Below are 92,015 nucleotides of genomic sequence, written 5' to 3'. Positions count from 1 at the left end.
TACGGACGACGTTGAGCGTGAAGGTGAGCATGGTGAGGGGGCGCAATGGAGGGCGCCGTTCCACCGGCGCCGTTCCGGATCGTATTTTGGGACGCCGTGGAAGGCGTCCCTCCAACGGTCGGTGCGGAACCCGACCCTCCATTTGCGGCCCCCCCTCAGTGGAGGGCCCGGTTCCACCCGGGCCGCAGATTTGGGTCGGTGTGGAACCCGACCCTCCAGATATCGCGCCTTGGAGGGCGCCGTTCCGGATTATATTTTCGGACGCCGAGGGAGGCGTCCCTTCAAGTGAGTAGATGACGGGCGTCGGGGCGAAGGGGTGCTCACGCAATACGGACGGCGTTGGGTGCGAAGGTGAGCATGGTGAACTCAGCGCAGGCCATGGGGCGAGGTGTGCGGAGATAATGCTTGCGGCGGCGCGGATGGGCGGGCGGGCTACGGCCTCGGCATCGACTTCGACCGCCCGCCCATCCGGAAGGGGGACATTTCTAACGAGTCAAAACGGGGGACATCTTACGGAATTTTGACATCAGCAAACGGAAAATCGCTTTAGTCGAGTTCCCGCTCGGCGAGCTCGTCCTCGTCCAACCCGAGATAGTGGCCAAGTTCATGCAGAATCGTCGTCCGCACTTCTCGGCGGAAGAGGGCGGGGTCGTGGTTGGCAAACTCCCATATGTTTTCGAGAAAGAGAATGATCTGGGCGGGAAGGTTGTGAGCGCCCGCATATGCTTCGGGATAGGGCTCGCCGACGAAAAGCCCCATCGTATCGGGGGCCACGCCGTCTTGCAGAAGGTCAGGGCCGGGGACTGGCTCGTAGAGGACGGGCACGCGGCGGGCGGCAGCGCGGACGGCGGGGGGAAGGGCCCTGATGACTTTCTCAACCTCCTTCTCCGCGGCAACAACCAGTCGTTCAAATTGATGGCGCCTGGCCCCGGATGACATATCCTCAATTATATGGAGGGATGCGGAGAAATCATGAGAATCGTGTAAAGACGAGCTTCGGGCTTTCCTCGCCGCGCGGGCGGGGATATAAATGATTGAGAGGTGAATCTTCCATGGCGAACCCCGTGCTGGAAATCGAGACCTCGCTGGAGGGCAATGCGGTTGTGGCGAAGATTCGAGGTCCGGTTGATTCGGCAACGATCGACTTCTTCAAGGAAAAACTGGACCCCGTGTGTATGGTCCCCGGAGCTCGTGTCCTCCTGGACTGCTCGGAGTTGACTTACCTCAACAGCCGGGCCATCGGCCTTCTAATGAAATATCACCGTAATCTCATGATTACTCGGGGCCGATTTGTCCTTTGCTCGCTAAATGAAAAGCTCGTGAGGACCTTCGATTTGCTCCAGATCGGAAAAGCCCTCGCCACATACAAGTCGCGCGAGGAGGCGCTCGCCGCGATCCGATAGGGGAGCGCGATGCGCCCTCGATTTAAGTTCGCGCACAAAATCCTGCTGCTAGCGATTACGTTGATCGTGTTGACGGCGTTCAGCCTGACGGCCGTCAGTGTGGTTCAATTTCGCGCCCGCCTGTACGATCGGGAGTTCAGCAGCGCCTTCACGGTTTTCCTCGCCGGCGCGAACTATCTCACGGCCCATTACAAGGCAAATCGTGGGCGATTCGTACGCAGCAGCCTCGACTTTGTGTTCCAGAATAAATTCATGCGGGTTGACGCCGCGCCGGAGCAGCCCATCCGTCACCTGCCCCTGGAAGTGCGCGTCTACGACGAGTCTGGAGGTCTGGTGTACGCTTATTCCGCCAAAGGGGCTCCCATCCGCGAGGACCAACTGGACGCGGCCTTCCGCTCCGATGAATTCATCACACGGTTTTTGCCGGAAGCCGACGAGATTCGGGTATCGGGGCCGATTTCGCGAGACGGCTCTGTCCCCGGGTATGTCTCAATGTCGTTTCCGAGCACGATCGAAAGAGAAATCCACGCTTTCTACGCTCAATCCTTGGGCGTGATGAGCGCGGTGGTCGCTGCGGCGGCCTTGTTGAGCCTGCTTTTTGCCCGGCGCGTGCTCGGCCCGGTCCAGGTCCTGATTCGCGCCGCCCGTCGCGTGCAGGAGGGGGACCTCGACCAACGGGTGGCCGTCCGAAGTTCGGATGAAATCGGCCTCCTTGGGGAGACGTTCAACCAAATGCTCTCATCACTGGTTCAAAGGATATCCCTCATGCAGCGTATGCAGCAGTGGACGATGCGGCTGAGTAAGCAATTTGATCCTGGTGTGCTGTTTGAGACACTGACCGAAATGTTTCATACCATGACGGGGGCTTCGACCGTTGAGCTGTATATCTCCGATCCACCCGGGTCTGCGCCGATTCGGGTCACCGCCCGCGGCTCGATGGCGGCCGCCTTGGATAGGGAAGAACTGAGCCGGCGCGCTGCGGAGGGTGCGACCACGTTGTACCGGTCGCCTGATGGATCAACGGGCGCGGTGTCAGTAACTCCTCCGGTGGAAATCGCGGTTCCACTCTCTGTCGGGGAAAAAAAGCTGGGCGCCATCTACCTTGGGCCGCGTGAGGATCAAGCTCCCTACGCGGACGACATGCTGACCACCGTGGCGACTCTCGCCCAGCATGCCGCGATGTCCGTCGAGAACGCCTTCCTCTATCGAGAGATTGCCGAGCGTGAACGCGTCCGCCAAGAGATGAAATGGGCGCGCGAAATCCAGAAGAGTCTGCTGCCTAGGTCGATGCCTAAGATACCAAGCTTCGAAATTGCGGGGGTGAGCCTTCCCGCGCTCGAAGTTGGCGGTGATTATTTCGACATCGTGCGCTCTCATAGCGAGTGGCACTGCATCGTGGGCGATGTGTCCGGGAAGGGGGTTCCCGCTGCACTCATCATGAGCATGGTTCGTTCGCTCGTGCATACCTATGCGGAGATCGCCGATCATCCGCAAGATTTATTGAAATTTGTGAACCGCAAACTGACTCCGGACCTCGAGGCCGAAATGTTTGTGACCTTGGCTTCGGTGACTCTCAAACCCGGGGAACGGAACGTGACCGTTCTACGCGCCGGTCACGAACCCGCGATCCGAGTGAGGCGGGACGGCCGAGTAGACCGCATCTTGCCGGAAGGCACAGCGCTGGGTCTCGCGGACCCCTCCATCTTCGACGACTCGCTCCGGCCGGCCTGCGTCGAGATGCTGCCGGGTGAATCGATTGTTCTTTTCACCGACGGCGTGACCGAGGCTCGGAATTTCTACAATGAAGAGCTTGGATATGAGCGACTTTCGAACTGGGCTGGCAGATGGCGTGAGCTCGGAGCTGCGGGCATTCTCGATTCGATCGTGAATTCGCTGCAGGATTTTTCCCGCGGTGTCCATCCGGTTGATGACGTCACGGTGCTTGTCATCAAACGAATTGGCGAGTGAGCTTCAAGCCGCGGCGAATCTCCCGGTTGGGACGGATCCAAGATCACGGGGAATGCACGGGCCGCTGGGGTTCGAAGATTACGCGGCGCTCCGGGGCCGATTTCCGGGCAAGATCGGCGGCGATCCGATAGAGTTCGGCCTGAGATCGAAGCGCGCCGGGATCCAGGCGTTTGGGGTGCCGCATGTAGCTGCCGTCGGGTCGGAGTAGTCGCGCCTTGGCCTCATCCTCGAGACTGATTTTGAGCCATTGGATCAGCCGCTCCTTGCAGGTTGGATCGTCTACGGGCACGAGCAGTTCCACCCGCCGATCCAAATTCCTCGGCATCCAATCGGCACTGGAGATAAACACCAGCGGGTCGCCCCCGTGACGGAAGTAGAGGATGCGGGCATGTTCGAGAAAGCGGTCGACGACGCTGCTCACCGTAATGTTCTCGCTCAAACCGGGAATTCCAGGCCGGAGACAGCAGATCCCTCGGACGCTGAGCTGAACGCGAACGCCGGCCTGAGATGCTCGGTACAAGGCGTCGATTAGCTCGCCGTCCACGAGGGAATTAACCTTGACCATAATGTGGCCCTTCTGGCCCTGCTGATGTCTCTGGATTTCTCCCTCGATCAGCGATAGCAGTTTGGGGCGAAGCCCGATTGGCGCCGCCTCGATTCGCCTGAAGGCGACGGGCTGGGAGTAGCCAGTGATCATGTTGAAAAATGCCGTGGCGTCGGCGCCAAAATCTTCGTTACAGGTCATGAGGCTGACGTCAGCGTAGATCCGAGCTGTGATCTCGTTGTAGTTCCCGGTGCCAAAATGCACGTAGCGGCGAATTCCCCCCGGCTCCCGGCGTACCACGATGCAAATCTTGGCGTGGGTTTTGAGGCGCTTCAGCCCGTAGATGACCTGGACGCCGGTTTGTTCGAGCGCTTCGGCCCAACCGATGTTCCTCGCTTCGTCGAAACGCGCCTTCAACTCGACGAGCGCCGTAACGTGTTTGTCGCGCGCGGCCGCTCGCGCGAGCGCAGCGACGACGGGACTGTTTTCGCTGGTCCGGTACAGGATTTGCTTGATGGCGAGCACGTCCGGATCATCCGCTGCCTCTTCGATAAAACGGACTACGGGATCAAAGCTTTGATACGGGTGGTAAAGCAGGACATCGCCCCTCCGGATTACATCAAACATCGATTCGTTCGCGGCCACACCGGGCAGCGGCTGTGGCGGCCAGGGTTTTTCGCGTAGGTGGTCAAATCCGGTCATCCGCGCGAGGCTCATGTACGCGGCGAGGTCCAGCGGGCCGGGTAAAAGATAGGTGTGTGCGTCGTCGACCGCGAACATTCTCTGCAGGAAGGCAAGGGTTGTTTTCGACGCGTTCTCGGCCACCTCCAGTCGGACACAAGCGCTGTTGCGACGCTGCTGAAGCACATCCTTCATCTCCGCCAGCAGGTCAGCCGCGAGGTCCTCTCGAACGCTCATGTCCGCATTCCGCGTTACGCGGAATGGAACACATTCCCGCACCGTCTCGCCAGGGAACAACCGCTCGATGAAGAAGGTCACCAGATCTTCCAGAAGGGCGTAATTGTGACCTTCTTCGATGGGGAGCGTTGGGAAGCGCCCGAGTTTTTTGGACAGCGTGACAACTGCGAAGCGAGGTTTTCGCTCCAAAGAATCCGGCGATTTCAATCGAACAGCCAGATGAAGGGTGAGGCCGGGAATCAGGGGCGGATCCTCTGGCGACTCGATAGCGACGGGGCTGAGTACCGGAAAGATTTCATGGTTAAACACCTGCTCCAGGTGTTCGATCAGATGGGCCGGGAGATCCTGCACGCGATGGTAACGGATGCCGGCGGCTGCCAGTCCGGGGAGGACCTTCTCCAGCAAACAGGCGTATTGCGCGGCAACCATTTCATGTGTCCGACGGCTGATTTCCGACAACTGCTGTTCAGGATCGAGCCCGGCCGCATCCCGTTCGCGCCGTCCTTCTGCGCGCAACATCTGCAGGCCGCCGACGCGAACCATGAAAAATTCGTCGAGGTTGGAGGAAACGATGGAAAGAAACTTTAACCTCTCCAGAAGTGGATTCGTCTCATCCAAGGCCTCTTCAAGAACGCGATAATTGAAGGCCAGCCAACTCAACTCGCGGTTGAACAGCCTGGGCTCGGCTGAAGGGAGGGGGGCGACGAGCAGGGGATCAGACATCGGCGGCGATTCCTTCGGCTGTAATTTCCGTGCGGAAAGCGACGGACAGACCGTAGATGTCCTCAAAGAGCGAACCTTTTTCCTTCAGCGCCAGCCGCTCGATCGAGAGATCCTCGACGTCGCGCACCCAGACGATGAACTGCCCGTTTTCTCGGGTGAATCGTACGTCTCGCACCTGCTGCATATGGTTCCGGTCCAGCGCATCCGCCACCCGCAAGATCGCCGCCAATTTGCTGACGGCCAGCCGGGCGTCCCGGCTCAGCGAAGAGTAGCCCTCGTGGTAGGGTTGAGGAGCAGCGCGGCGGTGGTATCTGGCGACCATCGCGATCAGTAGCATATCTTCATGCGACAATCCGAACAGATCGCTGTTCATGATCAAATACATCGAGTGCTTGTGGTGGCTGCGATTGTTGACGAAGAGGCCGATTTCGTGCAGCAGCGCCGCAACCCGAAGAATCAGCTCATACTTCGCCGGAAGCATGTGCTCTCCCTGCAGCGCGCGGAACAGCCTGACGGAAAGGTCCGCGACCTGCCGTGCATGGCGCTCATCGAACGCATATTTGGTTCCGAGCGCGATCGCCGAGTGTTCAACCTGCTCCATGAATTCTTTCGTCCAGGCGCCGCCTCCAATGATCTCCTTCAATAATCCGTGGCGCAGGCTGGTTTTGGGCACGATCAGTTCGTCGACGTTGAAGGCGCGTGCAAGCTGAGCAAACGACATCAGCGCGGAACCCAGGACCTCCGCCTCGGCATAATTGAGGCGGTAGGAGCGAACGAGGTCGTCGGCGGATTGTGTTGCGATTTTTCGCGCGAAGGCCGCAAAGGTTTTGGGGTCGAGCCGGGCATATCGGAGCTGCGTCCAATCCGGCACCAGGCAGGATGCGGCGAAGCGCGCGTCACCGGACAGCGCCACGAGCCGGGGAACGCGTTCCACCGGTACGCTCCGCCGAATTTGGTCTACGATCAATTGAATTTGTTTGAGCATCACTGCGAGCGCGCGCTGGGGGGATGTCTGCTGCGAACCAAAGGTCTCTAGGAGCCGAAGAGTGCCGAGCCGGAATGTGTTGGAGTAGGATACGAAACCGCCCTGAATGACGAGCAATTCCGTATCGCCTCCGCCCACCTCCACCACGAGGGCGTCTTCGCGTTTCAGTGCGGGCTCTTGTTCGAGCAGTTCCTGCACCGCCATGTAGGTCAGCCGCGTTTCTTCCGCCTCGTCGATCGCGCGGACATTGATCTGGGTGGCCATGTACACGCGATCGAGAAAGGTTTCCCGATTCGCGGCTTCCCGGACCGAGCTGGTTGCCACAGCGCGGATATTCGCGGGTTCGACCACGCCATACTCCTCCATCACGCGCCGGAAGCCTTTCAGAATTTTCACGCATTCCTCAATTGTGGTCGATTGGATGCGCCCCGTCGTGAAGGTATCTCGGCCCAAATGAACAGGCTGTTGGAGGGCATCGAGGGTGCGGATGGCGCCGTCAGGCGCGATTTCTGCGATCTCCATCCGGATCGCCGACGACCCTACATCGATTACGGCGACAGTTCGCGCAGCGGAAGCCGCATGTTCCGACCCTGAAGTTGTTCCCGCCCTCGACATCTTATCCGTCCCGATTCAGTTCTGCGGCCAGGGCGGCGGCACCCATTACCGTCGCCAGATCGTCCAGCCGGGCGGGAACAATCGAGACGCCCTTGACAAAGGAAGCCATCGCGCGTTTTTCCACTGCAGCCTGGATCTCTTCCAGGAAGATGTCCTTCATGGCTTCGATGAGCCCGCCACCGAGGACAACCACGTCTGGCGCGAGCAGGTTGATTACGTTTCCAATCGCAACCCCCAGATGTTTTGCGGCCTGGCGGACGATCCGCTCGACGGCCTTGTCACCCTCGCGAATTGCTTCCGCGATGACGCCGCTGCGCATTTTGGCGATGTCGGTCCCCGCTGCCTTGAAAAGGGCCGGAGCTTCGCCGCGGTGGGCCGCCATTGCGCATTCGGCTGCTATGGCAAGTCGGCTGGACATAGTTTCGAGGCAGCCGCGCCGGCCGCAACCACACAATCGCCCGTTAGGGGCAATGGTCATGTGGCCAATTTCCAGGCAAGAACCCGTTTTACCTCGAAGGAGTCGGCCCTCGTAGACGCATCCGCCGCCAATACCGGTTCCGGGGAAGACGCCTACCGCGCAACGCGCTTTTTGTGCGGCCCCGAATCTGTATTCGCCGTAGGTGCCCGCATCGACGTCATTGGCCACTGCCACGGGAACTTTGAACTTTTTTTCGAATGAATCTTTGATGGCGACGTTTTTCCATCCGAGGTTCGGCGCTTCCAAGATGATGCCTCGGTCGAGATCCAGGGGCCCCGGCGAGCCGATCCCGATTGCGCCCAAAGCATTTCGATCGAGGTGCGCCTCCTCGAGCACTTCGTGGATCATGTCGATCATCTTCTCAATCCCGACCGACACGCCCTCTTCCGTTTTGGTTTTTTTGCGCAAGGTGGCAACGGGATTGAACTTCTGGTCGAACAGCACGCAGAACATCTTGGTGCCGCCAAGGTCGAAGCCGACATAGTACTTTTTGTTGTTGTTGTCGCCCATGCGTGTCCTCGGGTTGAGATTTCCGTCGACTTAAATAGGATGCTATCGGCGTTGACACCGGTACACAAGAAAAGCTGGAAGCCGGAGCCAGCTATGCGACCGATGTGGCCGCGATCAGCGCGTCCAGTTTGGCTCGGGCGCGCCCACTGTCGATGGCCTGGCGGGCCTGTTCGATTCCTTCGGAAAAATTCGAAGCGAGGCCGCCGGCCACGAGGGCGGCGGCGGCATTCAGGCAGACAATATCGCGGCGGGGCCCCTTTTCGCCATCGAGCACGGCGCGGATGATCGCGGCGTTTTCGGCGGGCGTACCGCCTGCCAGATCCTCAGGCGATGCATATGGGATGCCATATTCGCGCGGATCGAATGTGAACATGTTAACCTCTTGGCCCCTAACGTCGGCCACCCAGGATGAGGTCGTATTTGTGATTTCGTCCAATCCATCCTGCCCGTGCACAACGAATACGCGGGCGGCATCCAGCGCGCTCAGCGCGCGGGCCACTGTCAGAACGAGGTCGCGGTGGTAGACTCCCAGCACCCCATATCTCGCACCTGCCGGGTTCGACAAGGGACCTAGGATGTTGAAGATCGTGCGAATCCCAATTTCGCGGCGGGGACCGAGCGCATGTTTCATGGCGGGGTGTAGCGTCGGGGCGAACAGGAAGGCGATGCCCACCGTTTCGAGGCAACGCTCCATTTCCTCGGCGGAGATTCCGATTTTTACACCGAGCGCCTCAAGGACATCCGCGCTGCCGCTCCGGCTCGAAACGCTCCGATTGCCATGTTTCGCGACGGTTGCGCCGGCGCCCGCCGCAACGAACGCTGCCGCCGTCGAAATGTTGAATGTGCGCGAACCGTCCCCTCCCGTTCCGCAGGTGTCCACGACAACTCGGCCTGGGGCTCGCACCGCGGTAAAGTGTTCGCGCATCGCCCGGGCCCCCCCGGCGATGACATCGGGCGTCTCTCCTCGGATGCGGAGGGCGGTAATGAAAGCGGCGATTTGCGCGGGGGTCGCTTCGCCGCTCATAATTTCACGAAGGGTTTGGTGAGCCTCTTCGTGCGTGAGCGGCTGGTTCTCGACGAGTTTGGCGATGGCTTCACGGATCATGGTCGGCCTCTCGATTTATCCTCACAAGTCGGAGCTGGAAATATCGGCAGCTTCGCCCTCTCCGCCGGGCTCCCCGTCACTTCCGTAGGAGAGAATCTCGAAGGACTCGCCGGCGCGCCCAGGCGAAAGATAAACGAACGGGTTGCCCCACGCGTCAGCCGGGAGGCGTCTGCCCTCGAGGTAACCCTCTGCCGGATAATTTACCGGAACCGGTTCAATGTCCGGTTTTCGGACGAGTGCCTCGAGTCCCTGTTCCTGGGTTGGGTATCGGCCCTGCTCTGTTCGATACACGTTCAAAGCGGTCTGCAGTTGGCGAATCTGAAGCTTTGTTGCCGCCACGCGGGCTTCACCGGGCTTTCGCACGAGGGTTACAGTTACGACGCTGGCAAGAATCGTGATGATTGCAAGAACAACGAGGATCTCGACCAGCGTAAATCCGTACGGCATATGCCTTGAGCGATTGACGGACTTCATATAAGGAAATGTCGTCCGTTCGCCGTGCGTTCGTCAAGTCAACGCTCGGGCGCGATTCCTCTGAGCGATTATTTCGGATTGTGAGGGACAGCGCGATTCGGCGAAACTTCCCGGCAACGAGAAGCGTCGATCTCTACCACGCGTCGGCACCGGGCTCGGTCAGCTCGGTCATGCGTCGTTGAATGATGGCCGTTCGACGGGTGAGTCGCTCGTCGAGGCGTTTTTCCATTCGGTCCAACTCTTCCCGCGCACGCCGAAGTTGATCCCGCCGCAACTCATCGCGCAGGTCAAAGGCTTTTTCTAGGACCTCCTTGAGTTCTTTGAGCAGCGCTTCGCGCTCGGGACCTGGTTCCCTCGAACGGATGGCTGCGGCTAAATCTTTCGCTCGTTCTTCTAAAGCCTGTAGTTCAGGTGAGCCGAACCGATCTAGAGCAGGGGGGCGCCCATCAGGTCTCATGGCGAGCCGCTCGCGGTGGGGCTTTGGGTGCGCGCGAGCTTCGGTGTCCGGTGATTCCGGACGATCCGGCACATGTCGCCTTCGATGTTCTCGAATTTTTTCTGCCATTTCGGCCCGAAATTCAGCGGGATTGGTTTCGCGCAGGTGGCGGAGTCGTTCGTACTCCTCCGGATTCTTCTCTTTGAGGACCTGGAAAAACTTCTGCACGTGCGGTGGCGGTGGCCGCTCCGGCAGGTGTGGTGGCGGTGGGGGAACGAATTCGCCTTCGAGTGGTTGATGGTCAGAAATCTCCGGCGTTAATGGCGGTGTTTCGGAATAGCCTGCTAAACTCCACGTACAGATGCAGATCCACGCACATCGAAGCATCCACCTGTTCATATCGCGATACCCTCCAACTCTAGCCAGCGTCTGATGAGCGATTCCTCGGTCTCCTCCTGAGCCGGAGCTGACTCCTTTTCTTCCGTCTCAACTGAGGAAATCGAAGTCATCAACTCACCTAGTTCGGCGTCTAGGCCGTCATCCCAGTCCAATCCGACAAGCTGATGGTCGGAAGGCGCATCAATCGCGTCGCTTCTCGCTGCCTGCTGAATCTGGAGATTCTCGGGAGGACGCAAAAGAATGAATAGATAGAGGCCACCAAAAAGGAGCATGGCGGTTGCGACGGCGAATGGCCAGGCAGCGCGAATGGACTCGATACTGAAAATCGGTTGGCTCTTTGGAGGGTGATCCGGAGCGCTATGACCTTTACCTCTAACTACGTCAGCCGCTACGGAGGTAGGCAAATACTCGTCGGGCACACCGGATGCTTCCCGGGTCAAGCGATCGGCAATTCGCGCGAATTGTTGAAGCTCTGGGTCTTTTGCGAGTATCCAATCAAGGAGCTTGGCGCGGAACCCATCCAATTCTCCCGCCTGGCGCAAGAGAATCCAACGTTCGAGCCGGTCACGCTTCATGGCGTCTTTCCCATCAGACATCCAGGTCCTTCAAATCATAACGCAATTTTCGTATCGCATATTGCATTCGCGCGAGCGCGGTGTTGATTGAAACCCCTTGAATTCGAGCGATCTCCTTGAAGGGGAGGGATGCCTCGGAACGAAGCAGGAACACCTCGCGTTGTTCGGGTGGCAGTCGGGCTACGGCTTCCAAAATACGGGCTCGCAAATCCATGGCTCCGGCCGCCTCAGCCGGGTCAGGCGCCGGGTCCGCGAGTTGATCCGACAGCGCCGGTCCATCATCTGCGTAGGGCGCATCGAGGGATACCGCGCTCTGCTGGCTTCGGAACCGGTCAATCATCAGGTTGTGAGCGATGCGGCAAAGCCAGCCCATCAAGCTTTTGTCCCGGTATTGCGCGAGACTCCGTGAGGCGCGAATCCAGACCTCCTGAAAAATTTCGTCGGCATCGAAGCGATCGCCCACCATCTTGCAGATGTACGCATACAGCGGACGTTTTGTCCTCTCGACCAGCTTGCCGAGCGAGTCAACTTGCCCTTCGAGATATTCCCGAATCCACCGTTGCTCTTCCGACTCCATGCAGAGATCTCTACAGAGCGGATAACGAGCAGGCCCCGTCCCTTATTGCATGGTTGTCGTGTCCATGGGCCGGGGCAGCCGAATGGCCGCATCGGGTGAGACGGCCAGAATTTTCCAGTCCCCGTTTTCTTTCAGCCACAGGACTCGATAGTCGCCCGGGTATACCTCCTCTTTACCACTGTACTGAATGCGGACAGATGATGCGACCAGGGTTTCGATTCGACCCTTGGATTCGCGCGGAAGGAACTCCAAACCCTCAATGTCGACCTTAATCGCTTCCATGTCCAGATGGGCGCGTGCGACCAGGGAGGCAAATTCGGAGGGGGACAGCTCCGCAGGGTAGGGAGGGCCAAGTCGGATCATCGCATTGGAGGCAAAATAGGGGCGCAGATCGCCTACGATGGCCATGGATCCTAGCAATCCCTGCGACGTGCGTTTGGAGCAAATCAAGGCCACCTCGTGCAAACGGCGCCGAATGGCGCGCTCATCGCGAGATTCAACGAGGTTATATCCGATGGCCACGCTGAAGAAAGCCAACGCAGCGACGAAGAGAAATCGTTTCAAAAGATCAATCTCCCACCCAGCCGGCTTCGATGGACAACGCCGGCCGTCTGTTCGTAGATAGCGACGGCTCGGTTATCCCCGGCAACAAAAAATTCATCAGGGCCAAGGCGCACCGGCGGAAGGGTCCAGTCGCTTCGCGTCCGAACCCAAGGTTCCGACTCCATTTGTCCGTTGATAAAAAGCACTCCGTCCTTGAAAGCAAGAGTTTCGCCGGGTAGTCCGAGAACCCGTTTCAGGTAAAACCCCTGATTGCCGGGTCGCCGGATCAACACGATGTCGCCTCGTTCGGGGTTTCGTTGGGCGTCAATCCACCAGCGGGTGGCAAGGCCGGCTGAACCATTTCGAATGGTAGGCTCCATACTGGATCCCCGGACCTGCACCGGTCGGACGGCTATCCCAAAACATAAGGCAGTCAAAATTCCCACCCACACCGCACGCCTTAGCGTTCGGGAGGGGGATTGTCCGAAGACCACCCGTTTCCACGGTATCATATGCGCAATTAGCCGACAGGTCTCCAGATTGCAATCCGGACGCGCACATGATTGAATACGCGACTATGAACCCCGGCAAGCCTTCATCGACACTGAAGAGGCGGCTGAATATTCGAGTTGAGGGCATGGTACAGGGCGTGGGTTTCCGGCACAGCACGGTTATTGTAGCCGGAAGGCACCCTGTAACCGGTTTCGTTCGCAATGAGCCCGATGGCAGTGTTGTAATCGTCGCCGAAGGGACCGAACCAGATTTGTTACGTTTCCAGAACGACTTGCGCGAAATGGCCGTCTACGGCTTTGTCAGAAAAGAGCAGTGGGACTGGGAGCCCGCGACCGGCGAGTTTCATCGATTTGAGGTGCGTTACTGAGACCGAATGAAGTACGCAATTTTAGGGGACATTCACGCCAATCTGGAAGCCTTGGAACGCGTGTTGGAGGATGCTCGGTCGCAGGGAGTTACGCACTATGCCTGCGTCGGCGACATCGTGGGTTATAACGCGAACCCTGTTGAGTGCCTGGAGAAAATTCGTGAGCTCAAATGCGCATGCGTTCGTGGGAACCACGATCACTACTGCTCGCATTCCGACAACCTGAACGGTTTCCATCCTCTCGCGGCGGATGTCGTGGCTTGGACGCGAAAACAACTTTCACCCGAGCAGCAAGCTTGGCTGCGAAGCCTTCGGTATGTCAGCCCGGTGGAGACATTTACGATTGTCCACAGCACGCTCGACATGCCCGAGCAATGGGGGTATGTCTTTGACCGATTGGAAGCCGAAGCCAACTTCAATTACCAGACCACCACGATTTGCTTTTACGGGCATACTCATGTGCCGCTGGCCTTTGAGCGCGGCGAGACCATTCGGTTCGGCCTCTATTCACGCATCAAGATCGGCATGGGCAAAAAATATCTCATTAATGTGGGAAGTGTCGGTCAGCCCAGGGATGGCGATCCCCGGGCTGCTTACGTGATTTACGACATGATCAACAACGTCGTAGAGCTTCGCCGCGTGGCATACGACATCGAAAAAGCGCAACGAAAAATCTTGGAAGCCGGCTTGCCCGGGCGGATCGCGGCCCGCCTTGCTGTCGGACGTTGAAAGGGAACATGCGCGCCGCTTTTTTTATCCAATTCCTGATGGTTTTCTGTGTCGCTGTCACGACGGCGCGGGCTGAAATCGATCTGACGGCTCGTCTTCAGCACCCGGAATTCCTGATTTGTGAGCCCGCGTTGATCTTCGTCACGGTCCGGAACCAGGGGGCGCAACCGATCCGCTTCCAAGGCGAACAGGCGGCTATGCTTGGATTCGATATATTCCGGCCGGACGGTACGCTTCTAAACCCCCTTCCGGGCGCCCAGATTCTCACGCCATCGGTGATTCCGCCGGGATCTACGGTAACCATCACCAATGATCTTCAGGCATTATTTCCAATCGCCCGCCACGATAGCCTAAGTGTCCGGGCCCGCCTTGCAGTTGGCAAACGATCCTATGTGACCGATAAAATGTGGTTGGATGTAGTGCCCGGCATTGAAATTTTGAAAATGCAGGCTCGCGCTCCTAACGGCGAACTTCGCGTGTATTCGCTCCGTACGATTAATCGCGACAAGAAAGACCGCCTTTTTCTAAGGGCTGACAATGAATCGGGAACCCTGTGTTACGGCGTGGCCGATCTCGGTCGCTTTGTTCGGGTGGGTAAACCTAGAATGGAAGTCGACCGTACTGGCAACATTCACGTCCTACATTTGACGGCTCCTAATCAGTTTGCACATACGATCATTTCCCCTGATGCCGTGCGCATGAGCCGTTCGGTTGTGGAGGGTGACTTGAATGCGGTTACCCTCGAACCGGACGGAGATGGCAGCTACCGCGTGGCAGGGGCCGGTCGAGTGACGAGGCGTCCTGAAATCATGGTCGAGCCGCTACCGCTGCGGCGCGGTTTGTAACCGTCAGACTTCAATCTCATGCTCCAGGCATCGGATATCCAGCCTTCTTCGCGATGGGTGTGGTTCGGGGTTGCCGCGATAACGATTCTCGGATTTGCGCTTCGGTTCCATCAGCTAGGAGGCTCAACGCTCTGGATCGATGAGATTACCGTGCTCACCTATGCGGCGCCGCCCAAGACGCCTGGTTCGATCATTCGGGACATTTATGAGAAGAATTTGCGTGGGTTCACTGGGCAGCACATGCCCATGCAATATGTTTTGGCCAATCTCATCCTCAAGGGCGTGCCGCCCGCAGAATCGGTCAATGATGTTCGGCATCGCGCGCGAATACCGTTTGCCCTTTTGGGGGCTCTGACCGTCCCAATCTTTTTTTCGACGGTTCGGAGCGTTTACGGATACGGAGCGGGGCTTTGGGCGGCGCTTCTGGCTGCCATTTCTTTTTTCCACGTTTACCAATCTCGCGATGCAACAAGTTACGGCCCTTTGCTTTTTTTTCAGTCCATCACGCTATGGGCAGCCGTCCGGCTGGGCGGTGCGGATTCATTGAAGGCGAGAGGTATTCTCTGGGCGGGCTTCGCGATGGTGCTGGGCATGGCGGGGATGTTTTTCACCCATTTGATTTCTTGGTTTTTTGCCGCCACCCTCGGTCTGCTTGCGCTGACTTCGGTTTTGGCGCGCTGGCGCTCTGGCGGGGGCGCCGAGGCCATTAAATCGGGTCCGGCACTTGTCGTGTTGCTAATTGGAGTGTCGGCGCTGCCCTTTGTCCAGTTTCCTCTTGCGGCGGCGAGAGGGGCTGGAATCGTGGATGACGTCCCCGAGCGCGTAACAGGCGGCTTGCTGGCTTATCAATTGGCCGCTTTTGGATGGGGGCGCGGTGGCGGACGGCTGATGGCGTTCGCGGCGGTCCTTGCGTGGGGAATTTGTGCGGCATGGCGTCGATCGAACAGATCTTGGGCGTTCGGGCATACTGTCCTTATTGTTATTCCCTCAGCGATTTTCTTTCTGGTGCTCATGCGGGATTTCTATCCGCGTTACCTGGCTGTTGTGTTTCTTCCGTTGATTGCTTTTGCCGCGGTGGGACTCGCCGACATCCAGCGCCGTTTACATGGTTGGCAGAAGCCCGCTGGTCCGGTCTTCTCGGTGATGGTTGTTGCGGCCCTTGGGCTTTGGCATTGGGAGCCGTATCAAACGTTGTACAACATTCGCGACAAGCTGATGCCCTTTTCCATCGCACGGGACTGGATTATGCAAAATGTCCCTCCGGGCGGCCTTTACATGTGGAGGAACGGCTACTTTTTGCGTGAGGTGCCTGGAGCGCTACCGACCCCGAACCGATCCGTGGCATTTGCGGACCACCCGAACAAGGGGATCCCTCGCGAAGAATTCGCGCGACGCAGCGCGGTTGCGCAAGATACCTTTCGGCGGTTCCCGGAGGCGGTCCTTATCACGGAGCCTCCAACCGATGCGTTTTACCCTCATCAGGATCTTTGGAAGTGGACGGAGCAGTTTCCGAATACGGCCATATTCCATGACCCGACTCTGGCGCGACTTTGGCGGTGGGGATTCAGCCCGCACGGCTATCGAATGTCGGATATGGCGATATTCAAGGCGCGGTGGCGAAGGCCAGAAGAAATTTTCGCTGAACGAATGGCCAGCGGGCAGCCCAGTGTTTGGCCCACGGGGAGCGGCTGGCGATATGTCCAGACACGAGAAGGAATCACTCTTGCGACACCCGCGGGAGATGATTGCCGGCTGAGAACGGTTGTTCCGAGGGCCGGTGAGTATCTCCTGCGCATTACAGGAACGGCGCCAGGCGTCGGGCGGCTATCGTTTTGGCGGATCCGGCAAGGCCAGTGGTTCAGAATCGGAGAGCAAGTTATTGGGAGATCGGATGGCTACCAGGGGATGTGGGGTCCCGTCGAACTTGAGGTCGGCGACCAGTTGGCGATAAAGCCTCTTAACGAACAGGTTAATTTTTTGTTTATTTACGATTTCGTGCTTGTCTCGCCATAGAACTCTCAAAAACCATCAAGGATCCTTTAATTTTATGGCTCCCGAATCCTCCAAGTATTTCACCCTCGAGCGCCTGGCTGAATGGATTGCCGACCAGAAAGCGCAGGGGAAGAAGGTCGTCCACTGCCACGGCTGTTTCGACCTCCTTCACATTGGCCACATCCGCCACTTCAAACGTGCGCGGGAGCTGGGCGACGTTCTGGTCGTCACAGTGACGCCTGACCGGTACGTCAACAAAGGTCCAGACCGCCCCGCCTTTCCGGAAGCGCTTCGGTTGGAGGCCATCGCCGCGCTGGACATCGTGGATGCGGTGGCTTTGAACCGATGGCCCACCGCGGTCGAAACCATTCACCTCCTCAAGCCGGATCTCTACGTCAAGGGCGCGGAGTATCGCGATGCGAGCAAGGATGCGACGGGAGCCATCCAACTCGAGATCGATGCGATTACTGCCGTCGGGGGTTCAATCGCCTTCACCGATGACATCGTCTTTTCCTCGTCGAACCTCATCAATCGCTTCGCATCGGGTTACTCGCAAGAGGTCAAGGACTTTCTGTCGGCGTTCGCCAAGCGTCACCCCGCCGACGAAATCAAACAGTACTTTCAGGAGGCTGCAGGTCGGTCAGTACTCCTGGTGGGCGAGGCGATCATTGACGACTATGAGTTTTGCGAAGCCATCGGCAAATCATCGAAGGAGCCGACGCTCGCCGTCAAAAGCCTTTACACAAAGCGGTTTGCGGGCGGCATCCTCGCCGCAGCGAATCACGTCGCATCTTTCTGCGATCACGTCGGCCTGCTCACGCAGGTCGGCGACCGTGACGACTACATGGATTTCATCCGCGAGCATGTCAAACCGACGATCGATGCCCATTATCTTGTGCGCCGGAATTCTCCCACGATCGTCAAAAAACGGCTTATCGAGCACTACTTCTTCATGAAGATGCTTGAGGTTTACCAGATCAACGATGCCGCATTGGAGCCCGAAGATGATGCGGCCGTCTGCGAGGCGCTTGAAAATCTTATTCCGCAGTACGACATCGTGATCGTGATCGACTTCGGCCACTCAATGATCTCGCCGCGCGCGGTTGAGGTGCTCGCGAAGCGGGCCAAATTTTTATGCGTAAACACGCAGGCCAATGCCGGCAATCTCGGCTTCAATGTGATTTCGAAATATCCCCGTGCGGATTTCATTTCGCTGGCGGAGAAGGAAATTCGACTGGAGTCGCGAGATCTCCGCGGTGAAATTGAACCAATGATGCAGGCGCTTGCGCAAAAACTGGATTGCCCGCTGATCACCGTTACGCGCGGCAGCCGCGGCAGCATCATCCTTGATCGGAAAAGCGGATTTCATATCGTGCCGGCCCTTGCGCAGAAGGTGGTTGACCGGGTCGGCGCCGGCGACGCCTCGCTTTCGGTCTCGTCGCTGCTCGCGGCCGTTGGGGCACCCGCTGAGGTCGTGGCCTTTGCCGGCAATGTGGCAGGAGCGTGGGCGGTTTCAGTGGTGGGGAACGAAAAATCGATCGACCGAGTCGGCCTGATTAAGCAAATGGAAACCCTTCTGAAATGAATACACCATCTCTTTGGCAACAGCATGTCGAGATTTTGATGCAGACGCTGCGCTCGTTGTCCGTCCGCGACGCCGCGGGACGAGACATGGATGTCAACGCCGGCTTTGAGGAATGGTGCGACCGGACGCTGACGTTGCGAGATCGGGGGCGGGCAATCTATCTGATCGGAAATGGCGCTAGTGCATCGATGGCAAGTCATTTTGCCGCGGATCTCGCGAAGAACGGTCATCTACACACGGAGGTCTTCTCCGATCTTTCGCTGATCACTGCAATATCGAATGACATCGGGTACGATCAGGTATTTGCCGAACCGCTCAAACGCCGCGCGGTGGAAGGCGACATGCTCATCGCCATCAGTAGTTCAGGCAAGTCGCCGAACGTCCTTGCCGCGGCCCGCGTGGCGCGGGATCGGCGCCTCACGTTGGTTACGCTTTCGGCCATGTCGCCGGATAACCCGCTTCGCAAATCGGGCGACCTCAATTTCTATGTACCCGCTCAGCAATACGGTTTCGCGGAGTCGGCGCACGCGGCGATCCTTCACAACTACATGGACATGGTTCAGGCAAGGACCCCGGTGGAAGGAGATTCATGAATACATCGAGGCGTTTCGATCGCGTTCTGGTGACGGGGGGCGCCGGCTATGTCGGCGCGGTGCTGGTTCCCCAACTGCTGGAAGAGGGGTACAAAGTCCGGGTTCTCGACCTGTACATTTATGGCCGTGAGCCGCTCGATGCCGTACGCGGCCACCCCAACTTGGAGGAGATCCAGGGCGATATTCGTGACATCGACCTGGTCCGGCACAGTCTCCGGGATTGTGACGCGGTTATTCATCTCGCGTGCATTTCTAACGATCCGAGCGTCGAGTTGGATGAGGCGCTGAGCCGAACCATCAACTACGAGGCGTTTATTCCCCTTGTCCGAATGGCTCGCGACGCGGGCGTGAAGCGCTTCGTCCACGCGTCCTCTGGCAGCGTCTACGGGGTGAGCAACGACCCCAATGTAACAGAGGACCATCCTCTGGTGCCCGTGTCCCTGTACAATAAATTCAAGGCGATGTGTGAACCGATTCTTCTGGAGGCCCGAACGCCTTCCTTCGTCCCTGTCATCGTTCGTCCAGCGACCATCTGCGGCTACTCGCCCCGCCAGCGACTGGACCTGACGGTGAACATTTTGACAAACCATGCAGTGAACGCCGGGAAGATTACTGTTTTTGGCGGTTCACAGATGCGGCCGAACCTGCATATGCAGGACATGATCGACCTCTACAAACTGTTATTGCGCGTGGATGACGGTCTGATCGCAGGTCAGGTTTTCAATGCGGCTTATCAAAATTACAGCGTGATGCAGACGGCGGAAATTGTGCGGGAAGTTGTCATGAAAGAGATGCCGGAGAAGGGAGACATCCCGATCGTTACAACGCCTTCCGATGACATTCGCTCCTACCACATCTCTTCGGAGAAAATACGCCGGGTTCTCGGCTTCGTGCCTCGTTTTACGATTGAGGACGGCGCTAGGGACCTCATCCGAGCGTTCCGTGCCGGCCTGCTCCCGGATTCGCTGACGGATGACCGATACTTCAACATCAAGAGGATGAAAAAGATTGGGCTTAAATGAACGCGTCCCGTTACCTCGTCATCGGCAGTAATTCCTTTTCCGGCGCCAGTTTTGTCGCCCACGTCCTGGCCCGAGGGCACGAGGTGGTTGGTGTTAGCCGTTCACCCGAGCCGATTCCCGCTTTTTTGCCATACCGTTGGGGAGACGCGAGTCGATTCCAATTCCACCAAATCGACTTGAATGTGGACCTGCCCCGTCTTGTTCGCCTGGTTGCAGAATTTCAGCCGGACTATGTGGTGAATTTTGCCGCACAGGGCATGGTCGCGCAGAGCTGGGAACGGCCGCTGGACTGGTACCGGACGAATCTGTTGGCGATGGCGGCCCTTCACGAGGAACTGCGTAAATTCCCCTTCATCAAGAAATTTATCCAGGCCTCGACGCCGGAGGTCTACGGCAATACGACCGGACTCGTGAAAGAAGACGCACCGTTCAACCCCAGCACGCCCTACGCCGTGTCCAAGGCTGCCTGCGACATGAATTTGTTCGCCTATCATCGCGCCTACGGTTTTCCCGTAGCTCTCACTCGGTCCGCGAATGTGTGCGGACCGGCCCAGGCGTTGTATCGAATCGTGCCACGGACGATTTTTTGCATCCTCTCCGGTGAAAAACTTCGGCTGGAGGGCGGGGGAACGTCCGTGCGATCGTTCATTCACATCGAGGATGTCTGCGAAGGTACTCGGCGGGTTGCTGAACTGGCGAAGCCCGGCAGTGTTTTCCATCTATCCACCGAGCGCCGGGTCAGCATCCGCGCGCTCGTTGAATTGATCTGTCAGCGGCTGGGAGCTGACTTTGACAAATATGTCGAAGTAGCGCCGGCGCGGCTCGCTCAGGATGCGGCCTATCTGCTCGACAGCTCCCGCGCGAGGGCGGAGCTCGGATGGGAGCCGACTCGCGACCTCGAGACCATCATCGACGATACGGCGCGCTGGATGCGCCAGTGGTGGGAGGACCTCAAGCAGGCGCCACGCGCATACATCCACAAGCCATGAGCCGTCCTTCCCTAGCCGATCTGGAACGGATTGCCCGCGAGATTCGCGGCGAGGTCATCGCCATGTCGCACCGAGCGGACACACCCCACCTCGGCTCGGCCCTGTCCTGCGTGGACATGCTCGTGGCCTGCTACTTCAGCGGTGCGCTCCGGGTTGACCCTTCGAACCCGCGAAATCCCGATCGCGATCGAATCATCCTCAGCAAGGGGCATGGGGCCATGGCGTTATATGCGGTACTCGCCTACCGGGGTTTTTTCCCGCGCGAGGAATTGCTAACGTTCAACCGAGAAGGGTCCCGATTTCAGGAACATCCAGGCCCGCATACGGCGCCGGGTATCGAAGTGGCCACCGGTTCCCTGGGCCACGGCCTGGCAGTCGGGTTGGGCATGGCGCTCGCTGCGCGTTCGCTGCAAAAGAATTATCGAGTCGCAGCGATCATCAGCGATGGCGAATGCAACGAGGGTTCCACCTGGGAGGCCGCCCTATTCGCCGCCGCGAACAAGTTATCAAACGTCATCGTCATGATTGATTACAACAAATGGCAGGCCACCGGGCGGAGCGACGAAGTGCTGGCCTTGCGGCCGCTTCGAGAAAAGTGGGCGGCGTTTGGATGGGACGCTGTGGAGATTGACGGTCACGACCTAAAAGCCCTTGTCGAGTTTCTCGACGCGCCGGCATCCGATCGTCCCCGAATCGCCGTTTGTCACACGATCAAAGGCAAGGGATGCTCCTTCATGGAGGACGATAATAACTGGCACTATCGCGTTCCCACTGCTGAAGAGGTCGAAAAGGCGAGGAAGGAACTGGGTCTGGCATGAGAAACGCATTTGCCAGCGAAATCACGAAACTGGCCGAGGCCGACCCTCGCATCCATCTGCTTTCGGGCGACATTGGGAACCGCCTGTTCAACGATTTTCAGGCGAAGTGCCCTGGGCGATTTTTCAATTGCGGAGTTGCCGAGGCGAACATGATCAGCGTGGGGGCGGGGATGGCGCTTTGCGGGCTCAAGCCTGTCGCCTACACGATCACCACGTTCATTACGGCGCGGTGTTTCGAGCAAATTAAGCTCGATGTTTGCTACAACGAGGCTCCGCTGGTCATCGTCGGCGTCGGGTCCGGTCTTGCCTATGCCTCTCTGGGCCCCACGCACCATGCCTTTGAGGACATGGCGATTTTGAGGACACTGCCGGGGCTGACCATTCTCGCCCCCGCCGACCCGCCCGAAGTGCGGACCGCGCTACGGGCAGCGCTCGCGCATGGCGGACCGGTTTACATGCGGATCGGCAAAAAAGGCGAACCGACGCTGATGCCGGACCCGCCGCCGTTTCAGATCGGAAAGGGCCGGATTCTGCGAAAGGGCGCGGATGCCTGCCTGCTCTCAACCGGAGTGGTCCTCTCGGAGACTCTTCACGCCGCCGAGGCCTTGGCGGCAAGGGGAATTCAGGCAACGGTTGTGCACATGCCCACCGTCAAGCCGCTCGACGCCGAGCTTTTGGGCGACATGTTCCGAACGCACCGAGTGATTGGAGTCGTGGAGGAGCATTCGCGAATCGGCGGCTTCAGCTCGGCGGTTCTCGAATGGGCGGCCGATGCGGAAGCATTTGGCCCGCGTCTTTTGCGTTTTGGCTTGCCCGATGCGTTCATTCATGAATCCGGAGAGCAGGAATATGCGAGAGGTTTCTGCGGAATCCGCGGTGAACAGATTGCGGAAAACGTGGCCCGCGCGTTGGAGCCTTGACGATGTACATCGATTTTCTATCGAGCCTGCATAAAGCCACAAAGCGGGATTACCTCGCCCGGGTGACCGAATTTCCAAAGGCGAAAGCGGCCGAACTGGCGAGGCAATGGGGATATGACTATTGGGACGGCGATCGAAGAACCGGATACGGCGGCTATCGCTATGACGGCCGATGGCGTACGGTGGCCCGCGCCATGGCGGAACACTATCAGTTGAAACCGGGCATGAAAGTGCTGGATATCGGTTGCGGCAAGGGATTTCTGCTCTATGACCTGACGCAGGAAGTTCCGGGGTTGGAGGTCGCCGGGATCGACATCTCGAGCTATGCCGTTGAACACGCGAAGGAGGAGGTCAAACCTTACCTTCGCGTCGGTACGGCTGCGAAACTGCCATGGCCGGACAAGTCCTTTGATTTGGCTATCAGCATCAACACACTTCACAACCTCTACTGCTACGAATGCTACGATGCCCTCAAGGAAATGGAGCGCATCGCGCACAGGAAGTATCTCTGCGTTGAATCCTACCGCAACGAGCAGGAAAAGGTGAACCTGCTCTACTGGCAGCTTACCTGCGAAATGTTCTGCACCCCGAAGGAGTGGGAATGGTGGTTCCAGCTTACGGGCTACACGGGCGACCATTCATTCATCTTCTTCGAATGATACGATGAAAGCCCTTGCCGCCGTTCTTGTCGAGCAGTGCAAACCGCTCGAGCTGGTTGAGATCGAAATTCCCCCTCTCCGATACGGCCAGGTCCTCGTCAAGGTGCTCGTAAGCGGAATCTGCGGCTCACAACTGGGAGAAATTGACGGTGTCAAGGGCCCAGATCCATACATCCCCCATTTGTTGGGGCACGAAGGGTGCGGCGAGGTTTTGGAGTGCGGTGATGGCGTTCGGCGCGTCAGGCCGGGGGACCGCGTCGTGTTGCATTGGCGTCGAGCGTCGGGCATCGAGGCGCCGACACCACGATATTCATCATCGATAGGGACCATAAATGCAGGCTGGGTAACCACATTCAATACGCTGGCGGTCGTCTCGGAAAATCGCCTCACGCCGGTTCCTCAGAGCTTGGATCCGGAAACGAGCGCCATGATGGGGTGCGCCGTGACGACCGCGTTCGGAGTCGTCAACAATAATGCGCGCTTGCGGATTGGGGAATCCATCGCCGTATTTGGGGCGGGAGGGATCGGCCTCAATATCGTTCAGGCGGCAGCAATGGTGTCGGCCCACCCGATTATTGCGGTCGACATTCATCCAGGCCGTGTGGATTTGGCCCGTCAACTGGGGGCGACCCACGGCTTTGTGGCCGATGGCCGCGATCTCGAAGCCGAAATTCGGGATCTAGTGGGCAAGGGCGGCCTGGATGTTGCCGTGGATAATACTGGGCATCCACGCGTCATCGAAATGGCGTATCGGCTGACGTCGGACCGTGGACGCACGATCCTGGTTGGCGTACCCAAAAAAGGAGAACTTGTTTCGATTTACACGTTGCCGTTGCACTTCGAGAAGGAAATCGAGGGCTCGCACGGCGGCGAGTCGATTCCGGATATCGACATTCCGAGATATGTTCGGCTTGTCGAGGCGGGCAAGCTCGACCTGTCGAAATTGATAGGGAGACGTTACCCGTTACAGGAGATCAACCGAGCCATCGACGACATGCGGACCGGCGCTGTGAACGGACGCTGCATGATCTATATGTGAGGCTCGTGAGCCCATGCGCTACCGTCCATTGGCCCATACTTCGGTGCCTGTGAGTGTCGTCGGTTACGGGGCGATGGCGCTTTCGCTTGAATGCGTGCCGGAGCCGGAGGCGTTGGATACGCTCCATCGCGTTTTCAATCTGGGCGTCACGCTGATCGACACTGCCTATTCCTATTGTGACGATGAGCGGGACCAGCACCACAACGAGCGGCTGGTTGCTAAGGCGCTCCAAACCTGGGATGGACCGCGCGATTGTGTGCTCGTGGCAACAAAGGGCGGTGCGATCCGAATTAACGGCCGATGGCAGAGGAATGGCCGCCCTGAACACCTGTACGATGTTATCCGGGCCAGCCACGAGGCGCTCGGCGGAGACCGGCCTATACCCATCTGGCAGCACCACTGGCCCGACCCGCGGGTCCCGATTCGCGATTCAATGGCGGCGGCTCGCAAGGCAGTTGACGAGGGCTATGTCCGTTTTGTGGGGGTTTCAAATTATTCCGTCGAGCAGCTTGAGGAGGCTCGCTCTGTGGTTCCGATCGTTTCTGTCCAGAACCAGTACAACCTGTGGTGCCGGGATCCGGAGCACGACGGGGTGCTGACCTACTGCGAGAGGCACAACATTTGCTTCCTTCCCTATCGCCCTGTGGGCGGACTGGGACTTGCGCAGCAGTTGCCCCGAACCTGGCGGTTGGCCGAGATCGCCGCATCGAAAGGCGTGTCGGTATACCGGCTGATGATTGCATGGTTGATCGCCCGGTCACCAGCCATTCTGCCGATCCCCGGTAGCAGCAGGTGGGCCCACGCGGAGGACTCGCTCCGCGGTTACGAGATGGCTCTATCGGCAGAGGAAATTGAGGCGATCGGATCGATTTCACTCGATGAATTGCCCGGGCTCGTCGCCGATCCGCGGCCTGTGGTTCCGCCCGCAGGGGATGCCTTTGGCGGCTCGGGAGGACCAGAGAAGCCCTGAACGGAGAATCGGGATGAGAAAAGACGTCACGCGCCGAGAAACCTGCAGACTCTGTGAATCCCCACGGCTCGAACTTGTTGTGCCAATCACTGCGACGCCGCCGGGCGATGCCTATGTTACTCGCGAGAAAGTTGGAAGTCCGCAGCCATGCTATCCGCTGGACATGTACATGTGCCTGAATTGCGGACACGTTCAGCTTCGGGATGTCGTCAATCCGCAAATCCTCTTTGGCCATTACACCTACTTCAGCGGCAATTCGCCCGGCCTGGTGAAACATTTTGAGGAATACGCCGGGGAGGTGATTCGTGAGACCGGTATTCAGCCCGGGGATCTTGTTGTCGACATCGGCAGCAATGACGGCACCTTCCTCCGTTTTTTTAAAAATCACGGCTGCCGGGTTCTTGGAATTGATCCCGCAGAAAACGTGGCTCGTTTCGCGACTGAGCGAGGCATTCCTACGCTGCCCGAATTCATGTCCATCTCGGTCGCGCGTCGTGTGAGAGGGGAATTCGGACCCGCCAAGGTCGTCGCGGCCAATAATGTGTTTGCGCACACTGACGACATGATCGGTATGGCGGACAGCGTATGTGAGCTCCTCGCCGACGATGGTGTTTTTGTGTTCGAGGTTTCGTACTTGATGGATGTGATCGACAAGATGCTGCTCGGAACCATTTTTCACGAGCATCTGTGCTATCACGCGGTCCGCCCACTCCAAGCCTTCCTGAAGCGCCGGGGTATGGAGCTGATCGATGTCAAGCGCGTGACCATTCAAGGAGGTTCGCTAATCGGAATCGCTCAACGAATTGGAGGGCCACGCAGAGTTCAACCTTCGGTGGGAGAGTTGATTGCGCTAGAGGACCAAAGAAGACTCGGTGATCCAGCCACCCTCCGCGCATTTTCGCGCGAGGTCGATAGGGTCCGCGACGAGATGCGTTCCTTGTTGCGCCGGCTGCATCAGGAGGGAAACACGCTCGCTGGGTTCGGCGCGGCGCGGGGTGGCACGCTGTTGCTCTACCACTTTGAACTTGGCCCGCTGCTGTCATTCATCGTTGACGACAATCCGGAAAAACACGGGATGTATAGTCCGGGCCATCACATTCCGGTGCTGCCGACTTCCGCGCTTTATGAAAGAAGGCCGGAATACACGGTGATTCTCGCGTGGGTTCATTCCAAGCCAATCATTCGCAACCACCAGCGATATCTTGAACAGGGCGGCAGGTTCATTACCTGCTACCCTCACATGATGGTCGTGGACAGGTCGACTCAACCGTTCTGGTAAAGCCCACCATTTGGGTAGGCCGTTCAGATCTGTCCAGCGGCAGTTCACCTACGATTCTGCGCAAGCCAATCGAAGGCTCGACGCTGTAGATCTCCCATAAAGGCGGTCGCCTTTGGGTCGGACTCCTCGGGCGCCCACGGCGCGAAGAGAGTACGTTCGGGCGAAAAGGGACCGTTCGTTGTTTCATGGATCACGAACATGTCGCTGTGAATGATCAACGTATGGAATCTCGGCACGGATTGCCGATAATAGAAGCATCGGTCGCCGCCAGGCGGACCCAGCTCGACGATGTCGAAAATTCCTCCTTCGTCATCGAATAGAATCACATCCGCGCAACCCTCGATCACGTGGAAGGATTCCGATTTGTCGATGTGCTTGTGGGGCCGCAAGTACGTCCCTCTATGGAGCGCGATTAGCATTTCCTGCACGGCCGCATCAGGGCCGGGATGCGCGTTGATGCGAGCGCGCCCTCGTGCCGAGCGAACGGCCTCGATCTTTACGCGGCAGATGCCCATAGATCCGATCCGGATGACTTCACCAAGGGGAGCCAACACCGCAGGCGAGATCTCATTCATCGGCGATTCGGTCTCTTTCATGCGTTAGAACTCCAGACGGGTTGGGCTGATGGGAGAAATGGACGCGAATCGCCCACCCGAATCGGTAAAGGCGGTAAAGGCTTTTCGAACTCGAGCCTCGCTTTCAGCGCTCAATCCGAGCAGGCACAGCCGAATGCGTTGGTTGAACAGTTCAGAGGGGGGAACAATTGGCAGTCGTGAACCCGGCAGCAATTTCCCGATTTTACACGTGTCGCCGTCGGCGATGAACTGGATCCATGGGGCAATCCGCATGAAATTAATAAATTTGGTGGACAGGTGTCCTGCACCGAAGACGGCGACAGGCCCATGATCTCGCACAAAATGGTCGAGGTAATCCTGCAGGCGCGCCGACCGCGGGGCATGCTCACGGCCATACATTTCGCCGATGCTCAGCTCCGCGCTCACATCAAACGTGGGAATCTCCACTGGCTGAATCTTTTCTGAAACCCGCACCATAGATACCAAGGCATTTTCAATCGGATAGGGGTAGATTTTCACGAGCAGCGGCTCAAAGCCAAGACGCGCGCAAGTCGCCGCAAGCGTCGCATCCGTGAAACAGAAGACGTGTTCCTCCCAAAGCGTACTGTAATCAAAGTGAGTCAGGCTCGGTCTAAAATCAGGGACCTCGAAAACGGCCAAGCCGCCAGGACGGACGAGTGCGCGGACAGCCGCCGCGAATCGGTGGATGTCATGTGCGTGTTCGATCACATGACGCATCACTAGAACATCTGCGGGCCCATTTCGCTCTGCAATCAGGCTGCACCGTTCCGGCGTCAGTCGGTCTTGCACCGTTTCAATTTCCGCCCGGTCAGCGTCGACCTCGAGGTCCCGTCGCGGGTCAAGTAAGTCGGCGTGCGCAAAGCCCAATCTCCGGAAGCGTTCGATGACAGTCGTATCTTTGTAGTTGGAGCCGATGATTCGGGCGTCGCGATGGAGGCCGGCTAGCGCGAGAATATCGCGCACCATTTCGTCGAGATGGCCTTCTGCTTCACGGTAAGTGATCCATGGATATCGGGGTTTTAGGGCTTCTGGGGGGGCCACGGCCTCCAACTGGAGAACAGCACAATCTTCGCACTGCATGAGCGCGAACGGAAACTGTTCCTCGATTTCGTCGGGGGCGGTCAAAAACCGATTGCATATCGGCTGAAACCCGAGATCAAGGCGTTTGGTGAACCGGGTCGATCCACAGATCCGGCATGCGACGGCGCGGATGCATGGCCGCTCGACAACATACTGGCGATTCATGGCGTTCTGTACCATACCGAAAGCCGGTGCCCCCGGAAGAAAATCTTTCAGACTCGTCACCATTTTGCGCTTGAGACTATCCGCACCGTTCGTAAGCGTTTATGGGAAAAAATTTCGCGAGGGTGACCCGTGGGAAATGAACCGCTAGACCTGACGATATTTGTACCCTGTTACAACGAGGCGAAGCTCATCGAACGTACGCTGGATACGATTCGTGAAGCGGCGGCCGGTTTCCCGTTCCGGTATGAAATTCTCGTCTATGACGATGCCTCGACGGACGGCACGTCGGACGTGGTCAAAAACTATATCCGAAAACACAATTTGCCCTCGGACCTCATCATCCTCGAACGCTGCGAAAAAAACATGGGCATCGGCGTGAATTATTTTCGCGCGGCGGAACGGGGACGGGGAAAGTATTTCATCGTTCTTTTTGGCGATAACTCCGAGCCGGTCTCGTCCATTCGAAAAGTCTTCGATTTGCTGGGGAAGGCCGATGTTATCATCCCCTATATCGACAGCCGTCTGTTCGGCGGCCGTTTCAACAGCGATCACCGCAGCTTTTTCCGGCGTTTTTGTTCAATTAATTTTGCCCGTCTTGTGCGGCTATTCAGCGGCCACAAGATTCACTATTTCAACGGCTTTGTTATGCATCTTCGCGAAAACGTGTTGAAGCACCGCATTCGCACTTACGGTCTTGGCTATCAGGCCGAGTTGCTCTGCCGGGTCTTGAATGATCCCAACATCACCTTTCTTGAGGTTCGTGTCCCCTGCACAACTCGTGAGGAGGGGTCATCGACGGCGTTCCGATTGAAAAATGTGATCTCAGTCGCTGGATCGCTTCTCCGTATCCTCCATTACCGGCTGTTTGGGCCGAAAGTGCCTCCTCGAAATTAGTCGCCTCACAATCCGCGGGCCGGCTCTACTCAGGGCTCGGGCTTTATTCAAGGAAGCCGTTCGTTTTGGGGCTTCGAATTGAAAACGGCGCTCGAAACCCGCATGGCTCGGGCGAAAAATCTTCCTTTCGGCGTGAGGTGCCATCGGCCGTCTCCGCCGCAGTGAACGAAACCGGATTGTTGAAGCCCCTCGAGCCGGCGCTGGACCATGTCGTCGACTGGGTAGTGGGCAAGGAGGGCGTCAAGTTGCATTGCGTGGCCCGGTTCTTCGAACAGTTCAATGACCATCCTCAAGGTAACTGCCCGTTCCACATGATAGAAACATTCTACGAAGCAGAAATAGAACAGAAGATGGAGCAACGAAGCCATCCCGTAGGCGGAGGCGGCATGCTCGGCGCCCGCGAGAGCGGCGCGCCAATCGGCATTTTGCCAGATCAGCCAGGTCAGCGCAGGCGTGGCAGGAAATGAAAGTAGGGCTGCAACACTCATGGCCTGAAAGCGCCTTGGTGTGGGCCTCACGTGCATCAGCAGGAGATGGACGACAACCCATCCAATGAATACGACAACCGCGGCTATCACTCCGACCGCCATGTCAGCCTCCTTTGCCAAGATTCAGAAATCGTTTGGCAAAGATGCCAATTTTTGCTGCGCGGATACCTCGAGAGGTCAGCCGCAGGGTGCGGTCGTTTTCCAGAACGGCATATCCTTTGGAGACAAGAAAGGGAATGCGCCAGCCATAAATCTTATCAAAACCGTTTTTGCCCTTGTATTCGGCGACCAATTCCGCAGTGGTCCGAGGTTTCTTGTCGAGGAGCAACATCAGCGAAGTGGAAAACCCGCCGTTGAACGCGAAAAAATAATCGATGAAACTGTGAATGTTCAGCAGAAGGATTAGGCAACCGGTCAGCGCGTCGACCCACTCATGGGTGGCCTGCCAAGCTGTACCAAGGAAACCAAGGTCTGGCGGGGTCATATAATAGAGGCCCAAATAAAGCGGCGCGGAGGCTGCCATCATGGGAAAAAATAATTTGCCGTGCCGCCGAATGTGCAGGATATGGCAAAGAAGGGCCGAAACGGGCACGAAAAGGACAAACACGGCGGCGGACAAGATCAGCCCTTTCATAAGAGGGCCTCCGATTCCAATTGATCCAATAAAGACTCCAGACGCTCGATTTGCTCGCGCCTCCGCTTCGTCGGATCGATATGTCTCTGTGCAAAGCCTCGGCGCGCCGATCCATCGGGCAGAAACTCGTTCAAAAGGATACAACACCATTTGATGCCAAAGACGGGGAAGAGCAGTTGCGTTCGTGCTTCGAATTCGGGTGGAGCCCCGGCTGCGGCCTGAATGATCTCCAAGGCGTCCGGCATCCGGTCTCGGGGAGGAGGAATCGCGGGTTGGAGAAAGAAATCAGCGAAAGTTTTCGCAGGGTCATCCCAGCCTGCATATTCAAAGTCGACAAACACCAACTCTCCGCCGGGTCTCAAGATGGAATTGTGGAATCCAAAATCTGAAGGCGACAGCACCATCTGCTCGCGCGTCAAATGGGCTTTCTCAACGCGCTCAACCTGGGACTGGACCCGATCGCGCACCTGTCGCCAGAGTGGGATCAAGCGCTTTTCGACAAGTTGCAGCACCTGTGCGCTTTCAGGTGAATCAGGTTGAATCGCCGACAAGCGGGCCACCCGTTGAGCAACCAGTTCCAGATGCCCTAGCGCGGAGTCGCGTGAATCGGCTGCGGGCGGTAATCGGCTCGCCAAAGGCGATTGCCGATGGCGATTCAACTCTGCGAAAAAAGTTAACGCCTGATTGACATGTTCGCGCGTGAGATTTTCCCGAGTGATTCGCGAGCCGCGAATATATTCCATCAAGGCGATTCCCGCGTCATGATCCCACGCGATCAGGCGCGGCGTGGAGGAAAGGCCCGCCTGTTGGCAAAAGAGGAGGAATGCGGTCTCCGACGCGATCCTGTCGCGGGAGTCGGAGGGATGACGATAGTAACGCTTGAGAAAATAACGAGTCGAGTTGGTGTATACAACAAAAGCCTGGTTGTTACGCCCGCCTTCCGTTGGTTCTACCGTCACGGTGCCGGCATCGATTCCCGCCCTTTTGAGTAGACCCTGCACATCCAGAAGGTCTGAATCCTTGCCCATCCGGCTCATGATTCCAGGATTATAGAGGAGATTTCACTCCATGACCGAGCGGACCGCCAGCGGGGATCAGGCCTGGATTTTCCCTCCGGATCAAACAAGATGCGGCGAACCGATGGCGGGAAGGCGGCGTCCTCCAAAAATTCGGGCAGGTCGTCAATAAACCATTCGCAACCCAATTCGGCAATTCGGGCTTGTTTGGCGGCTTTGGTCGGCTCCAGGAAGAGATCATTCGGCGCCAAGATTCCATGAGGCTCGCCAACCAGACCCTGCGAGCGCAGCCATTCGCGCGCGAATGCCTGCAGATCATAGGGAGGCCCCAAAAAGGGGCGTGGCGTCTTGTGGCTGATGATGATAGGCCGATGTCCCGCCCGTTGTAGCGCCCCAAGCGCCTCGTGAACGCCCTCAAAAGGCTTGGCCTCTGCAAGGCCGGGGCCATAAACGAATCCCTGCAATTCGGTAAAATCGTCCTCTCGCCCGATGGCGCGCAGATAATCGCGAACATCGTCTTTTCCAGGAGGGACTGAAGGCGGTATGAGGCCCCGTCGTACGGCGTGCCGGTGGAAGACCCCTCGGTAATCGATGATTGTATTGTCCAAATCGATGCCGATGATCATGAAACGAATGCTTTTGTCGCCAGCCGCGTTTTTACATCGTTCGCGAGTGGTACACAACGTAGGCTATGAAAAAATTGCATTTTTGCGAATACCGATTGACCTGAAAGTTTCAAAGCGGTGCCATAAGGTTTGGAATGAATAACCATGAGCAGGAAAAAGAAGCCCCAATCGAAAACCGCGGCTACCCCCTCGGTGAAGCAACCCTACCAGTCGCCTGAGCCGGTGACGCCTCGCCCCGCCCCGCCAAATCAAACGGCCACCGGAACTCCGAGGCGTAGACCGAATGGGTGGCAAATCGCCTGTCTCTTGTTGCTCGCCGTCGCCGCCTTTATTCGCTTCTACGATCTGGGGCACACCGACCTTCGAAGCGATGAACTTAATTTTTTGAACTGGTCGATTCGAAAACCATCTATTTCCGAACTTTGGAAGAATCCGCCGTGGATGGATCAAATTCCGCTGGCAGAATCCGTAGCCATTCTCTGGGCCCGCGTCTGGCCGCATCCGGCGAGCGAAGCTTCTATCCGAATCCCATTCGCGCTGCTTGGATGGATCACTGTTGCCGGGCTGGCGTTATGGGCTGGCTTTCGCCTCAGTTGGCGCATCGCATTTTTGTTGTCCTCGTTTCTTTCTTTGCTGCCATACCACGTACTCCAGTCCCGCGAGGCTTATTATTACATCGTGGGAATGACTTTTACGGCCGGCCTGACCATGTTGACGGTGGAGCAAGCTTCCAGGCTGGCTGGCGGCCACCATTTGCGCATGTCGCAACTTGCCGCATGGTTGGCGTGTGCGGTTTTAGCGGGTCTTTCCCACATGGCTATGTGGGCTTTCACGGGGATGTGTTGGCTCGTCAATTCGTTTTCAGGTTGGCGAGGTCTCGGGGAAAAGGAGCGGAAGAAATTTATGATCCGATGGGCGGGGGTAGGGGTCATTTGGATAATCATCATGCTCCGATGGATTTACCGGGCTCTCCAAAAAATCTTGGAGGCACAAGCGCAGGAGGGCGTTCTGTCGGATACAGGGTTCATTGGAGGTGCCCTTGAGTGGGTGGCGCCCCGGGTATTGCCCATGTTTCTGCACGGATACAATTCGATTGGATTCGGGCTTCTACTTGCAGTTCTCGGTTGTGGTGCCGCAGTGCTTTTGCAATGGCGGAAGCTGGATCTTCGGCTGCGCACAGTCTCGGTCCTGGCCCTCGGGGGAATCGCTGCCGTCTACGCCTACGTCACGATCGTTGGAAGAGGGTCTGCGAAAATTACGTATTTCACGAGCATCTTGCCCGTTTTTGTCCTTTGGTCTGCCGCCATGGTAGATCGGGCGTTGCATCTTCATGCGCCTCGATTTGCATCGTGGATCGCTTTGATGGTCGGCGCGTTCGTGACGACGGCTGATGCGCGGCCGGCTTGGATGATGACCCGATTGGAGGGGAAGCCCGTGCCCTATCGAGCACTTCGAGAGCGACTCGATTCTCTGTTGCCCCCAGGCTCGGTCGCGATTGTCGACCGATGGTTTGAGCCGTGGAACGAGATGGCTCGTTATCTGCCGACGAATGTGGCGGTCACATTCACAGTACCCGACGAACCACTTGAAAATTATATGAAATTGCAGTGGCGCGAGGTAACTCGAAAAAAGATCGAATCCGGTAGCATCGATGCATTCATTAGGCTGGCCCGCAATCACGAGGAAAAAATGGGATTGTGGAAATGGCCAGAATCCTGGTTTGCCCGCTCGGATTCAGTGAGCAATGCACCGGCCTATTGGCTACGCGAGCGGGGATTCGCACCCGACCAAGATTACCATCAGCGCGGGGACGCGCGAATTCGCGTGGAAATCTTCTACAATACCCGCGAAGACGCTATTGCTAAGGCCATTCACTCAGGTCGGCGGTTCCCGGTGTTTTTTGGGGCGGATTTACCACATGAAAAAAGCGGCCCTTTAGGTTTCCTGCGATTTCGGACCCAGCAATTCTTGGATTGGCGGGTGCTCGGTACAACCGGCTCATTTGAAGTGATCAATACGTATTCGGTACCTTACGAGGCGGTAATAGAACTCTCCGGTATTGCCCCGTTTGCTAGCAAGGTCGTGCGGGCATCAACCGGTCATGCCTACAATTTTTCGCAGGGCATCCTGGGCGCCTGGCCAATCGGTCCAGTCGTTTTGCTGCCAGGCACCAACACGATTGGGCTAAGGGATTTCCAATCCGGTGGCGCTGCCTCACCTCTCTACATCTCTGAGATCCGGGTAAGGCATTCGGGCCGTGATCCAGATGCATCCGAACCTCCAGAGAAATGAATCCCTTTCATTCCGATTCCGTGACTCAGAGAATCCGTTGTTGACCAGATACTTGACGCGTATCCTTTACATTCCTCACTGGTTCAGGGAAACGCGATGTGCGAAAAGTGATATCGCAAACGTCCCTTGCCGCATATTTTGAAATATGAAAAATAAAGGCAATGCATCGGTCATAAAGACGCGCCACCGATTGGCCGGTTTGTGCCGGCAGATGGCCACGGAATGGGATTCGGTCGCATCGCCGGCCCAATGCTGATCTAACTATGATTTCAACCCGAAGAGTCTTTGCTTGACCTCATGGAACAAGTTTCGTCAACCAGCAAGGCAGCAGCCAGGGTCGCCGCTCGTCGATTGGCGACGTTCGGATTGATACGACGCGTCGGGATAAGGGGTGACCGGAAAAAATATTACCGCACCGCCGATCATCTCGGGACTGCGCTGAAAGAGGGCGTTATGGCGATCATGCGGCGCAGGCTGGAGACCGCATGGGCGGAAATAGACGACTTGATCGGACGGATTGAGAGAGTGAACGGCGAATTGGACGAAGTTGATGGGAGATTTTTGCTGGAGCGCTTGCGATACGCGAAGGGGTTGAGCCAGCGCTTCGCGGACGCTTTGAACAGCCAATGGCTCGAATTGATAGCCTCTTGAGTCGAACCATCCATATTCGGGCACGCCGCGGCTGGCTGGACTTCGATTGGCGGGAGCTTTTTGAGTCCCGTGATATCCTGACCATGCTGGTGATGCGCGAATGGTCCGCGCTGTACAAACAAACTATTCTGGGGCCTTTGTGGTTCATCATTCAGCCGACCCTGATGACGGTGGTCTTCACGGTCATCTTTGGGCGAATCGCGCAAATACCGACGGACGGAACGCCTCCATTCTTGTTTTACTTATCCGGGATTTTGTTCTGGAATTATTTCAGCGGTGTACTTAACCATGCCGCATTGTCTTTCGCATCGAATGCACACATTCTGACGAAAGTCTATATTCCCCGTTTGTTGATCCCTGCGGCGGGTGTCATTGCCCAACTGGCGCATTTCGCAGTTCATTTACTGCTGTTTGTTGTTTTCTACGCAGGGTTTTGGATCCTGGGTGCGACAGTTCATCCGACACGTTGGGTGGTAGCTATCCCGTTTGCCGTTTTCCAAGCAGCAGTGGCAGCGCTCGGCGCCGGCCTCCTCGTGTGCGCCTTGACGATCAAATACCGTGACCTTCGTTTCGCTTTGCCTTTTTTCCTGCAGCTGGCCATGTATTTGTCGCCAGTTGTCTATCCCCTTTCCGCTGTCCCCGATGGGCGGCTTCGTGTCTTGTTGATGATGAATCCAATGACCGCCGTGATTGAAATCGGACGACTCGGGTTGCTAGGCGAGGGGTCGCCGGACCTGCGCTGTATCGCCTTGGGCTGCACAGTCGCGCTAGCGCTCCTTGTCGCGGGACTGATTTCCTTCAACCGCATGCAACGCACCTTTGCGGACATTTTATGATCCTCCCTGCCATCGAGGCCCGACAACTGACCAAGCGTTACCGACTTGGGTCTATTGGACGCCAATCGTTGGCGGATGAAGTGGCGTGGATTTGGGCTCGAATTCGCGGACGCGATGCGGATGCGGCAGTTGGCATCATAGGTCGGAGTCGAACGCGCCCGGCTGTCCATACGGCCCTGGATGGAGTTTCATTTCAAGTCGCGCCGGGCGAAGCGGTTGGATTGATCGGCCACAACGGGGCAGGGAAGTCGACGCTTTTGAAAATCTTATCGAGGATTACGGATCCTACCTCCGGAGAAGCTTTCCTGCGCGGCAGGGTCGGTTCGCTCTTGGAAGTGGGCACGGGGTTCCACCCCGATCTGACGGGGCGCGAAAACATATTCATGAGCGGAATTCTTCTCGGCATGCGCCGGCAGGAGGTCAAAGCCCGATTTGATGAAATCGTGGATTTCGCTGGGGTGGAGCCGTTTATCGATACGCCGGTCAAGCGATACTCCAGCGGCATGTTCGTCCGTTTGGCGTTTTCGGTTGCAGCGCATTTGGAAACCGAAATCCTGCTCGTGGACGAGGTCCTAGCGGTGGGGGATTTGGAATTTCAGCGAAAATGTCTGGGTAAAATGGATAGCGTGGCCCGCAGCGGCCGAACAATCCTTTTTGTAAGTCATAACCTCGCATCGGTTCGCAGCCTCTGTAGCCGCGGAATCGTCCTGAGAAAAGGCCGGATCCAGTTTGACGGAGCCGCCGGTGATGCCGTCAACGCCTACATGCAGAGTTACGCTGAGGATGTTTCATTTGGCAGGTACAAAGCGCCCCCCGACTCGCTGGGCCAGCGGGATGCTTGGATTGAGGAAATATGGCTCGAACGAGGTGCGAAAGAGACGGCTTCCTGCCCGTCGGGCGAAGATCTTGAAGTCGTGTTTCGTTATGGGGCGCGCGTCGAAGGCCTGCCGATCCACGTCGCTTTCTGGATTTGCGACGAGCTTCACCAAAAACTGATTCAATTCGGGCAGCGGTTCAGGCAACCAGCAGGCGCGCCCTCCCAGCGACGGGGATCCATTCGGTGCCGTATTCCGCGCATACCTTTGATGCCGGGTCGCTACAAGCTGCATGCCGCTCTTTATCTCCGTGGTTTTTTGATCGATCACGCGCCGGATGCGTTTTGGTTCGAGATCCAGCCGGGTGATTTCTTTGGCGACGGACTCGTCCTCCATGCTGCGGAGACCCGTGTTCTTGTAGATCAGCATTGGGTGGTTGAGGAATGAAAGAGGTTCCCTCCACGAGGTCCGAGCCGCCAATCACAATTATTACGCCGGCGCGCGATTACGGATATTTTATACGGGATGCGATTGAAAGCGTCTTGGAACAAATGCTCGATGAAGATGAGTACATCGTCATCGATGATGGGTCAACAGATGACACGCCTGCTATTTTGCGAGAGTATCGAGATCGCGTTCGATACCTTCGTACGCCGGGCATCGGAGCGAATGAAGTTCGAAGATTTGCTCTCGATCACATCAGAACGACATGGTTCTTTAATTTGGACGCTGATAACTTGCTTGGAGACGGAGCCCTTATGGCGCTGCGTACCGCTGCGGCCAAAGTTCAAAATGATCGTAGCGTGGCTTTTTTATATCCGTCGATTCGGCGACTAGGTCTTGGTGTTAACAAATTAATCTTGGCAACGCCCGTTGAGCTAAATCAACTGAAGCTCCGAAATCATCTTGATGGCAATGCTCTTTATCGAACAGCGATCGCCCGGGAGATTCCTTTTGATCCTCAGTTTCCTACGCAGGATGATTATGACTTTTTCTTAAGCGCGTATGAGCGAGGGTACCGTGGCGAGCCGGTGCCCGAAGCCATACTAATCTATCGGCTTCATTCAGGAAGCATTTCGCAGACTGTCTCGCGCTCCGCTACTCAAAAAAATACGTGGCGTGCCATCACGTCCAAACATAAAAGATTATATACACCCTCTGAACTGCGCAAATCTCGTACGGAAATAAATAACAGAATACGCTTATCGATTATTCATACTCGTTCTCCGTTTGCATCACTTACCCAGAGAATACGAGGTCTGTGGGTTATGGCAAAATGCGGATGCTGCCACGCAGAGATGCTAAAGCAGTTGCATTACACCTGCTTTCCATCCCGATATTATTCCTCTGTGATTCCAACCTGTGATATTTTTTATTTCTTAACACCCTCATACGTCACAAGAGAGCTTTTGGATTTGTTTTCAGCAGGTATGGAGATTCCGCGTGAGGAACTGCTGGGGCTGGCTGGCCTTTTCAAGTGGGATGTTCGGTGTGATAACAACCTACGATATGCACACATAACGCTCCAATCACTGTATTCGCCCCCCAATTCTTCTATATTATTCAAACAGATAACTCGTATAGCGTGGCAGGCGTCGCGAGCAAAGCTGATTGTGGCTGATTCCGCGGAGATTGGATTGCATGTTTTGGCGTTGGCAATTCGCAAATGCTGGAAAAATCAAATTGTTGTCTGGTGGCGCACGATAAGAAATACGAACTCATCCAGATTACAATCCTCGATATTTCAATCTCTTTCAAGAGCAGATCGGATTATTGTGTCGAGTCGACGAGATCTGGAATTTTTTTCAAAAGAACGCTCGCTAAGAGAAAGAGTGTTATATGTGGAACCGTTTATTGACCATTTATTTTGGCGTCCAATAAATCCAGGACCTTGTTCAAAAACTTATGATATATTATGCATCGGGGAACGCAACTGGCTGGATATAGGATTGATACAAAAACTAGCGTCTAGTGTGCCTAATCGCTCCTTCGCTGTTCATATTCTGGATGGGTATCCTTCGGAAGCATTTTCGCAAATCAAAAATCTGGAATATTTCGGCCCAGTATCTTTCACGCGAATTCGAGATCGAATGGCCACGGCGAGATTGGTCTTGATACCCGTACTGCAGGATCAATGTTCGAAGTGCTTGACCTGGATACTGCGAGCTGTTGCTTTGGGACGGACTGTTGTTGTGTCGGGTCCGTCTGAAAACGAGGAATCGGTAATTCGGTCCGAATCGGTTTTCTGGACGAAATCATCGAATATCAGTTATTTGGTAGAAATCATCGAAACGTGTCTTCAAGGGTCTGATCGCGAATCCCATTCTAATGTATCGAGTCACGCTTTACGTAAAGTTTATACGATAGAGGAGGCTTTCCGAGCAATAGCGATGGCTTCGCCTTTTAGGCAATACTCTTTAGATCAATGGTCGCAGCCAAATAAGGATGAATGTATCGATAAGGATCAGCATAAATCGTATTTGTAAGTGTCTGTTACTAATTGCTATCTATGCGCATCGGGATTTTTGTAATTGCGTATAACGCTGAGCGGCATATTGCGAAGACGCTTTCTCGGATTCCGGCTGATCTTTGGAAGGCCATTGATGTGGTCTATGTCATTGACGATTGCAGCACGGACGACACGACCCGCGTCGCGCTCGGGTTCAAGCCGCCGATTGATCCGCAAAAGTTCGTTGTGTTGAGGAATCGCGTCAATCAACGATATGGCGGCAATCAGAAGCTCGGATATCAATATGCGATCGATCGCGGGCTTGATGTTGTAGTGATGCTCCACGCGGACGGACAATATGCGCCAGAGGTCTTGCCTCAGCTCTTGGAGCCAATCATCCGAGATGAAGCGGATGTGGTTCTCGGTTCGCGAATGATTCACCGAGCGGATGCCCGAAAGGGGGGGATGCCGCTGTATAAATTCGTGGGGAATATTGTGCTCACCAAGATAGAAAATGCTCTTAGTGGGATGCGGCTCAGCGAATTCCATTCGGGATATCGCGCCTATCGGGTCGATTTTCTCAAAACAATCCCGATTTGGGAAAACTCCGACGAATGGCATTTCGATACTCAAATCCTTTTCCAGGCGCATGGGGCCGGAGCTCGGATCCGCGAAATTCCGATCCCGACATACTACGGTGACGAAATTTGCCACGTAAATGGAATCATTTACGGTTTGAATTGCGTGCTGAGTGCGCTGGCTTTTTTTTTACACAAAAGCGGATTCCTCTACGTGGCGAAATATGATGTTGAGCGAGAAGGGCATCGATATCCGGAAAAATTTGCCGATCCAGGATCCAGCCACTCGCTGCTATGGAGCTGGCTGACGGAGCAGAATCTGCGCGGCGCGCGAGTCCTGGAACTTGGGGTGGGGGATGCAGCCCTGACCCGCCGACTGTGGGAGGCAGGAGCGATTGTGGATGGTGTGGAATTGTCCGAGTCGTCAGCGCGCCGGGCGGCCCCATACTGTCGACGTGTTTTGCAGTCCGACCTCAATGATTTTGACCGTTTGGAGATCGAGCCGCCTTACGATATTTGTGTGGCTGCCGACGTTTTGGAGCATCTACATCGTCCCGAGTACGTTCTTTCGCGCCTGAAGCGCGCCGTGCGGCGAGGCGGACGTCTGTACGTGTCGCTGCCGAATGTCGCCAATCTGTATGTACGGCTGAATCTTCTATTCGGGCGCTTCCCGCGCACCCGCCGCGGTCCTCTCGACGAGACTCATCTTCATTTCTATACGTTTCGGGACATGCGTCGGCTCTTGGCCAAAACGGGCTGGGTGATCCGGCGGGAAGCGCCGACCTCCATGCCTGTGCCGATCCTCTTCCCATTTTTCCAAAAGCCGCCGTTCTCGTGGGTGTGGTGGGTCGCAAGAAAGATGACGAATACCCTGCCTGGATTGTTGGGATACCAGGGCTTGTTTGTTTGTGAAAACACCAATTCACCGGACCTGCTGTGAAAGGTGCGCCACCAATACCATCCGGACTTGTGATGCTTCTGCTTTTCGCTATGGCGTTGACCGGCCAACTGCCAACGGTGATTCAAGCAGAATTCACGGGAGAAGATGAGCTTTTGTTTGCGAGGATGGGTGTCGAATGGATCCGGGTTGCGTTGGGTATTCCGGGAGCTTTTGAACGCATTCAAATGTTTTATTACCCGCCGCTACAAAGTATGTCCGCCGCGCCACTTATCTGGATTTGGGGCCCGGTCGAATGGGTCGTCCGTTTGCCAGGGGCGGCGGCGGCGGCCGTGGCGGCGCCGCTGTTGTTCTGGATGATGCGGCGCTCCGGAGCCGCTGCGCTCGTCCAATGGTGCGCGGCTGCCATGATGTCGTTGCATGGTGTCCTGGCGAATCATGCCTATGCGTTGACGTGCGGACTTTTCGCCGGGAGTTCGATGCTCAGCGCTGTCGGTCTCTACAGATTCGTATCCGATACCGGAGAAAAGTCTTATAAAATTGGTTGGATTGTGGCCTGTGCGGGATGGGTGCTTATGGCGGCGTCGTTGCCCGACGCCTTTTTTTATCTCCCCGTATTGGCGGTTGCTTATGCGTGGCGACGGGGTTTTCGTGTCGGTCTCGTCGAGGGAATCGGATGGGGATTGATCCTTCTCTGGACAGCCGTCTACGCCTTTTTTTGGTTCTGGGAACCTCGGATCCCAGGCGGAACGCACACCGGCGCGTGGCACAAGATCCACGTCGCTTTTTCGAATTTCGGAGCGTTTCGTATACGCGAACTGTTCGAGTCATTTGCTGCCGGATCTTCGTGGCTCGCGGTGATGCTTGCTCCGATCTGCCTCCCGCTCGGATGGCGTGTTGCGGATCACGGCATGCGGGCCGTCGCTCTCTATTTCGCCCTCCCTCTAGGCATATGGACGTTCGTGCTAGGGTACGCGAATGTCCGCTCAGCCCATATGCTGCTGGCATTTCCCGCCTATGCAGCCTTGTGGTCTCTCGGAGCTCATGAGGCGGGACGCCGAATCGGGACCCGGCACCAATTCGTGGGTTTATTATTCAAGATCGTTGCCGCGACGGCCGTAATCACAGGGGTCGTGCAAGCCGTTTTGCTGCACGGGGGCGACTTCCATGAACTTACAAAACGACTTCCGGATTGGGTAGCTTACGAAGAATGTTACCCCCAAGGCCGCCGTTTGGAGATCTTGGGTCAAGCGGCCGCGGGGGTGTGGATCCGACGGGGGACCTTGGAATCGATTTCTGTTTACTCGCCCCTCGGCGGTTCCTTCGATCAGTATTACTGCGAAAGGCCGCCTATACGGTCAGAGATGGTAGGACAACTGGTCAACAATATAGAGGAGGCGAAATCCCATAATGCTCGATACCTCGCGTTACCGGCGCGTAACCCGGAGCCGCGACTGATGGCGCGGATTGCGGCGAACGAGATTCCCCTGGTCGCTAAAGTCCAGTATCGGGGTAAGGACGTCCTGCACATCTTCGACCTTTGGCGGGAACCACGCGAACCGGCTATCCTTGATGCGGAGAAGGGTCGCCGCAGATTCCGCGAGATTCAAGCCGAACAGTGGCGAGCCACGAAACAAGCGATCTTGGCGGAGGCAAGCCGTGTCTGATCATCCCGACTTAACTGTTTTGGAAGCGGTCCGCCGAAAGTTGGTCAATCTCGCTCGAAGGAGGGCTTTTTTTTTGAGCCCGCGACGCTGGTCGAATGCCGAACTTCGCAAATGGGGGCACATATTCACTGGGTCGGTTGTCAATGTTTCCGCGTGGCGCGATCTCGATAAGGAAGGGGGTCGATATCGGGATTATTTCCCTAATGCCTCTGAGTACGTGATGACCAACTACTGGGGGTCCGAAGTGCCTAACGACGGCCACCCGGACGCCATATTTCTGGACCTCGAGGCTGAATTGCCTGAGTCCTTGCGGCGCCGATTCGACGTGGTTTTCGCTCACACGGTGTTGGAGCACATTTTCGATATCCGACGCGCGTTTGCGAACCTTGCGGACATGACGCGGGACGTGCTTATCGTGGTCGTTCCGTTTGCTCAGAACGAACATTATGGGGGCGAGATTTTCGGCGATTATTGGCGTTTCACGCCTCTGGCTTTGAAAAAGATGGCATTAAGCCACAACATGGAGTTAGTCCATCTGGCGGCCAATGATACACCTTGGTACCCGATTTACATTTTGGCCGTCGCCTCGCGTCAGCCGGATCGTTGGAAAAGCGTCTTCCCTGCCATCGATTGGAATCGCAGGCTCGCTCGCGACGTGTATGTCTTCAAAAATGCTGCCTGGTGATGGCTGGCGGGGATTCACAGGATGATGCGCTTTTTCTCTTCCGAGATTCGCCCCTTCGCCGGGCGGCGCTTGCGGCATCGCCAAACGACCCGGTTCGATATTCGCTGTACGGCGCGGACGAGCTTGCCCGACGTGGGCATCAGGTGGCGATTCGTCTGGCGAGGGCTGGAGGATATCCGCGCATTTATCACTGGCCGGGATATTTTTGCGACCGCCTCCTGCGACGCAGGAGCTGGAGCAGCGGACTCTTTGCTGCAGCTTTTTCGTTTCTGACCGAAATCCGACGTGTCCGTATCGTCGTGTCGACCGTGGATTCCATCGGAATCCCGCTGCTGTGGATGAAGCGGTGGGGCCTCTTCAAAACGCCCTTGATATACATCAGCGTGGGGTTTCCTGAGCGTTTGGCCGCGATGCCGCCCGAGGGGCAAGGAGTTTACCGCGATTTGCTAGGTTTGTCCGATGTCGTGATCGCGTTTGGTTACGAAGAGTCGCTGAAGTTGAAAGAATTTTTAGGTGTGCCGTTCCAAAGCCGCGTCCGTTTTATTCCTTTTGGCGCGCACACAGGTCTTTTTTCGCTGCCGCGGGGCGATGTGTCCGATGGCCCAGATGTCCTGTCAGTCGGAGCAGACCCCATGCGAGATTTCCAGGTCATCCTTAGGACGGCAGAATTGCGGCCGGACTGGAAATTCGAACTCATCGCGTCTGCGGAACATGCGTCCCGGTTGACGCGGCTGCCGCAAAATGTGCGACTCTCCACAGATATGCCTTTTACGCAAACGCTCGAACGCATGAATTCGGCGCGGGTCGTGGCTTTGCCGGTACGGGAAAACTCGTATTCCGGCGCGACGACAACGCTGTTGCAAGCCATGGCCCTGGGCCGGGCAACCGTCGTGAGCCGGGTGGGAGCCATACGGGATGGGTATGGGTTTATCGATCATCAAAACTTGCGTTGGGTGGAATCGAACGATCCCGTGAGGTGGGCTGAAATTCTCGATCAGTTGATGAGCGACGACGACGGAAGGCTTCGGCTTGGTCAGAGGGCTCAGGCCCATGCAGCCACAAGCCTGTCGTGGCAGCGTTTCACGGACGCCATAGGCGCCGCTCTGGCTGAGGTTTCAGGCGGGAAGGAATATCCGTGAAGATCGAACTATACGAGCCGCATCTCGCCGAGCGCCGTGGCTTCGACGCCTTCTTTCGATATTTGTACCGGGCGCTGATCGCTCATGCGGGCGCACGCGCTCTGTCGGAGCCACGGCCGCTTCCACGCATGATGGTTCCCAGGGAACATCAGAGCGCATGGGCCCGTTTTGACGGCGAATTGGTTTTTTTTGATTTCAGCGATCACATTCATCTAATTGATGTGGACGCTCTGCGCATCGCCCGTGTTTATTTCAAGGCGAATCTGAATTTGGCCGTAGCCCGACGGATCCTTGCCGAGAAGGACGTCACCGACCTCATCGGGAAAATGGTGCCCTTCGCATTTTTTTCCGAGAGCCTAGACCTGTTTTTCCGAGATGCGCGACGCAGGGCCTTGTGGCGGCTTGATCGGCCCAAATACGACCTCTGTTTCGTCATGGGGGTTTATGAGAATCCCTTTCTCCGAGGAGAAAGATCCCCCTTCGAGCATCCCGACGAGCCATTGACACCGGCCCGCTACCACTTCTGGATTCGCTGGCATTTGATGGATGAAATGAAGCGAGCTGGAATCAACGGAATCTATCGCTTGACGAGCCGGGCAAATCCCCAAATCGAGGACGGTGTTCGTGTCTATTCGAATATCAGCCGCCGCGCTTTTTCGCGGGCCATTTCGAAGGGCCGAATCACCATGGTCTGCACATTGCCTCACGCCGTGTTTCCTTGGAAGGTCTCGGAAAGCTTCGCGCTCGGCAGGCCGATCCTTCTGGATTGCGAGCCGATCACCGAAATCCCTCAGCCGTTCCGTCCGCTGCAGGGCGTCCACTACCTGACGATTTTCGGCCGACTCGGCGACCCTGATACCGCCGCCTCGTGGGACGACCCGCGCTCGTATCGACTGTTGCCCCGATTGTCGCTGGCAGATATCCGAAATGCTGTCGAGAGCATACGATCTCGGCTAGCCGACGTGGAGCGGCTTCGTGAGATGGGCCGGGAAGCGAAGCGGTTTGCCGAGGAGGCCTACAATCCATCAAGCGTCGTGAAGTACATCTGCGAACAAGTGCGGGCGCGTCTGAGTCCGACCTCCCATCCATGAAGCGCGTACTCCTCATTCTGGGAACTCGGCCGGAGGCGATCAAACTGGCCCCCGTCTTCCATGAGTTGAAGCGCCGGGATTCCAAGTTTGATGTGCGATTGTGCGTCACGGGCCAACATCGGCAGATGCTGGATCCCATGCTCGCCTTCTTCGGAATGCGTCCCGATGTGGATTTGCGCATCATGCGCGCGAACCAGTCTCTCAATCCGCTTCTCTCTCGATTGATTGCGCGGCTCGATCCCATATTGGCCGAGTACAAGCCGGACTGGGTCCTGGTACAGGGCGATACCACGACCGTGGCTGCTGCGGCCCTTGCGGCCTTCCACCGGAATATCGCCGTTGGGCATGTCGAAGCCGGTCTGCGAACAGGCAACAAGAGGGCGCCCTTTCCCGAGGAGATCAACCGGAGAGTTGCCGGTGTGGTGGCGGATGCCCATTTTGCTCCAACGCGCGCCGCCATGATGAATTTGCGTCGCGAGGGGGTGCCTCGCGATCAGATCGCATTGGTGGGGAATACGGTGGTCGATGCACTGTTGTTCACCGCGGAGCTTGTTGGATCGCCGCCTCCAAGCCTGCCGGCGAAAATTGCGACGCTGCCTGAGGGCCGAAAAGTCATCCTCGTCACAGGGCACCGGCGGGAAAATTTTGGCGATGGCCTGGCTCAAATTTGCGCGGCGCTCAAGGAGATCGAGGAGAGGCTGTTGGATATCGAAATTGTCTATCCGGTTCACTTGAATCCGAATGTGCGTAAACCCGTAATGAGGGAGCTCGGTCGCTGTTCACGTATTCATCTGCTGGAACCAGTCGACTACCCATCGCTCGTTTGGTTGCTGAAACGCGCATGGCTCGTGCTGACCGATTCAGGAGGTATTCAAGAGGAGGCCCCGACCTTCGGAATTCCATGTTTGGTGATGCGTGAAGTGACAGAACGGCCCGAGGGCGTTCGCCGTGGCGTGGCTCGGCTCGTTGGCGCGAATCGGCAGCGCATTGTTTCAGAGGTGCTGCGGCTGCACCGCGATGAAGCCGCATATCGCCGCATGGCGCGGGGCGGTAATCCTTATGGCGACGGACTCGCCGCGCGTCGAATCGCCGATTGGCTGGAGAAAGGCTCATGCGATCCTTTCCGGGGCGGGGTGTAATGCTGCGGTGCCTCCGCTGGGCGTCGAACTGGTCGGCCCGCGTCGCGTCTTCTTTTCAGTCGGCCGACATTTCCGTGTTCCACGAATTCGCACCGCCGCCGAACGGGGGAGGGCACCAATTTCTGCGGGCGTGGATCCGCGAAGCGACTGCGAGGGGCTGGCGTGTCGAAGTCAATACCATTTCCAAAGACACCCAGGTCTGCCTGATTAATTCGTTCAATTTCGATCCCGAACGGCTTCGCCTTCTGCGCCGGCCAAACTGTCGAATTGTCCACCGGGTGGACGGGCCGCTCGCGTCCTACCGCGGATTCGATGACGGAACGGACCGTCGAATCTGGGAGATGAATCGAGAATTCGCCTCGGCGACGATCTTTCAGTCGCGATACAGCTTGGAGGAGCACGCCCGGCTGGGTTTTGAATATACGAACGCGGCGGTCATCCCCAACGCGTCTGACCCGACTTATTTTTTCCCGGTTCCCAGGCCGCCTTTGGAAGGTCGAAAAATCCGGCTTATCTCGACCAGTTGGTCCGACAACCGGAATAAGGGGGCCGAAATTTACGCCTGGCTGGATGAGAACCTGGATTGGAACCGGTATGAGTACGTTTTCGTCGGCCGTCTGCCGCTCCGCCCAAAACGGATCCGCGTCGAGCCGCCAGCCACAACGGAGCGGGTCGCGTCGCTTTTGCAACAAGCGGACATTTTCATCACGGCGAGCCGAAACGACCCCTGTTCAAATTCGTTGATTGAAGCGCTTACTTGTGGACTGCCGGCCATCTATCTCAACAGCGGCGGACACCCGGAACTCGTTGGCGGCGGTGGCTACGGATTTGATCGACCGGAACAGATACCTGGGCTTCTCGACCGTTTGATCCGTGAATATCGCGATGTGGTTTCCCGAGTTCGCGCGCCAAAAATTGGCGATGTTGTGGACGCCTATCTGAAAGTCATGGGGCTTCCGCCCCGGCCGGCTTGCAGGGGCATCTATGCGTAGCCGGGTACAACTGCTCGAGCACATGGCGCGGCGTTGCACCGCGCGACTCTTTGCGGCGCACGCGCGCCGCTGGCCGCCGAGATCTCGCATCCTGATCGCGCGGGATTATGCGGGATGGACATTGGACATCGAAGCGCTCGCGGTTCAGAGCATCTGCCGAAATCTGGGTCTTCGCACGGTAGATGGATCATGGATGGCTGTCAGCGACGACCAGGCAGTTTTCCACGTTGATCAATTCGTTTTGCTGAATCCGCCAGACTGGAAACGGCACCGCGTGGGTTTGGCCTATTATCACGGACTGCCCGATACACCCGGCCATCCGGAGTTCAACCTCCTTTTTGAACAGTTTCGACGGCTTCATCAAAGACTGGACGCGGTTCAGGTCAGCCACCGCGCAATGCGGGATTTCCTCGCAAACAGTGGAGTAGCGGAGGAAAAGCTGCACCTAATCCCGATCGGATTTCATGCAGAATGGTTTCGTCCTCCTTCGCCGGACGATCGGAAAAAGGTTCGTCAGTGGCTCGGATTTCCTGAGAGCGCCTTTGTCGTCGGTTCCTTTCAAAAGGATGGCAGCGGATGGGGCGAAGGTCTGGAACCGAAATACATCAAAGGACCTGATGTCCTTGTTGCCGCGCTTAAGGCGCTTCGTCTTCAAATACCGGAGCTGCATGTGTTGTTGACGGGACCTGCACGGGGGTTTGTGAAGAGGGAGCTCACCGCCGCAGGCATTCCGTGGCAGCACAGAATCGTGCGTCGATATCGTCAAACGGTTTTAATGTATTACGCGTTGGATGCTTATCTGATTGCATCACGTCAGGAAGGGGGGCCCAAGGCAGTGTTGGAGTCGATGGCAACGGCTACGCCGGTCATTTCCACGAAAGTCGGGCAGGCTTCGGACCTTATCGTGCACGGACTGAATGGTTTTCTAGTTGAGGTCGGCGACGCGGATGGCCTCGCCTACTGGACTGGACGGGTTGCGCGAGATTCCGAATTGCGAGCCCGTCTTGTCGAGAATGGCATTCGCACGGCAGCGTTGAATTCGTATGACGCCCAGCTTCCGCTGTGGCGCAACCTCTTTGATTCGCTGATCGCGAAATGACAAAATGCCACTATCCTCCGGCGTGGCGACGCGTAGTCACTTGGATCGGTCTTGCTGCTTTTCGATTCGCGAATCGAATCCGCGCTGAAAGGGCCGTACGTTCTGCCCGCCGATTCCGACGGCGGACGTCCGGTCCGCAAGAGAACTTGCGAGTGTCGTACTTGCATGCCGGTTTCCCTGCCTCCCCGCTCGAGGTTCCGCCCTCCGGCGGCGGTGGCATCAAGTATCTCTGGATGGAAAAACGTTTCCCGCACTCTTTCCCAGAATCCGATATCGTTTACGCGGTTAGCAGCGCGGTGCATCCGCGCGGGCTGGAAATCATGCATGCAGCGAGGAAGGCTGGAATCCCGGTTGTTTGGAATCAAAATGGCGCGTATTTCCCGCATTCCTACGGACAGCGCGAATCCGTCCGTGGAAACTTGCGAATGGCGGATTGTTTGAGGCGGGCGAATTATGTGTTCTACCAGAGCGAATTTGCCAAAAAATCATCAGACCACTTCCTTGGGACTTGTGACTGCCCATGGGAAATTCTCTATAATGCGGTTGACGTTTCGCGTTACTCCATCTCGACATTGGAGCCCGGGAAACCGCTTATCATCTTGGCAGCCGGTTCCCACGACGATGCCTATCGGATCCCGCTTGTCCTGCAGACCTTTGATCGGGTGCGAGCAGCCTTGTCCGGTGTGAAGCTGATCGTCGCCGGGCGTTTGCGGCCTGAAGACCGACTGCTGTTGGAGAAGCGAGCCGCGGCCTATCCCGCGGGTGAACTGATCGTGATAGGTCCCTATCGAACCGAAGATGCCCCTGCACTTTTTCAGCGCGCCCATATCTTCCTCCACGCGAAGGCCACGGACGTCTGTCCCTCTGTGGTCATCGAGGCGATGGCAGCCGGATTGCCTGTCGTCTATTCTGCGACAGGTGGGACGCCCGAATTGGTGGGGGATGCCGGTATCGGGATCCCTGGCAACACCAACTGGGATCTTCATGAACCGCCGGAACCGGAAGCGTTGGCGGATGCGATCTGCGAAGTTTCTCGAAACTGGCACGAGTTTTCCCGGCGCGCTCGGAAACGGGCCGAGGAGCGTTTCGACTTGAAGCCCTGGCTTGACCGCCATGAGGCTGTGTTTCGAATGCTCATTGCATTTCAGCCATGAAACTTCGAATCGCGGTCATTGGTTGCGGGTCGGTCTCGCAGCAGTTTCATTTGCCGGCGATTGCCTCCAGCGCAGCGTTTGAGCTCGTCGGGCTCGCGGATAACGATCCGCGGAATTTGAAACGAACCGCCTCGGTTTGGAATGCCACTCAGGTCGTTCACGACTACCGGCAGCTTCGCGACCTTGATGCGGTGATCGTGGCGACTCCCCACTCGCTTCATGCACCAATGTGCGAATATTTTCTCACTCAGGGCGTCCACGTCCTCGTCGAGAAACCCCTGGCGCTAACCTCGGTAGAGGCGCGAAAGCTCGTTGAACTGGCCCAGCAAAATCGTCGGGTTCTGGCGGTGGGAGTTTTTCGACGGTTTTACCCCGTATCGGCGTTCGTCAAATCCGCCCTGCAATGTGGTTCAATGTCGGGACTCGGCCGCCTCCTCAGCGTCGATGCGGAAGAAGGCGCCATTTATGACTGGGCCCTGCAGTCCCGCTATCTGTTGAATCGATCGCTTGCGGGAGGCGGCGTGTTGATCGATACGGGCAGCCACTTGCTCGACCGCCTTTTGTGGTGGTTGCCCGAGTTTGAACCCCACGTGATATCCTTCGTCGACGATGCCGACGGAGGAGTTGAGGCCGACTGTGAATTGTGGGGTGAGTTTCAGCGGTCCGAACAGTCCATAAAGCTGAGGGTGTGCCTGAGCCGGATCCGTCAATTGCGAAATACCATTCGCCTACAGTTCGAAGGCGGATGGCTCGAAATCGGCGCGAATTCAGCCCACCGATTCGTTCTTCAAATCGATGACTGGAACGGCGGTCAGCCGATAGAGTGTTTGTATGCCGCAGAAAAGTCGCCGCTCGCCTATTTTGTTGTGCAGTTGGAGAATTTCGCCGAAGCGATCGAAAAGGGTACTGATCCCATCCATTCGGCAAATTCGAACCTCCGCACGGTGGAATTCATCGAAGCCTGCTATCAACAACGAAGCCACGTAGAGCAGGCATGGGAGCGCTGGCCGTGAAGAGGCCGGTGGTCCTCGTCACAGGTGCCTCCGGATTTCTGGGCGGCCGTCTTGTCGAGTGTTTGTTGGCGGAGGGCCGATATGCGGTCCGTGCCATGGCGCGAACGCCGGGCCGAGCCGTGCGGCTGGCCCGCAGGGCCATCGACATCGTGTGGGCGGACCTGATGGATCAAGAGCAGGTGCAGAATGCCGTTCGCGGCGCCGATATTGTGGTCCATTGCGCGTACGGCGCCGATGCGGTCAGAGAACGGGATGTGACCGTCCGCGGAACCCATATTCTAGCCAAGCTAGCGCGAGACGAAGGCGTGCGGCGCTTCATTCACATCAGCACCATTGCGGTCTTCTCGTATACGCCGCCTCCCAAGGTGACGGAGGAGACCCCGATGATCCGTTCGGGCGATCCCTACTGCGATGCCAAGATCGATGCCGAACTCGAGGTCCGAAAGACCCTTCCCGACGCGGTGATCCTTCGCCTCGGAAACGTTTACGGACCCTTTTCCGCACCGTGGACCGTCCGACCCTTGACCCATATTCGTGAGGGGAAGGTCACCTTGGTGGACAACGGGGAGGCGGATGCCAATGCGGTTTACGTCGATAATGCTGTCTCTGCGATCATCGCCGCGTTTGAAGCGCCTTCAGCGACCGGTGAATGTTTTTTTGTGACGGATGAGCCGCTCTCCTGGCGAGAATGGTATGGAAAATACGCCGAGTGGCTTGGGTTGCCTTTGCGCTCCGCTACGCGCGAGCAGATCCGCTCAATCATTGAACCCGGGATTCGGGATCACGTTGTGGCGTGGAAGAAGGAAATCTGGGATGGCATCGTTCTTCCCACCGTGAGATATGCTGCTTTTCGCGCGGCGGTAGCCCCTCGGCTAGGGCCCGCCCTCTCAAGCCTTTGGGCGAGGGTTCCGCCGTCCCTGCGCGAACGCATCGTCGGGGATCCTCTCGGGCGCTCTGTTCCCTCAGCCACCCAGCCTTTGGTCGAGGATGCTCCATATCCCTCTGCCGGCCTGTTGTCGATCTATGCGGGGCGTACCCGGTTCGACAACTCCAAGTTGAAAAACATTCTCGGTTGGCGTCCGCGTCTTCGTTTTGCTGAGGCAATCTCCCGAACGCGGGCTTGGGCCGAATGGGCCCGCCTGATCCCTCAACAATGAGCGGACCACTGGTCACGGTGCTCATGCCCGCGCGGAACGCCTCGGCGCACATCGAGACGGCGATTCGCAGCATCCTCGGGCAGACCTGGCGTGATTTTGAGCTGCTGGTAATTGACGATGCCTCGGAGGATGACACCGCGGAGCGGGTGAATCGCTTTCGTGATCCGAGGATTCGGCTCCTCAAAAACGCCCAACGGCTCAAGCTGTCCGGATCGCTCAATATTGGTATTCGCGAGGCGAGGGGCACGTGGATTGCCCGAATGGATGCGGACGACATCGCACATCCCGCTCGATTGGCGCGCCAGCTTCGATTTCTGAACAGACATCCCGACGTTTCCATCTGCGGAACTGCAGTCGATACATTCGGTGGGGAAACTGTCGGACAGCGATTGAAATATCCGGAGCATCCCGATTGCGTACGCGCCTTTTCACTCTTCCATTGCCCCTTCGCTCACCCAACGGTGGTCTTTCGGAAAAAGGACTTCGTCGAACTGAATTTGTTCTATGACGTGTCATTCTATCCCACGGAAGACTATGAGTTGTGGGCTCGCGCCCTCGTCCATTTGCGCGGCGCAAACCTCCCAGCCGCTTTGCTGAAATACCGTCGCCACGCCTCGAGTATGACCGGCGCCGAGTGGACCGATATGGATCGCCAGGCCTCGCGCGTTCAAGCGAGGCTTCTGGCCGCACTTGGCCTGCCGTCGGACACACATTCGGCAGAACGTCACCGCGCGTGGTCGATGGGGCGTATCGAGCCGTCAGTGGAATGTCTTCGAGAGGCCGAGTCATGGCTCATCGCGATCAAAAAGGCCAATGAATCGTGCCGTCTCTACACCGCCGAGGCCTTGGACTGTGTCTTGGCCGAGCGATGGTTTGTTCTCGCGATGGCCTGTGCATCGGCCGGCATGGAAATCTGGCGATGTTACGTCGAATCCCCTCTGACCGGTTCGGGGTGGTCGAAAATTCATCGGGCTTCGATTCTCGGGGCCTCGATTGTCAAACATGCGCGTATTGCACATCAACACGTTTGAGTCCGTTGGAGGCGCGGCGCGTGCGATGTCCGGGCTGCACGAGGCTTTAGTGGGCCTTGGCGTGGATTCACGAATTCTCGCAATGGACACCTCTGGCGCGAATCCGCGGGCCGAACGCGTTGCGGTTTCTTCGTGGATGCGTTCGTCCCGAATCCGCCACTTGCTCGACAACTGGCCCCTGATCGTTTATCGGCGCAAAACCGCGATGCACTGGACGAGCGGCAGATTGGGTTCGTCGGCCGATTCTCGGCTGCGGCAATCCTCCTGCGACGTGGTTCACCTCCACTGGGTTGGTTTGGGCATGCTTTCCATCCGCCAAATTGGGCGCATCGGTAAGCCCGTGGTATGGACGCTCCATGATTCATGGGCCTTTACGGGGGGATGCCATATTCCCGACGGCTGTTTGCGATACGAGGCCTCGTGTGGGCGATGTCCGCAACTGGGCTCGCGGATCGAAAAAGACCACAGTCGGCGAACGTGGATTGAAAAGTCTGTTTGCTGGCAAAATCTGAATCTCACCCTCGTCGCGCCGAGCCGATGGCTGGCGTCCTGTGCCAGCTCCAGCTCGTTGTTTCGATTGCGGCGAATTGAAGTGATTCCGAACGGTATTGATCTCCGTTTTTTTTATCCCGAAGACCGCCGTTCCGCCCGCCGCCATCTTGGCCTGCCGCTTGAAACAAAGTTGGTCCTATTTCTCGCCCTGCATGCAGCGCGAGACCGAAACAAGGGCCTCGATTTGTTGCTGGAGGCGGCCGGCGCGTCTGGCCGGGACTGGGAGCTCGTTGTAGTCGGCACGATGGATGCGAAGCTCTTTGAGAAGGTGGGCGTGCGGGCGCATCTGCGGCACGTCGCCGCGTCCAATGAGGAATTGCGGCTACTCTACTCGGCCGCCGACGTAACGGCTGTTCCCTCCCGCTTGGAGAACTATCCGAATGTGATTCTCGAATCTCTCGCCTGCGGGACACCCGTGGCAGCATTCGCCGCCGGCGGGATTCCCGAGATGATTGAGCCGGGTATCACGGGTTTCCTGGTGAAGCCATACGACGTAGACGCCCTCGCAACGGCAATTTCAGAGGCGGTTCGCATTTCGCCAACGTGCCGCGTCGCATGCCGCGAATGGGTCGAGCGGCGCGGCTCATGGCAGGAGTCAGCCCGCGCCTATCTGGCGCTGTACGATTCGCTTTTGCGATGAATCCGGTCGTCAGTGTCGTGATCGCCACACGCAATTGCGCCGGAACCGTGGGCGCCGCGCTGGAAAGTGTGCTGCGGTTCGGTGGAAACCGCGTTGAACTGCTGGTCCGTGACGGCGGCTCGACGGATGACACCCTGAAGGTGCTTCGACAATATGAGACCCACATAGCTTGGTGGGAAAGCTCACCAGACAAGGGCGTCTATGACGCGATGAACCAGGCGGTCAAGCAGGCCCGGGCGCCGCATATTTATTTTTTGGGCGCTGACGACCAGCTTCTCGAGGGGTTCTCAGCCGCCTTGGATCGACTTGTGGAGCCAGGGACTCTCTATTACGGCGACGTGCTTCTTGCATCGACCGGCAAGCGTTACGCGGGCGCTTTCGACGGACGAAAACTGGCGAGGACGAACATCTGCCAGCAGGCCATTTTTTACCCGCGGGAGGTCTTTACGCGGCGCCAGTTCGACCTGCGATATCCTCGACTGGCGGACTGGGCATTCAACATGGCCTGCTGGAGCGATCCCGCGGTCCGTTTCGAATATCTGAATCTGGAAATCGCCCTATATGAGGATCGTTCCGGACTCAGCGCGCGCCACATGGACTGGGCGTTTTACGACGACTACGGCAGCTTGCTCCGACAACATTTCCGACCGCCAGAGCGAAGGCTTGCGCTTATGCGCTATCGCCTCAGCCGGCTGTATCGGCTCGCAACCGGTCGGAGCGGCGTGAGGCCGGCACCCCTACGCGGGGCTTAAATCGTCAATCTGGCGATATGAAGCCGCGGCCCCGAAAGTCAGCGGCAGCAACTCTGTGCTGATACAGGTCTCGCCGAAGGTCGCCTTTTTACAGGGCAACGATTTGCGGTATGATTATGGCCGTATTCGGATGGCGCTGCGCCTCTCCAGTTTCGGAATCCGCGGATTTGTGGGCCGATCGCTTTCTCCGCGCGTCGTGATGGACTTCGCCGCGGCGTTCGGCACGTTTGTGGATGGAGGGCGGGTGCTCGTGGGACGAGACACGCGGTATTCCAGCCCCATGATTCATTCCGCTGTCGTCTCAAGCCTGATGAGTTGCGGTTGCGATGTCTTGGACTTCGGTATTTGTCCGGCGCCGGTTCTTCAGTACAGTGTGCGACCCTTCGGAGCGGCTGGCGCGATTTCGATCTCGGGCGGTCACAATCATATGGGCTGGAATGCCCTGACGCTCATCGGGAGCGATGGAGCGCTCTTGTCCCCGGACGTGGGGGAGGCCGTGCTGGACACCTACCATGCCGCCAAATTCCTTCGCAAGGATGCGCTGAACCTCGGCACCGTCGTATCCCGATCCGATTTTTTTGCGCCTTATCTGAAAGCGCTTTCGCAGGTGTGCGATCGCGAGGCGGTCAGAAAGGCTGGATTCACGGTCCTGATGGATCCGGTCGGAGGCGCCGGATGTCCTTTTCTTCAGGATTTCGCGAATGAGTTTGGTCTCCGGCTGGTGGCCATCAATGGAACCCCATCGGGATATCTCGCGCGAGAGCCCGAGCCCCGGCCGCGCAGCGCCCTGCAGATCGCTTCGTTCATCCGGCACGTGGAGGGCGATGCCGGATTCGTCTACAGCAGTGATATGGGACGCATGTCACTGGTCACCGAAGCGGGGGAACCCCTGAGCGAGGAATACACCCTTCCGTTGATTGTACGGCATATGCTCGGCCGGATGTCCGGACCGGTGGTGACGAATTGCTGTTCGAGCCGCATGGTGGATGATGTGGTGGCGGCCGCTAAGGCCCAGCTACTCAAAACGCCAGTGGGGCAGGCCTATGTGGTGGCGAAAATGGCAGATGAGGGGGCGCAAATCGGCGGAGAGGGAAGCGGCGGGGTGTCAGTCGCAACGTTCAGCCGCGCGTTCGACGGATTCCTGATGACGGCGCTGATTTTGGAGCAAATGGCGCGATCAGGTCTTCCATTGTCGGCGCTCGCGCAGTCGCTACCACGATACCAACAGGTCAAGAAGACCGTCCCCTGCCGCTCGATGGTGGCGTATCAGGTGCTCGAAAAGTTTCTCGGACTCGCAGGTGAATTTGCACCGGAGTCGATCGATACGACTGACGGGGTCCGCTTCGACTGGGAGGACGGATGGCTGCATGTGCGCATGTCCAATACCGAACAGGTCGTCCGCGTGATTTCCGAGTCGCGGTCCCGCGCGATTGCCGAACAGCGGGCGGAGGACGCTCTCCGGGTCATCGAACAGGGGGCCGCTTCGTGAGAGAGCTTCTCAAGGTCGGCATATCCGGAGTTCGCGGTATCGTTGGGGAATCCTTCACGCCCCAGATTGCCGTTGGTTTCGCGCAGGCCTTTGGCGCGTTCGTGGGTCGGGGCTCGGTACTTATCGGCCGCGATACGCGGCCCAGCGGATTGATGATTGAATATGCTGTAGTCGCGGGTCTTCAGAGCGTGGGGTGCAAACCCGTCTTGGTGGGCGTGGTTCCAACGCCGACGCTTCTCTTCCTCACGCGGCACCTCGCCGCGCGTGGAGGCATCATGATCACCGCGAGCCACAATCCCGCCGAATGGAACGCGTTGAAGTTCATCGACCGGCGCGGACTGTTCCTCGGCGAAGAGAAAGCCCAGCATCTCTTCGATCTTTACCACCAGCAGGATTTTCCTTTTGTCGCGGAAGCCGACATCGCGCGCGTCGCACATCAACCTTATCCCATGGAGGCCCACTTTGGGCGTATCGTTGATTACGTCGACCGGGATTCGATTCGGGCCCGGCGCTTTCGTGTGGCGGTCGATGTCGTCAACGGCGTTGGGGCCCTTTACTCGAAATTTTTTCTTGAGAATCTGCTCGGATGCGCGGTCGTCCCGCTTCACGACGCCCCCACCGGCGTTTTTGAGCGTAATCCCGAACCTCTTCCCCAGCATCTGACCGCGCTTTCGCAGGCCGTCGTTCGGGAGGGTTGCGATATCGGATTTGCCCAGGACCCGGATGGCGACCGATTGGCGATTGTCGACGAGCGCGGCGAACCGATCGGCGAGGATCTGACTCTCGCCTTTGCTTGCAAGCAGGTGCTCGAGGCGCACGAGCGGGGTCCCGTGGTCATCAACCTTTCTGCGAGCCGAGTCGTGGAGGATGTCGCCCGCGCGGCAGGCTGCAGCGTTTCGAGGACGCGAATCGGCGAGACGCATGTTGCAAGAGCCATGCTGGAAAGCAATGCGGTCATCGGCGGCGAGCACAACGGGGGCGTGATCCTTCCGCGCATCCATCCTTGTCGCGACAGTTTTGCCGCCATGGCCATCGTCCTTGAGCTCATGGCGAGGACCGGCAAAACCGTGTCCCAGCTTCGATCGGAAATGCCGGCCTACGTGGTTGTCCGTCGCAAAAATACGATCCGCTCGGAGCAGGTTCCCGTCGCGCTTCGGGAGTTGCGCCGAGCCTATTCCCATCGGCCGATGAATTTTTTGGACGGCTGTTTTATCGAATTCGAAGACGCATGGGCGCATGTCCGTCGATCGAACACGGAGCCGGTCCTGCGGATCACCGTGGAAGCCCCGCGCGCCGAGCAGGCAAACGCGTTGGCCGACGAAATCGAATCGCGGCTCAGCCCCTTTCTGGGCTGATGCGAAGTTTCGGATCTAGATTATCAGCCCGGGCGGCAGGGCCTCGCCAAATTCGGCATTTCGCCCGGCATCGTTCCACTCCGATCCTGATTCAAACGCGGCCAGCATCTCTTCGGCTGCGCCCCTTTTGCGCAAAGCATTGAGAGCCGCTGTTCGGGCTGTTTCTGAAACGTCTCGCATCCTGTCACCCGTCCGTCGGACGATAGACCCGATGGCGAACAGGTCATCATCTGTGAGGCGATCTGGCGGTAGGCCCTCCATTAGGGCTTGGAGCCATAGTTCCGCCTTGTCGGCTGATAGAACGGCGTTGAGGGGTCCGTAGGCAGGTTCGCGTGCGCCAAGGCGTCCCAAGGCCCAGCGGGCGACCCGGGGGTCCACCCACTTTCCCCTGCCGCTGACGACCTCGGCCAGTCGGTCGGCGAGCGCCTCTCGCTCCTGGGCGGTCCACCGCTCAAGCGAGGCGAGGAGTCGGATGACCTCGGTGGTCTCATAAGCGCCGCGCCGTAGAGGCGGATGGTTCGGCGTACGACCGGCGGCCAGTTCACGCACGGCCCGAGCAAGGGGTCCGGCGAGTGCGGTCTGCTGGCCGCGCGAAAGACCTCCAGCGAGGCGCCGCCAGAAGATCCAGGTCGCGCATCGAACCGTGTCGCGATTGATGTGAATCGGACCGCTCGACATGATTTTCCACAGTTGTTGTGCCCGCGCATCGTCGCCCGGAAATCCGTAGCCGGGACGCATCAGATATCCCGCGAGGTTCAGCCATCCGACTTCATGCCCCGGTGATCGTCGCCGCAATGATTCCAAGTCTCGGCAGGCATCCCAGTATGCCCGGCATCGGGCGGCGGACCAGTCTTCGCGCTTTAGGCCGGCTGCGGCCTCGACTGATTTAAAAATGGAGCTCTGCTCCGCTTCCGCTGGCGGGAGTTCAAACCACGACTCTGCGGCGCGACGAACCCGATCCACCAGAGAAGCATCAATCGCTTCGAGACTTCGGGGGTGCGTTTGTCCCATGCTCGCGGGCCGGCTCTCCCGCGCATCGAAGGTCAGCCGCCACTGCTGGGGTCCGCCGCGCGCCTGAATCCGAACATCCAAGGTCCCAATCTCGGTCAATTCGGCGCTCAAGGCCACGTCAAGAAGATCGCCTGCTCCCCGGGTCGAGGTCGTAATTTTCGTCTGGAGGGAGTCCGTCAGCACCACGCCCTCGTCAGCGAGGGGAACGATGTCACCGGCCCGGTCGCCGACTCGGCTGTGCGAGTGAGCCAATTGAAAGCTGACGGGCGCATTGACCCGAGCCCGCAGGGGAAGCGAATCCACCCGAATGCGGAGGTTGGGTTCCAGGTCTGCAGGCGCAATACACACGGCTCGTTCAGATTCCATCCCAGTGGCCGATCCGAGGGCGAGGTAATACGCGCGACCTAGGGTCGAGTGAATTCGTACGCCAGACCCTCGTTGAACGAGCCCAAAGTATGCGGCGCCTCGGGCCACTGCGAGGTCAAGCCGCGATGAAGACAAAACAGTCGGAACCCACGCCGAATCAGCCGAGCTGAACCATTGGCTGACCGTTTGCAGGAAACGTTCACGCAACAGAGAGGAGATAAAAAATCCGCCGTTGAACAGGATCGCGCTAGGCGGAATGGGCCGACCGTCCTCAGCCCGTTTCAAATGCTGTCGCAGAAAATCCGCGGCGTGCCGTGTAATGGCGGGATCTCTTGCGTAGGGCAGGCCAAACACTTGTAGAGCGGAGCCACTCCGCGCAACGGTCGCGTCCAGCGGGACCACTGGCAAAAACCCGTTCAAAAGGAATTCGCGAATTTCGTCCCGTTCCACTCGTGTTCGTCGGGATCCTCCGACGAGTCGCGCGCCGCGGTCGGGAAGGGCCACATCCATTTCATTGGGAGCGTCATTGGAGAAGAACAGCTCCTTCACGTTTCGGCAGACCGCAACGGCGGGGGGAAGCAGGCGTGCATCCAGGCGGACTCCCCAGCGCGGCTCCAAATGCAGGGCAAGGGCGAGGTCCAGGTTGTCGCCGCCGAGGATCAGATGCTCTCCGACGGCTGTGCGGTGCAGACTTGGCGTGCCGTCCGAGCGACGACGCACCTCGATCAGCGTGAAATCCGTTGTGCCGCCTCCTACGTCGCAGACCCAAACCTGGTCTCCCGGTTGGAGGATTCGTTCCCATGAGGTTTCATGCTCGGCCAACCAGGCATAAAACGCTGCTTGGGGTTCCTCGAGCAGACGGACCTCCGGTAGGCCGGCGAGGCGCGCGGCGGCAAGGGTATATTCCCGCGCGGATTCATCGAATGAGGCGGGAACCGTAAGATACACCTCCTGCTCCGAGAGAGGAGCATCCGGATGATCCAGGTCCCATGCCGTCCGCATGTGAGAGAGCAGGATCGATTGCGCTTCGATAGGAGAAATTTTCTGCACCTGCGGGTCGGCCTGCCAGGGAAGGATTGGCGCCTCGCGGTCGACCAGCCGATGGCAGAGCCAGGATTTTGCCGAATGGATGCACCGTGTTTCCGCGGTTGTGGCCATGTCTCTGGCAAAGTAGCCGGCGCGCCAGCGAGGGTTCCACCGCTCGTCCTCCGGGGTCCTCTCATGCGGCAACAATGCGCAAAGGAAGGAGGGGAGCAGATCGCGCCGCTCGCGGACGCCGTGGGCGACCCACTGATCAATTCGGAAATCATGGACTTTTCTGCCTTCGCGGTGGTCGACGTAGGCGACCGCGCAATTGGTGGTCCCGAGGTCGATTCCGACCGTGAAACGGGCGGATACCGTCATGGCGGTGCCGTTGGGGTCGTCGCCTCTTCGCCCTCCGGCTCTCGAACGCTGAATTCGAGTTTCCAGCGGCGATTGCCGCCCGATTCGACGCACCAAATCTCAAGGACGCCCAGTTCCGTCAACCGCGTTTCGAGGCGAACCGGCACCCAACCCGCGTCAGAGGCGGTATTGGCGGGCAAAACGGTTTCGAGAGAGTCGGTTTCCTGGAGTTCATCCTCGGACCATTGTTCCAGTATGACGCCTGGCCGGTCTTCCATCCGCTGGGTCGAGCTGAAAAAACGAAAGTGTGCCCGCTCGCCGACGACCAGCGCAATTTCTTCGCCCGGCACTTCGCATGAGGTTCCTTCCTCCATGCCGACAGGAGCTACGCACAGGGCATGCACCGGCCTCGGAACGCCAGGGACGGCTGGGAGGGCGGTTTCGATCCCCACGTAGTAGGCGCGAGCCGTACCTCCGCGGATGCGAATGCCGCCGCGCGTCTTAGCGCGCCCATAGCAGGCCGCTCCGCGAGCGACAGCAAAATCGAGGTCCTCATCCTCCTTTAGCCACCGGCCCGACGAATCCCCAAACCAATCGCGGAGGACCTCCAGTAATCGGTCGCGGAATATGCCGGCCTTGAAGACACCTCCGTTGAACAACACATGCGTCGGGCCGCGTCCGAGTCCGGCGTGATCGGCGAGGAATCCGGCGAGATGCCGGGTGATCGCGGTGTCCGTCTCAAACGGCAAGCCGAGTTGCCGAAAGCCCGCGCCGCGCGAAGCGGGGCGGTCGGTCGGCGCGCATCGGGGATAGAAGCCTTCGAGCAGAAGCGATCGTACTTCATCGCGTGAAATTTCGATCGAGATGGACCCGCCGATCAGGCGTGTTCCGCGCCCCGCGATGGCCAACGAGGTGCGCTCCGGGGCTTCGGGCCCGAGCAGCGTTTCCTTCGCATGGCGGCAGGCGTGCCAGAGGGATACGGACTGCCAGGCATCCAATTTATGGCCTTTTTCAGCGAATCGCTGCTGAGCGTACACAGCCAGGGCAACGTCCATGTTGTCGCCGCCCAGCAAAATGTGGTTTCCAACCGCCACTCGATGCAATTCGAGGTCACCCTGGTTGTCCCGGGCCTCGATGAGGGTGAAATCAGTTGTTCCGCCGCCCACATCACATACGAGGATGGATTCTCCGGGCTTGAGTTGTTTTCTCCATTTCTCGCCCCGGGAATCGAGCCATGCGTAGAGCGCGGCCTGTGGCTCCTCGAGGAGCACAAATTCGGCGGGAAAACCCGCGGCGATCGCGGCTTCGCGGGTCAATTCCCTCGCGCTCGCGTCAAAAGAGGCGGGAACCGTCAGAACGACGATCTGTTCCGCGAATGGACTCTCCGGATGGGCGCGATTCCAGGTTTCAATGATCGTGCTCAGGTAGGCGCGAGATGCGCCCACGGGAGAGCGCTTCGGAACGTCGCGTGGAGCATTCCAGGGCAGAATGGGTTTGCGCCGGTCCACACGCGGATAGCACAGCCAGGATTTCGCCGCCGCGATGGTCCGTACGGCGGCGTCGGCTGCCCGATCTCGCGCATATCGACCGACAACCAACGCCCCTTCCTCGTCACGGTGGGCCGGCAGAGCGCCGGACGCTAGCTCGTCGTCCGTTGGAATGTATCCAAATGACGGCAACAACGGCAGCGGCTCGACGACGCCCGGCGCGACAGCCTGGTAAATGGGGAGGATCTGCGGATGAGCATCGCGCGCATCCAGATCGACGTAGGCGAGGGCCGAGTTGGTCGTGCCCAGATCGATACCAATGGAATATTTCGGTGGCATGAGAATTTCCCGTTATTCTTTTAGTCGACGTGGATCAGGCCGGTTCGACTTCGGCTGGCGCGATCACCATGGCCGCGCGAGGAGATCCGCGCCATTCGGGCAACTCTGCGCGCCGTGCAACCCAGCCAGGATGGCAGAGTCGACCTTGTTTGGGGGTGGGTCCCGCACCGTTTATCTTCCAGAGCGCGGGATCGATGGGCGAGGGCAGCGTGAGAAGGCTACCTTCGGCTTCCGATCGAAGGGGAGCCAGATCGAACATGCGATCAAGAACTTTACGGCAGTTTCGGTGCACATCTCGCACCGCCGCGCCGATTTGCGCGTCGGAATAACTTTCGATGGGCTCCATGAGAAAATCCACGAGACGGCCTTCCCTTTGCAGGGCGGCCAGAAGCTCGACGGCAGCGTTGCGGGAGGGCTCAGCAGCCTGGGCCGTGGCCGGTTTCGCGTCCTTTTCGGAATCAGCCAAGAAGGCCCGCGCGCGCTCAGGTTCCCGAAACGCTTTCAAAAAACAACGAAAGGCAAGAGAAATCGACATTTTCGCCTCCTGAAACGAGCAAGAATGCTCGTAGGATGACATGAATTCAAGTTTGCTTCTTGTAAAGAACTTGATGGGGCGTGCGGATTTCTTGCCCGCCCTCTTGTCCCCTTTCGATGCGCGCCGCGTTCTGCCGAGACATGCGGCATTCTTTGATCGAGGTGGTGGCCGCATTTCAGGGGGAGCGCCCCATCCCCAGCGGTCAAGTTCCGCAATCCCGCTTGCAATCGCGAGGCCGAGGCAATTAGCTTCGCGCATTCCCGATGGGAAGGTGCATGTATGCAGTGGCTGATCAAAAAGATCATCGGCACGAAAAATGAGAGGGACCTGAAAGCAGCGCGCCCGATCGTTGCGCGAATCAATCAGCTCGAAGAGCAATTGCAGTCGCTGTCCGACGAACAACTGAAGGCCAAGACCCAGGAATTTCGGGCTCGCCTGGCCAAGGGGGAGACCTTGGACGACCTCCTCGTTGAGGCCTATGCCGTTGTCAAAAATGCCTGCCGCCGCCTATGCGGCACAACCGTTCATGTATGCGGCCACGCCATCGTTTGGGACATGGTGCCATTTGACGTGCAGATCATCGGGGCCATCGCTCTTCACCAGCGTAAAATCGCTGAGATGGCCACGGGCGAGGGCAAAACGCTCGTTGCCACCATGCCGGCCTACCTTAATGCGCTGACCGGTCGGGGCGTGCACGTGGTGACCGTGAACGACTATCTCGCTCGCCGCGACGCCGAATGGATGGGGCACGTCTACAAATTTCTGGGTCTGACGGTCGGATGCATCCAGAACCAAATGGACCCCGCCACGCGCCGCGCCATGTACGCGTGCGACATTACCTACGGGACCAATTCCGAATTCGGCTTTGATTATTTGCGCGACATGGGCATGGCCTACCGGCCGGAGGACATGGTGCAGCGGGGCCATTACTACGCGATCATCGACGAGATCGATAGCATCCTGATCGACGAGGCCCGAACGCCGCTGATCATCTCGGGCCCGGCCCCACAATCCGGCGCACAACATTACATGGCGTTGAAGCCGATGGTCGAGCGGCTGGTGAAGCGCCAGCGGGACCTGTGCAACAAGCTAATGGAGGAAGCCAAGCAACTGATCGAAAAGGGCGACGATGAAGCCGCGATGCTCAAGCTCTACCAAGTGCATCAGGGAATGCCGCGCCATCCCCAGTTGCTGAAGCTTCTTGAAGAGCCAGCGCACCGGAAGCTGCTCGAGAAGGTCAACAATTTGATGCTGACCGACATGCGCAAGGACCAGGCGAGGGAGTTGCGCGAAGAGCTTTTTTTCACGATCGATGAAAAGGGCCACGACGCCCACCTCACCGAAAAGGGCTGCGAGGCGCTCAGCCCGAACGATCCCGAGGCCTACGTCCTCCCGGATCTCGCCACCCAGCTGTCGGAGCTCGATGGCGATCGCACGTTGACGGACGAACAAAAGTTCGAAAAACGAGCGGCCCTGCAAGCCCGTTTCGCGGAGAAAAGCGAGCGAATTCACGCGGTCGATCAGCTCATCCGGGCCTACAGCGTGTACGAGCGCGATGTCCATTATGTCGTTCAGGACAATCAGGTCATCATCGTGGACGAGTTTACGGGGCGCCTGATGCCAGGGCGGAGGTGGAGCGACGGGCTGCACCAGGCGGTGGAGGCGAAGGAGGGCGTAAAAATCGAGCGCGAAACGCAGACGCTCGCAACGATCACGATCCAAAATTATTTCCGCATGTACGAAAAACTCGCCGGCATGACGGGCACTGCCGAAACCGAGGCAGATGAGTTTCACCAAATTTACAAGCTAGACGTGATGGTCATCCCCACGAATCGTCCCGTCCGCCGAATCGATTACAACGACCTCGTCTACAAAACGAAACGCGAAAAGTTTAACGCCGTCATTCAGGAAATCATCGATTGCCATCAGCGCGGTCAGCCGGTGCTGGTGGGTACCATCTCGGTGGAAACCTCAGAGCTGCTCAGCCGGATGTTGCGGAGGCACAACATCCCGCACAACGTGCTCAACGCGAAAAATCACGCGCGCGAAGCGGAAATCGTCGCGCTGGCGGGCCAGAAGGGGGCGGTCACGATCGCGACGAACATGGCGGGCCGCGGCACGGACATCAAACTGGGCGAAGGGGTCGTCTATCTGGACCGGGAGTTGATCAAAAGCCAAAAGACGCTCGACGACAAGGTCAATGGGAAAACGCTCCGGCAACTGCTCACAGAAAAGCCGTGCGGCCTCCACGTCATCGGCACGGAGCGCCACGAATCACGCCGAATTGACCGGCAATTGCGGGGGCGTTGCGCGCGGCAGGGCGACCCCGGCTCGTCCCGTTTTTACGTGTCGCTGGAAGACGACCTCATGCGACTGTTCGGTTCGGAGCGTATTGCGGGGATCATGGAAAGGCTCGGCATCAAAGAGGGAGAGGTGCTCGAGCACAAATGGCTGAACCGATCCATTGAACGGGCCCAGCGCCGCGTCGAGCAGCACAACTTCGCGATCCGCAAGCGCACGTTGGAATACGACGACGTGATGAACAAGCAACGCGAAATCATTTACAAATTTCGCAGCGAAATCGTGTCCAGCCCCGATGTGCGCGAACATTTGATGGCAGTGGTCGAAGATGTGGTTCACGTGCGCGCGAGCGACACGCTCAATGAGGACGACGAGGATTCGGTAAAATCGTTTTTGACCTGGGTGAATGGCATGTTTCCGATCGGACTGAAGCGGGAGGACCTGCCGAGTCCGCCGAACGCGGACGCCGTGACAGATGCGGTCGTCGCCCGCGTCCGTGAGGCATATTCGCTCAAAGTACGCGTCGAGGATCCGAACATGCTCACAGCGATGGAGCGGTTTATCGCGCTACAGGCCATCGACATGCACTGGCAGGAGTATCTCCGGAATATGGATGCCCTTCGTCAGGGCGTGGGGCTCCGCGCGTATGGCCAGCGAGACCCGCTCGTGGAATACAAACGGGAAGCGTTTGCGATGTTTTCGGACCTCATGGACAAAATCAAAACCGATATTGCGACCCGCATGTTCCGCTCCGCGACATCCCTTTCCGCCATGCGTCAGTTTCTCGCTTCACTACCACGACGCGCGGTTCACGAGGAAGCTCGTGCCCTGGGACAGTCCGCGGACACCACCGAAAGATTGGAACCCGCTCGGTCGGCGGATCCGCGACAGGGTGCGGAAGCGGCGCTGAAGGCCGCGCTAAGTACACCCAAACCTTCTCCCGTTTCATCGCCTCCGCAGGTGGGGCGAAATGACCCCTGCCCGTGCGGTAGCGGGAAAAAGTATAAGAAATGTTGCGGCGCCAATCTGTAGTCGACCGCATCGGCCGATGAGGGGTGTCGCCGGCAGCGCTTCCCGTTGGATGGAGCTGCGCATGGCTGCGGCGGCGCTGTCGGGTATCCTCCTTTATCTTGCATTTCCGCCGTTTGAGTTTGAAGAGACTGCATGGATTGCGCTGGTCCCTCTTCTTGTCGCGCTCCGGCACGAAGAAGACCCACGCGCAGCCTTCCGGCTGGGCCTGATCGCTGGATCGGTTTTTTGGATAGCATCGATCGAATGGCTCAGACGGGTGACCGTTGTCGGCTGGCTGGTCCTTGCCGTGTATTGTGCCCTCTATCTGGCGGCTTTCGCTCTCGCCGCTCGGGCCTGGCTTGGCCGGTTGGGGCACGAAAGGGCGGCGCTGAACCTGGGGTTCATGGCCTATTCGGCCACCGCATGGGCCGGCCTCGAGTGGTTTCGCAGCACGTTTGCGACAGGTTTCGCGTGGAATCCGCTCGCCGTGTCTCAATATCGAAACCCGGCGCTGTTGCAGGCCGCCGCCTGGGGCGGGGCTTATGCGGTTTCCGCCCTGATTGTCTTCATCAATGCGGGGATCGCCTTGACCGTGCTCCGATATATCAGCCGCCAAGGCCGGTGGGGCCGGCGCCCGCATATCGAAATGATGCTGGCCTTTCTGGTGCTCGCGGTGGCCTTTTGGGCGGGCGCGCGACGGGTGCGGGGATTGTCCGATGGCCCTGTGGAACTTCGGGTGGCGCTCATTCAGCCCGCGATTCCGCAAGATGAAAAATGGGATTCTGAAAAGGTATCGCTCATCTATGGTCGCCTTGAGGAACTCACGCGGGCCGCTCATCGCGCGGGGCCGCTGGATCTGATCATCTGGCCGGAAACTGCCCTGCCGGACGACGTCCGCTACAGCCAGTCCAGCTACGATCTGGTCTATTCCTTGTGCTCGCTGGGTTCTCCGATTCTGGTCGGCTCGATGGACTCCGAATGGCCGGAGGACCGAAAGCCGATTTATTTCAACAGCTCGTTTCTTTTCGATTCCCAAGGACGGGTTGTGGAACGCTATGACAAGCAGCACCTGGTACTGTTCGGCGAATACGTGCCGCTTCAGGATGCGCTGCCGTTTCTCCGAGCGATGACCCCTATTCAGGAGAGTTTCACGCCGGGCACGAATGCGACCGTCTTTCATCTGGAGAACCCTCGAGTCGCATTTTCCGTATTGATCTGTTTCGAGGACACTGTTTCGCACCTCGCGCGCCGCGCTGTTCGAAAAGGCGCACGGCTGTTGATCAACCAAACTAACGATGCATGGTTTGACCCCTCGAGCGCATCTCGTCAGCACATGGCTCAGTGCGTGCTCCGCGTGGTGGAGACCGGCGTTCCCGCCCTGCGCGCGGCCAACACCGGCGTGTCGTGCTGGATCAATCGCCGAGGCGTGGTTGCTGCGGAACTTAGGGACGCCTCGGGAAATACAATTTTTCCCGGATTTCTGAATGTCGCGGCCCGGCCTGCGCCGGAGGACCTGCCGCTGACGTTTTATACTCGATACGGCGATGTGATTCCGGTATCCGCCGGATCGGTAGCCCTCGCTGTCTTTTTTCTATTGACCCGTCGGCTCGGGGCGATTGCGAATCAATGCGGCGATAATCGGGCAGAAGCCGTCCACGGGGCAGGTGGGGACTGAATTCGCGGCGGGAATCGGGTCGCAGCTGCTATTGTTCTTAACGAACCAGCATCACGGGGAGCCGAGAATTGGCGATCAGATAATGCGTCGTGCTGCCGAGGATCATCTCACGGATCTTGGAATGCCCGTGAGATCCAACGACAATCAAATCACAGCCGAGCTCTTCCGCCTTCAGGGCTATCGACTGATCTGGTCGGCCCTCGACGACGAGGTTGGCCGCGGCGCACTCATGGGCCCTTGCGATCCGCATGGCATCTTCCGCGATGTCGCGCGCGGCGGCGAGATCGTGATGTTCGGCCACTGTAATAATGACGAGCGGGACCTGAAGCGCGAGAGCCAGCTCCACGGCCTCATGTAAGGCTTTGCTCGCAGGCGGACTTCCGTCAAAGGCGCATAACATTTTCCGGATGGGCCGAAAAGAACACGGAGTGATCAGGCATGGCTTGACGGACCGGTGCATGACGCGATCCGCCGTGGAACCGATGAATTCACCGGCCTGTTCCACGTGTTCGCCATTTCGGCCGAAAACGAGCAGCTCGGTTTTGGCCTCTTCCTGTAAGATAACGCGCGCCGGATGGCCCATCAGCAGTTTGAGCTCCGCCTCGACCCCTTCGCTTTCCGCGGTTTGGGAAAAGGCGTCGAGAACCGCCTGCCCGCGTTGCTGCAGGAGATCGCGAAATTGTTTGAGTTGTCCGCTGTAGGGTTGCGCGCCGAGCCAGCCGGAGATGTCGGCCATGAGCGGGCCTTCGAGCATGCGTGAATCGAGCACGTGAGTTCCGATCAAGCGCGCCCCGAGCCGCTTCGCCAGAAAGACGCCGTAACTGACCGCCGTCGTCCCGCAATCTGAGCCGTCGGTGAAGACTGTTATAGTTTTGATCATGAAGCTTTCTCCGGTGGCCAATCCTCTCTAGAAGCATCTTAGGAAAAGCCTGCCGACCTGTCGAGAATTTGCAGAATTACGGGTCGATGTCCGCCGCTTGCCCTGTGAGAATGGCGACTGATATTCTTCGCGAATGGCTTTGAAAAAGACGACATCACCCAGCGGATGGCTGGAGGCGTATGGCATCGTGCTGCTGACGCTTGCGATGCTGAGCCTGCTTGCGATTTTGTCGTATGAGCCCGGAGATTTGCCCGTCTTTCAGGCGCCGCCGAATGACCCGCCCCATAACTTCATCGGACCGGTCGGAGCCTGGTTCGCGTTCATACTGCTGATGGGATTCGGGCTGGCGGCTTATGGGGCCCCGGCCGTCCTGCTCTATGACAGTTTGGTCTGCCTGCTGAAGCGGGAGGGGCGGATCTGGACAAAACAGCTCTGGAGCTGGGTGCTTCTTGGCGCCGTGGCTGCCCTGTTGGAGCTTTGGGATCTCGGCGAAGCGAAGCGGTTGGATCTGAACATCACCAGCCCCGGCGGGGTGGTCGGCGAAATCCTGACGACTCGCTCCCTGATCTACATGTGGGGTCCCATTGGCACCGGCATCCTCATGGGAGGTTTGGCGGCCATATCGCTGGTTTTCATGCTTGAGATCCGGCTCGTAGCGGTGGCCCGCCACCTCTGGGACATTTTTGTAGAGATCGCCGAACGACTGCGCGAGGCACGGAGAGCGCGTATGGACCGCCTCCGTCAGTTGGAGGAGGAGCAGCGAGAGCTCGCCAAGAGAAGGAGGCGACTCGAGGAGGCGATGAGGCCGACCGAATCTACGCCCGTGGTCCGTGTGCGCAGCAAAGCCTCTGAACTCGAACCCGCTCCGATTCAGGTCAAAACGGCCACGGAATCCAAGGATGAAGCCGAAGTCGATGAAGTGGAGCCCGCCGAACCTGCGGTGTCCGCGACGACCGAGGACGAAGTCCTTTCGCCTCGCACCGAAAGTCCAGCCGTGGCGCCCGAGCGACCCCCCGTTCGAAAAAGCGACCGCTCCGCGGCTGCCGAGACTGCGACTAAGCTCGAGACACAGGATCAGCCACCCACGGCTTTATCGCCGGCAGGTGGCGCATCCTGGGTTCTACCGCCGATCGATCTGCTCGAGAAGGTGACCGGCCATCCCGAACTGGCGAGCGCCGACGTTCAGGCCGGTGGTCGGCTTCTGAAGGAGACTTTGGCTGAATTCGGCGTTGAGGTCGACATCACTAACGTCGAGCGGGGCCCCGTCGTGACGCGCTATGAGCTCCTGCCGGCGCCGGGAGTGCGCGTCGAACGGATTACGGCGTTGAGCAACAACATCGCGTTGGCGATGAAGGCGGAGACCGTTCGGGTCCAGGCGCCGATTCCGGGCAAAGGTGTGGTGGGCATCGAGGTCCCCAACCTGAAGAGCACCGCAGTCTATCTGCGGGAAATTATCGAGAGCGACGTGTGGCAGAGCGGCAAGTTCGCGTTGCCACTATGTCTCGGCAAGGATGTCGGTGGCCGTGTGCAGGTGGCTGATCTCGCAGAGATGCCGCACCTCCTCATTGCCGGTGCCACGGGCTCCGGAAAAACGGTGTGTATGAACACCATTCTGACCGGTCTACTGATGAGCCGGACGCCCGATCAGCTCCGCCTGATGCTGGTCGATCCCAAGATTGTCGAATTTTCGAATTACAATCATCTGCCGCATCTGGTTGTCCCGGTCATTACGGACCCGAAGAAGGTCGCGCTCGGCCTTCGATGGGCGATCAACGAGATGGAGCGGCGGTACAAGCTCTTCGCCAGAGTGGGCGTGCGCAACATCAAGGCGTTCAACAGCCGACCCCAACAGAAGCAGGCGGAGCTCTTTCCCGAGGAACAGTCGGCTGCTGACGCGCCACAGGATGTGATTCCCGACCGACTCCCGTACATCGTCATCGTCGTGGATGAGCTCGCCGACCTCATGATGGTGGCCCAGGCAGAGATTGAAAATCAGATCGCGCGACTGGCCCAGCTATCCCGCGCCGTCGGTATCCACATGATTTTGGCGACCCAACGGCCTTCAGTGAACGTGATCACCGGTACCATCAAGGCCAATTTCCCGGCGCGAATTTCGTTCCAGGTCGCGCAAAAAGTGGACAGCCGAACGATTTTGGACGCCGCCGGAGCGGACAAGCTCCTCGGCAAGGGCGACATGCTGTTCCTGCCACCGGGAAGTCCCAAGCTGATTCGGGCGCAAGGGGCCTATACCACGGACGCGGAGATCAACCGCGTCATCGAATTTTGGAAGAAGCAGGGCGTCCCGCAGTATGAGTCATCGATTCGGGAAAAGATCGAAGGCAAACAGGTCGAGCTCCCTGACATGGAGGAGGACGACGAGCTGTTGGAGCAGGCCATCGAAATCATCCGCCAGACGCGGCGCGCCTCCACGTCGTCCTTGCAACGGCGTCTGCGTATCGGATACACCCGGGCTGCTCGGATTATGGATCTGCTCGAACAGAAGGGAATCGTTGGCCCGGCGCAAGGTGCGGATCCGCGTGAAATCCTGATTGATTTGGATGGCGAAATTCCGGGCAATCCGCCTGAGCCAAAAGCGTAAGCGCCATGGAAACGATGGGCCAGGTCTTCAAGGCGGCGCGCGAGCGGAAGCGGATCTCCCTGTCGACGGCTGCCGCTCGGACCCGAATCAAGATTCAACACCTTGAGGCAATGGAGCGGGATGACTTTTCAAAGATGCCCGCCCCCGCCTATGCCCGTGGTTTTATTCGCATGTATGCCGAATTTCTCGGTCTCGACGCCGGACCTCTGATCGAAGAATACACCCGGCTCCACGATCCGACCGTGCGCGGCCGAGTAACTGGAAAGGGGAAAAGGCAGGTTGCATCGCCGCCGTCTCCCGTCGCTGAGGAGCGGGCACCCGCCGAGTCCGGCAGTAAGGGCGAGGTTTCTCATCCAAGGCGGATTGCTTGGCGAATCGCGCTGCCCCGTTTATCGGCATCTCAGTGGAAGCGCATCGGTTTGGCTGTGGCCGGATTAGTTCTGGTTGTTTGGGTCGCAGCGGGCGTTCGGCGCTGCGCCCGCGAGACGACTGCCCAGCCGTCGCCGTTTCAATTCCGGCGCGCCCCGCCGGCAATCGCAGAGGAACCGCCGGAGCCGTATCTGCCAATTCCCGAGATTCCCGGAGGGCAGCCGTGAATTTGCCGAACCTCCTCACGATGAGCCGGCTGGCGCTTGCTGGCGTCATCATGGCGTTGCTGACGATTCAAAAGCCATTTTTCTTCAGCGCAGCCCTTTTTGTTTTCATTCTCGCCGGGATCACGGATTTTCTGGACGGCCACATCGCGAGAAAACGCCGGCTGATTTCCTCCTTTGGGCGCCTGATGGACCCCCTGACGGACAAGGTCATGGTCTGTGCTGCGTTTGTAAGCTTCGTGGAAATTCAGATTCCTCGGGGTTCGCAACTTGCGCCCTTGGTGCCGGCGTGGATCGTCGTCGTGATTATTTCCCGAGAGTTTTTGGTGACCGGACTCCGCCTTCTCGCGGCATCCCGGGGCAACATTTTGTCCGCGGGCAAATGGGGCAAGCACAAAACCGTCTGGCAGATCGTGGCAATCGTGCTGCTGCTATTGGGGCTCGCGATACGGCACGACATTTTGCACGGCGCGAGCCCCCAGTTGCTGGCCAATTATGATTTTGCATTCTTCTACATCGCCCGCGGCCTTTCGCTGGGCGTCGCCGTGATCACCGTGGCATCCGGAGCGCTCTATTTTCTCCAGCATCGCGAATTAATCTCCGGCGGGCGGACCTAAACGGAGGGAAGAGGTTTCGATGACGCTGAAATATTGGGCAATATGCATTTGGCTTGGGACCGCGGTCGGCGCCGCGGCAGAGAGCGCGCCGGATTCGGTCGCGGGGACGGCTCCAGAATCCCTCACCCTACGAGAGATCATTCAAACCGGCGGATGGCCCATGTACGCGCTTGGCGCCATGTCCGTGGCGGGCGTGGCGCTTATTTTTTACTTCATGTTCGCGTTGAGGCGCGATCAGGTCGCGCCGCGCGAGCTGATTGAACGCCTCAAGGGCCTCGTCATCGAGGGGCGCTGGGTCGAGGCCAGGGCTGCCTGCCGGAACGACGGGTCTGCATTGGCCGCCATCATCGGTGCGGCACTCGACTACGTTCTGCGCACGCCGAAGCCGGATCCGGGCTTATTGCGCGAAATCGTCGAGGGAGAGGGCGGCCGCCAGGCCACCCTGATTCAGAATCAAACGCAGTACCTTCTCGATATCGCCGCGATTGCGCCAATGATCGGGCTGCTGGGAACGGTGCTGGGCATGTTGCGCGCGTTCAATTCGGTGGCGCTCGACCTGGCGAAGGCGAAACCGATGCTTCTGGCCGGCGGTGTGTCGCAGGCGCTGGTGACCACGGTGGCCGGCCTGATTGTCGCCATTCCCGCGATGGTCGCCTATGCCTACTTCCGGGGCCGCGTTTCGAGGCTGATTTCCGAATTGGAAAAACAGGCGGCCGAACTCGTCTCGATGCTACAGAAGGAGTAGCGCATGAATTTCCGAACGCGCGCGAAGCCCGAAACGATGGGGTTTCAGATGGCGCCGATGATCGATGTCGTGTTCTTGTTGCTCTGTTTTTTTGTGGCAAGCCAGATTTTCGCGCAATGGGAGGCGGAAATCGACATCACCCTTCCAACCGCCCGCACCAGCGAGATTCCTCGCCGGCTGCCGGGGGAGGTGATCCTAAACATCCGGGCGAACGGCGATGTTGTTGTCAACGGACGCTCACTACAATCCGCTGAACTGGGCACTATGTTGAAACGGCTTGCCCAACTCTTTCCAGGTCAACCGGTTCTGATCCGGGCGGATAAATCAGTCGCCTACCAGCATGTGATCTCGGTCCTAGACCTCTGCCGGCAAGCTGACATTTGGAACATTTCCTTCGCGACGGCTATGCCGGAGACCTGATTCGATGAAAGCGACACCCCCAGCTCCGCCGCGGCGGCGCCGGGCCTGGGCCCTGTTGGCGCTGTTGTGCGGGCTGGCCTTCCGGGCGGCTTTTGGAGTCGACCCTTCCGACCAGCTTCAATTTGCCGATGGTCTCTTTAGCCGCGGCCTATACGAATTCGCGATTCGCGAATACCGGGTCGTCACCGAACGCGGATCTCCTGCCGAGGCCGCTACGGCCCTCTTCCGGACGGGTGAGGCCTTCAAGCGGATGGGGCGTGTAGCGGACGCGAAGAATGCCTATCGCGCCGCGATTGCACGAGACCCAGAACACGCCGATTCCTACTGGGCACGACTCAGGCTCGCCGAGCTCGAAATGCAAGACAAGAACTACACCCTCGCGGAAGATGTTCTCGCAGCGCTGGAAAAGCAGGCGGGCACGCCGGCAGCCGTCCAGCCCGCGGTACGCGCTTTGAGGGCCCGCGCGCTAATTCGCCTGAACCGAGCCGGCGAGGCGGAAAACCTGTTTCGCAGAATTATTCACGAACATGCGGACTCGCCGTATGCGTCTGTCGCGCGCGTTGAACTGGCGGCCATCCTGATCCAATCGGGCTTTGGCACGAATGAAGTTCTCACACTCCTCGATGAGGCCTGCCAATTCGGGGGTTCATCACCTGTCGCATCCGAAGCGCTCCGGATGAAGGCGGACTACCTTTATCGCTTGGGCGACTTTGCCGGCAGCGCTCAAGCTTACGCGACTTTCTTTGCGCTTTTCCCCGAATCGCCCGAAATCGAATCCCTGCGCCTCCCCGCGGCCTGGGCCCTTCTCAAGGCCAAAAGAGTGGATGAAGCCATCGCCTGGGCCGGCGGCCGGGAGGATACGCCGGAATGGCTTTATTTTCGCGCGAATGCGGAGCGCGAGGCCGGACGCCCGAGCGCGGCACAGGATTTTTATCAGCGTCTGCTCACGAATTTTCCGGCCTCCGCGGAATCGCAATCCGCCGCGCTGGAGCTCGCCGCGCTCCTGTACCAAGCGTCCGATTACGCCAGGGCGCGCGACGCGGCGCTGCTGGCGAAACCGGATCCTTCCACCGACCCCGACCGGTTTTGGATCCTCGCGGATTGCGCCCGGCAGCTCGGCCGGCTGGACGAAGCTGTTACGAATTATGATGCGGCCGCCCGATCGACTAATTCAGACCAAGCCGCTGCTGCGCGCTTCCTCGCCGCGCGCGTCAGGCAGGATCAACAGCGATGGGAGGAGGCTGCGAAACGATATCGCGAGATGGCGAATTCGTTCCCTGACCATCCTCTCGCTCCAGAAGCCCGATATGCCGCCGGTTTTTGCGAATCCCAAAATGGGCGTCTCGAAGCTGCGGTCTCGGATTGGACCGAATTGATCCGCCGGCATCCCGGACACGCGTTGATAGAAAACGCCATTTTCTCAAAAGCCCAGGCCGAGCGTTCGCTCGAACGATTTGACGATGCGCAGGCCACTCTGAAGCGTTTTTTGGCCGAATACTCGGAAAGTCCCCTCGCGCCGGAAGCATATCTCCTGTACGGGACCCTCCTCGAACGGACCGGCGATTTTGAAGGGGCGGACCGCCAGTACCAGCAGGCCCTGCTCAAAAACCCGACGGCAGGATTGCGGCGCCGAATCTTAGCGAGACGCCTCGCCACTTTGCAGCGGCTCGGGAAGGAGGACGAGGCGCTGATTTCTCTCAATCTTCTGGTGGGACTTGGCGCAGGACGTGATTTGCCGCTTCCGCTGTTGGAATGGGCGGCGCGCAAGAATTTGGAGAAGAAAACGTGGGGCGCCGCATTGGCTGCGGCCCGGGTAATGATAGAAGTCTCTCCGTCCGAGGAGTCGAGGCAGATTGCGCGGTACTTGGAGGGCCGCGCTTTGGTTGGGCTGGGTCGAGACGGAGAGGCCGCCGATGCTTTTCGCCTGGCGGCCAGCCTTTCCGCCTCGACGGAAGAGGGGATCGAGGCGGCGTGGCGATGGGGGGAGTTAGCGCTTACGGCAGGTCGGCTGGAGGATGCTGCTCGCGCCTTTGAGCAGGCTGCGTCGCTGGCCCGCAGCCCGTCGCTTGCCGATGTGCGCGCGAAGAGTTACCTTGGTCTCGCGCGGGTATACGAAATGCAACAACGGTGGATGGAAGCCGCTCGTCAGTATTTGGCTGTCGGGATCCTTTACGAAGACCCTGAGATCACGCCGTCCGCGCTTGAATCTGCCGCGCGCGCCTTTGAACGCGCGGGAGAGGAGGAAGAGGCGGCCCGAATTCGTGAGGAGCTTCACGCCCGCTATTCGGTGGCCTCGCCATGAAAAAAATTCCTTCCTGCCTCGAGGGCTACCTGCTCGTCGCCAAGCCCAGTCTCGGCGATCCCAATTTTCGGCGTTCAATTGTTTTCATGGCGCATCATCAGGAGGACGGGGCGCTGGGCTTTGTCGTCAATCGGCCGCTGGACAAAACTGTCGCGGACGTTCTGAAGTCCTCAATCACCATCCCAGAAATTTTTCACAAAATCCCATTGTTGCTGGGCGGCCCTGTCACGATGGAGAAACTTTCGATCGTGGTCTTCCAAGAGACGCCCAAAACGAAGGCAATCCGCGTCAAGTTGGGCGTTCCTCCCGATGAACTTGAGAACTATGTGGACCAGCCCTCAACCTGGGTTCGTGGATTTTGCGGGTATTCAGGCTGGCACGGCGGCCAGCTCGAGCGCGAAATCGAGGAGGGCGCGTGGGAGATCCGCAAGCCCGATCGCCACATCTTTGATCCTCGGTTTATCCGCGGGCTTTGGATTTTCCTGATTCGGAATGATAACCGGTGGCGCCTTTTCGTCGATGCGATGCCGCGTTCTTTTTCCGAAAATTGAATTCCCACTTTTCATTTATAGGCAGTCTGGTCGGCGGCGCCTGACTGCCGCACAGTGCGTGAGAGATCCGGGACGATTTCACCAAACGAGGTAGCGCCCATTCCGAAAGATGCATTCAGAAGCGCCGCCGGGATACAGCAGGTTAACCTCGTCCACGCGAATCGGACAACCCTCCGCGTAAACGACGTCCTGATGAAGGACATGCGAGGGGTCCTGAAATGATTCCGGGCCTGTCACGCCGCCCAAATGCTCGCTGCGGCCGTACGCCCAATGGAATCCCGCTTTTTCATCCTCCAGCACGTTTCCGGCGACAATCGCGGCGTCGTTGCAGCCCAAGCCGAGCTCGGCGATATTCCGGCGCGCGGGATCCAGATCGAAATGTGTCCGCAAACGGGCCGCCAAACCGCCGCCATCGATCGATTCGATTCGGTTTCCGGCGATTTTCAGCACCGCGATTTCGCCATCCCGGCCGATCGGAATTTCACCAGCAGTGCGGCTGGGATCGCCCGGCCGCTCACCCTCGTAGGGGACGATAAAGGCCTCGCCGCTGGGCAGGTTGATCAATCGGAATCCTTGTTTGTTTTTTGTGCAATCGCCGTCGTCGGCATGACCGCGCCGAAAGCGCAGGTCAAAAAAACACTGATGACCCGTTTCAAATCGCACGATCGCACCCTCTGCGCGGTCAAGCCTCTCAGCGAGAATTCGAGCTCTTTGGCCTACCAGCCGATAGTCGGCGGAGAGCGCCGACCGCTCCATGCGCCGCAATACACCGGGCATGCTGGCAGCCCGCAGGTTGGCGCGGGATCGAACATAGGCGGACAAAGGGGCGGTGGCGGAGTATCGGGTCATCGCGACCACCAGCGTTGCTTCGCCGATGGCTTCGTGGATTCTCACAGGCCGACCGTCCTGTTCGCCGAATTCCGGCAGGTCGGCGTTGTTCCCGCCCGTTGCCGGATAGCGCAACAAGGGAGCGGCCGTGGCGCCGAAGCGCTCGAATGCATTGCGCCATTCCCCGGCCATTTTAATCCGCTCCTGCCAGTCGGCGTCGAACAAATCCCCCGGTCGAGGCACATCGACCATAACGAGAACACGGTCTGTCCCGTCGGGATCGAAAACGTCACGCAAAAGTTTCGCGAGATCAAAACTCATGATTTCCCTTTCTGTTCCAGATAGGGCTAACCAGTCCGACCCGGGAAGCCGCATGAATCCAGAGCTGTTCAACGCGGTGCATTCTAGTCCGCGCGGCGGGAGTTTCGTCGTCCGCGCCCGTGAGATGATGAATACCGTGCGCGAGATACCATGCGAGCTCCCGATTCGGAGAAATGTTGCGCCGGTTCGCCTCGCGGAGAGCCAGTTCGGCATTGAGATAGATTTCGCCGACCGGGCGCCCGGCGCCGGGCGGCGGTTCCAACCGAAAGGTGATGACGTCCGTCGGGCCCGAATGGGACAAGTATTGCTCGTTGATGCGTGCGATGGCGGCGTCGCCTGTCAAAACCACGGATAATTCTTCCAGAACGTTTTTCAGACCGGCCCTCTCGAGGAAAAATCGCGCGAGTTTTCGGAGCGCGAGCCGTTGGATTCCGGCCGGGGCGCCTTCGGCAGATATGCGGATCCGCGCCGCGGAGGTCCGCCGATCCCGGGCGATTTCTTCTCCTGGCGATGAGGTAGGCGCGACTCGTGATTTTTGACGGATCCCCATCGGCCAAAAAACTAATCAAATCCTGTCGAATCCGCCAGCGCGACGCTCACCTTGCGGGCGCGCTTGACCGCTCTTCTCGCGGGTGGGAAACTGGCTGTTCATCAAGAAGGAGATGGACCTATGCCGCTGATAACTGAAAGTGGACCCGATACGTTGCCGATCGGCGCGCCGGCCCCCGACTTTTCTCTTCCGGCGACGGACGGGAAGACGTATTCGCTCAAGGAGCTTGCCGCGGGCCGGAAGGCGGTTGTGATTAGTTTCACCTGCAATCATTGCCCCTACGCGAAGGCGTATGAGGACCGTTTTATCGAAATCGTTCGAGATTTCGCGCCTCGCGGCGTCGCCTTCGCGGCGATCAATCCGAACGACGCCGTGAATTATCCAGAGGACAGCTTCGACAAAATGAAAGAGCGCGCGGCGGCACGTGGATTCAATTTTCCGTATCTCCGCGATGAAACCCAGGAAGTGGCGAAGGCGTACGGCGCGGTCTGCACGCCTCATATTTTCGTGGTGGTTGATGGTAAAATCGCCTATGAAGGGCGGATCGACGACAATTGGAAGGACCCCGCGGCCGTAAAACGACGGGATTTGCGGGACGCGCTTGAGGCCATTCTCGCCGGAAAGCCGGTCCCGAATCCGAATACCAATCCACTTGGCTGCTCCATCAAGTGGAAATCCTAAGAGCCTAAATAAGAGCTGAAACCGGTCTATCCTGGATTTTTTCTGCCGCACAGCTCGGGGTCACGTCACACCGGCTCAAAGTTTCTGCCCATGGGGTCCGTGTTCCGCAAGGGTGGTGCGATTTATTTCACGAGCGGAGGGCCCGAAAATTTCCATGGGGTGTAAATTCCATTCCATGGAAGCCGATCACCGCCGTTTTTCCAGAGAATGGAAAAACTCGATCGCCGGATCATCCAACTGTTGCAGCGCCCGGCCAAAAGCTCCTTGCTCCGGCATCACCGGTTTGCTACATCCGAACCCACTATGGGACAACAACTTCGAGTTCGCGTCAAACGCAAGGCCCGCAAGCGAAGGGAGAAGCGCCGCAAGGAGCGCGCGAAGGCCCTCAAAGGCCAGAAGCCTTCTGCGGGCGAAAAAAATCAATAGATCGCAGCGCCCGTTCGCCGGGTACCGCTGCGTGACATTTCCCCCGCAGAGTTGTAGATTGCCCTCCGAGGAGCGGCTCTGATGATCCTCATTTGTGATGATGAGCATGCCCTGATCCAGTTTTGCCGCGAAATCCTGGAGCGCGAGGGATACAGCGTGAGGACGGCGCGCGGCGCGGATGAGGCATACGCGATTCTACGGGACCCAGCCTGCAAGGGGATGTTGCTCGACATGTGGATGCCCGGCTTCAATGGCGCGGGCCTTTTGATGCTGATGGCGGCTGAAGGCATTCGCACGCCGGTGATCGTGTTTGCCGACGATCCCTCAATCGAGGAAGAGGAAATGCGGCAGTTCCCAAACGTGCGGAAGCTGTTGCACAAGCCCTTCTATGCGGAAGACTTGCTGGACGCCGTGCGCCGGTTCATGCCGAGGGCCTGACCTTGTGCGGCTGCCGTGGACAATCATCGGCTTCGTCTTGCTGAGCGCAGGGTGTGCAGCTCCGCCGGGCGGATCAAGCGCGGGATTCTGGCGGCGGGAGGAAGTCCTCAAGCCCGTTGTCGCGGTGACGGATTTTGAAAACCGCTCCGGTTTCAGCGGGCAGTGGAATCTCGGTTCGGGGATGGCCGACCTGTTGGTCAACCGGCTGGTCGCGTCGGACCGTGTAATCGTTCTCGAACGGAGAAAGCTGGGGGATGTGGTTGGAGAACTTGTCCGTCAGGGCGAATCGTTTTTTCGCTCCGAAGGTCGGGTGGAGAGGGGACGGCTCAAAAACGCTGAATATTTGATTCGCGGAGTCGTGACGGATTTCACGGTGACTGGCGACACATCTGGGTGGTTCGGCACCCGCGATGCGGCCATCCGAGGACGCGGGCAGGAAGCCCGTGTTGCGCTTGTGCTGACCGTGATGGAGGTTGAGACGGGTGAAGTGATCAGCTCGGTGCGGGCGGAAGGCTTTGCGAGAGCAGGGGGATGGGGTGGCGATGTTAACTACCGTGGGATCCAGTTCGGAGGAGATGCGTTTTTTCGGACCCCCTTGGGCAGGGCGACGGAAGCGGCGCTTGAACGGGCGGTCAAGAGGATTGTGTTTGACCTGCCCCGCCGGCCTTGGGAGCCGCGGGTTGCGGATCTGGTAGATGGCAAGGTTGTGGTAAATGGCGGGAAGAATGTTGGCGTTCGGGTTGGCGACGAATACCTTGTCCGAAAAGGACCGCGCGCGATTACTGATCCCGTGACGGGAAATGTAATTGATCGCGTCCCCGGGGACGTTTCGGGCCGGATTCGCATTGTGGCCATTAAGGATTTCGCGGCATATGCCGAAGTCCTCGATGGTTCCCCGAAACGGGGCGACGTGCTGGAAAAAATTGTTTCTACAAGGAGGACACCATGAGGATGCATGTGCGATTTGCAGCTTGTAGTCTGCCGATTATTCTGGCCTTCGCAGGCTGCAGCGGAGATATCCGGCAAGAGCCGGAGTCGCGCAGCACCCTGAAACAGGGGGTGGAGGCGCAGATTGTCACGATTGAATCGCCGGCGGCACTGGAAAACCTCGTCAGCCAGGCGGAGGGATTGGTTCTTGTGGATTTTTGGGCGGAATGGTGCCCTCCCTGCCGGTACATGAATCCCATTCTGGCGGATGTGGCGAAGGAAAGAGCCGGATCGCTGACCATCGCGAAAGTCAACGTGGACAACAATCGCGCCCTGGCCGAGCAGTACCAAATCGAAGCCATTCCGACCCTCATTCTCTTTCATCGCGGTCAGCGTGTTGATTCCAAGGTTGGCGCGATGGACAAAGACGAACTGCTGAAATGGATCGACAAGAGCGGCGGCTAATCCGCGGTTATTTCGCGATTTTCGCCCAGGTGTCCTTTAGTGTAACTGTCCGGTTGAAGACCGGGGCGCCCGGTTTTGAATCCACAATGTCCGCTGTGAAGTAACCGATTCGCTCGAATTGGAATCGATCTCCCGCCCCTGCGTCGAGCAGCGCCGGTTCGACACGGGCGGACGCAACGCGAAGGGAGTCCGGGTTCAGGAATTCCATGAAATTTTTTGTCTCGTCGGCGTCGGGCTCCTCGACCGTAAACAGCCGGTCGTACAGCCGGACCTCGCACGACGGGGCGGATTCCGGCACCCAGTGGATGGTCGCCTTGACTTTCAGATCCGCGCTTGGCGGGCTCCAGCGGCAGACGAGCGATTCCACCTGACCGTCTTGCGATTTTCGGACGCCGGTGCAGGTTAGAAAGCCCGCATATCGAAGGCGCACCGAGTTCCCCGGCGAGAGTCGGAAATATTTGGCGGGCGGATTTTCCATGAAGTCTTCGCGCTCGATCCATAGCCGGGGGGCAAATGGGATGCGACGGGTGCCTGCGGAGGGGTCTTCGGGATTGTTTGCGCCTTCTACAGAAGCCGGGATCTCTCTCGCATTTTCAATTTCGACAAGCAGAGGATCAAATACGGCCATCCGGCGCAGCGCTGTCTTGTTCAATGATTCCCGGATAAAGTGTTCGAACAAGGCGATATCGGTGAGACTCTCGTATTTGGTGATACCGATTTCCTCGAGGAAGGCGCGGATGGCCTCGGGCGGCACGCCGCGGCGCCGGAGTCCGCAGAGGGTCGGCATTCGAGGGTCATCCCACCCGCTGACCTTGCCGCTCTGGACCAATTCGAGCAACTTGCGCTTGCTCATGACCGTGTAGGACAGGTTGAGCCGCGCGAACTCGATCTGTTTCGGACGCACCCGCAGGTCTTCGAGCTGATCGATGACCCAGTCGTAAAGAGGCCGGTGCACCTCGAATTCAAGGGTGCAGAGAGAATGGGTTACGCCCTCAAATGCGTCTTCAAGGGGATGCGCAAAATCATAGGTGGGGTAAATGCACCATTGGGTTCCCGTCAGGTAATGAGGTTCGCGAAGGATTCGATAAATGACCGGGTCTCGCATGTGCAGATTCGGCGAGGCCATATCGATTTTGGCGCGGAGGCAGAGCGATCCATCAGGAAATTCACCGGCGCGCATCCTCTGGAAAAGCGCCAGGCTCTCTTCCGGCGGGCGGTTGCGGAAAGGGCTCTCCTTACCGGGCCTCGTCGGCACCCCACGGTATTCTTTCCACTCTTCCTGGGAAAGCTCGCAGACGTAGGCCTTGCCGCGGAGGATCAGTTTACAGGCGACCTCGTACATCCGCTCGAAATAGTGGGCGGAGTAGTAAAAATGCTCGCCCCAATCCCAGCCAAGCCAGCGGACATCCGTCTTGATGCTTTCGACGTATTCCATCGATTCCTTGGTCGGGTTGGTGTCGTCCATCCGCAAATGGCAACGGCCACCGAATTCCTTCGCCATGCCAAAATCGAGGCAGATGGCTTTGGCATGACCGATGTGGAGGTAGCCATTGGGCTCGGGGGGGAACCGGGTGACCACCGGGCTGCCCTGGTTGCCCATCGCCACGTCCCGCGCAATAATTTCGCGGATGAAATGCGCGGGCTTGGGAGGAGCGGATGTGTTTTCAAAATTCATGGCGGCACAAATCGGCCTGTATTACTAACGACCGATGGGGCATGCAAAAGAAAAAAATGTGCAACGCGGTACCAGTAGGGAACCTTGCGTCATGCGGCGGCGGATTTGGTAGGGTAGACACATGGAGTTGCCCGACGCCATCAAGCAGAAGCTTCAGACACTACCGGACCAGCCCGGCGTCTACATCATGCGGGACAAGCACGGGCAAATCATCTATGTCGGAAAGGCGTCATCCCTTCGCAACCGGGTGCGCCACTACTTTCAGCGAGCCACCCTGCGCAGCGCAGACCCCAAACTGAGGGGCCTTATTCGTGGAATTGCGGACTTCGATGTCATCCCCGTCCGATCCGAGGCCGAGGCGATCCTCACCGAGGGGCGGATGATCAAGGAGTACCGTCCGCGGTACAACGTCTACTTCCGGGATGACAAGCGTTTTCTGCTCTTGAGGATCCATTTGGATGATCCCTGGCCGCGGTTCGAGCTTTGCCGAATTGACCGCAGGGACGGCGCCCTCTATTTCGGACCTTACGCCAGCTCTCGGGCTGCTCGTACCGCGCTGGACTTCGTGCAGCGCCGATTCGGAATCCGCGAGTGCCGTCCCCGGATCCCTGGCCCCGACGACCACAAACATTGCCATGCAGATATCGTTCGTTTTTGCAGCGCGCCCTGCATCGGGGCGGTGTCCGCGGAGGAGTATCGGCGGCGTGTCATGGAGGCGATTTCTTTTTTGCGAGGCGAGCGACCGGAACTCCTGGGTGAGTTGGAAGCCCAAATGCGGGACGCCGCTGAGCGCATGGATTACGAGGAGGCGGCCGCGCTTCGCGACACGTTGCTTTTGCTGCGGCGAGCGATACGGGAGCGCGCCCGGGGCACAGGCCAGCTCCATTTGAAGCCCGAGGACGCCAAAGCCGGCCTGCAGGATTTGCGGATTGCGCTGAACCTCAATGCTCCGCCCCGCGTCATCGAATGTTTTGACATTTCGAACATCTCCGGCACTTATGCAGTCGGCAGCATGGTGGTTGCCGTGGACGGGATTCCGGCCCGAAATCGATACCGCCGCTTCCGAATCAAAACCGTTTTGGGCATCGACGACCCGGCGATGATGGCGGAAGTGATCCGCCGCAGGTATACACGCGTTTGCCAGGAGGGCCTTGCGTTGCCGGACCTGATCTTGGTCGACGGCGGCGTGACCCAGTTGAATGCGGCCCGCGCTGAATTGGCAGCGTTGGGACTAGGCCACGTGCCGACGGCAGGCCTGGCGAAGCGTTTCGAGGAGCTTCACGTGGATCCCGCACTCTCCGCCGGGCCCGTTCGGCTTCCGCGCAACTCCATGGGATTGCGCGTGCTCCAGCAGATTCGGGATGAAGCGCACCGTTTTGCGTTGGACTATCATCGACGCGTCAGGGCGCGGCGAATCCGGGATTCCCTCCTGGACGAGATCGAAGGGGTAGGCGAGAAACGCAAGGAATTGCTGCTAAAGCATTTCGGTTCTGTGACGCGCCTGGCGAGGGCGAGCGAGTCGGACATCGCCGCGCTCCCAGGGATCGGACCCCAACTGGCCCGCGTCATCAAGGATGTGTTGAATCGGCGTCTGGCGCACTCCGTGGATTCCCCGGCCCCGTCATGAAAGTTTTTATAGAAGAGGCTCGCGGGTCTGAGCAGTCCGCGCCGGTTCCCTTACCGCTTTCGCGGCCCGATTTTCTGGCTCTTCGACGGCGTTCCTTGCGAGCGTCGATTGTCGAGGGCGCTTTCACGATGGTCTTTATGACATGGACGAGCGGGTCCGTCCTGACCGGCTATCTACTCGCTCTCGGCGCAACCCCGTTAGAGATCGCCGCGGCCGCCAGCATGCCGTTTTTGATTCAAGTGTTTGGTCCGCTCGTGACGTGGTGGGCGGCGCGGGTACGAAATCGAATCCTATACATTCAAACCATGACCGCCTTTGGTCGCGGGATGTGGGCCGTGGCCGTGTTTCTTCCGTGGATGGATTTTTCTCGTCCCGCGCAGGTCCTGATTGGACTGATCGCCATTTCGGGTTTGCTACAGGTGGGTACAGGTCCGGCCTGGGTCTCTCTGATGGGAGACACGGTCCTGTCGGAGGAGCGCGGTCGTTATTTTGGTTTGAGGAATGGGATTATGTCCGTCGTATCAACCGCCGCGGCTCTGTCGGCAGGTTACTATCTGGATCGGGCGCGATCTCCGGACGGATTTCAGTTCATCATGGCGATCGCACTGATCTTCGCGGTTGTCGGAATCGTGCTGTACGCCCAACAGGTTGACCCGCCGCGGTCGGTTACGTTGAAATCATTTTCCGAGTCGGTGCGGGAGCCGCTTCGGAACAAGGTTTTTCTGCGGTTTGTGCTTTTTTCCATGTATTGGAATGCGGCAGTGATGGTCAGCTCTCCGTTCGTTTTTCCCTATTTTTTGGGTCCCTTGCGGATGTCATTCACTCAGGTTGCGATGTGGAGTGCGATTGTGGCGATTGTTACGTTGATCGCGGCCCCTCTCTGGGGTCGTGTCGCCGACCAGGTCGGACACAAAACGGTTTTGAAGATCACATCCCTAATCGTCGGAATTGTCTTGCCGTTGTGCTGGATTCTCTCGGCGCCCGATTTCCTGCCGTTCATTTGGCTCAGCGCCGTGGTGGATGGGGTGGGGTGGGGTGGATTTAATACGGCGGCCTTCAACATGAGCCTTGTGACGGCTCCGGCTCGCGCTCGGATGATGTATCTGGCTGTTCTCGGCGCGGCCACCGGCGCCACAGGCTTTTTCGCTGCGCTGCTTTCGGGTCTTTTATTCGAGTCTTTAGGGCGGCTGACCTATACCATCGGCTCTTTCGAGTGGACCGCCTTCCACAATCTGTTTTTGCTCGCGATTTTTCTTCGCGGGTCTGCGTGGTTTCTGCTGAAACAAGTCCCCGACAGCCCGGGACGTTCGCTGATGCAGCTCTTGCGCGAATACACGCAGCGGGGCATGAGCTTGGTTCTGCAAAGCCGCACGGGAGCCGCTTAGAACGGTTCGAGATCTGCTCGCTTGCCCCTTGAGCGCTTCTATCAACGTGCCAATCAAGAGGCCCGGACAGGATTTTGGGTCGATGCCGAATTCGAGAGGTTGCCGCCCAGCTTTTGGACCGACAGCCGGTGAATGATGGTTCGGCTGGCGTACCAAAGTTCAAAATCCGTCTGTTCATCAGGGGCGGGCACGAAAGGCTCAATCCTCCGGAACCTCGGATCTCCACCGAGAAGGGCGAAGATCTGTTCGAAGTAGTCTCCATGGTCTGTTGCGACATGGACCGCTCCACCATCGACAAGCGTCCGATAGAGCGCGTCTATGAATCGCGGACTGAAAAGCCGATTTTCGTGATGCCTCTTTTTGGGCCATGGATCGGGAAAGAAAATGTAATAGGTTTGAATCGAATCCGGGGGCATCAAATAGGCGACGGCATAATAGCCCTCCACCCGGAGCAATCGGATGTTATCCAGGCCAAGTCGGCGCGCCTTGTTGTCAATTTTTCGTATTCTGCGGAGCATGCGGTCGATGCCGAGAAAATTGGTTTCCGGATGCTTGGCCGCCCTCGCGAGGAGGAATCGTCCCTTCCCGCAACCTAGGTCCACCTCGATGGGCTGCCGACGTGGGAACCAGGCCGGAAGGGGGAGAGGATGGATCCAGTCGTCAGGGATCACGCGAACGCTGGGAATTCGGGGTTGCATGTTACATCCATATCATTCACAGGCGTTTTTGCCGATGACGGCTTCTTCACAGGGGTCGAGTCTGAAGTTCCTGCACGAGTGGGGACAGAAAATTTCTTTATTCCTTCGATACGCAGGTTATTCTCGCACAAAATTTGACTCGATTTGTCCCTGAGGAAAAAGGGATGGCGAAATTTATTTTCATCACCGGTGGCGTGGTTTCCTCGCTCGGGAAGGGGATTACGGCGGCATCGATCGGCCGTCTGTTAATCGACCGCGGACTCAACATCCGCATGTTGAAAATGGACCCGTATCTGAACGTCGACCCGGGTACGATGAGCCCCTACCAGCATGGCGAGGTTTACGTCACCGACGATGGAGCAGAAACGGATCTGGACCTGGGGCACTATGAGCGTTTCACAGGCCAGCCCACCTCCAAAAAATCGAATTTTACGGCCGGTCGGATTTATTGGGAGGTCCTGCGGAAGGAGCGCCGCGGAGATTACCTCGGCCACACCGTTCAAATGATCCCGCATATCACGGATGAAATCAAAGCGAACATTCGAGCGCTCGAGGAAGACGGGGTCGATGTGGTCGTGGCAGAGATTGGGGGGACCGTCGGCGATATCGAGGGCCTGACATTCCTTGAGGCGATTCGACAGATCGGGCTCGAGGTGGGCCGGGAGAATGTGATGTACATTCACATGAGCTATGTGCCGTACATCCGGGCGGCCGGCGAGGTGAAGACCAAACCGAGCCAGCAGAGCGTCGCCAAACTGCGCGAGATTGGTATTGTTCCGGATGCCCTCATCTGCCGCTCTGAAGTCGCGTTGAGCGAAGAGGTCCGGCGGAAAATTTCCCTCTTTTGCAACGTCCCGCTCCACGCGGTTATCGAAGAGCAGGATGTCAAGCATACGATTTACGAAGTGCCCCTCATGCTGTCTGAACAAGGACTGGATGAGATCATTATGGTGCACTTCCGGCTCGCCAAGCCGCCCGCGCGCATGACGCCCTGGCGTCAGTTGATCGAGGCGATCGTTCACCCCAAGGGAACGGTGAAAATTGGGGTGGTGGGCAAATACTCGGAATTGCAGGACGCGTACAAATCGCTTTACGAGGCCATCAGCCACGGCGGGATCGCGCACCATCACCATGTGCAGGTCCAGAAGATCGCCGCCGAGGAAATCGAATCAGGTTCCGCGCGCGCGGCGCTTCACGATGTTCATGGAATCCTTGTCCCCGGCGGTTTTGGCAAACGGGGCATCGAAGGCAAGATCAGCGCCATCCGATATGCCCGAGAAGAGCAGGTTCCCTTCTTTGGCATCTGCCTCGGTCTGCAATGTGCAGTCATTGAATTTGCCCGAAACGTTGCGGGCCTTGCGGGAGCCCATTCGACGGAAATCGACCCCTGTACGCCGCATCCCGTGGTTTGTCTGATGGAGGAGCAGGAGAAGGTTGTCGACCTGGGGGCGACGATGCGCCTGGGCGCCTGGCCATGCCGCCTGAAGCCGCAAACGACGGCATATCGCGCTTATAAATCGGAGTTGATAAGCGAACGGCACCGGCACCGGTATGAGGTGAACAACGGCTACCGCAGCCTTTTAGAGGAACGCGGTCTCGTTTTCTCCGGCGTCTCGCCGGACGGCAAATTGGTCGAGATCATCGAGCTTGCAAACCATCCCTGGTTCGTCGGCGTGCAATTCCATCCGGAACTGAAATCCCAACCCCTCGCCCCGCATCCGCTTTTTAGTGCATTTATCGGGGCTGCCATCGAGCACAAAAAGCGGCTCGAGCAGGCGGCCCCTTATCACGCCGACGCCGCTTTTTGAATCGGGCGTCCGATTTCTACGAGATGTCAGCGGACGTCTTCGTCTCGCAAAAGCCTTGTGGCCCGGCTGTAGTGCTGATAAGGTTCACACTTGTAGATCAAGACCCCTTCGAGGAGGTTGAGGATGAGCGTTCCTGCGAATGCGATTAGCGCCGTGGTCTATTCCCCGCAGGTGGAAGTCGCGGAACAATATATTAGTACGGTTTGCGGTCCCGGAGCGCGGTCAGGGAAGGTCGAGATCAGCGGAATTGCCGAAGTCCTGATCGAACTCGCGGCGACGGGTCCGATCGAAAATATTGTGAGTCGCGTCAAAAACGCCAATTTGACATTGCTCCTGCTCCGATTTGTGGATGAAGAGACACTCAATGTTGCTCGGGCGCTCGTCCGCTCCCTGCCGCCATCATTCCAATCAACGCTACATTATGTGATTGCTCGTCAAAGCGGTGAATCGGAATTTAAAATGAGTTGTCCGCGTTGCGGGCAGAAGTTATTGGTGCGCGACTCGCTCGCCTTTCGCAGGACACAGTGCCCCCGATGCAAGCACCCCTTCACCATCCCTGGACAGGCGGATCTGGTGCGCCAGCAGTTTCTGGTTCCGCCGACGCACAAGATCAGCAAAGTGCAGCTTGGTGATCATGAGTCCTGCGTGCTTGCGCTCGCGAATGCCTACCGGCAAATTGGCGCGCGGCGGACCGAGGAAAAGAGCCAAACGATGCGCCTCGACTTCCTGCTCTCGGAAGAGGATCACACAGCCCCTGGCGGCCGCTAATACTCGCCGCCCGGCTCCCATCCTGCTTGAAATCGGCCGGCGCATCCGTTTTTCTTGCGCGCAATGAAAGCGCTGATCGCTCTGGAAGATGGCACCGTTTTCGAGGGCCGTTCGTTCACCGGTCCTGGGGAGGCGGAGGGTGAGTTGGTTTTCAATACGTCGATGACCGGCTATCAGGAGATTTTGACGGATCCCTCATACAACGGACAGATTGTCACCCTGACTTATCCACTGATCGGCAACTACGGCGTAAACCCCGAGGATGTCGAATCCTACAAGCCTCATGCCAGAGGCTTGATCATCGGCGAATGCAGCCGCATGGCGAGCAACTGGCGCGCGAGTCAGACTTTGCCCGAATATCTGCGAGGGCATGGCATACTCGGCATTGACCGCGTCGATTGCCGGGCGATCACCCTCCACATCCGTTCGCGCGGCGCAATGAAGTGCGTGGTTTCCACGGAGGACCTTGATCCCCAACGGCTCGTGCGGCGCGCAAAGGAATCGCCGGGCCTTGTCGGCAGAGACCTGGCAACGGAGGTCAGCACAAAGGCGCCCTATGTTTTCCCCGGTTCGGAAGGCGGATCTCGAAAGGTCGCTGTGATCGATTGCGGCATCAAGATTAATCAGCTTAGAATTCTTCGGAATCTCGGTTGCCGGCTCCACGTGTTTCCCAACACGCTCCGGGCGGAGGACGTGCTGGCAATCAAGCCGGATGGATTCTTTTTATCCAACGGACCAGGTGATCCCGAAGGGGTACCGCACGTTGTCGCGGAATTGCGGAAGATCGTTTCGACGGGGATCCCGACTTTTGGAATTTGCTTCGGTCATCAACTGCTCGCGTTGGCATTTGGCGGCAGGACGTTCAAGCTCAAGTTCGGGCACCGCGGAGCAAACCAGCCGGTGATGGAGTTGGAAACCGGCCGGGTGGATATTACCTCGCAAAATCACGGGTTCGCCGTGGACATCGAAAGTTTGCCCCCCGAGATTGAAACCACTCATATCAATTTGAACGACCGAACCTCTGAAGGCCAACGCCACAAACGGTTGCCCGTCTTTTCTGTCCAATACCATCCCGAGGCCGCGCCGGGTCCGAACGATGCCTCCCATCTCTTCGAACGGTTTGTGAAGATGATCGATGCCGCCTAGCCATCCGATGAACTGGCGGGCGCGGCGGTATCGGCGTCGGAAGGCCGGATTTCTTCGAGCCGGACCTCGCGGAGAGCCAGGAATCCCTTGCCCCCGTAGGTAACGCATGGGGAGAGCTGACTGACCAGGTTCGTCAATTCGATGACGGCTTCGGACAACACCGGCGAGATGTTTCCACTGACAGCTTGACGAACAAGGCTTTCGGCCGAGCCGACTTCAAACCATTCGAATAAAATGGGGTCCGACGAAGGAACATCTCGGCATTCTCCGGTCCAAATCAGCCGATAACGGCCGGCAGGCACTTGGAAGACTGAACCGAAGCAAATCCAGCCCTCTCGATCCTGACCCTCGCGCGCGACACGAGCGACTTCTGAAGTTCCTAACGCCAGATCTGTACCTGTTTGGCTGTAAAATTTCTTTGCCTCTTTCGACAGAACTAGAAAGTCAGGTGGGTCAAGGGGGATGACTTTCAAAGGGTGATCTCCTCGAATCAAAAAGGCGGGCCGATCCCGGAATATGCGCTGCAGAACGCTATTTTCGGCGCGTTGGCTAAGCGCACGGATTGGCTCGCTTTCAAGGCCTTTCGGATTGAACGCGAGCTCGTGGAACGGAGGAAAAACGAAATTCTCAAGGAGAACCAGCGAGCGGCGGGGCAGTCCGGCTAATGTCGATTCCAGTTCCCTACGTGCCTGTTGCGCCGGTGCGCGCGCCTCCGCCTCGCGGCGGACGAAGGATAGCGAGTTGACCGCCAATGTCACGCCCATCAGCGAAGCGGCGGCGATACGGAGCGCAGGCCGAAGGTTGAGGCCGTTCCACAGGCGTTGAAAGCCCATCCCGGCAACGAGCGAGAGAGGGGCCAGCGTTTCAAACCAGTATACCGGCCCTCCGGCTTCGGGAGCGCCAGGGTACCAAAACGCGATGTAGCCGAGCCACACCGCGAGGGTGGCACAAAGGAGCGTGGGTGACCATCTGCGCGACCACCCAAAGACCGCGAGGATAGCCGCGAGGGCCAGAGAGCCTTCGAAGCCGAGCCACCATCTGTTCAACAGCTTTGCATTTTCGATAAATATTCTCCAGCCGCGTTCCGGCGTGTGGATCAACCATTCCCCCTCCATCCGTCTGGGCCCGAATCCGGGTGCCTCGTCCGGGTCATAAAACAAATACGTGGGCGTTAGGGGGTCGCCGGTCGCGAGGCCGTTGTAAATCAGGTAGAGCGCGGGACCGATTGCCGCCGCTCCGGCGAAGACAACCGCCCTGGCGAGGGCATCCCTAGATCGGTGCCTCAGCCATTCGATGAGGGCATCGAGCCCAAATGGTACGGCCATCCACGCAGCCGTGTAGGTGCGATTCAAAAACAAAAAGCTCCACGCCAAGCCTGCCGATCCTAGCAGGACGATTGATTTGCGCTGTTGCCCGCGGATATACGCCCAACACAGCAGAGCCGTCGCTGCCAGTCCACTGGTATGGCTCAACAAGGTGCCGTACATGAAAATGAACCAGGGGGATAACAACAGGGGCAACGCGATCAGAGCCTGCGAGATATTCAGCGTCGTTGCCGCCGCGCACAGGAACCACATGGCGACCGCTGCGGCAAGGGCCGCGGAAACGCGAACATCACCCAGCCAAAGCCCGGGTATTAGCCATAATGGATGGCCCGGCGGATATCTGGAAAACCAGCCCGCCTCGTGATGGATCACGATCATGCCGTGCAGGAAGGCGTCGGGGAAGGGTGGGGGCGGCCGGGCGATCACCCCGTCGAGGAAGTTATTCGCCTGAAAAACGTAACTGGCTTCGTCGCTGGTGATGAACTGGCGCAAAAAGATCCGCTCAGCTGAGAACCAGGACACTGCGGCGGGGGGCGCGCGCGCCCCCCCACAGAACAGAAGAGGCCCCGGTCGGCGGCGAAAGTGT

General features: G+C 58.3%; 82 protein-coding genes. 56 read left to right on the top strand and 26 right to left on the bottom strand.

What is annotated here, in order from left to right; translation table 11 throughout:
- Positions 1–546: 546 nt before the first annotated feature.
- On the bottom strand, positions 547–939 hold the full coding sequence (locus tag NZ740_06385) for a metallopeptidase family protein (protein ID MCS6771638.1): 393 nt from the start codon (positions 937–939) through the stop codon (positions 547–549).
- A 113-nt stretch (positions 940–1,052) separates the two neighbouring features.
- On the opposite strand from NZ740_06385, the gene NZ740_06380 reads away from it, so the two are divergent.
- Both NZ740_06380 and NZ740_06375 read left to right on the top strand, forming a co-directional pair.
- Positions 1,053–1,403 carry an STAS domain-containing protein gene (locus tag NZ740_06380; protein ID MCS6771637.1) on the top strand — a complete coding sequence of 117 codons (351 nt, stop codon included), beginning with the start codon at positions 1,053–1,055 and terminating at the stop codon, positions 1,401–1,403.
- Between the two features lie 9 nt (positions 1,404–1,412).
- Complete coding sequence (locus NZ740_06375) at positions 1,413–3,371, top strand: SpoIIE family protein phosphatase (GenBank protein MCS6771636.1); 1,959 nt, start codon at positions 1,413–1,415, stop codon at positions 3,369–3,371.
- A gap of 43 nt (positions 3,372–3,414) precedes the next feature.
- On the opposite strand, the gene ppk1 is transcribed toward NZ740_06375, so the two are convergent.
- From ppk1 to lepB, 10 genes are all read right to left on the bottom strand, one after another.
- The gene (ppk1, locus tag NZ740_06370) at positions 3,415–5,556 is read right to left on the bottom strand and encodes a polyphosphate kinase 1 (GenBank protein MCS6771635.1); all 2,142 of its coding nucleotides are present in this window, start codon (positions 5,554–5,556) and stop codon (positions 3,415–3,417) included.
- A complete protein-coding gene (locus tag NZ740_06365) occupies positions 5,549–7,156 on the bottom strand; it encodes a Ppx/GppA family phosphatase (protein MCS6771634.1) in 1,608 nt (535 codons plus the stop codon). The genes ppk1 and NZ740_06365 overlap by 8 nt, the downstream gene beginning before the upstream one ends.
- A gap of 1 nt (position 7,157) precedes the next feature.
- Entirely contained in the window at positions 7,158–8,144 is a 987-nt protein-coding gene (locus NZ740_06360) for an ROK family protein (protein MCS6771633.1), read from the bottom strand.
- A gap of 91 nt (positions 8,145–8,235) precedes the next feature.
- On the bottom strand, positions 8,236–9,249 hold the full coding sequence (trpD, locus tag NZ740_06355) for an anthranilate phosphoribosyltransferase (GenBank protein ID MCS6771632.1): 1,014 nt from the start codon (positions 9,247–9,249) through the stop codon (positions 8,236–8,238).
- A gap of 21 nt (positions 9,250–9,270) precedes the next feature.
- On the bottom strand, positions 9,271–9,696 hold the full coding sequence (gene gspG / locus NZ740_06350; GenBank protein MCS6771631.1) for a type II secretion system major pseudopilin GspG: 426 nt from the start codon (positions 9,694–9,696) through the stop codon (positions 9,271–9,273).
- Between the two features lie 160 nt (positions 9,697–9,856).
- Positions 9,857–10,387 carry a hypothetical protein gene (locus NZ740_06345; protein ID MCS6771630.1) on the bottom strand — a complete coding sequence of 177 codons (531 nt, stop codon included), beginning with the start codon at positions 10,385–10,387 and terminating at the stop codon, positions 9,857–9,859.
- A gap of 167 nt (positions 10,388–10,554) precedes the next feature.
- Positions 10,555–11,133 (bottom strand): hypothetical protein, encoded by a 579-nt coding sequence (locus NZ740_06340; protein MCS6771629.1) that lies wholly within the window; start codon positions 11,131–11,133, stop codon positions 10,555–10,557.
- Between the two features lie 13 nt (positions 11,134–11,146).
- On the bottom strand, positions 11,147–11,710 hold the full coding sequence (locus NZ740_06335; protein MCS6771628.1) for a sigma-70 family RNA polymerase sigma factor: 564 nt from the start codon (positions 11,708–11,710) through the stop codon (positions 11,147–11,149).
- 42 nt (positions 11,711–11,752) lie between these two features.
- Positions 11,753–12,274, bottom strand: coding sequence for a hypothetical protein (locus tag NZ740_06330; protein ID MCS6771627.1), 522 nt, complete (start codon positions 12,272–12,274; stop codon positions 11,753–11,755).
- Positions 12,271–12,765 carry a signal peptidase I gene (lepB, locus tag NZ740_06325; GenBank protein MCS6771626.1) on the bottom strand — a complete coding sequence of 165 codons (495 nt, stop codon included), beginning with the start codon at positions 12,763–12,765 and terminating at the stop codon, positions 12,271–12,273. Before lepB ends, NZ740_06330 begins: the two co-directional genes overlap by 4 nt.
- A gap of 47 nt (positions 12,766–12,812) precedes the next feature.
- On the opposite strand from lepB, the gene NZ740_06320 reads away from it, so the two are divergent.
- From NZ740_06320 to NZ740_06255, 14 genes are read left to right on the top strand one after another with little or no spacing between them, the layout of a single operon-like run.
- The gene (locus tag NZ740_06320) at positions 12,813–13,133 is read left to right on the top strand and encodes an acylphosphatase (GenBank protein ID MCS6771625.1); all 321 of its coding nucleotides are present in this window, start codon (positions 12,813–12,815) and stop codon (positions 13,131–13,133) included.
- A 6-nt stretch (positions 13,134–13,139) separates the two neighbouring features.
- Positions 13,140–13,862 carry a metallophosphatase family protein gene (locus NZ740_06315; GenBank protein ID MCS6771624.1) on the top strand — a complete coding sequence of 241 codons (723 nt, stop codon included), beginning with the start codon at positions 13,140–13,142 and terminating at the stop codon, positions 13,860–13,862.
- Between the two features lie 8 nt (positions 13,863–13,870).
- A complete protein-coding gene (locus NZ740_06310; protein MCS6771623.1) occupies positions 13,871–14,707 on the top strand; it encodes a hypothetical protein in 837 nt (278 codons plus the stop codon).
- Between the two features lie 18 nt (positions 14,708–14,725).
- The gene (locus tag NZ740_06305) at positions 14,726–16,720 is read left to right on the top strand and encodes a glycosyltransferase family 39 protein (protein MCS6771622.1); all 1,995 of its coding nucleotides are present in this window, start codon (positions 14,726–14,728) and stop codon (positions 16,718–16,720) included.
- A gap of 34 nt (positions 16,721–16,754) precedes the next feature.
- A complete protein-coding gene (locus tag NZ740_06300; protein ID MCS6771621.1) occupies positions 16,755–18,284 on the top strand; it encodes a PfkB family carbohydrate kinase in 1,530 nt (509 codons plus the stop codon).
- Entirely contained in the window at positions 18,281–18,877 is a 597-nt protein-coding gene (locus tag NZ740_06295) for an SIS domain-containing protein (GenBank protein ID MCS6771620.1), read from the top strand. Before NZ740_06300 ends, NZ740_06295 begins: the two co-directional genes overlap by 4 nt.
- Entirely contained in the window at positions 18,874–19,899 is a 1,026-nt protein-coding gene (locus NZ740_06290) for an NAD-dependent epimerase/dehydratase family protein (GenBank protein ID MCS6771619.1), read from the top strand. Before NZ740_06295 ends, NZ740_06290 begins: the two co-directional genes overlap by 4 nt.
- Complete coding sequence (locus NZ740_06285; protein ID MCS6771618.1) at positions 19,896–20,888, top strand: GDP-mannose 4,6-dehydratase; 993 nt, start codon at positions 19,896–19,898, stop codon at positions 20,886–20,888. Before NZ740_06290 ends, NZ740_06285 begins: the two co-directional genes overlap by 4 nt.
- Positions 20,885–21,706 carry a transketolase gene (locus tag NZ740_06280; protein ID MCS6771617.1) on the top strand — a complete coding sequence of 274 codons (822 nt, stop codon included), beginning with the start codon at positions 20,885–20,887 and terminating at the stop codon, positions 21,704–21,706. The genes NZ740_06285 and NZ740_06280 overlap by 4 nt, the downstream gene beginning before the upstream one ends.
- On the top strand, positions 21,703–22,626 hold the full coding sequence (locus NZ740_06275) for a transketolase (protein MCS6771616.1): 924 nt from the start codon (positions 21,703–21,705) through the stop codon (positions 22,624–22,626). The genes NZ740_06280 and NZ740_06275 overlap by 4 nt, the downstream gene beginning before the upstream one ends.
- A 2-nt stretch (positions 22,627–22,628) precedes the next feature.
- Positions 22,629–23,285, top strand: a complete 657-nt coding sequence (locus NZ740_06270) for a class I SAM-dependent methyltransferase (protein ID MCS6771615.1) — start codon at positions 22,629–22,631, stop codon at positions 23,283–23,285.
- A gap of 4 nt (positions 23,286–23,289) precedes the next feature.
- Entirely contained in the window at positions 23,290–24,324 is a 1,035-nt protein-coding gene (locus NZ740_06265; GenBank protein ID MCS6771614.1) for a zinc-binding dehydrogenase, read from the top strand.
- Positions 24,325–24,337: 13 nt separating this feature from the next.
- Positions 24,338–25,294, top strand: a complete 957-nt coding sequence (locus tag NZ740_06260; protein MCS6771613.1) for an aldo/keto reductase — start codon at positions 24,338–24,340, stop codon at positions 25,292–25,294.
- Positions 25,295–25,307: 13 nt separating this feature from the next.
- Positions 25,308–26,573 (top strand): class I SAM-dependent methyltransferase, encoded by a 1,266-nt coding sequence (locus NZ740_06255; GenBank protein MCS6771612.1) that lies wholly within the window; start codon positions 25,308–25,310, stop codon positions 26,571–26,573.
- A gap of 44 nt (positions 26,574–26,617) precedes the next feature.
- Here the strand turns inward: NZ740_06255 and NZ740_06250 are convergent, their stop codons facing one another.
- Complete coding sequence (locus tag NZ740_06250) at positions 26,618–27,169, bottom strand: WbuC family cupin fold metalloprotein (protein MCS6771611.1); 552 nt, start codon at positions 27,167–27,169, stop codon at positions 26,618–26,620.
- 3 nt (positions 27,170–27,172) lie between these two features.
- Complete coding sequence (locus tag NZ740_06245) at positions 27,173–28,414, bottom strand: class I SAM-dependent methyltransferase (GenBank protein ID MCS6771610.1); 1,242 nt, start codon at positions 28,412–28,414, stop codon at positions 27,173–27,175.
- Between the two features lie 129 nt (positions 28,415–28,543).
- Between NZ740_06245 and NZ740_06240 the strand changes: the two genes are divergently transcribed.
- Entirely contained in the window at positions 28,544–29,308 is a 765-nt protein-coding gene (locus NZ740_06240) for a glycosyltransferase family 2 protein (GenBank protein MCS6771609.1), read from the top strand.
- 47 nt (positions 29,309–29,355) lie between these two features.
- On the opposite strand, the gene NZ740_06235 is transcribed toward NZ740_06240, so the two are convergent.
- Genes NZ740_06235 through NZ740_06220 form a run of 4 tightly spaced genes read right to left on the bottom strand, consistent with a single transcriptional unit; the run spans position 29,356 to position 32,072 of the window.
- Positions 29,356–29,898, bottom strand: coding sequence for a hypothetical protein (locus NZ740_06235; GenBank protein MCS6771608.1), 543 nt, complete (start codon positions 29,896–29,898; stop codon positions 29,356–29,358).
- 1 nt (position 29,899) lies between these two features.
- Positions 29,900–30,430: a hypothetical protein gene (locus NZ740_06230; GenBank protein ID MCS6771607.1), complete on the bottom strand. Its 531-nt coding sequence runs from the start codon at positions 30,428–30,430 to the stop codon at positions 29,900–29,902.
- On the bottom strand, positions 30,427–31,467 hold the full coding sequence (locus tag NZ740_06225; GenBank protein MCS6771606.1) for an aminoglycoside phosphotransferase family protein: 1,041 nt from the start codon (positions 31,465–31,467) through the stop codon (positions 30,427–30,429). The genes NZ740_06230 and NZ740_06225 overlap by 4 nt, the downstream gene beginning before the upstream one ends.
- Positions 31,464–32,072, bottom strand: coding sequence for a hypothetical protein (locus tag NZ740_06220; protein MCS6771605.1), 609 nt, complete (start codon positions 32,070–32,072; stop codon positions 31,464–31,466). The genes NZ740_06225 and NZ740_06220 overlap by 4 nt, the downstream gene beginning before the upstream one ends.
- Before the next feature lie 144 nt (positions 32,073–32,216).
- On the opposite strand from NZ740_06220, the gene NZ740_06215 reads away from it, so the two are divergent.
- The 21 genes from NZ740_06215 to glmM all read left to right on the top strand — a co-directional run bounded on the left by NZ740_06215 (position 32,217) and on the right by glmM (position 57,546).
- Entirely contained in the window at positions 32,217–34,364 is a 2,148-nt protein-coding gene (locus NZ740_06215; GenBank protein ID MCS6771604.1) for a hypothetical protein, read from the top strand.
- Between the two features lie 297 nt (positions 34,365–34,661).
- Positions 34,662–35,015: a hypothetical protein gene (locus NZ740_06210; GenBank protein MCS6771603.1), complete on the top strand. Its 354-nt coding sequence runs from the start codon at positions 34,662–34,664 to the stop codon at positions 35,013–35,015.
- The gene (locus tag NZ740_06205; protein ID MCS6771602.1) at positions 35,012–35,851 is read left to right on the top strand and encodes an ABC transporter permease; all 840 of its coding nucleotides are present in this window, start codon (positions 35,012–35,014) and stop codon (positions 35,849–35,851) included. Before NZ740_06210 ends, NZ740_06205 begins: the two co-directional genes overlap by 4 nt.
- Positions 35,848–37,113, top strand: coding sequence for an ABC transporter ATP-binding protein (locus tag NZ740_06200; protein ID MCS6771601.1), 1,266 nt, complete (start codon positions 35,848–35,850; stop codon positions 37,111–37,113). The genes NZ740_06205 and NZ740_06200 overlap by 4 nt, the downstream gene beginning before the upstream one ends.
- Positions 37,110–39,152 (top strand): glycosyltransferase, encoded by a 2,043-nt coding sequence (locus NZ740_06195; GenBank protein ID MCS6771600.1) that lies wholly within the window; start codon positions 37,110–37,112, stop codon positions 39,150–39,152. The genes NZ740_06200 and NZ740_06195 overlap by 4 nt, the downstream gene beginning before the upstream one ends.
- A 23-nt stretch (positions 39,153–39,175) precedes the next feature.
- Positions 39,176–40,633 carry a bifunctional glycosyltransferase/class I SAM-dependent methyltransferase gene (locus NZ740_06190; protein MCS6771599.1) on the top strand — a complete coding sequence of 486 codons (1,458 nt, stop codon included), beginning with the start codon at positions 39,176–39,178 and terminating at the stop codon, positions 40,631–40,633.
- 29 nt (positions 40,634–40,662) lie between these two features.
- Positions 40,663–42,258 carry a hypothetical protein gene (locus NZ740_06185; protein ID MCS6771598.1) on the top strand — a complete coding sequence of 532 codons (1,596 nt, stop codon included), beginning with the start codon at positions 40,663–40,665 and terminating at the stop codon, positions 42,256–42,258.
- A complete protein-coding gene (locus tag NZ740_06180; protein ID MCS6771597.1) occupies positions 42,251–42,943 on the top strand; it encodes a class I SAM-dependent methyltransferase in 693 nt (230 codons plus the stop codon). Before NZ740_06185 ends, NZ740_06180 begins: the two co-directional genes overlap by 8 nt.
- Positions 42,943–44,082 carry a glycosyltransferase family 4 protein gene (locus tag NZ740_06175; GenBank protein MCS6771596.1) on the top strand — a complete coding sequence of 380 codons (1,140 nt, stop codon included), beginning with the start codon at positions 42,943–42,945 and terminating at the stop codon, positions 44,080–44,082. Before NZ740_06180 ends, NZ740_06175 begins: the two co-directional genes overlap by 1 nt.
- Positions 44,079–45,173: a hypothetical protein gene (locus tag NZ740_06170; GenBank protein MCS6771595.1), complete on the top strand. Its 1,095-nt coding sequence runs from the start codon at positions 44,079–44,081 to the stop codon at positions 45,171–45,173. Before NZ740_06175 ends, NZ740_06170 begins: the two co-directional genes overlap by 4 nt.
- Positions 45,170–46,312 (top strand): UDP-N-acetylglucosamine 2-epimerase (non-hydrolyzing), encoded by a 1,143-nt coding sequence (gene wecB, locus NZ740_06165; protein ID MCS6771594.1) that lies wholly within the window; start codon positions 45,170–45,172, stop codon positions 46,310–46,312. The genes NZ740_06170 and wecB overlap by 4 nt, the downstream gene beginning before the upstream one ends.
- On the top strand, positions 46,285–47,304 hold the full coding sequence (locus tag NZ740_06160; GenBank protein ID MCS6771593.1) for a glycosyltransferase family 4 protein: 1,020 nt from the start codon (positions 46,285–46,287) through the stop codon (positions 47,302–47,304). Before wecB ends, NZ740_06160 begins: the two co-directional genes overlap by 28 nt.
- Entirely contained in the window at positions 47,297–48,403 is a 1,107-nt protein-coding gene (locus NZ740_06155) for a glycosyltransferase (protein ID MCS6771592.1), read from the top strand. Before NZ740_06160 ends, NZ740_06155 begins: the two co-directional genes overlap by 8 nt.
- 152 nt (positions 48,404–48,555) lie before the next feature.
- Complete coding sequence (locus NZ740_06150; protein ID MCS6771591.1) at positions 48,556–49,557, top strand: glycosyltransferase family 4 protein; 1,002 nt, start codon at positions 48,556–48,558, stop codon at positions 49,555–49,557.
- Complete coding sequence (locus NZ740_06145; protein ID MCS6771590.1) at positions 49,554–50,570, top strand: Gfo/Idh/MocA family oxidoreductase; 1,017 nt, start codon at positions 49,554–49,556, stop codon at positions 50,568–50,570. Before NZ740_06150 ends, NZ740_06145 begins: the two co-directional genes overlap by 4 nt.
- Positions 50,567–51,727 carry an NAD-dependent epimerase/dehydratase family protein gene (locus NZ740_06140; protein MCS6771589.1) on the top strand — a complete coding sequence of 387 codons (1,161 nt, stop codon included), beginning with the start codon at positions 50,567–50,569 and terminating at the stop codon, positions 51,725–51,727. The genes NZ740_06145 and NZ740_06140 overlap by 4 nt, the downstream gene beginning before the upstream one ends.
- On the top strand, positions 51,724–52,758 hold the full coding sequence (locus NZ740_06135) for a glycosyltransferase (protein ID MCS6771588.1): 1,035 nt from the start codon (positions 51,724–51,726) through the stop codon (positions 52,756–52,758). Before NZ740_06140 ends, NZ740_06135 begins: the two co-directional genes overlap by 4 nt.
- Positions 52,730–53,950: a glycosyltransferase gene (locus tag NZ740_06130; protein MCS6771587.1), complete on the top strand. Its 1,221-nt coding sequence runs from the start codon at positions 52,730–52,732 to the stop codon at positions 53,948–53,950. The genes NZ740_06135 and NZ740_06130 overlap by 29 nt, the downstream gene beginning before the upstream one ends.
- Positions 53,947–54,702, top strand: a complete 756-nt coding sequence (locus NZ740_06125; GenBank protein ID MCS6771586.1) for a glycosyltransferase — start codon at positions 53,947–53,949, stop codon at positions 54,700–54,702. Before NZ740_06130 ends, NZ740_06125 begins: the two co-directional genes overlap by 4 nt.
- Positions 54,703–54,757: 55 nt before the next feature.
- A complete protein-coding gene (locus NZ740_06120; protein MCS6771585.1) occupies positions 54,758–56,191 on the top strand; it encodes a hypothetical protein in 1,434 nt (477 codons plus the stop codon).
- Positions 56,188–57,546: a phosphoglucosamine mutase gene (gene glmM / locus NZ740_06115; protein ID MCS6771584.1), complete on the top strand. Its 1,359-nt coding sequence runs from the start codon at positions 56,188–56,190 to the stop codon at positions 57,544–57,546. The genes NZ740_06120 and glmM overlap by 4 nt, the downstream gene beginning before the upstream one ends.
- 15 nt (positions 57,547–57,561) lie before the next feature.
- On the opposite strand, the gene NZ740_06110 is transcribed toward glmM, so the two are convergent.
- The 3 genes from NZ740_06110 to NZ740_06100 are packed head-to-tail and all read right to left on the bottom strand — an operon-like array spanning position 57,562 to position 62,667.
- Positions 57,562–60,327 (bottom strand): hsp70 family protein, encoded by a 2,766-nt coding sequence (locus NZ740_06110; protein MCS6771583.1) that lies wholly within the window; start codon positions 60,325–60,327, stop codon positions 57,562–57,564.
- Positions 60,324–62,132, bottom strand: coding sequence for an Hsp70 family protein (locus NZ740_06105; GenBank protein MCS6771582.1), 1,809 nt, complete (start codon positions 62,130–62,132; stop codon positions 60,324–60,326). The genes NZ740_06110 and NZ740_06105 overlap by 4 nt, the downstream gene beginning before the upstream one ends.
- Before the next feature lie 34 nt (positions 62,133–62,166).
- Entirely contained in the window at positions 62,167–62,667 is a 501-nt protein-coding gene (locus NZ740_06100) for a DUF2760 domain-containing protein (protein ID MCS6771581.1), read from the bottom strand.
- 279 nt (positions 62,668–62,946) lie between these two features.
- Here NZ740_06100 and secA point away from each other — a divergent pair, with 279 nt between their 5' ends.
- Both secA and lnt read left to right on the top strand, forming a co-directional pair.
- On the top strand, positions 62,947–66,000 hold the full coding sequence (secA, locus tag NZ740_06095; GenBank protein ID MCS6771580.1) for a preprotein translocase subunit SecA: 3,054 nt from the start codon (positions 62,947–62,949) through the stop codon (positions 65,998–66,000).
- Positions 66,001–66,061: 61 nt separating this feature from the next.
- Entirely contained in the window at positions 66,062–67,654 is a 1,593-nt protein-coding gene (gene lnt, locus NZ740_06090; GenBank protein MCS6771579.1) for an apolipoprotein N-acyltransferase, read from the top strand.
- 37 nt (positions 67,655–67,691) lie between these two features.
- On the opposite strand, the gene NZ740_06085 is transcribed toward lnt, so the two are convergent.
- Positions 67,692–68,534: a universal stress protein gene (locus NZ740_06085; protein ID MCS6771578.1), complete on the bottom strand. Its 843-nt coding sequence runs from the start codon at positions 68,532–68,534 to the stop codon at positions 67,692–67,694.
- Positions 68,535–68,667: 133 nt separating this feature from the next.
- Between NZ740_06085 and NZ740_06080 the strand changes: the two genes are divergently transcribed.
- The 7 genes from NZ740_06080 to NZ740_06050 are packed head-to-tail and all read left to right on the top strand — an operon-like array spanning position 68,668 to position 76,361.
- On the top strand, positions 68,668–71,133 hold the full coding sequence (locus NZ740_06080; protein MCS6771577.1) for a DNA translocase FtsK: 2,466 nt from the start codon (positions 68,668–68,670) through the stop codon (positions 71,131–71,133).
- Positions 71,134–71,138: 5 nt separating this feature from the next.
- A complete protein-coding gene (locus NZ740_06075) occupies positions 71,139–71,729 on the top strand; it encodes a helix-turn-helix domain-containing protein (protein MCS6771576.1) in 591 nt (196 codons plus the stop codon).
- Complete coding sequence (pgsA, locus tag NZ740_06070) at positions 71,726–72,343, top strand: CDP-diacylglycerol--glycerol-3-phosphate 3-phosphatidyltransferase (GenBank protein MCS6771575.1); 618 nt, start codon at positions 71,726–71,728, stop codon at positions 72,341–72,343. Before NZ740_06075 ends, pgsA begins: the two co-directional genes overlap by 4 nt.
- 19 nt (positions 72,344–72,362) lie before the next feature.
- Positions 72,363–73,088 carry a MotA/TolQ/ExbB proton channel family protein gene (locus NZ740_06065; protein ID MCS6771574.1) on the top strand — a complete coding sequence of 242 codons (726 nt, stop codon included), beginning with the start codon at positions 72,363–72,365 and terminating at the stop codon, positions 73,086–73,088.
- Between the two features lie 3 nt (positions 73,089–73,091).
- Positions 73,092–73,508, top strand: a complete 417-nt coding sequence (locus NZ740_06060) for a biopolymer transporter ExbD (GenBank protein MCS6771573.1) — start codon at positions 73,092–73,094, stop codon at positions 73,506–73,508.
- A 4-nt stretch (positions 73,509–73,512) separates the two neighbouring features.
- Positions 73,513–75,810, top strand: a complete 2,298-nt coding sequence (locus NZ740_06055) for a tetratricopeptide repeat protein (protein MCS6771572.1) — start codon at positions 73,513–73,515, stop codon at positions 75,808–75,810.
- Positions 75,807–76,361, top strand: coding sequence for a YqgE/AlgH family protein (locus NZ740_06050; protein MCS6771571.1), 555 nt, complete (start codon positions 75,807–75,809; stop codon positions 76,359–76,361). The genes NZ740_06055 and NZ740_06050 overlap by 4 nt, the downstream gene beginning before the upstream one ends.
- A gap of 78 nt (positions 76,362–76,439) precedes the next feature.
- Here the strand turns inward: NZ740_06050 and NZ740_06045 are convergent, their stop codons facing one another.
- Both NZ740_06045 and ybeY read right to left on the bottom strand, forming a co-directional pair.
- A complete protein-coding gene (locus tag NZ740_06045; GenBank protein MCS6771570.1) occupies positions 76,440–77,510 on the bottom strand; it encodes an aminopeptidase in 1,071 nt (356 codons plus the stop codon).
- Entirely contained in the window at positions 77,500–78,060 is a 561-nt protein-coding gene (gene ybeY / locus NZ740_06040) for an rRNA maturation RNase YbeY (GenBank protein MCS6771569.1), read from the bottom strand. Before ybeY ends, NZ740_06045 begins: the two co-directional genes overlap by 11 nt.
- 120 nt (positions 78,061–78,180) lie before the next feature.
- Between ybeY and NZ740_06035 the strand changes: the two genes are divergently transcribed.
- From NZ740_06035 to trxA, 4 genes are all read left to right on the top strand, one after another.
- Entirely contained in the window at positions 78,181–78,741 is a 561-nt protein-coding gene (locus NZ740_06035) for a thioredoxin family protein (GenBank protein ID MCS6771568.1), read from the top strand.
- A 507-nt stretch (positions 78,742–79,248) separates the two neighbouring features.
- Complete coding sequence (locus NZ740_06030; GenBank protein ID MCS6771567.1) at positions 79,249–79,605, top strand: response regulator; 357 nt, start codon at positions 79,249–79,251, stop codon at positions 79,603–79,605.
- A gap of 4 nt (positions 79,606–79,609) precedes the next feature.
- The gene (locus NZ740_06025; GenBank protein ID MCS6771566.1) at positions 79,610–80,554 is read left to right on the top strand and encodes a CsgG/HfaB family protein; all 945 of its coding nucleotides are present in this window, start codon (positions 79,610–79,612) and stop codon (positions 80,552–80,554) included.
- On the top strand, positions 80,551–80,997 hold the full coding sequence (gene trxA, locus NZ740_06020; GenBank protein MCS6771565.1) for a thioredoxin: 447 nt from the start codon (positions 80,551–80,553) through the stop codon (positions 80,995–80,997). Before NZ740_06025 ends, trxA begins: the two co-directional genes overlap by 4 nt.
- A gap of 7 nt (positions 80,998–81,004) precedes the next feature.
- Here the strand turns inward: trxA and NZ740_06015 are convergent, their stop codons facing one another.
- Positions 81,005–82,672: a glutamine--tRNA ligase/YqeY domain fusion protein gene (locus NZ740_06015; GenBank protein ID MCS6771564.1), complete on the bottom strand. Its 1,668-nt coding sequence runs from the start codon at positions 82,670–82,672 to the stop codon at positions 81,005–81,007.
- Between the two features lie 121 nt (positions 82,673–82,793).
- Here NZ740_06015 and NZ740_06010 point away from each other — a divergent pair, with 121 nt between their 5' ends.
- Both NZ740_06010 and NZ740_06005 read left to right on the top strand, forming a co-directional pair.
- The gene (locus NZ740_06010; GenBank protein ID MCS6771563.1) at positions 82,794–84,299 is read left to right on the top strand and encodes an excinuclease ABC subunit UvrC; all 1,506 of its coding nucleotides are present in this window, start codon (positions 82,794–82,796) and stop codon (positions 84,297–84,299) included.
- Entirely contained in the window at positions 84,296–85,684 is a 1,389-nt protein-coding gene (locus tag NZ740_06005; GenBank protein MCS6771562.1) for an MFS transporter, read from the top strand. The genes NZ740_06010 and NZ740_06005 overlap by 4 nt, the downstream gene beginning before the upstream one ends.
- A 53-nt stretch (positions 85,685–85,737) precedes the next feature.
- Here the strand turns inward: NZ740_06005 and trmB are convergent, their stop codons facing one another.
- Complete coding sequence (gene trmB, locus NZ740_06000) at positions 85,738–86,382, bottom strand: tRNA (guanosine(46)-N7)-methyltransferase TrmB (GenBank protein MCS6771561.1); 645 nt, start codon at positions 86,380–86,382, stop codon at positions 85,738–85,740.
- A gap of 164 nt (positions 86,383–86,546) precedes the next feature.
- Between trmB and NZ740_05995 the strand changes: the two genes are divergently transcribed.
- The 3 genes from NZ740_05995 (at position 86,547) to carA (ending at position 90,104) form a co-directional block, all read left to right on the top strand.
- On the top strand, positions 86,547–88,190 hold the full coding sequence (locus NZ740_05995) for a CTP synthase (GenBank protein ID MCS6771560.1): 1,644 nt from the start codon (positions 86,547–86,549) through the stop codon (positions 88,188–88,190).
- A 123-nt stretch (positions 88,191–88,313) separates the two neighbouring features.
- On the top strand, positions 88,314–88,958 hold the full coding sequence (locus NZ740_05990; GenBank protein MCS6771559.1) for a hypothetical protein: 645 nt from the start codon (positions 88,314–88,316) through the stop codon (positions 88,956–88,958).
- A gap of 63 nt (positions 88,959–89,021) precedes the next feature.
- A complete protein-coding gene (gene carA / locus NZ740_05985; protein ID MCS6771558.1) occupies positions 89,022–90,104 on the top strand; it encodes a glutamine-hydrolyzing carbamoyl-phosphate synthase small subunit in 1,083 nt (360 codons plus the stop codon).
- On the opposite strand, the gene NZ740_05980 is transcribed toward carA, so the two are convergent.
- A partial coding sequence (locus NZ740_05980) for a hypothetical protein (GenBank protein MCS6771557.1) occupies positions 90,101–92,015 on the bottom strand: 1,915 nt, incomplete at its 5' end. The two genes, carA and NZ740_05980, sit on opposite strands and share 4 nt — an antisense overlap.

Source organism: Kiritimatiellia bacterium, from assembly GCA_025054615.1.
Taxonomy (GTDB): domain Bacteria; phylum Verrucomicrobiota; class Kiritimatiellia; order CAIVKH01; family CAIVKH01; genus JANWZO01.
The sequence above is the reverse complement of the archived record's forward strand: the minus strand, read 5'-3'. Positions and strand labels throughout refer to the sequence as shown.

Bases quoted from the DNA above. Each gene is read 5' to 3' on its own strand.
- NZ740_06385 (MCS6771638.1), bottom strand. From the start codon at position 939: ATGTCATCCGGGGCCAGGCGCCATCAATTTGAACGACTGGTTGTTGCC.
- NZ740_06380 (MCS6771637.1), top strand. From the start codon at position 1,053: ATGGCGAACCCCGTGCTGGAAATCGAGACCTCGCTGGAGGGCAATGCG.
- NZ740_06375 (MCS6771636.1), top strand. From the start codon at position 1,413: ATGCGCCCTCGATTTAAGTTCGCGCACAAAATCCTGCTGCTAGCGATT.
- ppk1 (MCS6771635.1), bottom strand. From the start codon at position 5,556: ATGTCTGATCCCCTGCTCGTCGCCCCCCTCCCTTCAGCCGAGCCCAGG.
- NZ740_06365 (MCS6771634.1), bottom strand. From the start codon at position 7,156: ATGTCGAGGGCGGGAACAACTTCAGGGTCGGAACATGCGGCTTCCGCT.
- NZ740_06360 (MCS6771633.1), bottom strand. From the start codon at position 8,144: ATGGGCGACAACAACAACAAAAAGTACTATGTCGGCTTCGACCTTGGC.
- trpD (MCS6771632.1), bottom strand. From the start codon at position 9,249: ATGATCCGTGAAGCCATCGCCAAACTCGTCGAGAACCAGCCGCTCACG.
- gspG (MCS6771631.1), bottom strand. From the start codon at position 9,696: ATGCCGTACGGATTTACGCTGGTCGAGATCCTCGTTGTTCTTGCAATC.
- NZ740_06340 (MCS6771629.1), bottom strand. From the start codon at position 11,133: ATGAAGCGTGACCGGCTCGAACGTTGGATTCTCTTGCGCCAGGCGGGA.
- NZ740_06335 (MCS6771628.1), bottom strand. From the start codon at position 11,710: ATGGAGTCGGAAGAGCAACGGTGGATTCGGGAATATCTCGAAGGGCAA.
- lepB (MCS6771626.1), bottom strand. From the start codon at position 12,765: ATGATACCGTGGAAACGGGTGGTCTTCGGACAATCCCCCTCCCGAACG.
- NZ740_06320 (MCS6771625.1), top strand. From the start codon at position 12,813: ATGATTGAATACGCGACTATGAACCCCGGCAAGCCTTCATCGACACTG.
- NZ740_06315 (MCS6771624.1), top strand. From the start codon at position 13,140: ATGAAGTACGCAATTTTAGGGGACATTCACGCCAATCTGGAAGCCTTG.
- NZ740_06310 (MCS6771623.1), top strand. From the start codon at position 13,871: ATGCGCGCCGCTTTTTTTATCCAATTCCTGATGGTTTTCTGTGTCGCT.
- NZ740_06305 (MCS6771622.1), top strand. From the start codon at position 14,726: ATGCTCCAGGCATCGGATATCCAGCCTTCTTCGCGATGGGTGTGGTTC.
- NZ740_06300 (MCS6771621.1), top strand. From the start codon at position 16,755: ATGGCTCCCGAATCCTCCAAGTATTTCACCCTCGAGCGCCTGGCTGAA.
- NZ740_06295 (MCS6771620.1), top strand. From the start codon at position 18,281: ATGAATACACCATCTCTTTGGCAACAGCATGTCGAGATTTTGATGCAG.
- NZ740_06290 (MCS6771619.1), top strand. From the start codon at position 18,874: ATGAATACATCGAGGCGTTTCGATCGCGTTCTGGTGACGGGGGGCGCC.
- NZ740_06285 (MCS6771618.1), top strand. From the start codon at position 19,896: ATGAACGCGTCCCGTTACCTCGTCATCGGCAGTAATTCCTTTTCCGGC.
- NZ740_06280 (MCS6771617.1), top strand. From the start codon at position 20,885: ATGAGCCGTCCTTCCCTAGCCGATCTGGAACGGATTGCCCGCGAGATT.
- NZ740_06275 (MCS6771616.1), top strand. From the start codon at position 21,703: ATGAGAAACGCATTTGCCAGCGAAATCACGAAACTGGCCGAGGCCGAC.
- NZ740_06270 (MCS6771615.1), top strand. From the start codon at position 22,629: ATGTACATCGATTTTCTATCGAGCCTGCATAAAGCCACAAAGCGGGAT.
- NZ740_06265 (MCS6771614.1), top strand. From the start codon at position 23,290: ATGAAAGCCCTTGCCGCCGTTCTTGTCGAGCAGTGCAAACCGCTCGAG.
- NZ740_06260 (MCS6771613.1), top strand. From the start codon at position 24,338: ATGCGCTACCGTCCATTGGCCCATACTTCGGTGCCTGTGAGTGTCGTC.
- NZ740_06255 (MCS6771612.1), top strand. From the start codon at position 25,308: ATGAGAAAAGACGTCACGCGCCGAGAAACCTGCAGACTCTGTGAATCC.
- NZ740_06250 (MCS6771611.1), bottom strand. From the start codon at position 27,169: ATGAAAGAGACCGAATCGCCGATGAATGAGATCTCGCCTGCGGTGTTG.
- NZ740_06245 (MCS6771610.1), bottom strand. From the start codon at position 28,414: ATGAATCGCCAGTATGTTGTCGAGCGGCCATGCATCCGCGCCGTCGCA.
- NZ740_06235 (MCS6771608.1), bottom strand. From the start codon at position 29,898: ATGGCGGTCGGAGTGATAGCCGCGGTTGTCGTATTCATTGGATGGGTT.
- NZ740_06230 (MCS6771607.1), bottom strand. From the start codon at position 30,430: ATGAAAGGGCTGATCTTGTCCGCCGCCGTGTTTGTCCTTTTCGTGCCC.
- NZ740_06225 (MCS6771606.1), bottom strand. From the start codon at position 31,467: ATGAGCCGGATGGGCAAGGATTCAGACCTTCTGGATGTGCAGGGTCTA.
- NZ740_06220 (MCS6771605.1), bottom strand. From the start codon at position 32,072: ATGATCATCGGCATCGATTTGGACAATACAATCATCGATTACCGAGGG.
- NZ740_06215 (MCS6771604.1), top strand. From the start codon at position 32,217: ATGAGCAGGAAAAAGAAGCCCCAATCGAAAACCGCGGCTACCCCCTCG.
- NZ740_06210 (MCS6771603.1), top strand. From the start codon at position 34,662: ATGGAACAAGTTTCGTCAACCAGCAAGGCAGCAGCCAGGGTCGCCGCT.
- NZ740_06200 (MCS6771601.1), top strand. From the start codon at position 35,848: ATGATCCTCCCTGCCATCGAGGCCCGACAACTGACCAAGCGTTACCGA.
- NZ740_06195 (MCS6771600.1), top strand. From the start codon at position 37,110: ATGAAAGAGGTTCCCTCCACGAGGTCCGAGCCGCCAATCACAATTATT.
- NZ740_06190 (MCS6771599.1), top strand. From the start codon at position 39,176: ATGCGCATCGGGATTTTTGTAATTGCGTATAACGCTGAGCGGCATATT.
- NZ740_06175 (MCS6771596.1), top strand. From the start codon at position 42,943: ATGGCTGGCGGGGATTCACAGGATGATGCGCTTTTTCTCTTCCGAGAT.
- wecB (MCS6771594.1), top strand. From the start codon at position 45,170: ATGAAGCGCGTACTCCTCATTCTGGGAACTCGGCCGGAGGCGATCAAA.
- NZ740_06160 (MCS6771593.1), top strand. From the start codon at position 46,285: ATGCGATCCTTTCCGGGGCGGGGTGTAATGCTGCGGTGCCTCCGCTGG.
- NZ740_06155 (MCS6771592.1), top strand. From the start codon at position 47,297: ATGCGTAGCCGGGTACAACTGCTCGAGCACATGGCGCGGCGTTGCACC.
- NZ740_06145 (MCS6771590.1), top strand. From the start codon at position 49,554: ATGAAACTTCGAATCGCGGTCATTGGTTGCGGGTCGGTCTCGCAGCAG.
- NZ740_06135 (MCS6771588.1), top strand. From the start codon at position 51,724: ATGAGCGGACCACTGGTCACGGTGCTCATGCCCGCGCGGAACGCCTCG.
- NZ740_06130 (MCS6771587.1), top strand. From the start codon at position 52,730: ATGCGCGTATTGCACATCAACACGTTTGAGTCCGTTGGAGGCGCGGCG.
- NZ740_06125 (MCS6771586.1), top strand. From the start codon at position 53,947: ATGAATCCGGTCGTCAGTGTCGTGATCGCCACACGCAATTGCGCCGGA.
- NZ740_06110 (MCS6771583.1), bottom strand. From the start codon at position 60,327: ATGACGGTATCCGCCCGTTTCACGGTCGGAATCGACCTCGGGACCACC.
- NZ740_06105 (MCS6771582.1), bottom strand. From the start codon at position 62,132: ATGCCACCGAAATATTCCATTGGTATCGATCTGGGCACGACCAACTCG.
- NZ740_06100 (MCS6771581.1), bottom strand. From the start codon at position 62,667: ATGTCGATTTCTCTTGCCTTTCGTTGTTTTTTGAAAGCGTTTCGGGAA.
- secA (MCS6771580.1), top strand. From the start codon at position 62,947: ATGCAGTGGCTGATCAAAAAGATCATCGGCACGAAAAATGAGAGGGAC.
- lnt (MCS6771579.1), top strand. From the start codon at position 66,062: ATGGCTGCGGCGGCGCTGTCGGGTATCCTCCTTTATCTTGCATTTCCG.
- NZ740_06085 (MCS6771578.1), bottom strand. From the start codon at position 68,534: ATGATCAAAACTATAACAGTCTTCACCGACGGCTCAGATTGCGGGACG.
- NZ740_06080 (MCS6771577.1), top strand. From the start codon at position 68,668: ATGGCTTTGAAAAAGACGACATCACCCAGCGGATGGCTGGAGGCGTAT.
- NZ740_06075 (MCS6771576.1), top strand. From the start codon at position 71,139: ATGGAAACGATGGGCCAGGTCTTCAAGGCGGCGCGCGAGCGGAAGCGG.
- NZ740_06065 (MCS6771574.1), top strand. From the start codon at position 72,363: ATGACGCTGAAATATTGGGCAATATGCATTTGGCTTGGGACCGCGGTC.
- NZ740_06060 (MCS6771573.1), top strand. From the start codon at position 73,092: ATGAATTTCCGAACGCGCGCGAAGCCCGAAACGATGGGGTTTCAGATG.
- NZ740_06055 (MCS6771572.1), top strand. From the start codon at position 73,513: ATGAAAGCGACACCCCCAGCTCCGCCGCGGCGGCGCCGGGCCTGGGCC.
- NZ740_06050 (MCS6771571.1), top strand. From the start codon at position 75,807: ATGAAAAAAATTCCTTCCTGCCTCGAGGGCTACCTGCTCGTCGCCAAG.
- NZ740_06045 (MCS6771570.1), bottom strand. From the start codon at position 77,510: ATGAGTTTTGATCTCGCGAAACTTTTGCGTGACGTTTTCGATCCCGAC.
- ybeY (MCS6771569.1), bottom strand. From the start codon at position 78,060: ATGGGGATCCGTCAAAAATCACGAGTCGCGCCTACCTCATCGCCAGGA.
- NZ740_06035 (MCS6771568.1), top strand. From the start codon at position 78,181: ATGCCGCTGATAACTGAAAGTGGACCCGATACGTTGCCGATCGGCGCG.
- NZ740_06030 (MCS6771567.1), top strand. From the start codon at position 79,249: ATGATCCTCATTTGTGATGATGAGCATGCCCTGATCCAGTTTTGCCGC.
- trxA (MCS6771565.1), top strand. From the start codon at position 80,551: ATGAGGATGCATGTGCGATTTGCAGCTTGTAGTCTGCCGATTATTCTG.
- NZ740_06015 (MCS6771564.1), bottom strand. From the start codon at position 82,672: ATGAATTTTGAAAACACATCCGCTCCTCCCAAGCCCGCGCATTTCATC.
- NZ740_06010 (MCS6771563.1), top strand. From the start codon at position 82,794: ATGGAGTTGCCCGACGCCATCAAGCAGAAGCTTCAGACACTACCGGAC.
- NZ740_06005 (MCS6771562.1), top strand. From the start codon at position 84,296: ATGAAAGTTTTTATAGAAGAGGCTCGCGGGTCTGAGCAGTCCGCGCCG.
- trmB (MCS6771561.1), bottom strand. From the start codon at position 86,382: ATGCAACCCCGAATTCCCAGCGTTCGCGTGATCCCTGACGACTGGATC.
- NZ740_05995 (MCS6771560.1), top strand. From the start codon at position 86,547: ATGGCGAAATTTATTTTCATCACCGGTGGCGTGGTTTCCTCGCTCGGG.
- NZ740_05990 (MCS6771559.1), top strand. From the start codon at position 88,314: ATGAGCGTTCCTGCGAATGCGATTAGCGCCGTGGTCTATTCCCCGCAG.
- carA (MCS6771558.1), top strand. From the start codon at position 89,022: ATGAAAGCGCTGATCGCTCTGGAAGATGGCACCGTTTTCGAGGGCCGT.